Annotated in this window: 105 protein-coding genes, 7 tRNA genes and 3 rRNA genes (2 of these 115 cut by a window edge); 33 read left to right on the top strand and 82 right to left on the bottom strand. The window is 63.2% G+C overall.

Translation table 11 applies throughout. From position 1 onward, the window contains the following. The 34 genes from rpsC to tyrS all read right to left on the bottom strand — a co-directional run. A protein-coding gene (gene rpsC, locus ACAW63_RS08040) for a 30S ribosomal protein S3 (protein WP_015475326.1) crosses the window boundary here: on the bottom strand, positions 1-42 show its 5' portion. It extends 645 nt beyond the left edge of the window; 42 of the gene's 687 nt are visible here — the first part of the coding sequence; it begins with the start codon at positions 40-42; the stop codon falls past the left edge of the window. Between the two features lie 13 nt (positions 43-55). Next, positions 56-388 carry a 50S ribosomal protein L22 gene (gene rplV / locus ACAW63_RS08035; RefSeq protein WP_015475325.1) on the bottom strand — a complete coding sequence of 111 codons (333 nt, stop codon included), beginning with the start codon at positions 386-388 and terminating at the stop codon, positions 56-58. Between the two features lie 12 nt (positions 389-400). Beyond that, complete coding sequence (gene rpsS / locus ACAW63_RS08030) at positions 401-676, bottom strand: 30S ribosomal protein S19 (RefSeq protein ID WP_015475324.1); 276 nt, start codon at positions 674-676, stop codon at positions 401-403. A gap of 16 nt (positions 677-692) precedes the next feature. Further along, positions 693-1,514 (bottom strand): 50S ribosomal protein L2, encoded by an 822-nt coding sequence (gene rplB, locus ACAW63_RS08025; RefSeq protein WP_024767388.1) that lies wholly within the window; start codon positions 1,512-1,514, stop codon positions 693-695. Between the two features lie 11 nt (positions 1,515-1,525). Beyond that, complete coding sequence (rplW, locus tag ACAW63_RS08020; protein WP_015475322.1) at positions 1,526-1,825, bottom strand: 50S ribosomal protein L23; 300 nt, start codon at positions 1,823-1,825, stop codon at positions 1,526-1,528. Beyond that, a complete protein-coding gene (gene rplD, locus ACAW63_RS08015) occupies positions 1,822-2,424 on the bottom strand; it encodes a 50S ribosomal protein L4 (protein ID WP_017521904.1) in 603 nt (200 codons plus the stop codon). Before rplD ends, rplW begins: the two co-directional genes overlap by 4 nt. Positions 2,425-2,438: 14 nt before the next feature. Next, a complete protein-coding gene (gene rplC / locus ACAW63_RS08010) occupies positions 2,439-3,074 on the bottom strand; it encodes a 50S ribosomal protein L3 (RefSeq protein WP_275609985.1) in 636 nt (211 codons plus the stop codon). A gap of 82 nt (positions 3,075-3,156) precedes the next feature. Further along, entirely contained in the window at positions 3,157-3,468 is a 312-nt protein-coding gene (gene rpsJ / locus ACAW63_RS08005; protein WP_003243886.1) for a 30S ribosomal protein S10, read from the bottom strand. Between the two features lie 155 nt (positions 3,469-3,623). Continuing rightward, a complete protein-coding gene (gene tuf / locus ACAW63_RS08000; protein WP_152219891.1) occupies positions 3,624-4,817 on the bottom strand; it encodes an elongation factor Tu in 1,194 nt (397 codons plus the stop codon). 30 nt (positions 4,818-4,847) lie between these two features. Next, positions 4,848-6,977 (bottom strand): elongation factor G, encoded by a 2,130-nt coding sequence (gene fusA / locus ACAW63_RS07995; RefSeq protein WP_275609984.1) that lies wholly within the window; start codon positions 6,975-6,977, stop codon positions 4,848-4,850. A gap of 30 nt (positions 6,978-7,007) precedes the next feature. Next, positions 7,008-7,478 carry a 30S ribosomal protein S7 gene (gene rpsG / locus ACAW63_RS07990; RefSeq protein WP_275609983.1) on the bottom strand — a complete coding sequence of 157 codons (471 nt, stop codon included), beginning with the start codon at positions 7,476-7,478 and terminating at the stop codon, positions 7,008-7,010. An 84-nt stretch (positions 7,479-7,562) separates the two neighbouring features. Beyond that, on the bottom strand, positions 7,563-7,934 hold the full coding sequence (gene rpsL / locus ACAW63_RS07985) for a 30S ribosomal protein S12 (protein WP_015475317.1): 372 nt from the start codon (positions 7,932-7,934) through the stop codon (positions 7,563-7,565). Positions 7,935-8,088: 154 nt separating this feature from the next. Next, entirely contained in the window at positions 8,089-12,288 is a 4,200-nt protein-coding gene (gene rpoC, locus ACAW63_RS07980) for a DNA-directed RNA polymerase subunit beta' (protein ID WP_371232894.1), read from the bottom strand. Between the two features lie 66 nt (positions 12,289-12,354). Beyond that, complete coding sequence (gene rpoB, locus ACAW63_RS07975; protein ID WP_275609981.1) at positions 12,355-16,428, bottom strand: DNA-directed RNA polymerase subunit beta; 4,074 nt, start codon at positions 16,426-16,428, stop codon at positions 12,355-12,357. A gap of 222 nt (positions 16,429-16,650) precedes the next feature. Next, complete coding sequence (rplL, locus tag ACAW63_RS07970; protein WP_275609980.1) at positions 16,651-17,022, bottom strand: 50S ribosomal protein L7/L12; 372 nt, start codon at positions 17,020-17,022, stop codon at positions 16,651-16,653. A 76-nt stretch (positions 17,023-17,098) separates the two neighbouring features. Then, entirely contained in the window at positions 17,099-17,599 is a 501-nt protein-coding gene (gene rplJ / locus ACAW63_RS07965) for a 50S ribosomal protein L10 (RefSeq protein ID WP_015475313.1), read from the bottom strand. Between the two features lie 202 nt (positions 17,600-17,801). Then, complete coding sequence (rplA, locus tag ACAW63_RS07960; RefSeq protein ID WP_275609979.1) at positions 17,802-18,497, bottom strand: 50S ribosomal protein L1; 696 nt, start codon at positions 18,495-18,497, stop codon at positions 17,802-17,804. Next, positions 18,497-18,928 (bottom strand): 50S ribosomal protein L11, encoded by a 432-nt coding sequence (rplK, locus tag ACAW63_RS07955; RefSeq protein WP_275609978.1) that lies wholly within the window; start codon positions 18,926-18,928, stop codon positions 18,497-18,499. The genes rplA and rplK overlap by 1 nt, the downstream gene beginning before the upstream one ends. Before the next feature lie 119 nt (positions 18,929-19,047). Next, positions 19,048-19,581: a transcription termination/antitermination protein NusG gene (gene nusG / locus ACAW63_RS07950; RefSeq protein ID WP_015475310.1), complete on the bottom strand. Its 534-nt coding sequence runs from the start codon at positions 19,579-19,581 to the stop codon at positions 19,048-19,050. Between the two features lie 9 nt (positions 19,582-19,590). Beyond that, positions 19,591-19,959, bottom strand: a complete 369-nt coding sequence (gene secE, locus ACAW63_RS07945; RefSeq protein WP_275609977.1) for a preprotein translocase subunit SecE — start codon at positions 19,957-19,959, stop codon at positions 19,591-19,593. A gap of 44 nt (positions 19,960-20,003) precedes the next feature. Further along, a tRNA-Trp gene (locus ACAW63_RS07940) sits at positions 20,004-20,079 on the bottom strand. 53 nt (positions 20,080-20,132) lie between these two features. Continuing rightward, positions 20,133-21,326 (bottom strand): elongation factor Tu, encoded by a 1,194-nt coding sequence (tuf, locus tag ACAW63_RS07935; RefSeq protein WP_371232891.1) that lies wholly within the window; start codon positions 21,324-21,326, stop codon positions 20,133-20,135. A gap of 83 nt (positions 21,327-21,409) precedes the next feature. Then, positions 21,410-21,485, bottom strand: a tRNA-Thr gene (locus tag ACAW63_RS07930). 19 nt (positions 21,486-21,504) lie between these two features. Then, positions 21,505-21,578 (bottom strand) — tRNA-Gly (locus tag ACAW63_RS07925). Between the two features lie 25 nt (positions 21,579-21,603). Beyond that, positions 21,604-21,688, bottom strand: a tRNA-Tyr gene (locus ACAW63_RS07920). Between the two features lie 141 nt (positions 21,689-21,829). Then, positions 21,830-22,507 carry an SPOR domain-containing protein gene (locus ACAW63_RS07915; RefSeq protein ID WP_371232889.1) on the bottom strand — a complete coding sequence of 226 codons (678 nt, stop codon included), beginning with the start codon at positions 22,505-22,507 and terminating at the stop codon, positions 21,830-21,832. Between the two features lie 9 nt (positions 22,508-22,516). After that, the gene (locus ACAW63_RS07910; RefSeq protein ID WP_371232887.1) at positions 22,517-23,266 is read right to left on the bottom strand and encodes a pantothenate kinase; all 750 of its coding nucleotides are present in this window, start codon (positions 23,264-23,266) and stop codon (positions 22,517-22,519) included. Continuing rightward, positions 23,256-24,200, bottom strand: a complete 945-nt coding sequence (gene birA / locus ACAW63_RS07905) for a bifunctional biotin--[acetyl-CoA-carboxylase] ligase/biotin operon repressor BirA (protein ID WP_371232885.1) — start codon at positions 24,198-24,200, stop codon at positions 23,256-23,258. Before birA ends, ACAW63_RS07910 begins: the two co-directional genes overlap by 11 nt. 136 nt (positions 24,201-24,336) lie before the next feature. Beyond that, a 5S ribosomal RNA gene (rrf, locus tag ACAW63_RS07900) occupies positions 24,337-24,452 on the bottom strand. A gap of 131 nt (positions 24,453-24,583) precedes the next feature. Further along, positions 24,584-27,474, bottom strand: a 23S ribosomal RNA gene (locus ACAW63_RS07895). Between the two features lie 232 nt (positions 27,475-27,706). Then, positions 27,707-27,782: transfer RNA gene (locus tag ACAW63_RS07890), tRNA-Ala, on the bottom strand. Between the two features lie 27 nt (positions 27,783-27,809). Continuing rightward, a tRNA-Ile gene (locus ACAW63_RS07885) sits at positions 27,810-27,886 on the bottom strand. Positions 27,887-27,950: 64 nt separating this feature from the next. After that, a 16S ribosomal RNA gene (locus ACAW63_RS07880) occupies positions 27,951-29,486 on the bottom strand. Together the 16S, 23S and 5S rRNA genes with 2 tRNA genes alongside form the textbook arrangement of a ribosomal RNA operon. Before the next feature lie 544 nt (positions 29,487-30,030). Next, complete coding sequence (gene tyrS / locus ACAW63_RS07875; protein ID WP_371232883.1) at positions 30,031-31,230, bottom strand: tyrosine--tRNA ligase; 1,200 nt, start codon at positions 31,228-31,230, stop codon at positions 30,031-30,033. Positions 31,231-31,412: 182 nt separating this feature from the next. Between tyrS and ACAW63_RS07870 the strand changes: the two genes are divergently transcribed. Further along, positions 31,413-32,858: a peptidoglycan DD-metalloendopeptidase family protein gene (locus tag ACAW63_RS07870; protein WP_371232882.1), complete on the top strand. Its 1,446-nt coding sequence runs from the start codon at positions 31,413-31,415 to the stop codon at positions 32,856-32,858. A 3-nt stretch (positions 32,859-32,861) separates the two neighbouring features. Beyond that, complete coding sequence (locus tag ACAW63_RS07865) at positions 32,862-33,953, top strand: anhydro-N-acetylmuramic acid kinase (RefSeq protein WP_371232881.1); 1,092 nt, start codon at positions 32,862-32,864, stop codon at positions 33,951-33,953. A 57-nt stretch (positions 33,954-34,010) separates the two neighbouring features. Here the strand turns inward: ACAW63_RS07865 and erpA are convergent, their stop codons facing one another. The 3 genes from erpA to ACAW63_RS07850 form a co-directional block, all read right to left on the bottom strand. After that, on the bottom strand, positions 34,011-34,361 hold the full coding sequence (gene erpA, locus ACAW63_RS07860; protein WP_275609970.1) for an iron-sulfur cluster insertion protein ErpA: 351 nt from the start codon (positions 34,359-34,361) through the stop codon (positions 34,011-34,013). Positions 34,362-34,496: 135 nt separating this feature from the next. Next, positions 34,497-35,531, bottom strand: coding sequence for an N-acetyl-gamma-glutamyl-phosphate reductase (gene argC / locus ACAW63_RS07855; protein ID WP_371232879.1), 1,035 nt, complete (start codon positions 35,529-35,531; stop codon positions 34,497-34,499). Between the two features lie 83 nt (positions 35,532-35,614). Then, on the bottom strand, positions 35,615-36,988 hold the full coding sequence (locus tag ACAW63_RS07850) for a chloride channel protein (RefSeq protein ID WP_371232878.1): 1,374 nt from the start codon (positions 36,986-36,988) through the stop codon (positions 35,615-35,617). Between the two features lie 159 nt (positions 36,989-37,147). On the opposite strand from ACAW63_RS07850, the gene hemJ reads away from it, so the two are divergent. The 4 genes from hemJ to ACAW63_RS07830 all read left to right on the top strand — a co-directional run bounded on the left by hemJ (position 37,148) and on the right by ACAW63_RS07830 (position 40,607). After that, a complete protein-coding gene (hemJ, locus tag ACAW63_RS07845; RefSeq protein ID WP_275611872.1) occupies positions 37,148-37,570 on the top strand; it encodes a protoporphyrinogen oxidase HemJ in 423 nt (140 codons plus the stop codon). Positions 37,571-37,593: 23 nt separating this feature from the next. Beyond that, a complete protein-coding gene (locus ACAW63_RS07840) occupies positions 37,594-38,562 on the top strand; it encodes a nitronate monooxygenase family protein (protein WP_275609967.1) in 969 nt (322 codons plus the stop codon). Positions 38,563-38,668: 106 nt separating this feature from the next. Continuing rightward, positions 38,669-39,763, top strand: a complete 1,095-nt coding sequence (locus ACAW63_RS07835) for a DUF805 domain-containing protein (RefSeq protein WP_371232875.1) — start codon at positions 38,669-38,671, stop codon at positions 39,761-39,763. A 55-nt stretch (positions 39,764-39,818) separates the two neighbouring features. Further along, complete coding sequence (locus ACAW63_RS07830) at positions 39,819-40,607, top strand: SDR family NAD(P)-dependent oxidoreductase (RefSeq protein ID WP_371232873.1); 789 nt, start codon at positions 39,819-39,821, stop codon at positions 40,605-40,607. Positions 40,608-40,614: 7 nt separating this feature from the next. On the opposite strand, the gene ACAW63_RS07825 is transcribed toward ACAW63_RS07830, so the two are convergent. Further along, positions 40,615-42,096 (bottom strand): AAA family ATPase, encoded by a 1,482-nt coding sequence (locus tag ACAW63_RS07825; protein WP_371232871.1) that lies wholly within the window; start codon positions 42,094-42,096, stop codon positions 40,615-40,617. Positions 42,097-42,188: 92 nt separating this feature from the next. Here ACAW63_RS07825 and ACAW63_RS07820 point away from each other — a divergent pair, with 92 nt between their 5' ends. Next, on the top strand, positions 42,189-42,527 hold the full coding sequence (locus ACAW63_RS07820) for a histidine triad nucleotide-binding protein (protein WP_371232869.1): 339 nt from the start codon (positions 42,189-42,191) through the stop codon (positions 42,525-42,527). A gap of 96 nt (positions 42,528-42,623) precedes the next feature. Next, positions 42,624-43,271, top strand: coding sequence for a 2-polyprenyl-3-methyl-6-methoxy-1,4-benzoquinone monooxygenase (gene coq7, locus ACAW63_RS07815; protein ID WP_275609962.1), 648 nt, complete (start codon positions 42,624-42,626; stop codon positions 43,269-43,271). Between the two features lie 176 nt (positions 43,272-43,447). On the opposite strand, the gene speD is transcribed toward coq7, so the two are convergent. Continuing rightward, the gene (gene speD / locus ACAW63_RS07810; protein ID WP_088420394.1) at positions 43,448-44,242 is read right to left on the bottom strand and encodes an adenosylmethionine decarboxylase; all 795 of its coding nucleotides are present in this window, start codon (positions 44,240-44,242) and stop codon (positions 43,448-43,450) included. Positions 44,243-44,464: 222 nt separating this feature from the next. Then, positions 44,465-44,887, bottom strand: coding sequence for an OsmC family protein (locus tag ACAW63_RS07805; protein ID WP_275609961.1), 423 nt, complete (start codon positions 44,885-44,887; stop codon positions 44,465-44,467). Between the two features lie 377 nt (positions 44,888-45,264). On the opposite strand from ACAW63_RS07805, the gene crp reads away from it, so the two are divergent. Further along, positions 45,265-45,912 carry a cAMP-activated global transcriptional regulator CRP gene (gene crp, locus ACAW63_RS07800; RefSeq protein WP_371232867.1) on the top strand — a complete coding sequence of 216 codons (648 nt, stop codon included), beginning with the start codon at positions 45,265-45,267 and terminating at the stop codon, positions 45,910-45,912. A 60-nt stretch (positions 45,913-45,972) separates the two neighbouring features. Here crp and trpC read toward each other — a convergent pair whose 3' ends face one another. The 23 genes from trpC to ACAW63_RS07685 all read right to left on the bottom strand — a co-directional run bounded on the left by trpC (position 45,973) and on the right by ACAW63_RS07685 (position 62,823). Beyond that, positions 45,973-46,809 carry an indole-3-glycerol phosphate synthase TrpC gene (gene trpC / locus ACAW63_RS07795; RefSeq protein ID WP_371232865.1) on the bottom strand — a complete coding sequence of 279 codons (837 nt, stop codon included), beginning with the start codon at positions 46,807-46,809 and terminating at the stop codon, positions 45,973-45,975. Further along, entirely contained in the window at positions 46,806-47,855 is a 1,050-nt protein-coding gene (trpD, locus tag ACAW63_RS07790; protein ID WP_371232864.1) for an anthranilate phosphoribosyltransferase, read from the bottom strand. The genes trpC and trpD overlap by 4 nt, the downstream gene beginning before the upstream one ends. Continuing rightward, positions 47,852-48,448 (bottom strand): aminodeoxychorismate/anthranilate synthase component II, encoded by a 597-nt coding sequence (locus ACAW63_RS07785; protein WP_081520759.1) that lies wholly within the window; start codon positions 48,446-48,448, stop codon positions 47,852-47,854. The genes trpD and ACAW63_RS07785 overlap by 4 nt, the downstream gene beginning before the upstream one ends. Positions 48,449-48,766: 318 nt before the next feature. After that, positions 48,767-49,018 (bottom strand): hypothetical protein, encoded by a 252-nt coding sequence (locus ACAW63_RS07780; protein WP_371232863.1) that lies wholly within the window; start codon positions 49,016-49,018, stop codon positions 48,767-48,769. Continuing rightward, complete coding sequence (locus ACAW63_RS07775; protein WP_371232861.1) at positions 49,015-49,371, bottom strand: hypothetical protein; 357 nt, start codon at positions 49,369-49,371, stop codon at positions 49,015-49,017. Before ACAW63_RS07775 ends, ACAW63_RS07780 begins: the two co-directional genes overlap by 4 nt. Continuing rightward, on the bottom strand, positions 49,368-49,997 hold the full coding sequence (locus ACAW63_RS07770; RefSeq protein WP_371232859.1) for a glycoside hydrolase family 19 protein: 630 nt from the start codon (positions 49,995-49,997) through the stop codon (positions 49,368-49,370). The genes ACAW63_RS07775 and ACAW63_RS07770 overlap by 4 nt, the downstream gene beginning before the upstream one ends. Position 49,998: 1 nt before the next feature. Further along, complete coding sequence (locus ACAW63_RS07765) at positions 49,999-51,003, bottom strand: phage late control D family protein (protein WP_371232857.1); 1,005 nt, start codon at positions 51,001-51,003, stop codon at positions 49,999-50,001. A 64-nt stretch (positions 51,004-51,067) separates the two neighbouring features. Further along, positions 51,068-51,277 carry a tail protein X gene (locus ACAW63_RS07760; RefSeq protein ID WP_275609953.1) on the bottom strand — a complete coding sequence of 70 codons (210 nt, stop codon included), beginning with the start codon at positions 51,275-51,277 and terminating at the stop codon, positions 51,068-51,070. After that, positions 51,249-52,154, bottom strand: a complete 906-nt coding sequence (locus ACAW63_RS07755; RefSeq protein WP_371232855.1) for a phage tail protein — start codon at positions 52,152-52,154, stop codon at positions 51,249-51,251. Before ACAW63_RS07755 ends, ACAW63_RS07760 begins: the two co-directional genes overlap by 29 nt. Before the next feature lie 9 nt (positions 52,155-52,163). Then, positions 52,164-54,062 carry a hypothetical protein gene (locus ACAW63_RS07750; protein WP_371232854.1) on the bottom strand — a complete coding sequence of 633 codons (1,899 nt, stop codon included), beginning with the start codon at positions 54,060-54,062 and terminating at the stop codon, positions 52,164-52,166. Positions 54,063-54,201: 139 nt separating this feature from the next. Next, positions 54,202-54,543 (bottom strand): phage tail assembly protein, encoded by a 342-nt coding sequence (locus tag ACAW63_RS07745; RefSeq protein ID WP_301532110.1) that lies wholly within the window; start codon positions 54,541-54,543, stop codon positions 54,202-54,204. 11 nt (positions 54,544-54,554) lie between these two features. Then, positions 54,555-55,058, bottom strand: coding sequence for a phage major tail tube protein (locus ACAW63_RS07740; protein ID WP_371232853.1), 504 nt, complete (start codon positions 55,056-55,058; stop codon positions 54,555-54,557). 12 nt (positions 55,059-55,070) lie between these two features. Continuing rightward, positions 55,071-56,231, bottom strand: a complete 1,161-nt coding sequence (locus tag ACAW63_RS07735) for a phage tail sheath subtilisin-like domain-containing protein (RefSeq protein ID WP_371232852.1) — start codon at positions 56,229-56,231, stop codon at positions 55,071-55,073. Between the two features lie 182 nt (positions 56,232-56,413). Next, positions 56,414-57,994 carry a phage tail protein gene (locus ACAW63_RS07730; protein ID WP_371232850.1) on the bottom strand — a complete coding sequence of 527 codons (1,581 nt, stop codon included), beginning with the start codon at positions 57,992-57,994 and terminating at the stop codon, positions 56,414-56,416. After that, a complete protein-coding gene (locus tag ACAW63_RS07725) occupies positions 57,985-58,599 on the bottom strand; it encodes a phage tail protein I (RefSeq protein WP_371232849.1) in 615 nt (204 codons plus the stop codon). Before ACAW63_RS07725 ends, ACAW63_RS07730 begins: the two co-directional genes overlap by 10 nt. Then, on the bottom strand, positions 58,592-59,482 hold the full coding sequence (locus ACAW63_RS07720; protein ID WP_371232847.1) for a baseplate J/gp47 family protein: 891 nt from the start codon (positions 59,480-59,482) through the stop codon (positions 58,592-58,594). Before ACAW63_RS07720 ends, ACAW63_RS07725 begins: the two co-directional genes overlap by 8 nt. Continuing rightward, the gene (locus ACAW63_RS07715; RefSeq protein ID WP_371232846.1) at positions 59,479-59,805 is read right to left on the bottom strand and encodes a GPW/gp25 family protein; all 327 of its coding nucleotides are present in this window, start codon (positions 59,803-59,805) and stop codon (positions 59,479-59,481) included. The genes ACAW63_RS07720 and ACAW63_RS07715 overlap by 4 nt, the downstream gene beginning before the upstream one ends. A gap of 108 nt (positions 59,806-59,913) precedes the next feature. After that, positions 59,914-60,477 (bottom strand): phage baseplate assembly protein V, encoded by a 564-nt coding sequence (locus tag ACAW63_RS07710; protein ID WP_371232844.1) that lies wholly within the window; start codon positions 60,475-60,477, stop codon positions 59,914-59,916. Beyond that, complete coding sequence (locus ACAW63_RS07705) at positions 60,474-61,001, bottom strand: hypothetical protein (protein WP_371232842.1); 528 nt, start codon at positions 60,999-61,001, stop codon at positions 60,474-60,476. Before ACAW63_RS07705 ends, ACAW63_RS07710 begins: the two co-directional genes overlap by 4 nt. Before the next feature lie 17 nt (positions 61,002-61,018). Then, positions 61,019-61,363: a phage holin family protein gene (locus tag ACAW63_RS07700; RefSeq protein ID WP_024763586.1), complete on the bottom strand. Its 345-nt coding sequence runs from the start codon at positions 61,361-61,363 to the stop codon at positions 61,019-61,021. Positions 61,364-61,679: 316 nt separating this feature from the next. Continuing rightward, the gene (locus tag ACAW63_RS07695; protein ID WP_371232840.1) at positions 61,680-62,153 is read right to left on the bottom strand and encodes an N-acetyltransferase family protein; all 474 of its coding nucleotides are present in this window, start codon (positions 62,151-62,153) and stop codon (positions 61,680-61,682) included. A gap of 80 nt (positions 62,154-62,233) precedes the next feature. Next, entirely contained in the window at positions 62,234-62,593 is a 360-nt protein-coding gene (locus ACAW63_RS07690; RefSeq protein ID WP_371232838.1) for a hypothetical protein, read from the bottom strand. A 20-nt stretch (positions 62,594-62,613) separates the two neighbouring features. Next, on the bottom strand, positions 62,614-62,823 hold the full coding sequence (locus ACAW63_RS07685; RefSeq protein ID WP_371232836.1) for a TraR/DksA C4-type zinc finger protein: 210 nt from the start codon (positions 62,821-62,823) through the stop codon (positions 62,614-62,616). Positions 62,824-63,238: 415 nt separating this feature from the next. Between ACAW63_RS07685 and ACAW63_RS07680 the strand changes: the two genes are divergently transcribed. Continuing rightward, positions 63,239-64,009, top strand: coding sequence for an XRE family transcriptional regulator (locus tag ACAW63_RS07680; protein ID WP_371232835.1), 771 nt, complete (start codon positions 63,239-63,241; stop codon positions 64,007-64,009). Between the two features lie 110 nt (positions 64,010-64,119). Then, positions 64,120-64,446: a pyocin activator PrtN family protein gene (locus tag ACAW63_RS07675; RefSeq protein WP_088420349.1), complete on the top strand. Its 327-nt coding sequence runs from the start codon at positions 64,120-64,122 to the stop codon at positions 64,444-64,446. 218 nt (positions 64,447-64,664) lie between these two features. Here ACAW63_RS07675 and trpE read toward each other — a convergent pair whose 3' ends face one another. The 10 genes from trpE to ACAW63_RS07625 all read right to left on the bottom strand — a co-directional run bounded on the left by trpE (position 64,665) and on the right by ACAW63_RS07625 (position 76,881). After that, on the bottom strand, positions 64,665-66,158 hold the full coding sequence (gene trpE, locus ACAW63_RS07670; RefSeq protein ID WP_371232833.1) for an anthranilate synthase component I: 1,494 nt from the start codon (positions 66,156-66,158) through the stop codon (positions 64,665-64,667). A gap of 116 nt (positions 66,159-66,274) precedes the next feature. Beyond that, entirely contained in the window at positions 66,275-67,093 is an 819-nt protein-coding gene (locus ACAW63_RS07665) for a phosphoglycolate phosphatase (protein WP_371232832.1), read from the bottom strand. Then, positions 67,093-67,767 (bottom strand): ribulose-phosphate 3-epimerase, encoded by a 675-nt coding sequence (gene rpe, locus ACAW63_RS07660; RefSeq protein WP_371232830.1) that lies wholly within the window; start codon positions 67,765-67,767, stop codon positions 67,093-67,095. The genes ACAW63_RS07665 and rpe overlap by 1 nt, the downstream gene beginning before the upstream one ends. Positions 67,768-67,958: 191 nt before the next feature. Further along, positions 67,959-68,786, bottom strand: coding sequence for an ABC transporter permease (locus tag ACAW63_RS07655; RefSeq protein WP_275609935.1), 828 nt, complete (start codon positions 68,784-68,786; stop codon positions 67,959-67,961). Between the two features lie 10 nt (positions 68,787-68,796). Continuing rightward, positions 68,797-70,047 (bottom strand): ABC transporter permease, encoded by a 1,251-nt coding sequence (locus tag ACAW63_RS07650; RefSeq protein ID WP_371232828.1) that lies wholly within the window; start codon positions 70,045-70,047, stop codon positions 68,797-68,799. A 128-nt stretch (positions 70,048-70,175) separates the two neighbouring features. Next, positions 70,176-71,225 carry an ABC transporter substrate-binding protein gene (locus ACAW63_RS07645; RefSeq protein WP_275609933.1) on the bottom strand — a complete coding sequence of 350 codons (1,050 nt, stop codon included), beginning with the start codon at positions 71,223-71,225 and terminating at the stop codon, positions 70,176-70,178. A gap of 73 nt (positions 71,226-71,298) precedes the next feature. Continuing rightward, positions 71,299-72,408: an ABC transporter ATP-binding protein gene (locus ACAW63_RS07640; RefSeq protein ID WP_275609932.1), complete on the bottom strand. Its 1,110-nt coding sequence runs from the start codon at positions 72,406-72,408 to the stop codon at positions 71,299-71,301. 189 nt (positions 72,409-72,597) lie between these two features. Continuing rightward, a complete protein-coding gene (locus tag ACAW63_RS07635) occupies positions 72,598-73,635 on the bottom strand; it encodes an ABC transporter substrate-binding protein (RefSeq protein ID WP_275609931.1) in 1,038 nt (345 codons plus the stop codon). Between the two features lie 163 nt (positions 73,636-73,798). Further along, positions 73,799-74,428, bottom strand: a complete 630-nt coding sequence (locus tag ACAW63_RS07630) for a response regulator transcription factor (RefSeq protein ID WP_152219834.1) — start codon at positions 74,426-74,428, stop codon at positions 73,799-73,801. Further along, complete coding sequence (locus ACAW63_RS07625) at positions 74,425-76,881, bottom strand: PAS domain S-box protein (RefSeq protein ID WP_371232825.1); 2,457 nt, start codon at positions 76,879-76,881, stop codon at positions 74,425-74,427. The genes ACAW63_RS07630 and ACAW63_RS07625 overlap by 4 nt, the downstream gene beginning before the upstream one ends. 153 nt (positions 76,882-77,034) lie before the next feature. Between ACAW63_RS07625 and ACAW63_RS07620 the strand changes: the two genes are divergently transcribed. Next, positions 77,035-78,078: an alpha/beta hydrolase family protein gene (locus ACAW63_RS07620; RefSeq protein WP_371232823.1), complete on the top strand. Its 1,044-nt coding sequence runs from the start codon at positions 77,035-77,037 to the stop codon at positions 78,076-78,078. A gap of 1 nt (position 78,079) precedes the next feature. On the opposite strand, the gene ACAW63_RS07615 is transcribed toward ACAW63_RS07620, so the two are convergent. Genes ACAW63_RS07615 through ACAW63_RS07605 form a run of 3 tightly spaced genes read right to left on the bottom strand, consistent with a single transcriptional unit; the run spans position 78,080 to position 80,539 of the window. After that, positions 78,080-78,844 (bottom strand): DnaJ domain-containing protein, encoded by a 765-nt coding sequence (locus ACAW63_RS07615; RefSeq protein WP_371232822.1) that lies wholly within the window; start codon positions 78,842-78,844, stop codon positions 78,080-78,082. 1 nt (position 78,845) lies between these two features. Continuing rightward, complete coding sequence (gene murU / locus ACAW63_RS07610; protein ID WP_371232820.1) at positions 78,846-79,520, bottom strand: N-acetylmuramate alpha-1-phosphate uridylyltransferase MurU; 675 nt, start codon at positions 79,518-79,520, stop codon at positions 78,846-78,848. After that, a complete protein-coding gene (locus ACAW63_RS07605) occupies positions 79,517-80,539 on the bottom strand; it encodes an aminoglycoside phosphotransferase family protein (RefSeq protein WP_371232818.1) in 1,023 nt (340 codons plus the stop codon). The genes murU and ACAW63_RS07605 overlap by 4 nt, the downstream gene beginning before the upstream one ends. A 129-nt stretch (positions 80,540-80,668) precedes the next feature. On the opposite strand from ACAW63_RS07605, the gene ACAW63_RS07600 reads away from it, so the two are divergent. The 12 genes from ACAW63_RS07600 (at position 80,669) to ACAW63_RS07545 (ending at position 95,368) form a co-directional block, all read left to right on the top strand. After that, complete coding sequence (locus ACAW63_RS07600; protein ID WP_371232816.1) at positions 80,669-83,449, top strand: LPS-assembly protein LptD; 2,781 nt, start codon at positions 80,669-80,671, stop codon at positions 83,447-83,449. Beyond that, complete coding sequence (locus tag ACAW63_RS07595) at positions 83,430-84,722, top strand: peptidylprolyl isomerase (RefSeq protein WP_371232814.1); 1,293 nt, start codon at positions 83,430-83,432, stop codon at positions 84,720-84,722. The genes ACAW63_RS07600 and ACAW63_RS07595 overlap by 20 nt, the downstream gene beginning before the upstream one ends. A 130-nt stretch (positions 84,723-84,852) precedes the next feature. Next, the gene (pdxA, locus tag ACAW63_RS07590) at positions 84,853-85,851 is read left to right on the top strand and encodes a 4-hydroxythreonine-4-phosphate dehydrogenase PdxA (RefSeq protein ID WP_371232812.1); all 999 of its coding nucleotides are present in this window, start codon (positions 84,853-84,855) and stop codon (positions 85,849-85,851) included. Positions 85,852-85,958: 107 nt separating this feature from the next. Continuing rightward, entirely contained in the window at positions 85,959-86,777 is an 819-nt protein-coding gene (rsmA, locus tag ACAW63_RS07585) for a 16S rRNA (adenine(1518)-N(6)/adenine(1519)-N(6))-dimethyltransferase RsmA (protein WP_371232811.1), read from the top strand. Further along, positions 86,774-87,154, top strand: coding sequence for a Co2+/Mg2+ efflux protein ApaG (gene apaG, locus ACAW63_RS07580; RefSeq protein WP_371232809.1), 381 nt, complete (start codon positions 86,774-86,776; stop codon positions 87,152-87,154). The genes rsmA and apaG overlap by 4 nt, the downstream gene beginning before the upstream one ends. Continuing rightward, the gene (locus ACAW63_RS07575; protein WP_371232807.1) at positions 87,154-87,978 is read left to right on the top strand and encodes a symmetrical bis(5'-nucleosyl)-tetraphosphatase; all 825 of its coding nucleotides are present in this window, start codon (positions 87,154-87,156) and stop codon (positions 87,976-87,978) included. The genes apaG and ACAW63_RS07575 overlap by 1 nt, the downstream gene beginning before the upstream one ends. Positions 87,979-88,021: 43 nt before the next feature. Then, a complete protein-coding gene (gene glpE, locus ACAW63_RS07570) occupies positions 88,022-88,351 on the top strand; it encodes a thiosulfate sulfurtransferase GlpE (protein WP_371232805.1) in 330 nt (109 codons plus the stop codon). 288 nt (positions 88,352-88,639) lie between these two features. Then, entirely contained in the window at positions 88,640-90,562 is a 1,923-nt protein-coding gene (locus ACAW63_RS07565; protein WP_015475261.1) for a PrkA family serine protein kinase, read from the top strand. Between the two features lie 103 nt (positions 90,563-90,665). After that, entirely contained in the window at positions 90,666-91,937 is a 1,272-nt protein-coding gene (locus ACAW63_RS07560; RefSeq protein WP_371232803.1) for a YeaH/YhbH family protein, read from the top strand. Continuing rightward, positions 91,934-93,487 (top strand): SpoVR family protein, encoded by a 1,554-nt coding sequence (locus ACAW63_RS07555; RefSeq protein ID WP_371232802.1) that lies wholly within the window; start codon positions 91,934-91,936, stop codon positions 93,485-93,487. The genes ACAW63_RS07560 and ACAW63_RS07555 overlap by 4 nt, the downstream gene beginning before the upstream one ends. Before the next feature lie 59 nt (positions 93,488-93,546). Continuing rightward, the gene (locus ACAW63_RS07550) at positions 93,547-94,056 is read left to right on the top strand and encodes a DUF4136 domain-containing protein (protein ID WP_371234603.1); all 510 of its coding nucleotides are present in this window, start codon (positions 93,547-93,549) and stop codon (positions 94,054-94,056) included. Positions 94,057-94,138: 82 nt separating this feature from the next. Continuing rightward, positions 94,139-95,368 carry a multifunctional CCA addition/repair protein gene (locus tag ACAW63_RS07545; RefSeq protein WP_371232801.1) on the top strand — a complete coding sequence of 410 codons (1,230 nt, stop codon included), beginning with the start codon at positions 94,139-94,141 and terminating at the stop codon, positions 95,366-95,368. Positions 95,369-95,477: 109 nt separating this feature from the next. Here ACAW63_RS07545 and folK read toward each other — a convergent pair whose 3' ends face one another. Both folK and folB read right to left on the bottom strand, forming a co-directional pair. Then, positions 95,478-96,014 (bottom strand): 2-amino-4-hydroxy-6-hydroxymethyldihydropteridine diphosphokinase, encoded by a 537-nt coding sequence (folK, locus tag ACAW63_RS07540; RefSeq protein ID WP_371232799.1) that lies wholly within the window; start codon positions 96,012-96,014, stop codon positions 95,478-95,480. After that, a complete protein-coding gene (gene folB / locus ACAW63_RS07535) occupies positions 96,005-96,358 on the bottom strand; it encodes a dihydroneopterin aldolase (protein WP_371232797.1) in 354 nt (117 codons plus the stop codon). Before folB ends, folK begins: the two co-directional genes overlap by 10 nt. A gap of 80 nt (positions 96,359-96,438) precedes the next feature. Here folB and plsY point away from each other — a divergent pair, with 80 nt between their 5' ends. Further along, a complete protein-coding gene (gene plsY / locus ACAW63_RS07530) occupies positions 96,439-97,008 on the top strand; it encodes a glycerol-3-phosphate 1-O-acyltransferase PlsY (protein WP_371232795.1) in 570 nt (189 codons plus the stop codon). Positions 97,009-97,101: 93 nt separating this feature from the next. Here plsY and tsaD read toward each other — a convergent pair whose 3' ends face one another. Continuing rightward, positions 97,102-98,127: a tRNA (adenosine(37)-N6)-threonylcarbamoyltransferase complex transferase subunit TsaD gene (gene tsaD / locus ACAW63_RS07525; RefSeq protein ID WP_371232793.1), complete on the bottom strand. Its 1,026-nt coding sequence runs from the start codon at positions 98,125-98,127 to the stop codon at positions 97,102-97,104. A 201-nt stretch (positions 98,128-98,328) separates the two neighbouring features. Here tsaD and rpsU point away from each other — a divergent pair, with 201 nt between their 5' ends. The 6 genes from rpsU to ACAW63_RS07495 all read left to right on the top strand — a co-directional run bounded on the left by rpsU (position 98,329) and on the right by ACAW63_RS07495 (position 109,392). After that, positions 98,329-98,544 (top strand): 30S ribosomal protein S21, encoded by a 216-nt coding sequence (gene rpsU, locus ACAW63_RS07520; RefSeq protein WP_003085057.1) that lies wholly within the window; start codon positions 98,329-98,331, stop codon positions 98,542-98,544. A 195-nt stretch (positions 98,545-98,739) separates the two neighbouring features. Continuing rightward, on the top strand, positions 98,740-100,746 hold the full coding sequence (gene dnaG / locus ACAW63_RS07515) for a DNA primase (RefSeq protein WP_371232791.1): 2,007 nt from the start codon (positions 98,740-98,742) through the stop codon (positions 100,744-100,746). Positions 100,747-100,825: 79 nt separating this feature from the next. Then, positions 100,826-102,682 carry an RNA polymerase sigma factor RpoD gene (gene rpoD, locus ACAW63_RS07510; protein WP_371232789.1) on the top strand — a complete coding sequence of 619 codons (1,857 nt, stop codon included), beginning with the start codon at positions 100,826-100,828 and terminating at the stop codon, positions 102,680-102,682. Positions 102,683-102,788: 106 nt separating this feature from the next. After that, positions 102,789-106,523 carry a bifunctional diguanylate cyclase/phosphodiesterase gene (locus ACAW63_RS07505; protein WP_371232788.1) on the top strand — a complete coding sequence of 1,245 codons (3,735 nt, stop codon included), beginning with the start codon at positions 102,789-102,791 and terminating at the stop codon, positions 106,521-106,523. 16 nt (positions 106,524-106,539) lie between these two features. Then, a tRNA-Ile gene (locus ACAW63_RS07500) sits at positions 106,540-106,616 on the top strand. 55 nt (positions 106,617-106,671) lie between these two features. Further along, the gene (locus tag ACAW63_RS07495) at positions 106,672-109,392 is read left to right on the top strand and encodes a M10 family metallopeptidase C-terminal domain-containing protein (protein ID WP_371232786.1); all 2,721 of its coding nucleotides are present in this window, start codon (positions 106,672-106,674) and stop codon (positions 109,390-109,392) included. 12 nt (positions 109,393-109,404) lie between these two features. Here ACAW63_RS07495 and ACAW63_RS07490 read toward each other — a convergent pair whose 3' ends face one another. From ACAW63_RS07490 to ACAW63_RS07480, 3 genes are read right to left on the bottom strand one after another with little or no spacing between them, the layout of a single operon-like run. Further along, positions 109,405-110,718: a TolC family outer membrane protein gene (locus ACAW63_RS07490; RefSeq protein ID WP_371232784.1), complete on the bottom strand. Its 1,314-nt coding sequence runs from the start codon at positions 110,716-110,718 to the stop codon at positions 109,405-109,407. Continuing rightward, the gene (locus tag ACAW63_RS07485; protein WP_371232783.1) at positions 110,718-112,052 is read right to left on the bottom strand and encodes an HlyD family type I secretion periplasmic adaptor subunit; all 1,335 of its coding nucleotides are present in this window, start codon (positions 112,050-112,052) and stop codon (positions 110,718-110,720) included. Before ACAW63_RS07485 ends, ACAW63_RS07490 begins: the two co-directional genes overlap by 1 nt. Continuing rightward, positions 112,049-113,755 carry a type I secretion system permease/ATPase gene (locus tag ACAW63_RS07480; RefSeq protein ID WP_371232781.1) on the bottom strand — a complete coding sequence of 569 codons (1,707 nt, stop codon included), beginning with the start codon at positions 113,753-113,755 and terminating at the stop codon, positions 112,049-112,051. The genes ACAW63_RS07485 and ACAW63_RS07480 overlap by 4 nt, the downstream gene beginning before the upstream one ends. Positions 113,756-114,071: 316 nt before the next feature. Here ACAW63_RS07480 and ACAW63_RS07475 point away from each other — a divergent pair, with 316 nt between their 5' ends. After that, positions 114,072-114,395, top strand: coding sequence for a hypothetical protein (locus ACAW63_RS07475; protein ID WP_371232780.1), 324 nt, complete (start codon positions 114,072-114,074; stop codon positions 114,393-114,395). Between the two features lie 161 nt (positions 114,396-114,556). Then, positions 114,557-114,875 carry the 5' end (the start) of a putative bifunctional diguanylate cyclase/phosphodiesterase gene (locus ACAW63_RS07470; RefSeq protein ID WP_371232778.1) on the top strand. The gene runs 1,862 nt beyond the window's last position, so only the first 319 of its 2,181 coding nucleotides appear in the window; it begins with the start codon at positions 114,557-114,559; the stop codon falls past the right edge of the window.

Here is a 114,875-nt window from a genome sequence, read left to right as displayed (position 1 = left end):
GATACCCAGGCGGATGCCATTGGGATGTACTTTCTGACCCATCTGATCGACTCCGTTACTTGTCCGCAACCTTGACAGTGATATGGCAAGACCGCTTGACGATGCGATCAGCACGGCCTTTGGCACGCGGCATGATGCGCTTGAGCGAACGACCTTCGTTGACGAAGACGGTGGAAACCTTCAGGTCATCCACATCGGCGCCTTCGTTGTGCTCGGCGTTGGCCACGGCCGACTCCAGCACTTTCTTCATGATCTCGGCGGCTTTCTTGTTGCTGAAAGCCAGGAGGTTGAGCGCATCGCCCACCTTCTTCCCGCGGATCTGGTCGGCGACCAAGCGGGCTTTCTGGGCGGAGATACGAGCGCCCGAGAGCTTAGCGGCTACTTCCATCTTCCTTACCCCTTAACGCTTGGCTTTCTTGTCCGCAGCGTGCCCACGATAAGTGCGGGTAGCAGCGAACTCGCCGAGTTTGTGACCGACCATGTCTTCGTTGACCAGGACCGGCACGTGTTGACGGCCGTTGTGGACAGCGATGGTCAGACCAACCATGTGCGGCAGGATCATCGAACGGCGCGACCAGGTCTTGATCGGCTTGCGGTCGTTCTTTTCCACCGCCACTTCGATCTTCTTCAGCAGGTGAAGATCGATAAAAGGACCTTTTTTCAGAGAACGTGGCACTGTCGTATCCCTCTATTTACTTGCGGCGACGGACGATCATGTTGTCGGTACGCTTGTTCGCGCGAGTCTTCTTACCCTTGGTCTGAAGACCCCACGGCGATACCGGATGACGACCAGCAGAGGTACGACCTTCACCACCACCATGCGGGTGGTCGACCGGGTTCATGGCAACACCACGAACGGTCGGGCGAACGCCACGCCAGCGCTTGGCACCAGCTTTACCCAGCGAACGCAGGCTGTGCTCGGAGTTCGAGACTTCACCCAGGGTCGCACGGCAGTCAGCCAGGACTTTGCGCATCTCGCCGGAGCGCAGACGCACGGTTACGTAGGCACCTTCACGGGCAACCAGCTGAGCCGAAGCGCCAGCGGAGCGAGCGATCTGAGCGCCTTTGCCAGGCTTCAGCTCGATACCGTGGATGGTGCTACCCACCGGGATATTGCGCAGCGGCATGTTGTTGCCGGCCTTGATCGGAGCGCCGATACCGGAGATCAGTTGATCACCAGCCACCACACCTTTCGGGGCGATGATGTAGCGACGCTCGCCGTCCGCGTATTTCAGCAGAGCGATGTGAGCAGTACGGTTCGGATCGTATTCGACGCGCTCAACGATGGCAGGGATGCCATCCTTGTTGCGGCGGAAGTCGACCAGACGATAGTGCTGCTTGTGGCCACCACCGATATGACGAGTGGTGATACGACCGTTGTTGTTACGGCCGCCCGACTTGGACTTCTTCTCGAGCAGGGGAGCGAACGGAGCACCTTTGTGCAGGTCCTGGTTCACTACCTTGACGACGAAACGACGACCAGCGGAAGTCGGTTTGCATTTAACGATTGCCATGATGCACCCCTTTACTCAGCGCCAGCTGCGAAATCGAGATCCTGGCCCGGCTGGAGAGCGATGTACGCTTTTTTCCAGTCGTTACGCTTGCCCAGGCCGCGAACGGTACGCTTGGTCTTGCCCTGAACGTTCAGGGTGGTGACGCGACGTACTTTCACGCCGAACAGGCTTTCTACGGCCTTCTTGATTTCCAGCTTGGTTGCATCAGTGGCAACCTTGAAAACGAATTGGCTGTTGCCGTCCGCCAGGCCGGTGGCCTTCTCGGAGATATGCGGGCCCAGCAGCACCTTGAATACGCGTTCCTGGTTCATGCCAGCAGCTCCTCGAACTTCTTCACGGCAGACACGGTGACCAGCACCTTGTCGTAGGCAATGAGGCTGACCGGATCGGAAGCCTGGACGTCACGTACGTCGACGTGGGCCAGGTTGCGAGCTGCCAGGTACAGGTTCTCATCGACGCCTTCGGTGACGATCAGTACATCTTTCAGGCCCAGGCCTTCCAGCTTGCTGACCAGACCCTTGGTCTTCGGTGCGTCGACAGCGAAGTCGGCAACGACAACCAGACGATCCAGACGAACCAGCTCGGAGAGGATGGAGCGCAGAGCAGCGCGGTACATCTTCTTGTTGAGCTTCTGGGAGTGATCCTGGGGCTTGGCTGCGAAGGTCGCGCCACCGCCACGCCAGATGGGACTGCGGATGGTGCCAGCACGAGCACGACCGGTGCCCTTCTGACGCCACGGCTTCTTGCCACCGCCGGAGACTTCGGAACGAGTCTTCTGAGCCTTGGTGCCCTGACGACCGCCAGCCATGTAGGCGACGACAGCCTGGTGAACCAGAGTCTCGTTGAATTCGCTGCCAAAGGTACGCTCGGAAACTTCGATCGCCTGAGCGCCATTTACATTCAGTTGCATCTCAGCTTCCTCTCTTAACCGCGAGCCTTGGCTGCCGGACGCACCAGCACATCACCACCGGTAGCGCCGGGAACGGCACCTTTGACCAGCAGCAGATTGCGCTCTGCATCGACACGTACGACTTCCAGGGATTGAACGGTTACACGCTCAGCACCCAGGTGGCCGGACATTTTCTTGCCCTTGAACACTCGACCAGGAGTCTGGCACTGGCCGATGGAACCCGGGACGCGGTGGGAAACGGAGTTACCGTGGGTGTTATCTTGACCACGGAAGTTCCAGCGCTTGATGGTACCGGCAAAGCCTTTACCCTTGGACTCGCCGGTAACGTCTACCAGCTGGCCAGCCTGGAACAGCTCGACGGTGATTGCATCACCGGCGTTGTAGGCTTCCTCGTCCAGACGGAATTCCCACACGCCGCGACCGGCGGCGACATTCGCCTTGGCGAAGTGACCGGCTTGCGCCTTGGTCACACGGGAAGCACGACGCTCGCCGACAGTCACCTGGACCGCGCGGTAGCCATCGCTCTCTTCGTTCTTGAACTGGGTGACGCGATTCGGCTCGACCTCAATGACCGTGACCGGAATGGAGACACCATCTTCGGTGAAAATGCGGGTCATGCCGCACTTACGACCGACAACACCAATTGTCATCTTTAGAACCTCTTTAGTGTACGGGGCTTTCACCCGCTATGGCCGCCCATTTCAGAGCGTTACACGACCAATGCCGAAGGCATTAGCCGAGGCTGATCTGTACTTCGACGCCAGCAGCAAGGTCGAGCTTCATCAGCGCGTCGACGGTTTTGTCGGTCGGCTGAACGATGTCGAGAACACGCTTGTGGGTACGAATTTCGTACTGGTCACGAGCGTCCTTGTTGACGTGCGGGGAAATCAGCACGGTGTAACGTTCCTTGCGGGTCGGCAGAGGAATCGGACCACGCACCTGAGCGCCAGTACGTTTCGCGGTTTCCACGATTTCCTGGGTAGATTGGTCGATCAGGCGATGGTCAAAAGCCTTCAACCGAATACGGATTTGTTGATTTTGCATTTGACCTCAGACTCCAAGTTGCCATTCCCAACGGACGGACTCCGCCCGTTAAAAGGAGGCGCAATTGTACGGATGCACCTTGGGGGTGTCAATATTTAACCAACTCAATGAAAAAGGGACCCCGAGGGGTCCCTTTTTCTGGAGCGGATCAGCGATTACTCGATGATCTTGGCAACCACGCCGGCGCCAACGGTACGGCCGCCTTCGCGAATCGCGAAGCGCAGGCCATCTTCCATGGCGATCGGAGCGATCAGGGTGACAACCATCTTCACGTTGTCGCCCGGCATTACCATCTCAACGCCTTCCGGCAGTTCGCAGTTGCCGGTCACGTCGGTGGTACGGAAGTAGAACTGCGGACGGTAGCCCTTGAAGAACGGGGTGTGACGACCACCTTCTTCCTTGGACAGCACGTACACTTCGCACTCGAACTTGGTGTGCGGCTTGATGGTGCCCGGCTTGGCCAGAACCTGGCCACGCTCTACGTCTTCACGCTTGGTGCCGCGCAGCAGGACGCCGACGTTCTCACCAGCACGACCTTCGTCGAGCAGCTTGCGGAACATTTCAACGCCGGTGCAGGTGGTCTTGGTGGTCGCCTTGATGCCGACGATTTCCACTTCTTCCTGAACCTTGACGATGCCGCGCTCAACACGACCGGTTACCACGGTGCCACGACCGGAGATCGAGAACACGTCTTCGATCGGCATCAGGAACGGCTGGTCGATTGCACGAACCGGCTCAGGGATGTAGGAGTCCAGGGTCTCTACCAGCTTGCGCACGGCGGAAACACCCATCTCGTTGTCGTCCTGGCCGTTCAGAGCCATCAGAGCGGAACCAACGACGATCGGGGTGTCATCACCCGGGAAGTCGTAGGTGTTCAGCAGGTCGCGAACTTCCATCTCGACCAGTTCCAGCAGCTCGGCGTCGTCAACCATGTCGGCCTTGTTCAGGAACACGACAATGTAAGGAACGCCCACCTGACGGGACAGCAGGATGTGCTCGCGGGTCTGCGGCATGGGGCCGTCAGCAGCCGAGCAAACCAGGATCGCGCCGTCCATCTGGGCAGCACCGGTGATCATGTTCTTCACGTAGTCGGCGTGGCCCGGGCAGTCTACGTGCGCGTAGTGGCGAACGGGCGAATCGTATTCAACGTGAGAGGTGTTGATGGTGATACCACGAGCCTTCTCTTCCGGCGCGTTGTCGATCTGGTCGAAAGCGCGAGCGGAGCCACCCCAGGTCTCGGAGCAGACCTTGGTCAGAGCAGCGGTCAGAGTGGTTTTACCGTGGTCAACGTGACCGATGGTGCCAACGTTGACGTGCGGTTTGTTACGTTCGAATTTTTCCTTAGCCACGACAGTAAACCTCGTACTTAAAGGGCTGAATCAAGCTTGTTTTTTAACGAGAGCTTCGACGATGTTCGACGGAGCCTCGGCGTACTTGGAGAATTCCATAGAGTAGCTTGCGCGACCCTGGGACATGGAACGCACGTCGGTTGCGTAACCGAACATTTCGCCCAGCGGAACCTCGGCACGAATCACCTTACCGGAGACCGAGTCTTCCATCCCCTGAATCAGACCACGACGACGGTTCAGGTCACCCATCACATCGCCCATGTAGTCCTCAGGAGTCACCACCTCTACCTTCATGATCGGCTCAAGCACCTTACCACCACCCTTCTGGGCCAGTTGCTTGGTCGCCATGGAAGCAGCGATCTTGAACGCCATCTCGTTGGAGTCGACGTCGTGGTAGGAACCATCGAACACGGTAGCCTTCAGGCCGATGAGCGGATAGCCGGCAACAACGCCGTTCTTCATCTGCTCTTCGATACCCTTCTGGATCGCCGGGATGTATTCCTTCGGAACCACACCGCCCACGACTTCGTTGGTGAATACCAGACCTTCGGTGATGTTGCCCTTCTCGTCCACATCCGGAGTCGAGAAGCGGATCCAGCAGTGACCGAACTGGCCGCGACCGCCGGACTGGCGAACGAACTTGCCTTCGATCTCTACGTTGTCCTTGGAGATGGTTTCACGGTAGGAAACCTGCGGCTTGCCGATGTTGGCCTCGACGCCGAACTCGCGCTTCATGCGGTCGACGAGGATGTCCAGGTGCAGCTCACCCATACCGGAGATGATGGTCTGGCCGGTTTCTTCGTCGGTCTTGACGCGGAACGACGGGTCTTCCTGGGCCAGCTTGCCGAGGGCGATACCCATCTTCTCCTGGTCAGCCTTGGTCTTCGGCTCTACAGCTACCGAGATTACCGGCTCCGGGAAGTCCATACGCTCGAGGATGATCGGCTTCTCGATGTCGCACAGGGTGTCACCGGTGGTGACGTCCTTCATGCCGATCAGAGCCGCGATGTCGCCAGCGCGCACTTCTTTGATCTCGTCACGCTGGTTGGCGTGCATCTGCACCATACGACCAACGCGCTCTTTCTTGCCCTTGACGGAGTTGACGACCGACTGGCCGGACTCCAGAACACCCGAGTAGACGCGAACGAAGGTCAGAGTACCTACGAACGGGTCGGTAGCGATCTTGAACGCCAGAGCGGAGAACGGAGCGTTGTCGTCAGCCGGACGCTCGTCGTGGATTTCGTTGTCATCAGTGCTGTCCGGGTGGACGCCCTGAATCGCCGGAATCTCGGTCGGAGCAGGCAGGAAGTCGATAACGGCGTCGAGAACCAGGGGCACGCCCTTGTTCTTGAAGGAGGAGCCGCAGACAGCCGGAACGATTTCGCAGGCGATAGTACGCTGACGCAGGCCGGCCTTGATGTCTTCGATCGACAGCTCGCCCTCTTCCAGGTACTTGTTCATCAGCTCTTCGTTGGCCTCGGCAGCAGCCTCGACCATGTTGTTGCGCCATTCGTTGGCCAGATCGACCAGCTCGGCAGGGATCTCTTCCTCACGGTAAGAGGTGCCCTTGTCGTCTTCGTTCCAGTAGATGGCCTTCATCTTCATCAGGTCGATCTGACCCTGGAAGTCATCTTCTGCACCGATGGCCAGCTGAACCGGAACCGGGGTGTGGCCCAGACGGTTCTTGATCTGACCGACGACGCGCAGGAAGTTGGCGCCAGCGCGGTCCATCTTGTTCACGTAAACGATACGCGGAACACCGTACTTGTTGGCCTGACGCCATACGGTTTCGGACTGCGGCTCAACGCCGGAGGTGCCGCAGAACACAACGACGGCGCCGTCCAGTACGCGCAGGGAGCGCTCAACTTCAATGGTGAAGTCTACGTGGCCGGGGGTGTCGATGACGTTTACGCGGTACTTGTCGTACTGGCCGCGCGAACCTTCCCAGAAGGTGGTGATCGCAGCGGAAGTAATGGTGATACCACGCTCCTGCTCCTGCACCATCCAGTCGGTGGTAGCAGCGCCGTCGTGTACCTCACCCATCTTGTGGCTGAGACCTGTGTAGAACAGGATCCGCTCGGTAGTGGTGGTCTTGCCCGCGTCAACGTGGGCGCAGATACCAATGTTCCGGTAGCGGTTGATTGCTGTATTACGAGCCATAAAGCCCTCGCAGAAGTATTGATGCCGTAATTAGAAGCGGTAGTGCGAGAACGCTTTGTTGGCTTCAGCCATACGGTGCACGTCTTCACGCTTCTTGACGGCAGCGCCTTTGCCTTCAGCGGCATCCAGCAGCTCGCCTGCCAGGCGCAGGGCCATGGACTTCTCGCCACGCTTGCGGGCGAAGTCCACCAGCCAACGCATGGCCAGTGCATTACGACGGGACGGGCGTACTTCGACCGGAACCTGGTAGGTAGCACCGCCGACACGGCGGGACTTCACTTCGACCAGCGGAGCGATGGCGTCGAGTGCTTTTTCGAAGAGTTCCAGGGGGTCACCTTTACTGCGCTCTTTGACCTTGTCCAGAGCACCGTAAACGATACGCTCGGCAACGGCTTTCTTGCCGCTTTCCATCACGTGGTTCATGAACTTGGCCAGAATCTGGCTTCCGTATTTCGGATCGGCCAGGATCTCACGTTTGGCCGCTACACGACGTCTTGGCATTGATAAGCCCTCAAACGGTCTTCAGGTTAGCTCGGGACCAGGCCCGACCTTACTCTTATCGACTCAGCAAATAGGAAAACAAAATTACTTCGGACGCTTGGCGCCGTACTTGGAACGACCCTGCTTACGGTCTTTGACGCCGGAGGTATCCAGCGAACCGCGCACGGTGTGGTAACGCACACCCGGGAGGTCCTTTACACGACCGCCGCGGATCAGCACTACGCTGTGCTCTTGCAGGTTGTGACCTTCACCACCGATGTACGAGGAAACCTCGAAACCGTTGGTCAGACGAACACGGCACACTTTACGCAGTGCGGAGTTCGGCTTCTTCGGGGTGGTGGTGTATACGCGGGTGCATACGCCGCGACGCTGAGGGCAGTTCTGCAGGGCAGGAACGCCGCTCTTGTCTACCAGGCGCTTGCGCGGTTTGCGCACCAGCTGGTTGATAGTTGCCATCTATAGCTCCACTGATTGTCTTACGACACTTAAAAACGAAAATGGGCAGAGCATGAGCCCTGCCAATTTTCGGGGTACAAGATACTAATGAGCTTCCTGTACACCGTCAAGACAAAGCCCCGGTTGTCAAGACAACCGGGGCTTTGTTTGAGGCTTAGTTACCGCTCAGATTGAGCGCTTCGGCCAGTGCAGCTTCGGCTTCGCTCGCGCTGACGCGCTGCGGTTTGCCGAGGTCGCGCTGACGCTTGCGCTCGCTGTGGTAAGCAAGGCCGGTACCTGCCGGGATCAGACGACCCACGACCACGTTTTCCTTCAGGCCGCGCAGGAAGTCGCGCTTGCCGGTGACCGCCGCCTCGGTGAGGACGCGGGTGGTCTCCTGGAAGGAAGCCGCCGAGATGAACGACTCGGTGGACAGCGAGGCCTTGGTGATACCCAGCAGGACGCGCTCGTACTTGGCCGGGAACTTGTCCTGGGTAGCCAGTACTTCGTTCTCCTCCAGCACCTGGACCAGTTCGACCTGGTCGCCCTTGATGAAGGACGAATCGCCCGACTCGGCCACTTCGACCTTGCGCAGCATCTGGCGCAGGATGGTCTCGATGTGCTTGTCGTTGATCTTCACGCCCTGCAGACGGTACACGTCCTGGATCTCGTTGACGATGTACTTGGCCAGCGAGCTGACGCCCAGCAGACGCAGGATGTCGTGCGGGTTGCTCGGGCCGTCGGAGATCACTTCGCCACGGCTTACCTGTTCACCTTCGAACACGTTCAGGTGACGCCACTTCGGAATCAGCTCCTCGTACGGATCGCTGCCGTCGGTGGGAGTGATGACCAGGCGGCGCTTGCCCTTGGTTTCCTTGCCGAAGGAGATGGTGCCGCTGATTTCCGCCAGGATCGAAGGCTCTTTCGGACGACGAGCTTCGAACAGGTCGGCAACGCGCGGCAGACCACCGGTGATGTCGCGGGTCTTCGAGGTTTCCTGCGGAATACGCGCGATAACGTCACCGATACGCACTTTCGCGCCATCGTTGAGGTTGACCAGGGCGTTCGCCGGCAGGAAGTACTGGGCCGGTACGTCGGTACCCGGCAGCAGCAGATCCTTGCCAGCGGCGTCGATCAGCTTCACGGCCGGACGGATGTCCTTGCCGGCAGCCGGACGATCCTTCGGATCCATCACCTCGATGTTGGTCAGACCGGTCAGTTCGTCGGTCTGGCGCTTGATGGTGATGCCCTCTTCCATGCCCACGAAGGCCACGGTGCCGTCCATCTCGGTGACGATCGGGTGGGTGTGCGGGTCCCACTTGGCGACGATGGCGCCCGGGTCGACCTTGTCACCTTCCTTCACGGAAATCACCGCACCGTACGGCAGCTTGTAGCGCTCGCGCTCACGACCGAAGTCGTCGGCGACCGCCAGCTCACCGGAACGGGAAACCGCCACCAGCGCGCCGTCGGCACGCTCTACGTGCTTCAGGTTGTGCAGGCGAATGGTGCCGCCGTTCTTGACCTGTACGTTGTCCACGGCGGAAGTACGGCTGGCCGCACCACCGATGTGGAAGGTACGCATGGTCAGCTGGGTACCCGGCTCACCGATCGACTGGGCGGCGATAACACCGACAGCCTCACCGATGTTCACGCGGTGACCACGGGCCAGATCGCGGCCGTAGCACTTCGAGCAGATGCCATGGCGGGTTTCGCAGGTGATCGGCGAGCGAACCAGTACCTCGTCGACGCTCATCTGCTCGAGGAAGTCGACCCACTTCTCGTCGATCAGGGTGCCAGCCTCGACGATGACTTCGTCGCTGCCCGGCTTGAACACGTCGCGGGCCACCACACGGCCGAGCACGCGCTCGCCCAGGGGCTCGACCACGTCGCCGCCTTCGATGTGCGGGGACATCAGCAGGCCGTGTTCGGTACCGCAATCGATTTCGGTCACGACCAGGTCCTGGGCCACGTCGACGAGACGACGGGTCAGGTAACCGGAGTTCGCGGTCTTCAGTGCGGTATCCGCCAGACCTTTACGAGCACCGTGAGTGGAGATGAAGTACTGGAGTACGTTCAGGCCTTCACGGAAGTTCGCGGTGATCGGGGTCTCGATGATGGAGCCGTCCGGCTTGGCCATCAGGCCACGCATACCGGCCAGCTGACGGATCTGGGCCGCGGAACCCCGCGCACCGGAGTCCGCCATCATGTACATGGAGTTGAAGGACTCCTGGTCGACCTGCTTGCCCTCGCGATCGGTCACCTTCTCTTTCGAGAGGTTGGCCATCATCGCCTTGGACACTTCGTCGTTGGCCTTGGACCAGAGGTCGATCACCTTGTTGTACTTCTCGCCCTGGGTTACCAGGCCGGAGGCGTACTGGCTCTCGATCTCCTTCACTTCCTCGGTGGCGGCATCGATGATGCGGGCCTTTTCGTCCGGGATGACGAAGTCGTTCACGCCGATCGACACACCGGAGATGGTCGAGTAGGCGAAGCCGGTGTACATCAGCTGGTCAGCGAAGATGACGGTGTCCTTCAGACCCACCACGCGGTAGCAGTGGTTGATCAGCTTGGAGATCGCCTTCTTCTTCATCGACTGGTTGACCACGTCGAAGGGCAGGCCGGCCGGGACAACCTGGAACAGCAGCGCACGGCCGACGGTGGAGTCGACGATGCGGGTGTTGGCGGTCAGGCTGCCGTCTTCGTTCTTGATCTTCTCGTTGATGCGCACTTTCACGCGGGCGTGCAGGGACACCTGGCCGCTGCGGTACGCGCGGTCAACTTCCTGCAGGTCTGCGAAAGCCATGCCCTCGCCCTTCGCGTTGATCGCTTCACGGGTCATGTAGTACAGACCCATTACCACGTCCTGCGACGGAACGATGATCGGCTCGCCGTTGGCGGGCGACAGGATGTTGTTGGTGGACATCATCAGCGCGCGCGCTTCCAGCTGAGCCTCGAGGGTCAGCGGGACGTGCACGGCCATCTGGTCACCGTCGAAGTCGGCGTTGTACGCGGCGCAGACCAGCGGGTGCAGCTGAATGGCCTTACCTTCGATCAGTACCGGTTCGAACGCCTGGATGCCCAGACGGTGCAGGGTCGGCGCACGGTTCAGCAGTACGGGATGCTCGCGGATCACCTCGGCGAGAACGTCCCACACTTCCGGCAGCTCGCGCTCGACCATCTTCTTGGCGGCCTTGATGGTGGTGGCCATGCCACGACCTTCCAGCTTGCCGAAGATGAACGGCTTGAACAGTTCCAGGGCCATTTTCTTCGGCAGACCGCACTGGTGCAGACGCAGGGTCGGACCTACGGTAATTACCGAACGGCCGGAGTAGTCCACGCGCTTACCGAGCAGGTTCTGACGGAAGCGACCCTGCTTGCCCTTGATCATGTCGGCCAGGGACTTCAGCGGGCGCTTGTTCGAGCCGGTGATGGCACGGCCGCGACGGCCGTTGTCCAGCAGGGCGTCGACGGCTTCCTGCAGCATGCGCTTTTCGTTGCGCACGATGATGTCCGGAGCGGCCAGGTCGAGCAGGCGCTTCAGACGGTTGTTACGGTTGATCACGCGGCGATACAGATCGTTCAGATCCGAAGTCGCGAAGCGGCCGCCATCCAGCGGAACCAGCGGACGCAGGTCCGGCGGCAGCACCGGCAGGACGGTCAGCACCATCCACTCGGGATGGTTGCCGGAGCCCTGGAAGGCTTCCATCAGCTTCAGGCGCTTGGACAGCTTCTTGATCTTGGTTTCCGAGTTGGTCTGCGGAATCTCTTCGCGCAGGCGGCCGATCTCGTGCTCCAGATCGATAGCGTTGAGCAGCTCGCGAACGGCTTCAGCACCCATGCGGGCGTCGAAGTCGTCACCGAACTCTTCGAGAGCTTCGAAGTACTGCTCGTCGTTCAGCAGCTGGCCCTTCTCCAGGGTGGTCATGCCCGGATCGATCACCACGTAGCTCTCGAAGTAGAGCACGCGTTCGATGTCACGCAGGGTCATGTCCAGCAGCAGGCCGATACGGGACGGCAGGGACTTCAGGAACCAGATGTGGGCGACCGGCGAGGCCAGTTCGATGTGGCCCATGCGCTCACGGCGCACCTTGGCCAGGGCGACTTCAACGCCGCACTTCTCGCAGATCACACCGCGGTGCTTGAGGCGCTTGTACTTACCGCACAGGCACTCGTAGTCCTTCACCGGGCCGAAGATCTTGGCGCAGAACAGGCCATCGCGCTCCGGCTTGAAGGTACGGTAGTTGATGGTCTCCGGCTTCTTAACTTCGCCGAAGGACCAGGAACGAATCATCTCGGGCGAGGCCAGACCAATACGGATGGCATCGAACTCCTCGATTTGACCCTGGTTTTTCAACAGATTGAGCAAGTCTTTCAAGGCCTTTCCTCCTCACGGACCCGGTGCGACTAGCCTTGACCAGCCGCACCGTTCTGACGTCACGTGTTATTCGGTTTCCAGTTCGATATCGATGCCGAGCGAGCGGATCTCTTTGATCAGCACGTTGAAGGACTCGGGCATGCCGGCCTCCATGCGGTGATCCCCGTCCACGATGTTCTTGTACATCTTGGTACGGCCGTTCACGTCGTCCGACTTCACGGTCAGCATTTCCTGCAGGGTGTAGGCGGCACCGTAGGCTTCCAGCGCCCAGACCTCCATCTCCCCGAAACGCTGGCCACCGAACTGCGCCTTACCACCCAGCGGCTGCTGGGTAACCAGGCTGTAGGAGCCGGTGGAACGTGCGTGCATCTTGTCATCGACCAGGTGGTTCAGCTTGAGCATGTACATGTAACCAACGGTGGTCGTACGCTCGAACTGGTTGCCGGTGCGGCCATCGAACAGACGCATCTGGCCGCTCTCCGGCAGATCGGCCAGCTTCAGCATGGCCTTGATCTCGCGTTCCTTGGCACCGTCGAACACCGGGGTAGCCATGGGCACGCCGCCCTTGAGGTTGTTGGCCAGAGCGATGATCTCGTTATCGTTCAGCTCGTCCAGGTTTTCCTGGCGGCCGCCGATCTCGTTGTAGATCTCGTTCAGGAAGGCACGCAGTTCGGCGATCTTGCGCTGCTCTTCGAGCATGCGGTTGATCTTCTCGCCCAGCCCCTTGGCCGCGAGGCCCAGGTGGGTTTCGAGGATCTGACCGACGTTCATACGCGACGGTACGCCCAGTGGGTTCAGGACGATATCGACCGGAGTACCGTTGGCGTCGTGCGGCATGTCTTCGACCGGCATGATCACGGAGACCACACCCTTGTTACCGTGGCGGCCCGCCATCTTGTCGCCCGGCTGGATGCGGCGCTTGATGGCCAGGTAGACCTTGACGATCTTCAGTACGCCCGGAGCCAGGTCGTCGCCCTGCTGCAGCTTGCGCTTCTTGTCTTCGAACTTGTCGTCCAGCATCTGACGGCGGTCGCTGATGTAGGCCTGGGCCTTCTCCAGCTGCTCGTTCAGAGCGTCTTCCGCCATGCGCAGCTTGAACCACTGGCCGCGCTCGAGGCCGTCCAGGTACTCGTCGGTGATCTCTGCGCCTTTCTTCAGGGCAGGACCGCCGTCGGCCTTGGCACCGACCAGGGCAGAACGCAGACGCTCGAAGGTCGCGCCTTCGACGATGCGGAACTCTTCGTTCAGGTCCTTGCGGATCTCGTCCAGCTGCATCTTCTCGATGGACAGGGCGCGGCTGTCGCGCTCTACGCCATCACGGGTGAAGACCTGTACGTCGATGACGGTGCCCTTGGTGCCGGTCGGCACGCGCAGGGAAGTGTCCTTCACGTCGGACGCCTTCTCACCGAAGATCGCGCGCAGCAGCTTCTCTTCCGGAGTCAGCTGGGTCTCGCCTTTCGGGGTGACCTTGCCGACCAGGATGTCGCCGGCCTGCACTTCGGCGCCGACGTAGACGATACCGGCTTCGTCCAGCTTGTTCAGCGCAGCCTCACCCACGTTCGGGATGTCCGCGGTGATCTCTTCTGGGCCGAGCTTGGTGTCACGGGCAACGCAGGTCAGTTCCTGGATGTGGATCGTGGTGAAACGATCTTCCTGGACCACGCGCTCGGACAGGCAGATGGAGTCTTCGAAGTTGAAGCCGTTCCAGGGCATGAACGCTACGCGCATGTTCTGACCCAGAGCCAGTTCACCCATGTCGGTGGACGGACCGTCGGCCAGGATGTCGCTGCGCGAAACCTTGTCACCCTTCTGCACCAGCGGACGCTGGTTGATGCAGGTGTTCTGGTTGGAACGGGTGTACTTGGTCAGGTTGTAGATGTCGACGCCGGCTTCGCCAGTCTCGACTTCGTCGTCGTTCACGCGCACCACGATACGGCTGGCATCGACGGAGTCGATCACGCCGCCACGGCGAGCCACCACGCAGACACCGGAGTCACGGGCGACGTTGCGCTCCATGCCGGTACCTACCAGCGGCTTGTCGGCGCGCAGGGTCGGTACAGCCTGACGCTGCATGTTCGAACCCATGAGTGCACGGTTGGCGTCGTCGTGCTCGAGGAACGGAATCAGCGAGGCAGCGACGGAAACGACCTGCTTCGGCGAAACGTCCATGAGGGTGACGTCTTCCGGCGCCTTCACAGTGAATTCGTTCAGGTGACGTACGGCGACCAGTTCGTCGATCAGCTGGCCTTTTTCGTTCAGGGTCGCGGACGCCTGAGCGATGACGTGGTCAGCTTCTTCGATCGCGGAGAGGAAGACGATGTCGTCGGTGACCAGACCTTCCTTCACCACGCGGTACGGGCTTTCCAGGAAGCCGTACTTGTTGGTGCGGGCGTAGGTGGCCAGGGAGTTGATCAGACCGATGTTCGGACCTTCAGGGGTTTCGATCGGGCACACGCGGCCGTAATGGGTCGGGTGTACGTCACGAACCTCGAAGCCCGCGCGCTCGCGGGTCAGACCACCCGGCCCGAGTGCGGAGACGCGGCGCTTGTGGGTGATCTCGGAGAGCGGGTTGTTCTGGTCCATGAACTGCGACAGCTGGCTGGAACCGAAGAACTCCTTGATCGCGGCAGCCACCGGCTTGGCGTTGATCAGGTCCTGCGGCATCAGGCCTTCGCTTTCGGCCATCGACAGACGTTCCTTGACCGCGCGCTCTACACGCACCAGGCCAACGCGGAACTGGTTCTCGGCCATTTCGCCGACGCAACGGACACGACGGTTACCCAGGTGGTCGATGTCGTCGACGATGCCTTTACCGTTACGGATGGCAACCAGGGTCTTGAGGACCTCGACGATGTCTTCCTTGCTCAGTACGCCCGGACCTTCGATCTCGGTGCGACCGATACGACGGTTGAACTTCATGCGGCCAACGGCCGACAGGTCGTAACGCTCGGCGCTGAAGAACAGGTTGCCGAACAGGGTCTCGGCAGCTTCCTTGGTCGGCGGCTCGCCAGGACGCATCATGCGATAGATCTCGACCAGCGCTTCCAGTTGGTTGCTGGTGGAGTCGATCTTCAGCGTGTCGGAGATGAACGGACCGCAGTCGATGTCGTTGGTGTACAGGGTTTCCAGACGCACGACCTGGGCCTTGGCGATCTTGGCCAGGGCGTCGACGGTCAGCTCGGTGTTGCACTCGGCGATGATCTCGCCGGTAGCCGGGTGCACGACGGCCTTGGCCACGGTACGGCCAATCAGGTAGTCGAACGGCACTTCCAGCTGGGTGATACCAGCCTTCTCGAGCTGGTTGATGTGGCGCGCGGTGATACGACGACCGGCTTCGACGATGACCTTGCCGCTGGCATCCTTGATGTCGAAGCTGGCGATCTCGCCACGCAGACGCGACGGCACCAGCTCCAGGTTCAGGGTCTCGCCCTTGATCTGGAAGACGTTGGTGTCATAGAACGCGTTGAGGATTTCCTCGGTGCTGTAGTTCAGCGCACGCAGCAGGACGGACGCCGGCAGCTTGCGGCGACGGTCGATACGGACGAACACGCAGTCCTTCGGATCGAACTCGAAGTCCAGCCAGGAACCGCGGTAGGGGATGATGCGAGCGGAGTACAGCAGCTTGCCGGAGCTGTGGGTCTTGCCACGGTCGTGGTCGAAGAACACACCCGGGGAACGGTGCAGCTGGGAAACGATGACGCGCTCGGTACCGTTGATGATGAAGGTACCGTTCTCGGTCATCAGGGGGATTTCCCCCATGTAGACTTCCTGTTCCTTGATGTCCTTGATCGCTTTGTTCGACGATTCTTTGTCGAAAATGATCAGGCGCACTTTCACACGCAGCGGGACGGCGAAGGTCACACCGCGCAGCACGCATTCCTTGACGTCGAATGCCGGCTCACCCAGACGGTAGCCGACGTATTCCAGGGCAGCATTGCCGGAATAGCTGATAATCGGGAAAACGGACTTGAAGGCCGCATGCAGGCCGATGTCTCGAACCTGGTCCTTGCTCGCGCCGGCCTGCAGGAATTCGCGATAGGAATCCAGCTGGATGGCCAGCAAATACGGCACATCCATGACGTCCGGCAACTTGCTAAAGTCCTTGCGGATACGTTTTTTCTCAGTGTATGAGTAAGCCATCAGCGTTCCCCAGCTTGGTCACCTGCTTGATTGGCCTCTCCCTCGCAGGGAGCAGCCCAAAAATCGTGCAAACCCTAGGTTTGCGCCGCCACTCGGGCGGGATTTTCGCGTTATGGAGGGGCACCCACGGCACCCCACCCATAACGGAAAAAGGCCGGTGGCAATTGCCACCAGCCATCAGCCTGTCGCTTAACGCTCGGGCTGTAGACGCAAGGTCCGAACTTACTTGAGCTCGACCTTGGCGCCTGCTTCTTCCAGGGCTTTCTTGGCAGCTTCGGCTTCTTCTTTCGAAGCGCCTTCCTTGACCACGCCCGGGGCGCCGTCAACGACAGCCTTGGCTTCTTTCAGGCCCAGGCCGGTCAGTTCACGAACGACCTTGATCACGTTCACTTTCTTGTCGCCAGCTTCGGCCAGGACGATGGTGAACTCGGTCTGCTCTTCAGCAGCAGCAGCCGGGCCAGCAGCCGGGCCAGCAGCAACAGCGGCAGCAGCGGTAACGCCGAACTTCTCTTCCATCGCCTTGATCAGTTCAACGATCTGCATGACGGACATTTCGGATACGGCGTTGATGATGTCTTCGTTGGTCAGAGCCATGACTCTAATTCCTGTATTGGGTGACGGCCTAAGGCCATCGAATTAAACAAAAAAGGTTGAAAGCAGTTGCCGAGCCTTAGGCTGCGGTAGCTTCTTTCTGATCGCGAATTGCCGCCAGAGTACGAGCCAGCTTGCTGGTAGCGCCCTGAATGACGCTCATCAGCTGTGCAACGGCTTCGTTGTAGGTCGGCAGGGTCGCCAGCACGTCGATCTGATTGGCTGCGAGGAACTGACCCTCGAACGCGGCCGCCTTGATCTCGAACTTGTCCTGACCCTTGGCAAACTCCTTGAAGATACGAGCGGCAGCGCCCGGATGTTCGTTGGAGAAAGCAATCAGGGTCGGGCCCTTGAACACGTCGTTGAGCACTTCAAACTGAGTGCCTTCAACGGCGCGCTTGAGCAGGGTGTTACGTACGACTTTCACGTACACACCAGCTGCGCGGGCCTCTTTACGGAGTCCGGTCATTGCGCCGACAGTCACGCCGCGTGCATCAACCACGACAGCGGACAGACCGGCTTTGGCAGCCTCGTTGACTTCAGCGACGATGGCCTTCTTGTCTTCGAGTTTAATTGCCACGGGTTTACTCCTGGATGTTACCGATTCGTCCAGCCGGAGCCGGACGGCGTTTTGGTGTCTGATTCGGTTAACGAATCGGGAGCACCATCTGCGTAGGCTTGAGGTTTAAGGCTTGCGCCGCCTACGGTCTTGGACAGCCCCCGCCAGGCAGGGACCCCAATACCTGCGAACAGTGGGCGAACCCACTGCTCGACTTAGTTCATCAGCCTTCCAGCGAAGCCTGATCGATCTGCAGACCCGGGCCCATGGTGGTGCTCAGGGTTACGCGCTGAACGTACACGCCCTTCGAGGAGGACGGCTTCAGACGCTTCAGATCGCTCAGCAGCGCTTCCACGTTCTGCTTCAGCTTGGCCGGCTCGAAGTCGATCTTGCCAACAGAAGCGTGGATGATGCCGTTCTTGTCGGTACGGAAACGTACCTGACCGGCCTTGGCGTTCTTGACGGCGGTAGCGACGTCCGGAGTCACGGTGCCGACTTTCGGGTTCGGCATCAGGCCGCGCGGACCGAGTACCTGGCCCAGCTGGCCAACAACGCGCATGGCGTCCGGGGAAGCGATGACGACGTCGTAGTTCAGGTCACCGGCCTTCATTTCGGCAGCCAGTTCGTCCATACCGACCTTGTCAGCACCGGCAGCCAGAGCAGCTTCAGCGCCCGGACCCTGGGTGAAGACGGCAACGCGTACGGACTTGCCGGTACCGTTCGGCAGAACGGTGGCGCCACGCACGACCTGGTCGGATTTACGCGGATCAACGCCCAGATTGATGGCGATGTCTACGGATTCCTTGAACTTGATGGTCGACAGTTCGGCCAGCAGTTTGGCGGCATCTTCGAAGCCGTATTGCTTGCCGGCTTCAACCTTCTCGGCGATAGCCTTTTGACGCTTGGTCAGCTTAGCCATTACACACCCTCCACGTTCAGGCCCATGCTGCGCGCGGAGCCAGCGATGGTACGTACGGCAGCGTCCAGGTCAGCAGCGGTCAGGTCAGCCTGCTTGGCCTTGGCGATCTCTTCCAGCTGAGCACGGGTAACAGTGCCCACTTTCTGGGAGTTCGGACGAGCGGAGCCGCTGGAGATGCCGGCTGCTTTTTTCAGCAGAACGGATGCCGGGGTGCTCTTGGTTTCAAAGGTGAAGCTGCGGTCGCTGTAAACGGTGATGATCACAGGAGTCGGCAGACCAGGTTCCATGCCCTGGGTCTTGGCGTTGAACGCCTTGCAGAATTCCATGATGTTCACGCCGTGCTGACCCAGAGCCGGGCCAACGGGCGGCGACGGGTTGGCCTGGCCGGCCTTTACTTGCAGCTTGATGTAAGCCTGGATTTTCTTAGCCATTTGCTACTCCAAATTCGGGTCAAGCGCCCTGACGGGCTCCCCGGTTGCTTTCGCGTTTATCCCAATGACGACAAAACCCCGCAGCCTAGGGCTGCGGGGTGTGGGATTCATTGTGCCAGTTAAACTTTCTCTACCTGGCTGAACTCCAGCTCTACCGGGGTAGAGCGACCGAAAATGAGCACAGCGACCTGGATGCGGCTCTTTTCGTAGTTAACCTCTTCGACGACGCCGTTGAAGTCAGCGAACGGACCATCGATCACACGAACGGTCTCGCCCGGCTCGAACAGGGTCTTCGGCTTCGGCTTGTCACCACTATCGGCAACACGACGCAGGATGGCGTCAGCTTCCTTATCGGTGATCGGAGCCGGCTTATCGGCAGTACCACCAATGAAGCCCATGACGCGAGGAGTATCCTTGACCAGGTGCCAAGTACCCTCGTTCATTTCCATCTGCACCAGGACATAGCCGGGGAAGAACTTGCGCTCACTCTTGCGCTTCTGGCCGTTCCGCATCTCCACGACTTCTTCGGTGGGGACGAGAATCTCACCAAACCCGTCTTCCATGCCGGCCAGTTTGACCCGCTCGATCAGCGAGCGCATGACATGCTTCTCGTAACCCGAGTAGGCATGCACAACGTACCAACGCTTAGCCACGGAACACCCTTAACCTACGATCATGGAAACCAGCCAACCCAGCAGGGAGTCGAGCCCCCAAAGCACCAGCGCCATTACCAGCACTACTGCCACTACGATCAGCGTGGTCTGAGTTGTCTCTTGACGAGACGGCCATACAACCTTGCGAATCTCGGCGCGAGCCTCTTTAGCGAGAGTAAAGAATGCACGCCCCTTGACGGTCTGCAGCGCAGTGAAGCCTGCAGCAGCAGCCATTACGAGAATACCGAGAACGCGATAGAAGATCGGTTGCGCCGAGTAATACTGGTTGGCAACCACCGCCACTACAACCAGCACCGCAACCACAAGCCACTTCAAGAGATCAAGACGCGACTCTTTGGCTTCTACCTTCGCATTCATCTGCTAGGAATCCCGTTTAAAGAAGTGCCAGATCTTGAGGAATCTGGCAGGCCAGGAGGGAATCGAACCCCCAACCTGCGGTTTTGGAGACCGCCGCTCTGCCAATTGAGCTACTGGCCTAGAACAAAGTCAGGCCGACCATTATGCCGGCCTGAGGGGAAAAGATCAATCGATTATTCGATGATCTTGGCAACCACGCCGGCGCCAACGGTACGGCCGCCTTCGCGGATCGCGAAGCGCAGACCTTCTTCCATGGCGATCGGAGCGATCAGGGTGACAACCATTTTCACGTTGTCGCCCGGCATTACCATCTCAACGCCTTCCGGCAGTTCGCAGTTGCCGGTCACGTCGGTGGTACGGAAGTAGAACTGCGGACGGTAGCCCTTGAAGAACGGGGTGTGACGACCACCTTCTTCCTTGGACAGCACGTACACTTCGCACTCGAACTTGGTGTGCGGCTTGATGGTGCCCGGCTTGGCCAGAACCTGGCCACGCTCTACGTCTTCACGCTTGGTGCCGCGCAGCAGGACGCCGACGTTCTCACCAGCACGACCTTCGTCGAGCAGCTTGCGGAACATTTCAACGCCGGTGCAGGTGGTCTTGGTGGTCGCCTTGATGCCGACGATTTCCACTTCTTCCTGAACCTTGACGATGCCGCGCTCAACACGACCGGTTACCACGGTGCCACGACCGGAGATCGAGAACACGTCTTCGATCGGCATCAGGAACGGCTGGTCGATTGCACGAACCGGCTCAGGGATGTAGGAGTCCAGGGTCTCTACCAGCTTGCGCACGGCGGAAACGCCCATCTCGTTGTCGTCCTGGCCGTTCAGAGCCATCAGAGCGGAACCAACGACGATCGGAGTGTCATCACCCGGGAAGTCGTAGGTGTTCAGCAGGTCGCGAACTTCCATCTCGACCAGCTCCAGCAGCTCGGCGTCGTCAACCATGTCGGCCTTGTTCAGGAACACGACAATGTAAGGAACGCCTACCTGACGGGACAGCAGGATGTGCTCGCGGGTCTGCGGCATGGGGCCGTCAGCAGCCGAGCAAACCAGGATCGCGCCGTCCATCTGGGCAGCACCGGTGATCATGTTCTTCACGTAGTCGGCGTGGCCCGGGCAGTCTACGTGCGCGTAGTGGCGAACGGGCGAGTCGTATTCAACGTGAGAGGTGTTGATGGTGATACCACGAGCCTTCTCTTCCGGCGCGTTGTCGATCTGGTCGAAAGCGCGAGCGGAGCCGCCCCAGGTCTCGGAGCAGACCTTGGTCAGAGCAGCGGTCAGAGTGGTTTTACCGTGGTCAACGTGACCGATGGTGCCGACGTTTACGTGCGGCTTGTTACGCTCAAACTTTTCTTTAGCCATCTTGTCCGCCTCCCATAAGGAATTGAGAAAGTCACGTCACCATTAAAACAAAGGCAGATATTTTCATATCTGCCTTTGCGAGATGGAGCTCATGAGCGGATTTGAACCGCTGACCTCACCCTTACCAAGGGTGTGCTCTACCAGCTGAGCTACATGAGCAAGACATAAGCAACAAACTTGGAGCGGGTAGCGGGAATCGAACCCGCATCATCAGCTTGGAAGGCTGAGGTTCTACCACTGAACTATACCCGCGGAGCTTGAGGCTCACGCTTGAAACTGGTGGAGGGGGAAGGATTCGAACCTTCGAAGTCTGAGACGTCAGATTTACAGTCTGATCCCTTTGGCCGCTCGGGAACCCCTCCGAGTGAGGCGGCATTCTACAGCCTGCCACCGCGTTGTCAACTGTTTTTCTTTAAAAAACTTGAGCTTAGCTCTTCGACAACGGCTTCCAGTACATTCCCTTTTCAGGTCACCCCTGTGAAGCGGGCGCCATTCTATTCAAACTATTGAGGGCTTGCAACGCTTTTGCACGGCATTGTTTGTTTTTGCAGCTCAGGGAAATCCGAGCCCAGTTGGCGCACCAGGGAATCATCCACCAGGCGACTGCTCTCCGGGGCGACCTGCACCCAATAATCGTGCTGCGAGCGTGCCAATTCGCGGATCAGCGCGTCATACCCCGCCGACTTCAGGCGTTCCACGATGCTGTCTGCGGAGTCCTTGCGCTGAAAGATCCCCAGCGAGATGCCATCCGCCAGATCGCCCTCGGTAATGATGTAACTGTCGATCTTGCGCGCCTGCAGTTCACGCAGCTGCCACAACGAGGCCTGGCGTGAAGCCAGTGGCGGCAGATACACCCAGTAATCCATACCGGCAGCCGCATCCACCGTCTGCACCGATGCCTGCACATCCAGACTGATAAGTCGCTGCGCCAGCAGCCGGGCGCGCTCCTCGGCCGGGAAACTCCCCAGGAACAGGCAGGCGGACGCCGGGGCCGCCGGCTTTTCATCAGCCTGCCGACGCTGAGGCGCCTCGCTCGACTCGCTCAGCAGGCGAATATTCTTCTGCTCGCTATGGAACAGACTCAGGGGCGCAACTTCCTTGGGGCGGAGCGGCGCCTGCTGCTGATGCCATACGTAATAGAAGACGTTCAATGCCAACAGGAACAGAAAGAACCAACGCATCGATCAGACTCACTCAATCGGGCAGGCGAGCGCCAGGCCGAGAAACACCAGATCCGGAAGCACCACGGCACGCGCAAGCTCGTCCTTCACGAGTTCGGCGTCCCCTCCGGTGAGGTACACCGCACATTCGTCGCCCAGCAGACGACTCGCGAGTGCGTATTGCTCCCGCACGAAGCCCCGAAGCATCAGGACGCAGCCCCGCTCTACCGCCTCAGAGGTTTCCTGGCCCGGCAACAGATTCTGCAGCGCCTCGTGGGCCGCTTCGTCGTCATAGCGAATACGGCGTGTATGCGTCCGCAACTGGCTGCGCATCAACGGCATACCCGGGGCGATGTACCCACCCAGGTGGCGCCCGGAAGCATCCACCAGATCGGACGTCACTGCGGTGCCGAGATCGATCACCAGGCAGCCACGCCCCGCCAGACAATGTCCGGCCACCAAGGCGAGCCAACGATCCATGCCCAGCCGCTGGTATTCGCGATAGCCGTTCACCACGCCTGCTAGCTCTTTCGCCGCCGCGGCAACCTGAACCGAGACGGGAAACTCATTTTCGAGCGAGCTGCGCAGCGCTTCGGTCTCCTGCTCACTGCGCACACTCACCATGCGGCAATAGCGGATCTCCAGAGCCCCGTTTGCCTGCAACTGTGCAAGCAGCGCCGGATCAGAATCGGCCACACCCCCGGCGACAGTCACCAGGTCGTGTTTTCTGACCACCCGCCACTTGATCAGGCTATTACCGCAATCCAATTCAAGAATCATCAGACAACCTCAGGCTCAGCTCGCCTCCGCTGTAACGCTGCTCCTGCCCATCGACCAGAAGGCGCAAAGCGCCTCGTTCATCGATGCCCAACGCGCGTCCAACGATATTATTGGAGGCAGTGGATAGCTTGACCTGCTTCCCCTGCCAAAGATGAAGAGACTCCCACTCCTCGAGGCTGGCAGAGAAGCCTTGCTCGCGGTGGCGGGAAAGCACCTGGGCAAGCTCCGACTCCAGCACCTCGAGCAGCGCATTGCGGTCGACCAGCTTGCCCAGAGATTCGCGCAGCGAGGTCCAGGGCTGATCGATAGCCTCTGCCTTGCGCATATTCACGTTGATGCCGACACCAATAGCGACACTGCAGATATCGGCCGGATCCCCGGTGAGCTCCAGCAATATGCCAGCGATTTTCCTGCCATCGACCAGGACATCGTTTGGCCACTTGAGCCCGACATCGGCAACACCCAGGGAGCGAATGGCTCGCGCGACACCAAGCCCAACAACGAGGCTCAGCCCTTCGAGCTCCTTGGCGCCTCCGCGAACGGTAATGCCCAGGGTGTAATAAAGGTTGGCGCCGAACGGGCTTTCCCACTGGCGCCCACGCCGGCCACGGCCGGCAGTTTGGCGCTCAGCCAGAATAGCGAACGGCGCAGCCATCCCTGCGGAGAGTCGCCGCAGCACTTCGGCATTGGTGGAGTCGATGGAGAAAAGCACATCCAGAGGCCAGGGACCGGAGTCCGGCCTGGGCGCGATGATGCTCAGCGGCTCTTCCAGGCGATAACCACGGCCGCGCACTCTCTGCACCACCATTCCGTAGTCGCGCTCGAAACCTTCGAGGCGTTTCCAGACGGCACTTCTGCTCACGCCCAGCAGAGCACCAAGCTCCTCTCCTGAATGGAAGCGGCCGTCGCTCAGCAATGTCAGCAAGGTCTGCATATCACCCCCGCAATATTCAGGCACGCATCATATAGAGGCATGCCGGGCTTGCCTATGCAGCAAAGCTGCCGACTTTCCCGCGCGCAAAAGCAAAACCCCCGGCCAGCTTTCGCTAACCAGGGGCTTTGGGATAGGTGCTTGACGATGACCTACTCTCACATGGGGAAACCCCACACTACCATCGGCGATGCGTCGTTTCACTGCTGAGTTCGGGATGGGATCAGGTGGTTCCAACGCTCTATGGTCGTCAAGCAATTCTTTAGGACGCTCGTGGCATTCACACACGCTCATCCGAATTCGGGTATGTGACAGTCATTTGCGGTTCACACGAACTTTCGGTTCGTCGACTTCACCATCGAACACACAAATTGTTTGGGTGTTATATGGTCAAGCCTCACGGGCAATTAGTATCGGTTAGCTCAACGCCTCACAGCGCTTACACACCCGACCTATCAACGTCGTAGTCTTCGACGGCCCTTCAGGGGAATCAAGTTCCCAGTGAGATCTCATCTTGAGGCTAGTTTCCCGCTTAGATGCTTTCAGCGGTTATCTATTCCGAACATAGCTACCCGGCAATGCCACTGGCGTGACAACCGGAACACCAGAGGTTCGTCCACTCCGGTCCTCTCGTACTAGGAGCAGCCCCTCTCAAATCTCAAACGTCCACGGCAGATAGGGACCGAACTGTCTCACGACGTTCTAAACCCAGCTCGCGTACCACTTTAAATGGCGAACAGCCATACCCTTGGGACCGGCTTCAGCCCCAGGATGTGATGAGCCGACATCGAGGTGCCAAACACCGCCGTCGATATGAACTCTTGGGCGGTATCAGCCTGTTATCCCCGGAGTACCTTTTATCCGTTGAGCGATGGCCCTTCCATACAGAACCACCGGATCACTAAGACCTACTTTCGTACCTGCTCGACGTGTCTGTCTCGCAGTCAAGCGCGCTTTTGCCTTTATACTCTGCGACCGATTTCCGACCGGTCTGAGCGCACCTTCGTACTCCTCCGTTACTCTTTAGGAGGAGACCGCCCCAGTCAAACTGCCCACCATACACTGTCCTCGATCCGGATGACGGACCAGAGTTAGAACCTCAAGCATGCCAGGGTGGTATTTCAAGGATGGCTCCACGCGAACTGGCGTCCACGCTTCAAAGCCTCCCACCTATCCTACACAAGCAGGCTCAAAGTCCAGTGCAAAGCTACAGTAAAGGTTCACGGGGTCTTTCCGTCTAGCCGCGGATACACTGCATCTTCACAGCGATTTCAATTTCACTGAGTCTCGGGTGGAGACAGCGCCGCCATCGTTACGCCATTCGTGCAGGTCGGAACTTACCCGACAAGGAATTTCGCTACCTTAGGACCGTTATAGTTACGGCCGCCGTTTACCGGGGCTTCGATCAAGAGCTTCGCTTTCGCTAACCCCATCAATTAACCTTCCGGCACCGGGCAGGCGTCACACCCTATACGTCCACTTTCGTGTTTGCAGAGTGCTGTGTTTTTAATAAACAGTCGCAGCGGCCTGGTATCTTCGACCGACATGGGCTTACGCAGTAAATGCTTCACCCTCATCGGCGCACCTTCTCCCGAAGTTACGGTGCCATTTTGCCTAGTTCCTTCACCCGAGTTCTCTCAAGCGCCTTGGTATTCTCTACCCGACCACCTGTGTCGGTTTGGGGTACGGTTCCTAGTTACCTGAAGCTTAGAAGCTTTTCCTGGAAGCATGGCATCAACCACTTCATCATCTAAAAGACGACTCGTCATCAGCTCTCGGCCTTGAACACCCGGATTTGCCTAAGTGTTCGGCCTACCACCTTAAACTTGGACAACCAACGCCAAGCTGGCCTAGCCTTCTCCGTCCCTCCATCGCAGTAACTAGAAGTACAGGAATATTAACCTGTTTCCCATCGACTACGCTCTTCAGCCTCGCCTTAGGGACCGACTAACCCTGCGTCGATTAACGTTGCGCAGGAACCCTTGGTCTTTCGGCGTGGATGTTTTTCACACCCATTGTCGTTACTCATGTCAGCATTCGCACTTCTGATACCTCCAGCAAGCTTCTCAACTCACCTTCACAGGCTTACAGAACGCTCCTCTACCGCGCATCTTACGATGCACCCGTAGCTTCGGTGTGTGGTTTGAGCCCCGTTACATCTTCCGCGCAGGCCGACTCGACTAGTGAGCTATTACGCTTTCTTTAAAGGGTGGCTGCTTCTAAGCCAACCTCCTAGCTGTCTAAGCCTTCCCACATCGTTTACCACTTAACCACAACTTTGGGACCTTAGCTGACGGTCTGGGTTGTTTCCCTTTTCACGACGGACGTTAGCACCCGCCGTGTGTCTCCCACGCTGACACTTCCAGGTATTCGGAGTTTGCATCGGTTTGGTAAGTCGGGATGACCCCCTAGCCGAAACAGTGCTCTACCCCCTGGAGTGATACGTGAGGCGCTACCTAAATAGCTTTCGAGGAGAACCAGCTATCTCCGAGCTTGATTAGCCTTTCACTCCGATCCACAAGTCATCCCCTACCTTTTCAACGGGAGTGGGTTCGGTCCTCCAGTCAGTGTTACCTAACCTTCAACCTGCTCATGGATAGATCGCCCGGTTTCGGGTCTATACCCAGCGACTAAATCGCCCTATTAAGACTCGCTTTCGCTACGCCTTCCCTATACGGTTAAGCTCGCCACTGAATATAAGTCGCTGACCCATTATACAAAAGGTACGCAGTCACCTAACAAGTAGGCTCCCACTGCTTGTACGCATACGGTTTCAGGTTCTATTTCACTCCCCTCTCCGGGGTTCTTTTCGCCTTTCCCTCACGGTACTGGTTCACTATCGGTCAGTCAGTAGTATTTAGCCTTGGAGGATGGTCCCCCCATATTCAGACAAAGTTTCTCGTGCTCCGTCCTACTCGATTTCACTTCAAAGAACCTTTCACATACGGGGCTATCACCCACTATGGCCGCACTTTCCAGAGCGTTCTGTTAGATTCAAAGAAGCTTAAGGGCTAGTCCCCGTTCGCTCGCCACTACTAAGGGAATCTCGGTTGATTTCTTTTCCTCAGGGTACTTAGATGTTTCAGTTCCCCTGGTTCGCCTCTTGCACCTATGGATTCAGTACAAGATACCTAGGTTATCCTAGGTGGGTTCCCCCATTCAGAGATCTCCGGATCAAAGTCTGTTTGCCGACTCCCCGAAGCTTATCGCAGGCTACCACGTCTTTCATCGCCTCTGACTGCCAAGGCATCCACCGTATGCGCTTCTTCACTTGACCATATAACCCCAAGCAATCTGGTTACTGTCTCGAACGTGAAGACGACATTCGCCGAAAATTCGCGCTTGAACTCGCAAATTTTACCTTGACTTGAATGATCACCAGTGAAAGAGATCATTCAGTCTACTTCTATCACATACCCAAATTTTTAAAGAACAGTTCTGGCACAAAGACCAGACAGCAAGGTTCGTTACACCGAACATTCCTGTCTGAGCTTTCGACGATTTAGAGATGGTGGAGCCAAGGAGGATCGAACTCCTGACCTCCTGCGTGCAAAGCAGGCGCTCTCCCAGCTGAGCTATGGCCCCATCGGATCAGCAGCACACCACAACAATTGGTGGGTCTGGGCAGATTCGAACTGCCGACCTCACCCTTATCAGGGGTGCGCTCTAACCAACTGAGCTACAGACCCAATCGTCTAACCAGTGAATCAAGCAATTCGTGTGGGAGCTTATGAAGAAGCTGCGATCTTCGATTAAGGAGGTGATCCAGCCGCAGGTTCCCCTACGGCTACCTTGTTACGACTTCACCCCAGTCATGAATCACTCCGTGGTAACCGTCCCCCTTGCGGTTAGACTAGCTACTTCTGGAGCAACCCACTCCCATGGTGTGACGGGCGGTGTGTACAAGGCCCGGGAACGTATTCACCGTGACATTCTGATTCACGATTACTAGCGATTCCGACTTCACGCAGTCGAGTTGCAGACTGCGATCCGGACTACGATCGGTTTTGTGGGATTAGCTCCACCTCGCGGCTTGGCAACCCTCTGTACCGACCATTGTAGCACGTGTGTAGCCCTGGCCGTAAGGGCCATGATGACTTGACGTCATCCCCACCTTCCTCCGGTTTGTCACCGGCAGTCTCCTTAGAGTGCCCACCCGAGGTGCTGGTAACTAAGGACAAGGGTTGCGCTCGTTACGGGACTTAACCCAACATCTCACGACACGAGCTGACGACAGCCATGCAGCACCTGTGTTCCGATTCCCGAAGGCACCCTCGCATCTCTGCAAGGTTCCGGACATGTCAAGGCCAGGTAAGGTTCTTCGCGTTGCTTCGAATTAAACCACATGCTCCACCGCTTGTGCGGGCCCCCGTCAATTCATTTGAGTTTTAACCTTGCGGCCGTACTCCCCAGGCGGTCGACTTATCGCGTTAGCTGCGCCACTAAAATCTCAAGGATTCCAACGGCTAGTCGACATCGTTTACGGCGTGGACTACCAGGGTATCTAATCCTGTTTGCTCCCCACGCTTTCGCACCTCAGTGTCAGTATCAGTCCAGGTGGTCGCCTTCGCCACTGGTGTTCCTTCCTATATCTACGCATTTCACCGCTACACAGGAAATTCCACCACCCTCTACCGTACTCTAGTCAGGCAGTTATGGATGCAGTTCCCAGGTTGAGCCCGGGGATTTCACATCCATCTTACCAAACCACCTACGCGCGCTTTACGCCCAGTAATTCCGATTAACGCTTGCACCCTTCGTATTACCGCGGCTGCTGGCACGAAGTTAGCCGGTGCTTATTCTGTTGGTAACGTCAAAACAGCAAGGTATTAACTTACTGCCCTTCCTCCCAACTTAAAGTGCTTTACAATCCGAAGACCTTCTTCACACACGCGGCATGGCTGGATCAGGCTTTCGCCCATTGTCCAATATTCCCCACTGCTGCCTCCCGTAGGAGTCTGGACCGTGTCTCAGTTCCAGTGTGACTGATCATCCTCTCAGACCAGTTACGGATCGTCGCCTTGGTAGGCCTTTACCCCACCAACTAGCTAATCCGACCTAGGCTCATCTGATAGCGCAAGGCCCGAAGGTCCCCTGCTTTCTCCCGTAGGACGTATGCGGTATTAGCGTTCCTTTCGAAACGTTGTCCCCCACTACCAGGCAGATTCCTAGGCATTACTCACCCGTCCGCCGCTGAATCATGGAGCAAGCTCCACTCATCCGCTCGACTTGCATGTGTTAGGCCTGCCGCCAGCGTTCAATCTGAGCCATGATCAAACTCTTCAGTTCAATACTGCTTGGGTTTTGCGAAAACCCTAAACTTGGCTCAGCAATCGCATGCTCTATTTAAAGAGCTAAAACTCTCGAATTCACGAGTGTTACTTGCGCTGCTGATAATCAGTCGATCATCAGTCTTACATCACAAGCACCCACACGAATTGCTTGATTCGACTTGTTAAAGAGCAGTTGGTCAAGGCTTTCGTCTTAACCGAGGCGCGCATTCTACAGCAGCGTCTCATCTTGTCAAGCATTGTTTTCGAAAATTTTCTTTTCTACTCAACCGCTTGCGCTTCAGCGAAGGAAACCTTCTCATCAGCGGGAGGCGCATTCTACAGCGATCAAACTCACTGTCAAGCACCTCGGCGATCTTCTTTTCGACTCACTGCCGAAGCAGTCAGTGAACAGCGGCAAGCGATTCACCTGCCGGACCACCACTCTCAACTTCGAGCTTTATAAGTGCTTGATTTTCAAGCTCTTTCAGCACTTCGTCGCTGGGAGTGGTGCGCATTATAGGGACTTGAAAATGCCCGTCAACGACTTTTTTAAACTTTCTTTACTCGGCGACCAGGGTGACGCGTGCGAAGGCCTTCTTGCCGGCCTGCAGGACGTGGGTAGCGCCGATCTTGAAGACGAAGCTGCGATCCACGACTTCGCCATCCACACGCACACCACTGGAAGACAGCAGGTCGCGAGCCACTGCGGAGTTCTTCACCAGGCCAGCCTTATTAAGGACAGCGCCGATCGGCAGGTCTTCAGCCGCAGCGACTTCCACTTCCGGCAGGTCTTCCGGCAGCTCGCCATCCTTCAGGCGGTTGCCGGCGGACTTGTGCGCCGAAGCGGCAGCCTCTTCGCCGTGGAAGCGAGCAACGATTTCCTCGGCCAGCTTGATCTTGATGTCGCGCGGGTTGGCGCCAGCCTCTACATCCTTCCTGAAGCCTTCGATCTCTTCCATGGAGCGGAAGCTCAGCAGCTCGAAGTAACGCCACATCAGGGTGTCCGGAATGGAGACCAGCTTGCTGTACATGACGCCCGGCGCTTCCTGGATGCCAATGTAATTGCCCAGGGACTTGGACATCTTCTTCACGCCATCCAGACCTTCCAGCAGCGGCATGGTCAGGATGCACTGCGGCTCCTGGTCGTACGCACGCTGCAGCTCACGCCCCATCAGCAGGTTGAACTTCTGGTCGGTGCCGCCAAGCTCCACGTCAGCGCGCAGCGCTACCGAGTCGTAACCCTGAACCAGCGGATAAAGGAACTCGTGAATGGCGATGGACTGGTTGTTGGCATAGCGCTTGCTGAAATCATCGCGTTCCAGCATACGGGCGACGGTGTACTGGGAAGCCAGGCGAATGAAGTCAGCGGGGGAAAGCTGGTCCATCCAGGTGGAATTGAAGGCCACTTCGGTCTTCGCGGGGTCGAGGATCTTGAAAACCTGTGCCTTGTAGGTCTCGGCGTTCTCGAGAACCTGCTCGCGAGTGAGGGGAGGACGGGTAACACTTTTCCCACTGGGGTCACCGATCATCCCAGTGAAGTCACCGATCAGGAAGATCACCTGATGCCCCAGATCCTGGAACTGGCGCAGCTTATTAATTAGAACGGTGTGACCGAGGTGCAGATCGGGGGCGGTCGGGTCGAAGCCGGCCTTGATACGCAGGGGCTGGCCGCGCTTGAGCTTTTCAATCAGCTCGGCCTCCACGAGAATTTCGTCTGCTCCGCGCTTGATCAGCGCCAGCTGCTCTTCGACCGACTTCATTGCAGGTTCCTGTACGTTGCGAATTGCGAAAGGGAACCAACGATACAAGAACAGGCACTAAAAACAAGTTTTGCCCGGCGCCAGAGGACAGGACGTCAGAAGCCCGTCAGCAGGGTTGCCTCTGAAGGAATTTGGTTATATTTTAGGCAGTTATTTCACATTCCCAAAACACCACTCACGCCATGACGCAATCCGATCAGAAAGCGCCGTACTACCCGAAGAGCCATCTGCTGGCCGCAAGCGGTGTAGCAGCGCTCCTCAGCCTGGCTCTGCTGGTGTTCCCCTCGGCCGAGGTCGAGGCGAAGAAGACCACGCTCAATCTGGAGCTGGAGAGCGGTACAGACCGCATCATTCAGGAAAAAGACGATCTTCGACCCACCCCGGTCACGGAAGACGACGGCTCTTCTCCCTTTGCACAGATAGAAGGCTCGTCCGATAACCAGAACAGCGCCGGAAAAGACGCGGACAAGAAGAACGATCTCGCCGACTCGAGTAAACAAGCCTCCCCCTCCGCCCCCGCAGAGCCTGCGTGGAAGAGCGTGACCGTGGGCAAGGGCGACACTCTTTCCAACGTGTTCGCGAAGGCCGGCCTGCCGGCGAACGTCGTGCACGACATGCTTGCCGCCAACAAGGACGCCAAGCAGTTCACTCGTCTCGATGTCGGCCAAGACGTGGATTTCCTCATTGACGCCAAGGGCGACCTGCAGGGCCTGAAGGTCAAGCGCAGCGACATGGAGACCATCAGCCTGAGCAAGTCCGCCAAGGGCTATGACTTCAAGCGCGACCTGGTCAAACCGTCGGTGCACGCCAACTACGCCCACGGCCGCATCGACAGTTCGCTGTTCGCCGCCGGCAAGAACGCAGGCCTGTCCCACGACCTGATCATGTCGATGGCCAATATCCTCGGCTACGACATCGACTTCGCCCAGGATATTCGCGAAGGCGACGAGTTCGATGTGATCTACGAATCCCAGCAGGTGAACGGCAAGCAGGTCAACACCGGCAGCATCCTCGCTGTCCGCTTCGTCAACCGCGGCAAGGAATACACCGCGGTGCGCTACACCACCAAGCAGGGCAACACCAGCTACCTGCGCGCCGACGGCAGCAGCATGCGCAAGGCGTTCATCCGCACCCCGGTGGACTTCGCCCGCATCAGCTCGCGCTTCTCGATCGGGCGCTTCCACCCCATCCTGAACAAGATTCGCGCACACAAGGGCGTGGACTACGCGGCGCCGATCGGCACGCCGATCAAGGCCACTGGCGACGGCAAGATCCTCGAAGCCGGCCGCAAGGGCGGTTACGGCAACGCCGTGGTCATCCAGCACGGTCAGCGCTATCGCACGGTGTACGGCCACATGAGTCGCTTCGCCAAGGGCATCCGCTCCGGTGTGGCGGTGAAGCAGGGCCAGATCATCGGTTACGTCGGCATGACCGGCCTCGCCACCGGCCCGCACCTGCATTACGAGTTCCAGGTCAACGGCCAGCACGTCGATCCGCTGAGCGCCAAGCTGCCGACGGCCGACCCGCTGAGTGGGCCGGAACGCAAGCGCTTCCTCGCTCAGACCCAACCGCTGATCGCTCGCATGGACCAGGAGAAGGCAACCTTCCTGGCCCTGAACAAGCGCTGAGCCATGCCGCGCTATCTGGGGGTGATGTCCGGCACCAGTCTCGACGGACTGGACATCGCCCTGATCGAGCAAGGCGAGCAGACCACGCTGCTCGCCTCCCATTACCTTCCCATGCCGCCGACCCTGCGCGCCGATCTCCTGGCGCTCTGCTCCTCCGGCCCCGACGAAATCGCCCGCTCCGCCCTTGCGGAAAACAACTGGGTTCGCCTGGCGGCCCAAGGCATCAACGAGCTCCTGGCCCGCGAGACACTGGATGCCAGTGAGATTCGCGCCATCGGCAGCCACGGCCAGACCATTCGCCACGAGCCGCAGCTGGGGTTCACCGTACAGATCGGCAATCCCGCGCTGCTCGCCGAGCTGACCGGTATCGATGTGGTGGCTGACTTCCGTCGTCGCGACGTGGCTGCCGGCGGCCAGGGTGCGCCCTTGGTCCCGGCCTTCCACCAGGCCTTGTTCGGCAGCGACAGCCGCGAGTGCGCGATCCTCAATGTCGGCGGTTTCAGCAACGTTTCCCTGCTCAGCCCTGGCAAGCCCGTCCGTGGGTTCGACTGCGGCCCGGGCAATGTGCTGCTGGATGCCTGGATTCAGGAGCAACGTGGCGAGGCCTACGATCGTGATGGCGCGTGGGCAGCCAGCGGCAGTATCGACCAGTCTCTGCTACGGGCGATGCTGGCGGACGACTTCTTTGCCGCCAAGGGCCCGAAGAGCACCGGCCGCGAACGCTTCAACCTGAACTGGCTGACATCGGTGCTGGCCAAGCACGGTCCGGCGAAGGCCGAAGATGTGCAGGCGACCCTGCTGGAGCTGACGGCACACAGTATTGCCGCCGCGCTTCTGGATGCGCAGCCGGGCTGCGAGGAAGTGGTGGTCTGTGGCGGCGGAGCGTTCAACACCACCCTGATGCAACGCCTGGCCGCGCATATGTCTGGCGCAAGCGTGATCAGCAGCATCGACCGCGGCGTGCCGCCGGAGTGGATGGAAGCCATGGCCTTCGCCTGGCTGGCCCATCGGTTCATCGAGCGCCGGCCCGGCAACTGCCCGGAAGTCACCGCCGCCCAAGGGCCGCGCATTCTGGGCGCGCTCTACCCTGCCTGAGTCGACTGCAGAAACAAAAACGCCGCGCAATTGCGCGGCGTTTTCATTACTACTGCATCAGATCGAGAAGGACTGACCGCAGCCGCAGGTGGTCGCTGCGTTCGGGTTCTTGATGACGAACCGCGAACCTTCGAGGCCTTCCTGGTAATCCACTTCCGCACCGGCAAGGTACTGGAAGCTCATCGGATCGACCACGAGGCTGACGCCGTCGCGCTCGACAATGGTGTCGTCGTCCGCGGTGTCCTCATCGAAGGTAAACCCGTACTGGAAGCCCGAGCAGCCACCGCCCGTGACGAACACCCGCAGCTTCAGACGCGGATTGCCTTCTTCGTCGATCAGGTTCTTCACCTTGTTTGCAGCGCCGTGGGAAAACACCAGCGGGGTGGGGGTGAAGGTTTCGATGGTCATGGTGACAACTCTCCCGGCCGAGGCCGTACGTTACAACATTGCGGGCTATTATCCGCTTACCCCAGAAAAACGGTCAACTAATCCGACTCATCCTTTGGTCCAGATCAATCGACCGCTCCCCAGGTCAAACCGTCCTTACGGCAGCAGCGCGACGTTGGACAGGCCCAGGTGCTCGTCCAGGCCGAACAGGATGTTCATGTTCTGGATCGCCTGGCCGGACGCGCCCTTCACCAGGTTGTCGATGACCGACAGGATCACTACCAGGTCGCCGCCCTGCGGACGGTGCACCGCGATGCGGCAGACGTTGGCGCCGCGCACGCTGCGGGTTTCCGGATGGCTGCCGGCCGGCATCACGTCGACGAACGGCTCGTTGGCGTAGCGCTCTTCATAGAGCTTCTGCAGGTCCACGCCACGGTCGGCGACGCGGGCATACAGGGTCGCGTGGATACCGCGGATCATCGGGGTCAGGTGCGGTACGAAGGTCAGGCCGACATCGCCTTTCGCTGCACGACGCAGGCCCTGGCTGATCTCCGGCAGGTGACGGTGGCCCTTGACCGAGTAGGCCATCATGCTCTCGCCGGCCTCGCAGAACAGCGAGCCGACCTTGGCGCCACGGCCGGCGCCACTGACGCCGGACTTGCAGTCGGCGATCAGCTGGCTGGCATCGGCCAGGCCGTTTTCCAGCAGCGGGATGAAACCGAGCTGGGTGGCGGTCGGATAGCAGCCGGGCACGGCGATCAGGCGCGCTGACTTGATGGCCTCGCGATTCACTTCCGGCAGGCCGTAGACGGCTTCGGGCAGCAGTTGAGGCGCGCCATGAGGCTGGCCGTACCACTTGGCCCACTCTTCGGCGTCCTGCAGGCGGAAGTCCGCGGACAGGTCGATCACCCGGGTACCGGTGGCCAGCAGCTCGCCGGCCAGGGCGTGGGCGACGCCGTGGGGAGTGGCGAAAAACACCACGTCGCATTCGCCCAGACGCTTCACGTCCGGCACGCTGAACGCCAGGCCGTCATAGTGGCCTCGCAGGTTCGGGTACATGTCGGCGACTTTCACGCCCTCCTCGGAACGCGAGGTAATCACCTCGACGTGCGCCTGGGGATGCTGTGCCAGCAGGCGCAGCAGTTCCACGCCCGTATAACCCGTACCACCTACGATACCGACCTTGATCATCTACCTGTCACTCCACCTATGGGGCCAAACTCAGGGGCAGTCATGATATGAGCCGCTGCCCCCGCTGAACAGAGTGAATGTGCCTAGGAGGCAGACCCTTTGGTCGGGGCCTGGGTTTCCTGCATCTGACGGGCGAGCGCGTGGTAGATGGGCAGCGGAGTCAGACGGCCGGATATGCCGCTGGCCAGGAGGGTCGCAGCGAGGATGGGAATCAGCATGTCCGGGCTGTGGGACATTTCCACCGTGATGACAGTGGCGGTCAGGGGCGTGCGTGTCACACCAGCAAGGTAGGCGGACATTCCCAGCAACCCGACCGCCGGCAGACTCGCGCCGGGAATCAACGGCGTGAGCCAGGGGGCAAGGCTGGCCCCGACGGTGAGCGAAGGCGAGAACAGGCCGCCGGGAATCCCCGCGATGAAGGAGACGACGTTGGCAATGAACTTCCATAGCAGAAAGTCATGCCCCACCACCGGCTGGCCTTCCAGAATGGAGCGGGTCTCGGCATAGCCGGTGCCGAACACGTGCTGCCCCGACAGCAGGCCCAGCAGCGCCAGCAGCAGACCGCAGGCGAAGGCGAAACGGATCGGCCAACGCCCACGCCAGCGGCTGATGAAGCTCAGGGGGCCTCGCTGAGTGGGCAGGATCAGGCGACAGTAGAGACCGCCGAACAGCCCGCCGAGAACACCACAGGCCACCACCGCAATCCAGGCGCGCCCCAACGGCATACTCTCGGAGAGCCGGCCAAAATAGCTGTAGCTGCCCATCAGGCCGAGCGTAACCATACCGCCAAGCAGGACCGCAGTGAGCACCAGACCACTGAAACGCTGCTCGAAACTGCGGCCCATCTCCTCGATGGCAAATACCACCCCGCCCAGCGGCGTATTGAAGGCCGCCGCGATGCCTGCCGCGCCACCGGCGATGATCAGCCCGGAAACCGTACGCTTGCCGTAGAGACCGAGCCGTCTGCCGAGGGAATACATCAGCGCGGCGCCAATATGTACCGTCGGTCCCTCGCGCCCGGCCGAGGCGCCCACCAGCAGCGCCAGCAGAGTGAGGAAGAGTTTGCCCACTGCGATCGGCAGCGACAGCAGGGCATTGCGGGTCCGGCTGCTGCGCTGCTCCAGGGCCACGATGACCTGTGGGATGCCGCTGCCACGGGTATTTTTCAGCGCGCCCTGGGTCAGCCAGACCAATCCGGCGAAGCCCAGCGGACAGATCAGCCACGGCCACCACTGGCTGTGCGCGACCACCCCGCGAAACGTCGCGCTGGCAAGGTCCGCCAGATGCGCGAAGACCAGCGCCACCAGCCCCACCAGCAAAGCCCCCACCCAGAAAGCCAGGGTCCGTCGCCAGCGTCGCAGCAAAGGATGCCGCAGCCATGAGCGCTTCAGCGCCTGCTGCGGCAAAGCCTGGGCAATCGACTCGGAGGCGCTCTCGGGTGGCGTGGAATCGGACATGGGCACGAGCCGGGCATCTGCCGGATGCCGAGCGGCATACGCGGCAACGCGCCACGCATGGAAAGGTCGATGACGTCCCTAGTGTAATAGAACCAGGGATGACGCCATTGCAACGCGCCACTACTATCGGCTCATCACCGATTCGAGGAAGTACAGATGCTGTACCTATGGCTCAAAGCCTTTCACATCATTGCCGTGGTCTGCTGGTTCGCCGGCCTGTTCTACCTGCCGCGCCTGTTCGTCTACCACGCCATGAGCGAGGATGCCGCCAGCCGGGAGCGCTTCTGCGTGATGGAACGCAAGCTGTACCGCGGCATCATGGGTCCCTCGATGATCCTCACCATCCTCCTCGGTGCCTGGATGCTCTACCTCAACCCCGCCTGGCTGAGCCAGGGCTGGCTGCATGCCAAGCTCACCCTGGTGGTCCTGCTGATCGGCTACCACCACGCCTGCGGTGCCATGCTCAAACGCTTTGCCCGCGGCGAGAATGGCCGCAGCCATGTGTTCTACCGTTGGTTCAACGAGGTACCGGTACTGTTCCTGCTCGCCATCGTCATCCTGGTGGTGATCAAACCCTTCTGACCCTCTCGACCGAGGAAACCGTCATGTCCCTGCCTGCCCTGCTCGACCGCCGTCTGCGCGTGCCCCTGGTGGCGGCGCCGATGTTTCTGGTGTCCACCCCGCAACTGGTTCTGGCCTGCTGCAAGGGCGGCATCGTCGGCAGTTTCCCGGCGCTGAATCAGCGCGAAAGCAGCGGTTTCAAGGCCTGGCTGGAGGAAATCGAGGCGGGCCTGGCCGCCGATCCCAAGGCCGCGCCCTACGCAGTGAACCTCATCGTCCACCACAGCAACCCGCGTCTGCAGGCAGACCTGGCGCTGTGTGTGGAGCATCGCGTCCCCATCGTCATCACCAGCCTGGGCGCGGTGCGCGAGGTGGTGGACGCCGTGCACAGCTATGGCGGACTGGTCTTCCATGACGTCACCACCCGCCGCCACGCCGAAAAGGCCGCGGAGGCCGGAGTCGATGGCCTGATCGCGGTCGCCGCCGGCGCCGGCGGCCATGCCGGCACCTGGAGCCCCTTCGCGCTGATCGCGGAGATCCGCCAGTTCTTCGACAAGACCCTGCTGCTGGCCGGCTGCATCAACCATGGCCACGAGATTCTCGCCGCACAGGTGCTTGGCGCCGACCTCGCCTATCTGGGCACCCGCTTCATCGCCACCCGCGAGAGCAACGCCTCCACCGACTACAAGCGGATGCTCCTCGAAGCCCGCGCCGCCGACATCATCCATACGCCAGCGGTATCCGGCGTACCGGCCAGCTTCATGCGCCAGAGCCTGGAGGCCGCCGGCTTCGACATGAAACGCCTGACCGACAAGGCCGACATCAACTATGGCGAGAAGCTCAAGCCGGTGAGCGACGAGGCCAAGGCCTGGAAGACCGTCTGGTCGGCCGGCCAGGGGGTGGGCAACATCCATGACCTGCCGTCGGTGGAGGAACTCATCGCCCGGCTCGACAACGAGTACCGCCAGGCCTTGAGCCGCAGCACGACGCTGCCCGGCCAACTGCTGGTCTGACCAGCGCCACCACTTGCCGATATGTGTAGCGGGGCCGCTTGTTGGCCCCAGAAGGCACGATTACGCTGTATCGATCTCACCACAGCCCGCTGACAAGGATGCCCCAATGGACCAAGCCCGCTTCAAGATCGTGTTCGACGGCACGCTGATGCCGCAGACACCGCTGGAAACCGCCAAGGAAAATCTCGCTCGCCTGTTCAAGAGCGACACGTCGAAGATCGAAGCGCTGTTCAGCGGCAAGCCGGTAGTGCTCAAGCGCGACCTCTCCGACGACGAAGCCGACAAATACCTCCGCGCCCTGCATGGCGCGGGCGCCAACGCCCGCAAGGAAGCCGAGGAACAAGCGGGCGGCTTGAGCCTGGTCGAGACCGACGACCATCCCAGCGAAGCCACGCTCGCCAGCCGCGCCCCCGCCCAAACGCTGCGCGACGACCAGATGACCTGCCCCAAGTGCGGGCATGTACAGCTCAAGGCCAGCGACTGCAGCGCCTGCGGCATCATCATCGAGCGCTATCTCGCCCGTCAGGCCGAGATGAACGCCAGCCTGGCGACGCCTGGCGCAGCGACATCGACCGCCTCCCCCTATGCGCCGCCACAGGCCCAAGTGGGTGACGAGTTGCCGGAATTCGGCGAACTCCAGCCCTTCACCAGCGAAGGCCGTATCGGCCGGGTGCGCTACCTGGGTTGGAGCATGGCGCTGTTCCTGGTTGCCATCCCGATCTTCCTGCTGGTGGCCGGCGCCTTCGCGATCTCCCAGACGCTGGGCATGCTGCTGGCGGCGGTGGTGTTCATCGCCTATGCGATCGTCGGCGTCATGATGGGCATCCAGCGCCTGCACGATATCGGCTGGTCGGGATGGCTGATGCTGCTCAACATCGTCCCGGTGGTGGGCAGCGTGTTCCCCCTGCTGATGATGCTGATCCCCGGCAACGACGGCGCCAACCGCTACGGCCCGCCGCCGCCGCCCAACAGCCGTGGCGTAGTGGCGCTGGCCTGGAGCATGGTGATCGTTCCGGTGGTAGTCGGTATCCTTGCCGCCATCGCGATTCCCAGTTACGAGCAGTACGTCGAGCGCGCCAACGCAGCCCAGTACCAACAGGGCGAGCCGGATGCCGCCGCATCGGCCGAACCGTCTGAGGAGTTCAACAGCGGCGACACCGAAGGCGCCGACTCCGACGACGCCGGCAGCACCGACCAGTAATGCAACAACCCGCGGCGGGCGTGGTCGAACGCCACCCCGCCACAGAGACCTTTGAATGCCTCGTTTTGCCCTCATTACCGGCGCCTCCAGCGGCATCGGCCTGGCGCTGGCCGAAGCCCTCGCGCGGCGCGGCCAGGCGCTGATCCTGGTGGCCCGCCAGCGCGATGCGCTGGACAGCATCGCCTGCGAGCTGTCGCAGCGCTTCGGCGTCGAGGTGCTGTTCCGCGTCTGCGATCTCTCCGAGCCGCTGCAGATTTCCGGTCTGCTCCACGAGCTGGAGCAAAGCGGGCGGCAGATCGAGCTGCTGGTGAACAACGCCGGCATCGGCACCTCGGGCGCCTTCCTCGACCATGACTGGTCCAGCGAGCAGGAACTGCTGGAGCTCAACGTGCTGGCGCTGGCGCGCCTGTGCCATGGCATCGGCGCGATGATGGAGCGAGATGGCGGCGGGCAGATTCTCAATGTTGCGTCGGTGGTCGGCCTGCTGCCCGGCCCGTGGATGAGCAGCTACTACGCCAGCAAGGCCTTCGTGCTGCACTTCTCCGAAGGGCTGCGCGAGGAGCTGCGCGGACGCGGCATCAAGGTTTCCGTACTGTGCCCCGGACCGACCCGCACCGCCTTCTTCCGCCATGCGGAGCTGCAGACCTCCCGCTTCGATGGCGGCAAGCTGATGATGTCGCCCGAAGAGGTCGCCTTCCGCACCGTCAGGGCGCTGCGCCGGGCGCCGGCGATCATCATCCCTGGCTGGCGCAACCGCCTGATGGCCTTCGCCGTACGCCTGCTGCCACGCTGGGCGCTGCGCAAGCTGGCCGGTCGTCTCAACCGCATGGCGCTGGCCAGTTGAGCCGTATTCAGTCGGCCCGCACCGTGCGGCCGTCGGCCCACTCCCGCAGTTGGGCCAGCTCCTCGGCCATCACCACCGACAGCGGTGCGGTCCGCCGGATCTCCTCCAGCAGCAACGCTTGATCCACCGATTTCTGCCGCGCCTGCGCGGCATAGAAGGTGCCGACCACGGCCTGCTCGATCTCCGCGCCGGAAAATCCCTCCGCGGCATCGGCCAGCGCGCCCAGCTCGAACTGCGCCACGTCCAGCTCGCGGCGCGTCAGGTGGATACGGAAGATCTCCATACGCACCTCAGGCTCCGGCAGGTCGACGAAAAACAGTTCATCGAAGCGCCCCTTGCGCACCAGTTCCGGTGGCAGACGGTCGATGGCATTGGCAGTGGCGACCATGAACACCGGCGCCTTGCGCTCGGCCATCCAGGTCAGCAGGGTGCCGAGAACGCGCTGGCTGACGCCATTGTCCTGGTCGCCGGTGGCCACGCCCTTCTCGATCTCGTCCGCCCAGAGCACGCAGGGCGCCATGCTGTCGGCCAGGCGCAGCGCCTCGCGCAGGTTACGCTCGGTCTCGCCGAAGTACTTGTTGTACAGGCTGCCGAAGTCCAACCGCAGCAGCGGCAAGCCCCAGAGTCCGGCGACGGCCTTGGCCGCGAGGCTCTTGCCGCCACCCTGCACGCCGACCAGCAGGACACCCTTGGGCAGGTCCTTCTCCTTGCCCTCGGTGAAGGCGCTCTGACGTTCGCCGAGCCAACGCTTGAGGTTCGCCAGCCCGCCAACTTCGGCGAAGCGCGCGGTGTCGTGCTCGAAGCTGAGCACACCGTCGAGGTTGAGCAGCTCGAACTTGGTGCGGTTGAGTTCCGGCAGGTCTTCCTGGGTGATCGCACCGTCATTGCAGATCACCCCACGGGCCAGCGAGCGGGCCTCGCCGTGGGTCAGGCCACGCAGGTTCTTCACCACCTGGCGCAGGGTGCGGTTGTCCGTGCGCACGCGCGCCCCGCTGTTGCGCTCGCTCCAGCGCGTGGCCTCCTCGCGGACGATGCCGACCAGCTCGTCCTCCGAAGGCAGCGACAGGGCGAAGCGCGCGGCGAAACGCTGGACCTCCGCCGGCAGCTTCAGCGCATGGGAGACCAGGATCACCGTGGGCTTGAACGTGCCCTCGGCCATGGCGATTTCCTTGAGCAGGCGAACCGCGCGGGGATTGTCATCGAGGTAGGGATGCAGGTCGCAAAGCACATAAAGCGTCGGCTGCGGGTCGGCCTTGATCAGTTGCAGCGCGGCTTCCGCCTCGCGGCTGTCGCCCGCGCCCTGCGGCTCGCCGCCGAAGCCCAGGCGCTGCAAGCCCTCGGTCGCCGACCACAGCCGCAGGTCGAGCCCACGGCGCACGGCAAGGCCGGTCAGGGTTTCCAGGACCCGGGGCTCGTCCCAGGACTCGATCACGATCAGCTTGACCCTGGAATCGAGCACCAGGCCCAGGTCATGGATATCGTTCTGCACGCGGGCTCCTTGCGAATACCGCCGCGAATCTGGGCGGTGCGGGTCACGGCCGCTAAACTCCTGTTCCAGCCAACCAGATCGGAGGAACGTCCGTGGACTGTTTGTTCTGCAAGATCGTCGCCGGGGAAATTCCCGCGCGCAAGCTCTATGAAGATGACCAGGTGATCGCCTTCCACGACATCGGCCCACAGGCGCCGGTGCACTTCCTGGTGGTGCCGAAGAAGCACATCGCCACCCTCCACGACCTGCAGGAAGCGGACAAGCCGCTGGCCGGGCATATCCTCTTCACTGCCCAGCACCTGGCGAAGGAACTGGGCTGCGACGAAGGCTTCCGCGTGGTGATGAACTGCAACGACCTGGGCGGGCAGACCGTGCACCACATCCACATGCACGTGCTCGGCCAGCGCCAGATGCACTGGCCGCCGGGCTGACAGGCAACCAGGGGGACTCTTTGCGCGCACCACGGCAAGACCTGTCATCCGCCATCCGGTAAACTGCCGGGCGAATGTTCTTTCCGGAGGTGCGCCATGTCCGCCGACCGTCACTACTCCCCCGCCGACCGCTTCCTGCTGCAGGCCGATGCCGCCTTGCGCACCCTGCTGCCGTTCAGCGGCCACCCGGGGCGCCCGTCGCCGGCCATCGTCCAGCCCGACGCCGAGCTCAGCGAAACCGATGCCCGCCATGTCGCCGGTCTGATGCGCATCAACCACACCGGTGAAGTCTGCGCCCAGGCGCTCTACCAGGGCCAGGCGCTGACCGCCAAGCTGCCGCACGTACGCAAAGCCATGGAGGTCGCCGCCGACGAGGAAGTCGACCACCTGGCCTGGTGCGAACAGCGCATCCGCGAACTGGGCAGCCGACCGAGCCTGCTGAATCCGCTGTTCTATGGCCTGTCCTTCGGCGTCGGCGCAGCCGCCGGTCTGATCAGCGACCGCGTCAGCCTCGGTTTCGTCGCCGCCACCGAGGATCAGGTGTGCAAGCACCTCGACGAGCACCTGACGGAGCTTCCCGCCGAGGACCAGAAGTCCCGCGCCATCCTCGAACAGATGCGCACCGACGAGCAGCACCACGCCACCAGCGCCATCGAGGCCGGCGGCCTGCGCTTCCCTGCGCCAGTGAAGTTCGGCATGACCCTGCTGTCGAAGGTGATGACCAAGTCCACCTACCGGATCTGAGCTGGCCGGAAACAAAAAGGGGCACCCGGTGGGTGCCCCTTTTTCGTTTCTACTATCGAGCGTTACGAGCGCAGGAGAGACAAGGCGAAAAGTCGGGATGAAAGCGGAGTTTGCTGCAGCAAATGAGCATTTCGGCCCGGCTTTTCAACGCCGTATCTCCCAGCGCAGTAGCTCGATCAGCGCGGCATGTTGCGCGCGTAGAATATTTCCAGCATCTCGTGACGCACACGCTCTTCCACCTGCTTGCGCTGCTCGGGCGACAGGTTGCTGGTCGCATCGCCGAACAGGTAATTGTCCAGGTCGAACTCCTTGAGCAACATCTTGGTGTGGAACATGTTCTCCTGGTACACGTTCACGTCGGTCATTTGATAGGCCTCGTACGTGTCGTCGGAGAGATAGTTCTGGATCGAGTTGATCTCGTGGTCGATGAAGTGCTTCTTGCCTTCCACATCGCGGGTGAAGCCGCGCACGCGGTAATCCACGGTGACGATGTCCGAATCGAACTGGTGGATCAGGTAGTTGAGCGCCTTGAGCGGCGAGATGACGCCGCAGGTCGACACATCGATGTCCACCCGGAAAGTCGCGATGCCTTCCACCGGATGGATCTCCGGATAGGTGTGCACGGTGATATGGCTCTTGTCGAGGTGCGCCAGGATGGTTTCCGGTAGTGGCCCCGGGGATTCCTCGATCTGGCTGTCGGTCGGGGTGACCGGCTGCTCGGAGATCAGGATGGTCACGCTGGCGCCTTGCGGGTCGTAGTCCTGACGGGCGATGTTCAGGATGTTTGCGCCAATGATGTCGACAACATCGGTGAGGATCTGCGTGAGACGCTCGGCATCGTACTCTTCGTCGATGTACTGCACGTAGGCCTGCTGGTCTTCAGGCGTCTCGGCATAGCAGATGTCATAGATGTTGAAGCTCAAGGTCTTCGTCAGGTTGTTGAACCCGTGGAGCTTGAGTTTGCTTTTCACCGTGGGAACTCTCTTCAATGCGGCTCTGCCGCGTGGTTGAGCATGCCCGTCAGATGCGTACGGCGCACCTGCGTAGGACGGTTTACACCTCTTCGCGATGGCGATTGTGGTTGCTTGGTTTCGAGCCGCAGGGCCCTGAAAAAAGGTGGCGCATTATGCAGAGGTCAGGCGACCTCTGCCACAGTTTGCGCACCCTTGATGATGAAAGGATGAACCTGGCTGTCAGCCCAGCTCGACGATCTCGTAGTCGTGGGTGATCTCGACGCCGGCGCGGCCCAGCATGATCGAGGCGGAGCAGTACTTCTCGGCCGACAGCTCGACCGCGCGCTTGACCTGCGCTTCCTTCAGACCACGGCCCTTGACGACGAAGTGCACGTGAATCTTGGTAAACACCTTGGGGTCTTCGGTGGCACGCTCAGCTTCGAGGAAGGCTTCGCAGCTTTCCACCGGCTGGCGACCCTTCTTCAGGATGCTCACCACGTCGAAGTTGGTGCAGCCACCCAGGCCCAGCAGCAGCATCTCCATCGGGCGCACGCCCAGGTTGCGGCCACCGGCATCCGGCGGACCATCCATCACCACCACGTGGCCGCTGCCGGACTCACCGAGAAACATGGCTTCGCCAGCCCACTGGATTCGCGCTTTCATTGAGAAGAACTCCGCCGGAAAAAGGGGCGCCAGCTTATCACAGCCCTCTCGACCGCCCAGGGGAGCCGCCGGCTGTTAGCTGTGTCGCAATTCAGCGAGGATCACTGTCATTTATTGCTTAAGCTGGCGCCATTTTACTGGCACACTCTCGGAAATTGCCCCGACGAATGTTCCGGTTTTCTCATTGTTGGTAACACGTCGTCTGTTAATCTCTTGCCCAATTACCTACAGGCAAGTCATTGCGCCAAGGGGCAATCTTGCCGCCCTGGGGATCGAGGGGGATCCAGCCAGGGACATGCGGCGCCACTCATACTGAATAAAAAATCATTAGACGCCTGTTGTGCAAAGGCCACTCTTTTACTTTCCGGGACTCGGGCATGGTAGCTATTACCCTCACACCCAAAATCAAGAACCTCGACAAGTTGCTCGCGCACTGCCACCGCCGCCGCTTCACCGCCAAGAGCACCATCATCTACGCCGGCGACCGCTGCGAGAGCCTGTTCTTCATCATCAAGGGCTCGGTGACCGTACTGATCGAGGACGATGATGGCCGCGAGATGATCATCGGCTATCTCAATACCGGCGACTTCTTCGGAGAGATGGGGCTCTTCGAGAAGGAAGGCAGCAGCAACCAGGAGCGCAGCGCCTGGGTCCGCGCCAAGACCGAATGCGAAGTCGCCGAGATCAGCTACGCCAAGTTCCGCGAACTGAGCCAGCAGGACCCGGAGATTCTCTTCACCCTCGGCAGCCAGATGGCAGATCGCCTGCGCAAGACCACCCGCAAGGTTGGCGACCTGGCCTTCCTCGACGTGACCGGCCGTGTCGCCCGCACCCTGCTGGACCTGTGCCAGCAGCCGGACGCCATGACCCACCCGGACGGCATGCAGATCAAGATCACCCGCCAGGAAATCGGCCGCATCGTCGGCTGCTCCCGCGAAATGGTCGGCCGCGTGCTGAAAAGCCTGGAAGAACAGGGTCTGGTGCACGTGAAGGGCAAGACCATGGTGGTCTTCGGCACCCGCTGAAGACACTCCAGAAACAGAAAAGCCGGCAATCGCCGGCTTTTTTGTTGTTCGCAGGAACGATCAATCCGGATCGGAGCCCAGCTTGACCTTGCTGTGTTCGGGGAAGAACAGGCGCTTGAGCTCGGTACCCGGCTCCTCGGCACGCATGAAGGCCTCGCCGACCAGGAAGCCGAACACGTCGCTGACTTCCATCAGTTCGACGTCGGCGCGGTTGAGGATGCCACTTTCGGTGATCACCATACGATCGCGCGGGATTTCCGGCAGCAGGTCCAGCGTGGTTTCCAGGCTGACCTCGAAGGTATGCAGGTTGCGGTTATTGATGCCGACCAGCGGGGTGTCCAGGGTTTTCAGCGCACGCTCCAGTTCCGGGGCGTCGTGCACTTCCACCAGCACGTCGAGGCCAACGCCTTTGGCCACCGCGGCCAGCTCGGCCATGCGCACGTCATCCAGCGCCGAGACGATCAGCAGGATGCAGTCGGCGCCGATGGCGCGGGCTTCCACCACCTGGTACGGATCGATCATGAAGTCCTTGCGGATCACCGGCAGCCTGCAGGCGGCACGGGCTTCCTTGAGGTAGGCATCGCTGCCGAGGAAGAAGTCGACATCGGTCAGCACGGAGAGGCAGGCGGCGCCGCCCTCCTCGTAGCTGCGGGCGATATCGGCCGGATCGAAGTTCTCGCGCAGGATGCCCTTGCTCGGCGAAGCCTTCTTCACCTCGGCAATCACCGCCGGCTCGCGGCGCTTGGCACGCTCCAGCAGGGCGTTGGCGAAACCGCGCGGTGCGTCGGCGGCTCGCGCCAGCTGCTCCAGCTCGGCGATGCCGACGCGGGTGCGGCGTTCGGCGACTTCTTCGGCCTTGCGGGCCAGGATCTTCTGCAGAACCGTCGGCACACTCACTGTGCGTTCTCCTCTCGGTAAACGGCGGTGAAGGCCGCCAGCTCTTCCATTTTCTCCCGCGCCAGCCCGGTGTGCAGGGCGTCGTGAGCCAATTGCATGCCTTCGTGCAGGCTGGTGGCCAGGTCGGCTGCGTAGAGTGCGGCGCCGGCGTTGAGCACGATCAGTTCGGCGGCCTTCTGCCCCGCTTCGGTCTTGCGGCGGCCAAGGGCATCACGGATCAGCTCCAGCGACTGCTGCGGGCTGTCCACGGTCAGGCCGATCAGACTCTGGCTCTTGATGCCGAAGTCTTCGGGCTGCACCTCGTATTCGGTGACCACGCCGTCCTTCAGTTCAGCGACGTGGGTCGGCGCGGCGAGGCTGAACTCATCCAGGCCATCGCGGGAATGCACCACCAGGATATGTTCGCTGCCCAGGCGCTTGAGCACCTCGGCCAGCGGGCGGCACAGCGCCTGGCTGAACACGCCGACCACCTGGTGCTTCACGCCCGCCGGGTTGGTCAGCGGGCCGAGCATGTTGAACAGGGTGCGCAGGCCCAGCTCGCGGCGCGGGCCGGCAGCGTGCTTCATGGCCTTGTGGTGGACCTGGGCGAACATGAAGCCGACGCCTACGGTCTCGATACAGCGTTTCACCTGCACGGGCTTCAGGTCCAGGTAGATGCCGGCCGCTTCCAGCAGGTCGGCACTGCCGCTCTTGCCGGAGACCGCACGGTTTCCGTGCTTGGCGACCTTGCCGCCCGCTGCGGCAACCACGAAAGCCGCCGCCGAGGACACGTTGAAGATGTTCGCGCCGTCACCGCCGGTGCCGACCACGTCGACCACGTGTTTCAAACTGTCCAGCTCGACCTGGTCGGCCAGCTCGCGCATCACCGCCACGGCACCGACGATCTCGTCGATGGTTTCGCTCTTCATCCGCATGCCCATGAGGAAGGCGCCGATCTGCGCGTCGGTGCACTGCCCGGTCATGATCTCGCGCATGACGTCCTGCATTTCCTCGGTGGTCAGGTCCAACTGGTTGACCACGCGGCTGAGGGCTTCCTTGATATTCATGCGCGCACCCCACCGGTCTGCTTGAGGAAGTTGGCCAGCATTTCATGGCCCTGTTCGGAAAGGATCGACTCAGGGTGGAACTGCACGCCCTCGACGTTCAGCGTCTTGTGGCGCAGGCCCATGATCTCGTCGACCGAGCCATCTTCCAGCGCCGTCCAGGCGGTGATCTCCAGGCAGTCGGGCAGCGTCTCGCGCTTCACCACCAGCGAGTGGTAGCGGGTCTGGGTCAGCGGATTGTTCAGGCCGGCGAACACGCCCTGGTCCTTGTGGAATACCGGGCTGACCTTGCCGTGCATGACCTGGCGGGCACGCACCACGTCTCCGCCGAAAGCCTGGCCGATGGACTGGTGGCCCAGGCACACGCCCAGCAGCGGCAGCTTGCCGGCGAAGCGCTCGATGACTTCCAGGGACACGCCCGCCTCGTTCGGCGTGCACGGGCCGGGGGACAGGACGATGCGTTCGGGGTTGAGCGCGGCGATCTCGTCGACGCTCAGTTCGTCATTGCGAATGACGTGGATGTCGGCCTTCAACTCGGCGAAATACTGCACCAGGTTGTAGGTGAAGGAATCGTAGTTATCGATCATCAGCAGCATGTCTGCTCGAACCTCAATGATTGCACTGCTTTCGGATCGCGCCATCGTCGACACCCGTTGCGGCCTCGCAGGCTGCGCGAATCTGGCGATTATGCCAGCGGATGGAGGGAATGGACGCGTAAGAAGAGACCGGCGTCATGCCGGGAAAGAAGGAATCAGGCGCGCCAGCGCCAACGGGCGAATGCCTTGAGGAGGGAGGTGATGATGCGGCTGCGGTGGATCACGGTTGCGGTCTCGCCTAGCAATGGCCGAACAGTAGCCCAAGGCCGGGCGCCAGCGCAATACGCACGGCGCCCCCGCCGACGAAGGCAGGACGGTTCAGCGGCACGCATCGAGCGCCGCGCGCAGGCGGGTTTCGTAGGCCAGGTGCTGCCGGCGCTCTGCCAGCAGCGCCCGCACCTTGGTTTGCAGATCGTCCACCGGGCGCAGGTCGGCGGTGGCGAACCGGGGTATTTCGATGACTGGCGCCTGGCATGGCACCGGGACGGGTATGCGAATTTCCACAGGCTTGGGCGCAGACGTAGCGCAACCGGACATTAGCAGCGCGAAGATGAGCAGCGGCAATTTCATGGTATTAGCTCTCGGTCTATCAACTGACGCACCACGGCGCACTCCTCGCCTTGACTGCGCTCCAGCAGAAGCCGGCTGGCAGCGGCTTCGTGACCTTCCGCCTGCTCGCGAGCTTCGGCCAGGGCGCGCTCGGCGGACTCCGCGCCCAGGCGAGCGGCCTGATCCAGCGCATCGATCTGCCCGTTCTGCAGCGCCAGCTGGGCTTCCAGCGCCTCGCCGGCATCGCTGCAGCGCACCTGCTCCAGGCGCAAGCGTTCCAGTTGCCCACCATAGAAACGAGCCGTCAGCCAACCACCGGCACAGCCGCTGAGCAGAATGCCCGCAACGCCCAGCACCAGTCTGATGCGACTCATCCCAGCACCTCCTGTGCCCGGCGCCACAGGCGCAGCCGTTCTTCCAGCCCAGTCAGCCCACCGTTGATCGTGCGGGTGATTTCCTCGAAACGACTATCATCGGCCAACTCATTCAAGCCGTGGCGCTGCCACCACCAGGCGGCGGACCGGCAGGCCCAGCGCGGCTCGCCGAGCAATTGCGGGCGCGCGACAAAGGGTTGCGCGAGCCCCTCGCCAGCCGCTCGGTAATTGCTCCTCCCGGTGACCTGCAACAACCCACGCCCACGAAAGCGCCAGCCATCGCCGGAGGCCTCGTCCCTGTTGCCGTTGCGCCCGGCATAGACGGTGTTCGCAATGCGTTCGGGCTGGTAGGCGATCTCCCGCGCCAGCGCCGTGGGCGAGCCATCGACGCTGCGAAAACGCCGAGGCCAGACGGCCGCCAGACGCTGGGCGCTGTAGGTCAGGCTCTCGACGCAACGGGTCAGTTGCGCACTCTCATGGCCGATCTGGGCGAGGAAGGCCGCAGCACGCGGCGGCGCGTCGATGGCGAAGTCGCACATTGCCTCGTTCAGCACGGACAGAAAAATGCCCGCGACAGGGCGGGCGTTGGGCAGGATCAGCAGGAGTTGGCGTTCGTCAATGCGCATGTCAGCCACCCTCCCCTGCCTTGCCTTTCCCCTGTGCGCCACCATTGCATTTCACCGTGGTGGTCCAGCCACCGACAGAGTAATGCTGGGTCACCGAGTCGATCAGGTAGCGCCCGTCCAATCCTGCCTTGAAACCTTGCAGGTCAAGGGTCAACTCGGCGAACAGATCGGCGCGGCCGGGCATGTCCAGCTGCACGTCGGCGCTGTTGCGATTGAATTCGGCCAAGCGTGCGGCGGCGACGCGCCGGGCGGCCGCCTCGTCCGGCTGCGGATGGCGATCGCAGTGCTCGGCGGCGACCTTCGATGGAGCATCCGGGTTGGCCACGCGCACCTGCCTCTGCACGCCATCGGTGCCGCGATAGGGCACCTTCACCGCCGCCACCACCTTGCGATCGTCCAGGGTGAAGCGGAAGGCGCTGACATCACCGCGCCCCAGTACCGGTATCTCCAGCGCCTGGCCACTGGCGCTGCGGCCGGACTGGCGCGGCTGCACCAGCAGGCTGGTGTTGGCCAACTTTGCGGTGCAGTCGTACAGCCGCGCCAGGCGGGTGATGAAATTGAAGTCCGACTCGCGGATCTGATCGACACGTGCAATCACCGTCTCGACGCTGCACGCCGCCCGCCAGCCATTACGCGCCGCGATGTCCGCCACCACGCTCGCCAGGCTGGCACCCTCCCAGTGGCCGCTACGGCTGGCCTTGCCCTGTCCGCGCATGTCACCGCTCTTGCCCTTGATCACCAGGTTGTCCGGCATGCCGCCATAGGTCAGCGTATCCACCACATAGCGGCCCATGCGCGTGAGCGGGGCACCGTCGTAGCCGAGGAAGACTTCCAGCGCAGCCCCGCGACGCGGCAGGGTCACCGCGCCGTCGCGGTCGTCGATGGTGATCTGGAAGGTGTCCGACTCCAGGCCGGGTTTGTCGGTCAGCTGCAGCTCGATCAGCCGGTCACTGACCAGCGGGGTGATGTCCGCACCGTCGGCGCTGATGCGAAAGACTGGTTTCATAAGCCCCCCTGAATGAAAAGGCCCCGCCGAAGCGGAGCCTGGTTGTGGAAGCGATCTGCCATGGTCACTCCCACAGGCGCACGCTCTGGTCAGCCGGCGCCGCCAGCTCCGGCAAATGGATGATCACTCCCGCTCGCAGCGGTTGCGGTTCGTCAGCCAGTCCGGGGTTGGCATCGAGCACGGCCTCCACGCAGCCATTGAGGTGGCCATAGCGCTGGTAGCACAGGCGGTCCAGCAGGTCGCCGTCAGCGCTTCTGACTATCGTCGTCGCCATAGCGGGTGAACTCCAGGTCGAGGGTTTGCTGACGCGGCACGCCATTGGCGAACAGCGCCTCCTGCGTCTCCGTGATCTTGGTCAGGCACCAGTTGCCCAGGTCGTCGCCACGCCCCGTGCCGAGGTGGACCGGTTCGCGCAGCGCCGCGATATCCCGCAACGTGCGCGGCTGGTTCCAACCGACCCGCTGAGCGGTATCGCCGGCGCGGATGAACAGCGGCATCACCACGCCACTAAGCGTGAGGGTTTCCGGGCCCAGGCCGACACTCTGCTGAGCGCTGCGCCGCCCCAGCCGCGCCTGGTCCTTCCAGGCGTAGCTACTGGTGCGCGTCAGGCGTTGGAAGCCGGTGGTGTCCACATTGAAGTAGTAGGTCTGCTCGGTCGACTTCAGCGGCGTCATGATCAGCAGGTGCTGCGGCACCTTGCACATCTGCTCGGAGGGATCGAGCTTGGGCGCCAGCACCGAGGTCGGCAGGATGTCACCCAGGCGCGGGTCGATCTTGCCCAGAACCTTGTTCACCGCCTGCCCGGCACGACTGACCTCCTCGCCCAGCCTCTTCACCCGCTCGTTCACCTCGATGGCAACGCGCTTGGCTTTGTCGATGTCCTGCTGCAGCTTTTCCTGCTCGCGCTGGGCCTTGTTCACCACGCTCTGCAACTTGCTCTGGGCGCGCAGGACGCCGTCGGTGACGCGCTTGAGCTTGGCCGCCGCCTCCGGCGTCACGCCGGGCAAACCTTCGAGCACGGAGACGCCACTGCGGATGTGCAGCATCGCCTTGTCCAACGGCTCGGCCACCTGTCCCAGGTCGCGCCGGGCAGCCGTGGCGGCGCCGGCGATCTTGTCGAGACCGGCATGGAACTGTTCCAGATAGGTCATGCGGCCTCCTTACACGACGACGGTATCGAACAGCGCATTGCGCTGACGTTCCTGCTGGGCTTCGGCGATCAGGCGACGCAGGGTCGGGATCAGCTCGTCCAGCAGTTGCTGTGGGTTAACGATATTGCCCGCCACGTTGATGCTGACCTGCGGCGAGAAGGTCCAGTTGGGCGGGCCACTGGCAACGGGTGTTGCAGCGGCCGGAGCTGCGGGTTGCGGCGCGACGGGCGGCGGTTTCGGAGCTGCATCCGACGGACCGAGCAGAGCGCCGGCCTTGCCGCCGATCCACTCGCCCACGCTCGCGCCGATGGCGCCGCCCACCAGCGTGCCGATCACTGGGATCGGGATTAATGTGCCCAGCGCAGCACCAGCAGCCGCACCGATGGCCGAGCCGCCCGCCTTGCCATAGCCGACCGCCTTTTCTTGTGGCGACTGATTGCTGTTGTAGATGGAAGCGACATCGGTAATTGCCAGCGCTGCGTTGACCGGGCCGAAACGCCTCAGTGCAGTGCCCGCACCCCGCGCCAGGCCGCCCGCCACGCGCCCGACCCGCGAAGAGCGAACCGTCTGCGCAGTCCTCCCAATCCATCCGGAAGCGGCACTGGCGGCGCGTCCCAGCGTGGATCGCGCACGTTGGAGGATGCTGCCGCGTGAACTCTTGCCGGTGCCCTCCGGCCTGGTCTTGCCACCGGACTTCCCCTTGCCTTTGCCCTTCGGACTGCGATCAGGCAAATCGCCGAAGCTGCCAGCTGGCCAGTTGGTGACGAAGACGTCCTGGACATCACGCTTGCCCCAGTTCCCGGGCAGCAATCCCCTGGCGTCCTGGGCGAACTGCTTGATACCGATGGCCGACTTCACCGCCAGCAATCCACCACCCATCACCGCAGCCGCGGTCAGCAGGAAATCATTGCTCTTGAGCAACGCATCGCCGATCTGCAGCAACGCGCCGCTGATCAACTGCTCTTTCTGCTCCAACTGGCCCAGCGGCGACTCGCGACGTTTCTCCACACCTTGCTGCAACAGATCGCCAGGCGCGTCGGTAAGGGCTTGCCGGGACTGAAGCAAGCTCTCGACCTTCTGCGCATCGCCCGTCCGGATCGTGGTCAGCCCAGTGAGCAGATCACGGCTGAACAGCTCTACCGACGGAGCTTCTTTCTGACCGCGCCAGGCCACCGCACTCAGCGCACGCGCCAGATCCGCCGCGTTGTTGATGCCGCCCTTCTGCTGCAGCTCACTGACCAGCTGGGCCGCAGTTTCTGTCGACACGCCCTGGCCCTGGGCAAACTTCGCCGCCACCGGCAGCACCGCGGCCACGTCGCTCAGCGGGATCTTGCGCTCGACCATGGCTTGCGCGAGTTCCAGCACCTTGTCACGCGGCATCGCGGCGTCGTGCCCCGCCGTCACCACTTGGTCGCCGAGAGCCGTTTCTGCTGTCGGATCGTAGGGTTGCCCCGCCGCTTCGCGCACTTGCATCAGCCGCCCGCGGAACGCCAGGTTCATGCTGACGGCGGAGCGCGCAACATCCCCCACCGAGCTCAATTCGAACAGAGACTTGGTCGCCGTCTCCAGGCGCTGCCAATCGTTCGCCGACGCGCTCGCAGCCTGCGCCACGCTGACTGTGATTTTTGGCAGGCGAATATCCAACGGCCGCAGCGCCAGCAGGTCGATGATCCGCCGCAGCGCCAGCCGGGTTTCGCCGGCATTGCGCTCACTGGCGCGCTGGCGGATGTCCTGGTTGTCCTGTACGACCTCGACTTCATCCGCCAGCGTCATCAGCGGCAGGCGCGGGCCCAGCCAACCGGCGAGTGTGCCCAGGCGCGTGGCGGCATCCCCGACCACCCTCCCGAGCGTGCTGCCCAGACCCGCGATTGCGCCTGCCACCAGTTCCGGCTTCTCACTCATATTCATTTCACTTGCCTCTTTGACGACAAAGGAGCGCCGGTTACCCGACGCTCCCTTCAGGGCGAACTAGCCCGCTTCATCCCCCAGCCACCAACGCAGGTCGCCGAGGGTCATGCGCTCCAGTTCACCGGCCGTGAAGCCCGACTCAGTCGCCAGTCGCCGCGCCAGCTGGCGCATCAGCGCGAAGCTCATCGCCGTCCTCTCGCACCAGGCGAAAGTAGGCGTGCTGCAGGCGCTGGTAATCGCTGAGCTTCAGCCCCTCCAGGTCCTGGCGGCTGACCTGCAGCAGCGAGGCGAACAGCTGCAGCTCACGCTCCTCGTCATCACTGGCCACCTTGCTGGCCAGGCGGATGTCACGCACGGTCGGCGCGCGCAGGGTGAGAGCGTCGACCTCGACGCCGTTGCAGGAGGTCGGGCGGGACAGCTTCACCACCGCCGCGTCCTCGGACAGGCTCAGCCACGCGGGCTGTTTGACGGAGTCTTGCATCAGGGTTCTCCTCAGACGCCCAGGTCGCTGCGCATGGCGGCGAGCTGGTCGACGCCGTCGATCTTGCGCACCGAGTTGGCCGGGTCGATCTCGAACATCTCGCGGCCTTCGACTTCCAGCTTGTAGTAGGAGACCGCCACGCTGTAGGTGCAGGCGGCCAGGTCGCCGGCCCTCCAGTCGCCCGGGTTGATCTCCTTGAGCAGGCCGCGAACGGTGGCGACCACCGGCACGGTGCCGCCCTTCTGGGTCTTGAAGGAGCCGCGGAAGGTGCCGTTGAAGGCGCCCTGGTCGCTCAGGCCGAAGAACTTCATGGCCTCGCGGCGCGCGCCGTTGGTGGTGAACTTGGCTTCCATCGCCTCCAGGCCGACATCGAGCAGGACCGGCGCATCCATGCCGCCGGCACGGTACTCCTGGGTCTTGACCTTGAGGGTTGGCAGGGTCAGGGACGGCACGTCACCGGCGAAGCTGACGCCGTCGACGAAGAGGTTGGTGTTGGTGAGGATCTGCGGAATCATCGATAGGTCTCCTTAAGCTGCGTCCAGAACTTCGGTGAGCCACTGATCGGTCACCTCGACGCGGAAGTTGGGGTTCTCGGCAGGCGGTACGTCGGTGAAGCGGATGTTCCAGTACACCTTGCCCTGGGCCAGTTGGCTGGCGGTGTTGAGTTCCGGGTCGGCGTAGACCTCGAAGTCGATCACCGCGCCCTGGTTCTTCAGGTCGCGCATGAAGGCCTGCAGGCCCTCGGTGACGTCTTTCACGTAGGTCTTGGTGATGCCGCGGTCGACCGCCCACTTGTGCCCGGCGAGGATGGCGTCCATCACCATGTCCATGGTCCGCACGCGGGTCACGAAGGCCCACTTGGCGTCGCTGGAGAGGGTGCGGTTGCCCCACAGGCGGTAGCCGTCGTCACGGATGATGGTGGTGATGTTGGCGTTGTTGAGCAGGTTGGCGCGGCAGGTCTCGTCGCCGTCGAGGAACTCGATGGGGCGGCCGGTACCGGTGATGCCGAGCAGCTCCTTGTTCGACGGCGAGGACCAGAAGCCGTACTGGCTGTCGGTCCAGGCGAACAGCGCGGCGGCGTTGGCCGAGGCCGGCGCGTTCAGCGTGGCGCTGCTGGCGGTGTCCCAGTACTGCACGCCCGGATCGACCAGGTAGATGCGTTTGCTGCCGAACTCGCCGGCATAGGCGATGGCCGCTTCGTCGGTGGTGTTCGGGCCGTCGACGATGGCGATGGCGCGCAGCTTGTCGGCCAGTGCGCCCATGGCGGTGGCGACCGCCTGGGTGGCGGAATGCTTCGGCGCGATCAGCAGGCGCGGCTGGACATTGAAGCGCGACTTGCCGTCGAGCAGCGCCTGCAGGCCGGTACGCTGGCCGGCCTCGGTGACGGTGCCGATGATCGCGGAAGTCAGCTGCGCGGCATCCTCCACCTTGGCCACGCCGACCGCCACGACCACCGCGGCGGACTGGGTGAAGATCGCGGTGCAGGACTTGTAGATCGCCGACGCGGTACCGAAGGCGGCGGCCGCTTCACGCAGGCTGGTGAGCAGCACCGGCACGTCCGCCTTCGCGGTCAGCGTGGCCTCGGGGGTGAAGGTATCCACCAGGCCGATGATCGAGGACGACGGCAGCGCAATGGTGCGCGCGCCGACGTCGACGTTGGTCACGGTGACGCCGTGAAAGAAGCTCATAGGTTTTTCTCCAGACATAAAAAAACCGCCGGGAGGCGGTTGGCTTTGGGCATTCAGCAGGTCGAAACGACATCGTGCTGATGTGACGAGTCCTTTTCATACGGGCCCAGTGGCAAGGCCGGTGTATACAGACTCATGGAACGAAACTTCAGTTGATCGTACGCAACCGCCAGAGCGCAGCTTCAGACGCTGCCAAGTATCTGGTACTCGATGCGCAAGGTACCGTTGGGGAGAGTTTTGAAGCAGATGTCCACGTACGAACCGGTAACCGCGCTGGGAGATGCTTGAATTCCCGAACCTACGGTCGCCTCGGCCTGAAACTCGGTCGCCACGACTGACCAGACGGAGCTCAACGCGAACGGAAAGTTAACCCGCACCGTCCCCTTGCCTTCACTATTACCGGTCGGGATGACCATGCCGAACATTCGCACCAGGCCCGTAGGCAGCCGTTCATACTTCACGGCACCAGCCACGTTCAGGCTTACAGACGCAGACCGCCAGACGTTTTCAGCGCTAAAACGTGAACTGATGCCGGACGCGAGACCGGCGGGTGTTACCGCGCGTTCTGAGTCCGCTCCGGCTGCCGCTTCGGCGATCGTTGCAAGCTCAACCAGCCCGGCCCGAGCCTCGGTCGCCGTGCACGCTGCTAGGCCGGCGGGAGTGATCGCTCTGGCGGTGTCAGTCTTGGCCTGGACCTCCGCAGCAGTAGCCAACTCTACCAGCCCAGTTCGTGTCTCAGTCGCCGTTCGAGCACTCAGTCCCGCCGGTGTCACCACACGCTCCGAATCAGCGCCGGAGAGTGTTTCAGCGCTGGTGGCGAGCTCAACCAATCCGGACGACTCCTCGGAAGCCCTGCAGGACGCTAGACCGGCAGGAGTGACAACTCGGAAGGCATCAACTTTGGCCTGCACCTCTGCAACGCTTGCTAGTTCAACCAGACCTGTGCGCGCTTCCGTGGCAGTCCGAGCGCTCAAGCCCGATGGTGTTACCGCACGCTCTGCATCAGTTCCCGACAAAGTTTCTGCAGATGTTGCGAGTTCTACCAATCCGGATGCTGTCTCGGATGCCTTGCAGGAGGAAAGTCCGGCAGGGGTGACAACTCGAGTAGTATCGACTTTGGCCTGCACCTCAGCAGCACTTGCCAGCTCAACCAGGCCTGTGCGCGTTTCCGTGGCAGTTCGAGCAGCCAGGGTGGCAGGCGTAATGCAATGGGTCACCTCTGTGCCAACCTGCACCTCTGCCGCAGTTGCGAGCTTAACAACTCCGAGGCTGGTTTCCGAAGCCACTCGCGCAAGGAAAGCCGAATCCACATACTCCCGAGTCGCCAGCACCACACTCGGATCGATCTTCAGTTCCACCGACGCTGCATTGCTGACGATCAGCACGATGCGCACGGTCTGGGTGCGGCCGCTGCCTTCGGCCAGTTGCGGTTTATAGGAGGGCGCGCAGTTGGCGTAGGCGATCAGCGCGCCGGCCTCGTCGTACAGGCCCATCTCGCGGATCCACCAGCCGCCGACGTATTCGGGGATGACCTGCTCGGCGATGATCTGCGCGCTGTTGGCCGGGTCGATGCTGAGCTGGTTCAGCGGCGCCCGGCGCACTTCGTTGACCAGAGCCGTGCGGCTGGCATCGGGGGTCGGCACGTTGCCGCCGCCGTCGCCCACGGCGAGCTGGGTGATTTTCAGGGTGGTGCCCAGCGCAGCGGCATTCGCCAGCTTGCCGGCACCGATTGTGGTAAGGAGTGCGTAGTAGGTTACGGCCATGGGTAGACGCTCAAGCTATCGATGGTGTGCTCCCGTCCCGGCAAGCCGTAGCTGCCGAGTGTTTCGATCACATCCGGGAGATAGGGATAGACGGTGACGATGTCGCCGTCGTATTGCCCGGAGCCGACGTTGATCCGCCCCTGGGATTCCAGGCTGATATCCAGCCCGATGAGGTGCCGCGTGAGCGGCTTGGCGTCTTCGATCAGACGCTCCACCTCCTGGTACATTTCCTCGCTGATGCCGCTGTCGAGCACGCCGATGCGCAGGCGGAAGGTGCCCGGCGCGCCCATGGGCGAGCCCTGCCACCACTCGATGATTTCGATCAGGTAGCCCAGCGGCTCAATCACCCGCCGCAGGGCGGCGGTGGTTCCCTTGTGCTGGTGGATGCGGAACGCCGCGGCCACCGCCTTGCGCTTCACCGCCTCGCTCCAGGACGGGTCCCAGCGGTCCACCGACCAGGCCCAGGCGAGGTACGGCAGCAGGGCCACCGGGCAACGTTGCGGGTCCATCAATTCGCGCAGGGGGACCGGCAGATCGCCGACCTGCACGTCAGCCAGCGCGCGCTCCAGCGGCGTCGAGTTGATCGGCAGCAGGCGGCTACTCATCCGAACCTCCCACGCGGATCTGGTAGCCGCTGCAGTACGCCGCCTGGGTCGCGTCGAGCACCACGTCGGAAGCCGGCTTGGCCAGTTCGACGCGCTGCACGCCTTCCACATGCAGGGCGGCGAACAGCGCGCTGCGGCGGATGTCGCGGCCGAGGCGGCGCTGGGTGGCGATGTAGGTCTGCAGCGAAGCTTCGGCGGCCTGCTGGATCAGCTCGGCTTCCGGGCCCGGGTAGATGTAGAGAACCGCGTCGACCTGGTACGGCACGATGATGGCGGACTGCACGGTGAGACGGTCGCCCACCGGGCGTACATCTTCATCGTTCAGCGCATTGCGCACCGCCTGGAGCAACTCTTCCGAGGCGGTGCCATTGCCCTCGGAGGACAGCACGCTGACCAGTGCCTCGCACGGCTGCGGGCTGATCGCCGAGACATCGGCGATGCGCCCGTCTGCGCCGAGCGCGAAGGCGACGTAGGCATTACGCGGGCCGGCGACGGAAAGCTGGTCGAAAGCCAGTTGGGTGCGGTTGCGCAGCGAGTCATCGCCTTCCAGCACGGCCGGAGTCGGCGGCGAGGTCGTGGCATCTGCCTCCTGGATCACCAGGCGTTTCACGTTGTAGCCAGCGGCCAGTTGGTCAAGATCACCCTGGGTCGCATAACCCAGCATCACCGCACGAGCGGCATCGTTGATCCGGGCGCGCAGCAACAGCTCGCGGTAGGCCGCCAGTTCCAGCAGCTTGACCACCGGATCGGACTCCAGCGCGGCGTTCCAGCCCTCTCCCATGGCACGGCGAAAGTCCGCCAGCAGCTCTCCGTAGAGGCTCTCGTAATCGAGGTCCTCCACCACTTCCGGGGCAGGCAGTTGAGACAGGTCGATGAGGCTCATGCCGCCACCTCCAAGCCGACTTCGTCGCCCAGGTAGATGCCGCGCAGGCGCAGCGAAACGCTGCCGCCCACCACCGCCGTCACCTGCACCGAACTCAGGCGCAGGCGCGGCTCCCAGCGGCCGATGGCACGGGCTACTTCAGCCTGCACCGCGCCCTTCCAGCCTTCGGTCACCGGCAGGTCGACCATGCGTCGCAGACGGCTGCCGTATTCGGGGCGCATGCGCCGGCTGCCCAGCGGGGTGGTGAGGATGTCCTCGATGGATTGCTTCAGGTGCGCCAGCGCGCTCAGCGGCTGGCCGTTACGTCGATCCATGCCGATCATGGCCGCGCCCTCCGTCGCTCAGGGTGCGCACGGGAAAAGTTGCCCATGGCAGGTCTCCAGAAATGCAAAGGCCCGCGCGGGGCGGGCCGGGTTGAAAGTGGAAAGGCGTCAGTGGGTGTGGTGGTTGCTGTTGCCGGCGGTGTCCATGATCGAGCCGGTGCTGCTGATATTGCCGTTCACCGTCAGCGCGCCCTTGATGCTAACCGGGCCGGTCAGCTGGATACTCGCGGCGGTGACGCTCACGGCACCGGGGTCGATCACCACCTGGGTACCGCCGACCTTCACCGTGGCGCTGCCGGCCGGCAGTTGCAGGTCGTAGCGGTGCGCCTGCCAGTCGTAGCTCAGCACCGCGCCGTCGGGGAAATGCCAGCTCTCCACTTCACCGCGATTGTTCGGCGCAGCGACTGCCGCACCAAACAGACCGGGCACGAAGGTGCCCATGGCCGCCATGCCGGACGGGCTGAGCAACACGCCCTGCTCGCCCAGGCTCGGCGCCCGCCAGTGCCGTGCGGCCCCCGCCGCCTGGGCGTGCCAGCGCACCCAGGCGCTGGTCCATTCGCCGGAGCGCACGCGCACCCGCGCCGCCGCAAGGTCCACCGCTACCACTTCGCAGGGCATGACCAGCGCGGCCAGCATGCGGTCGTGCTCGGCGCTCACGTAGTCCTGGTTCATTGCAGGGCTCCCGGGTCGAAGTAATCGTCCTCGTGGCCGGGACCGATTTCGGGATCGAAACCGAGCCTGAGGCTGCCCGGCGGCTGGTCTTCCCACAGCCACTCGGTCTCGCCCAGCAGCACCGGCTGACGCCACTCGACCCGCCAGACGCGGCACGCCGCCAGCGCCGGGTCGTCGCTTTCCGGCTGCGCCTGAATGAAGCTCACCGGCTCCAGTTCCAGCCCCCAGTTCTGCGCACGCAGCAGGATGGTCAGCGCGGCGACGTTGCGCAGCGCCAGGGCTTCGGCTTCGTCGTCACGCTCCACCAGGACGCGCGCCTGCATCCGGCAGATCAGGGCCGTCTGGCCATTGCCGGGATCTTGTCCCGGCAGCAGGCCGGCACATTCCAGCGCCAATGCCGGGAGTGTCGCCGGCACGCTGCTCAGCGGGCCGCGCAGGAAGGTGCCGATCTCGGTCAGGCGCGCGGTCAGCGTCTGCTCCACCGCATCGAGCAGCAGCGCCAGGGTCAAAGGTTGTTCGGACATGTCGTCTCCTTGCAGCTTCACTCTTGTCCGCGCTCGCTCGGCGGTAGTTCGCACACGCCCAGGCGTTTGGCCGCCCAGCGTTCATAGAGGCCGACGGCGATCTCCGCGCCGGCCGCCGCGGTCAGGCTGCCGATGGCGGCGGCCAGCGTCAGCGAGGCGCCGCAGGCCATGGCCAGGAACATCACTGCCATGCCGCAAACGATGGAGGCGCCGGAGCGCAGCGCCAGTCGCCGCAGCAATCGCCAGCCGCCCAGGCCCGCCTTGTCGGCGCGCCACATTTCACCACTGATGCCGCCCGCGACAGCGAGCAGGATCAGTCCCCACAAAGGCACGTCGGCCAGGGTCTGAGGTTCGTTGCCCATTGGCTCACCTTGGATAAAGACGCCCGCGAACGGGCGAAACCGGCGGCTATCAGCCAACCGGGGATGACTGCCAGCGTGCTCGCCGGCCACCCGCCGTCACGGCGGATCAGAAAAACGCGGGCATGAAAAAGCCCGGCTCACTGGCCGGGCTTTTCGGGGGTTCGCGTTGTGCTCCCTGGGGACGCACCTTTACAAGAATGACTACTTTGTACCCCCCGATTCCCGCCGGAACAAGGCTTATTGGGGAATGCACGGCAATAGGTGGATGACACACCGGAATGTGCAGTCGAAACGCGGAAATCCGGCTTCGGAAATTTCACAGTGCCTTGGTCATCAGCACCGTCGTGAAGCCGCTGTGCCACTCCTCGTCGGGGTAGAAATCGATCTCCGCGTAGCCATTCTTGCCATAGAAGGCGCGCGCCTGAAGATTGAAGGTGTCAGTCTCCAGGCGGACCTGGCGATGCCCCGCCCCGGCGATCTCAGCTTCGGCATGACTCAGCAGTGCCGCGCCAATCCCCAGCCGTTGCCGCTGCACAGAGACATGCAGGGCATCGATGAAGTCGTCGCGCCAGTCGAGCAGGCCGACAACAGCGTCATCGATACAGGCGACATGGAAAAACGGTAGGCGCTCGCGCACATAGGCGGCCGTGTGCGCGGAAGACTCGAAGCGCTCGATGGCTTCGGCAGTCAACGCGGGCTTCCAGGTGGCTTCGTAGGTTTCGCCGAGGATGCGCAGGATGGCATCGGCGTCGGCGGGTTCGGCGCGGCGAATGAGGATAGGCGTTTTCATGGAGCGCGAGCATAGCGCAACACTGCGCGCGAAAAGCACGAAGCCCGGCACTGGGCCGGGCTTCGGAGGGCGGGAAAGATTCAGGCGGCGCGGCGCATCAGCCGCGACTGGATGCTCTGGTGCGCCACGTGCAAGCGCAGGTAGAAGGTATTGCGGCTGCAGCGGCAGTGCCGATACTTCTGCGAAGCCTCACTGTCGCGGTTGAGGTAGTGCTCGGTGACCACCTCCTTCTGCTCGTCGGGCAGTTGGTTGATGATCAGGTCCAGCTCGGCGACACGATCGAGGATCACCCGGCTGCCCCGCGTGCCACGCACCATCTCGCCCTTGTTGGCGATCATCATCGCCAGCAGGTTGCCCCCGGCGTAGCCGCCACCGGCGCTGCCAGGGTTATGCATCTCTTCAGCCCAGAGCTTGAGCATTTCGTCGATGGGTTTGATCACTGCGTTTCTCCCAAGGCGGCTCAGTGCCGCCGCTCCAGTTCGTCCATTGCCTGGCAGTCGATGCAGCGGGTGCAGCCCGGCGCGGCCAGGCGACGCGCCGGAGGGATGTCGTCGCCGCAGTCCTCGCAGTATTCGGCGGAGCTGACGGCTACTGCCGAGCGGCGGCTGTGCAGCAGGTTTTCGATGCGGTCGAGCACCAGGTCGTTGGCGTAGTCGGCGATATCAGCCATGGCGCACCTCCGCCTGGGCGGGATTGGCCCTTCGCATGGCGCAGTTCGTGTGTTGGTTCATGAAGGTCCTCCTGGCGACGTGCCCTCCGGGGTCGCCGAGCCTTCGGTCGCCTGGGGTGGTCAGTCGCGATCTATTCGTCGCGGACGCCAGCCCTTCACGGCAGCGTCCCTTGCCGGTACGCGGGCGGCGCCTCCCTGGCTCGCCCGCGTCCTCCAGCCTGCCCCGCGCATCACGGCCTGCAGGCAACCTGCGGCATCCTTGCCGCAGCGATGGGGAAGCCGTTGCTTCCCATCAGCCCAGACCGGTTTCTCGTCTGCTCGGTGGGCTGCTGGTTTTCATGATTACAACTATAGCTATATTCAGTCAACACCAAAGCTATTTACAGGCTACAACCCAGGAGGTAGAGTGCCGGCCATGGACAAGACACCCTCATCGACACTGGCCGACCGTCTGAAGCAGGCGATGGCCTCGCGTAACCTCAAGCAGGAAACCCTGGCCGAAGCCGCCGGGGTTTCGCAGAACACCATCCACAAGCTGACCTCGGGCAAGGCGCAGAGCACGCGCAAGCTGATCGAGATCGCCAGCGCGCTGGGCGTCTCGCCGACCTGGCTGGCCACCGGCGAAGGCACGCCAGCACCGGGCACCAACGCATCCGCGCCGCGCCCCGCCGATGGCAGCCCCCTGCGACTGGAACCGCTGCACCCATGGGATAGCGACACGCCGCTGGACGAGGACGAAGTGGAACTACGCCTGTACAAGGAAGTGGAACTGGCGGCCGGCGCCGGCCGCACCGCAGTGCGCGAGATAGAGGGGCGCAAGCTGCGCTTCTCCTACGCCACCCTGCGCGCGGCGGGGGTGGACCCGGCGGCGGCGATCTGCGCCCAGCTCACCGGCAACAGCATGGAGCCGCTGATCATGGATGGCTCCACCATCGGCATCGACACGGCCACCACGCACATCACCGACGGCGAGATCTATGCCCTGGAACACGAGGGCATGCTGCGGGTGAAGTTCGTCTACCGCCTGCCCGGCGGCGGCATTCGCCTGCGCAGCTTCAACCGCGACGAATACCCCGACGAGGAGTACCCACCCGAGCAATTCGACAGTGGGCAGATCCGCATGATCGGCTGGGTGTTCTGGTGGTCCACGGTGCGCCATCGCCGTGCGCCGACCCTGGTGCGCTAAACATCAAGAACCCCGCTTCGGCGGGGTTTTCTTTGTCTGGAGATTGAAGACAAATACAACTTTTGCTATATTTTCTTCCGTCGCCACCACCATCGGTACAGGAGAGTCCCATGCAGTCGACCGCCGATATTCGTCCCGCCCCGCGCCCGGAGACGGTGAGCCTGGTCTATCAGATATTCGGGGATGTCCTGGTGCCGCTGGAGCAGGTACGCGAACGCTGGTTCCGCAACCTGAACCGGGAGAACTTCAGCAAGGCGCTGTCCTGCGGGCGCATCGCCCTGCCGGTGACCACGCTGGACGACAGCCACAAGGCGATGCAGTACGTGGCGGTGGATCACCTGGCGGCCTACGTGGAGGAACGTTCGCAGCAGGCCGACGCCGCCCTCGCCCGGCGCAAGGCGAACCTGCAGGTGGTGGAAGCACGGCAGGCGGGGTGAGCCGAACGCCACGCCCTGTAGGAGCGAGCTTGCTCGCGAACCGGCCTAGTGACGGAGCAGCCGGCGAAATCCGTTCGCGAGCAAGCTCGCTCCTACGAAGAGTCCTGCTTCCCTGATAGTTCTGCGCAGGGATCCCCCTCATCCAGAACACAGGTGTAACCCGCTCCTACGGAAAAGAAAAAGCCCCGCCGAAGCGGGGCTTTTTTCGAGTCGGCGACTCAACCGTTGCCGTGCAGCTTGGCGGTGTGCTCGGCCAGTGCCACGGCGCGGAACATCGCACGGCGCTTGTTGATGGTTTCTTCCCACTCGGCCGCCGGTACCGAGTCGGCAACGATGCCACCACCGGCCTGGACATGGAGTTCGCCGTTCTTGATCACCGCGGTGCGGATGGCGATGGCGGTGTCCATGTTGCCGTTCCAGGCGAGGTAGCCCACGGCGCCGCCGTAGACGCCACGCTTGACCGGCTCCAGCTCGTCGATGATCTCCATCGCGCGGATCTTCGGCGCGCCGGACAATGTGCCGGCCGGCAGGATGGCGCGCAGGGCGTCCATCGCGGAAAGCTCGGGCTTCAGCTGGCCGTTCACGTTGGAAACGATGTGCATGACGTTGGAGTATCGCTCGATCACCATCTGCTCGGTGACCTTCACCGTGCCGGTGTCGGAGACGCGGCCGACGTCGTTGCGGCCCAGGTCGATGAGCATCAGGTGCTCGGCGATTTCCTTGGCGTCGGAGAGCAGGTCTTCTTCCAGGACGCGGTCGGCCTCCTCGGTCGCACCACGGGGGCGGGTGCCGGCGATGGGACGCACGGTGACTTCGCCGTCCTCGACGCGCACCAGCACTTCCGGCGAGCTGCCGACCACGTGGAAGTCGCCGAAGTTGAAGAAGTACATGTACGGCGTCGGGTTGAAGCAGCGCAGCGCGCGGTACAGGTCGATCGGCGCGGCGGCGAAGTCGATGGACATGCGTTGCGACGGCACGACCTGCATGCAGTCGCCGGCCAGGATGTATTCCTTGATGGTGCCGACGGCGCGCTCGTAGTCCTCGCGGGTGAAGCTGGCGCGGAACTGCGGCTCCGGGGCGTTGACCGCACTGAAGTCCAGGCCGCGGCGCGGGGTGATCGGCTGGCGCAGGCGCTCCAGCAGTTCTTCCAGTTGCTCCAGGCCCTTGTCGTAGGCGTCGGCCTGGGCCGGGTCGGCGAGGACGATCGCGTGCATCTTGCCGGCGAGGTTGTCGAAGACCACCACCGCGTCGGAAACCATCAGCAGGATGTCGGGGTTGTTCAGCGGATCGGGGTTCGGGCACTGCGCCAGGCGCTGCTCGACGTAGCGCACGCAGTCATAGCCGAAGTAGCCGACAAGGCCGCCGTTGAAGCGCGGCAGACCGGCAATGGTCGGCACGCGGTAGCGGTCCTTGAACTCCTCGACGAAGGCCAGCGGATCGGCGCACTCGAAGCTCTCGGTCTCGACGCCGTCGACCTTGATGCTCGCCTGGTGGCCGTACACGCGCAGCACGGTGCGGCTGGGCAGACCGATGATGGAGTAGCGCCCCCACTTCTCGCCGCCCTGCACGGATTCGAGCAGGTAGGTGTTGGCGCCGTCGGCGAGCTTCAGGTAGATCGACAGCGGGGTGTCGAAGTCGGCAAGGGTTTCGCAGGTCAGCGGAATGCGGTTGTAGCCTTCGGCGGCCAGGCGCTGGAATTCTTCGCGGGTCATGATCAGCCTCGTAAGAGGAGCCTGTTTCGCGCAGTGCGGGTCTGCCGGCAGTTAACAGGCTCTGAGGGGGAAACGGTCTTGGGTGCACACACGCCGGGCGTACCGGCCAGGGGATGTCAGGCGCGCCAGCGCCAGCGGGCCAGGGCCTTGATGACCTTCATCCAGAGTGTGTGGGGGGCCGTTTCCACGGTGCTGTCTCGCTGAGCGGGAGTTGAGGCGGAGTCGGGCAACACTATCGCTTTGCCCGAATCGAAGCAAGGCAGCAGATGGCGCAGGTCGTCGAGCACCAGCGTCGGGGCTTCCTCGGCGATGGGGCGGCCGTGGTTGTAGCCATAGCTCAGGCCGACGCTGCGCACGCCGGCGGCCTTGGCGGCGAGGATGTCGTTGCGCGAATCGCCAACGAACAGCGCCTGTTCCGCCGACACGCCGGCCATCTTCATCACGAACAGCAGCGCGGCCGGGTCGGGCTTCTGCTGCGGCAGCGTGTCGCCACCGATGATCCAGCGGAAGAACTTGCCCAGCTTCATCTCGTCCAGCAGTGGGCCGACGAAGCGCTCGGGCTTGTTGGTGATCAGCGCCAGCTCCACGCCGCGCTTCTTCAGCCACTTCAGGGTCTCGATGACACCGGGGTAGACCTCGGTCAGCGCATGGCTGTCGGCGTAGGCCTCCATGAAGAGATCGAGCGCGCGCTCGGTGTCTTCCTCGCTGACGCCTTCGTGCTCGATGCTGCCGGCCAGGGCGCGACGCACCAAGACGCGTGCGCCGTTGCCGACCCAGTGGCGCACGGCGTCCAGGCCCGCCGGCTGGCGACCGAGCGCCAGCAGCATCTTGTCCACCGCGGCGGCGAGGTCCGGGACCGAGTCCACCAGGGTGCCGTCCAGGTCGAACATCACCAGACGCGGCAGCCCGGCGAACGGCAGCTGTGCAGCACTCATCACTTGCGCGCCTGCGCCAGCTCAGCGTGCATGGCGCGGATGACCTCGGCGTAGTCCGGTGCGTTGAAGATGGCGGAGCCGGCGACGAAGGTGTCGGCACCCGCTTCGGCGATCTCGCGGATGTTCTTCACATTGACGCCGCCGTCGATCTCCAGGCGGATGTCGCAACCGGACGCATCGATCAGCGCGCGGGCTTCGCGCAGCTTGTCGAGGGTGCCGGGAATGAACTTCTGCCCCCCGAAGCCGGGGTTCACGCTCATCAGCAGGACCATGTCGATCTTGTCCATCACGTACTTGAGCGCGTCCAGCGAGGTGGCCGGGTTGAACACCAGGCCGGCCTTGCAGCCGCCGTCCTTGATCAGTTGCAGGGAACGGTCGATGTGCTGGGAGGCTTCCGGGTGGAAGGTGATGTAAGTGGCGCCGGCCTCGATGAAGTCGCCAATGATGCGGTCCACCGGGGAAACCATCAGGTGCACGTCGATGGGCGCGGTGACACCGTACTTGCGCAGGGCCGAGCAGACCATCGGGCCGATGGTGAGGTTGGGCACGTAGTGGTTGTCCATCACGTCGAAGTGGACGATGTCGGCGCCGGCAGCGAGCACCTTGTCCACATCCTCACCCAGGCGGGCGAAGTCGGCGGAAAGGATCGACGGAGCGATGGCGTAGGGTTGCATGGCGCACCTCTGTGGGCGAAATCACGGATGGCGCGCATTGTAGCCGCTCGGACGGCTCGAAGGGGATCGCACCGATGATTGCACCGATGGCCGATACGGGAGTGCGGAATGGAGAGTCGAAAAAAGATCGCGGATCGATCCCGCCGCCGTGGGTGAGCACGGCGACGGAAGCGTCCGCGAAACACTGTGGATCAGGCAGTTGGTGCGGTACGCATCTTCTCGCTGCGGCCGCGCAGCCACTCGAGGGTGAGCAGGAGCAGGACGGAGAAGCCGATCAGCAGGGTCGCCGCGGCGGCGATGGTCGGGCTGAGGTTCTCGCGGATGCCGCTGAACATCTGGCGCGGCAGGGTGGCCTGCTCGGGGCCGGCGAGGAACAGGGTCACCACCACTTCATCGAAGGAGGTGGCGAAGGCGAACAGCGCACCGGAGATCACCCCCGGCGCGATCAGCGGCAGGGTGACCTTGAAGAAGGTCAGCACCGGCGGCGCGCCCAGGCTGGCGGCGGCGCGCACCAGGTTGTAGTTGAAGCCCTGCAGGGTCGCCGACACGGTGATGATGACGAAGGGCACACCCAGCACCGCGTGGACGATGATCAGCGAGATGTAGCTGTTGCCCAAGCCCAGCGGCGCGAAGAACAGGTAGCTGGCGACACCGATGATCACCACCGGCACGACCATCGGCGAGATCACCAGGCTCATCACCAGGGCCTTGCCGCGGAATTCGCCGCGGGTCAGGCCGATGGAGGCCAGGGTGCCGAAGACCATGGCCAGCACGGTGGCCGCCGGGGCGACGATCATGCTGTTGGTCAGCGAACGCATCCACTCGGCGGAGTTGAAGAAGTCGGCGTACCAGCGCAGGGAGAAGCCCTGCAGCGGGTAGACCAGGAAGGTGCCGGAGTTGAACGACAGCGGCACGATCACCAGCACCGGCAGCACCAGGAACAGCAGCACCAGGCCGCAGAGGATGCGCAGGGTGTAGAACCACAGACGCTCGACCGGGGACATGTAGGGACTCAGCATTTTCTTCTCCTCAGCCCAGGCGCAGGCGGCTCGCGCCCACCAGCCAGCCGTAGATCACGTAGAGCACCAGGGTGGCGAACAGCAGCAGGCCGCCCAGGGCCGTGGCCATGCCCCAGTTGATGGTGGTGTTGGTGTAGAAGGCGACGAAGTAGCTGACCATCTGATCGTTCGGGCTGCCCAGCAGCGCCGGGGTGATGTAGTAGCCGATCGACAGGATGAACACCAGCAGGCAGCCGGCGCCGACGCCCGCGACGGTCTGCGGGAAGTAGACCTTCCAGAAGCTGGAGAACGGGTGGCAGCCCAGGGAGATGGCGGCACGCATGTAGCTGGGGGAGATGCCCTTCATCACGCTGTAGATCGGCAGGATCATGAACGGCAGCATGATGTGGACCATGGAGATGTACACGCCGGTGCGGTTGAACACCAGCTGCAGCGGCTGGTCGATCAGGCCCATCTTCAGCAGCGCGCCGTTGATCAGGCCGCCCGACTGCAAGAGCACGATCCACGCGGCGACACGCACCAGAATCGAGGTCCAGAACGGCAGCAGCACCAGGATCATCAGCAGGTTGGACTTGCGGGTCGGCAGGATGGCCAGCAGGTAGGCCAGCGGGTAGGCCAGCAGCAGGCAGATCACGGTGATCACCGCGCCCATCCAGAAGGTGCGGGCGAAGATGTCCAGGTAGATCGACTGGTCGGGCGTGGCGCGGGCGATTTCACCCAGGTCGTCGATACGGTGATCGAGCGCCGCCAGCAGGTAATAGGGAGTGACGTGGCTGGCGTTGCGGCGGATCGCCTGCCAGTAGGCCGGGTCACCCCAGCGCTCGTCGAGGCCTTCCATCGCGTCCTTGTACGACGCCGGCTGCTCCTTGAACGGCAGCGCGCGGGCAGTCTTGGACAGCAGGCTGCGGTAGCCGGCCAGCTCCATGTTCAGGCGCTTGGAAAGGTCACCGATGGTCTGGTTCTTGCGCGCGGCGACCAAGTCTTCGCTCAGCGCCTTGTACACCGCATCCGAAGGCAGCGACTTGCCGTCCCACTCGGAAATGGCGTTGACGGTCAGCGGCAGCGCGCCGACGACCTCGGGGTTGTTCACGCTCTTGTAGAGCAGCGCCGCGATGGGCACCAGGAAGGTCAGCAGGAGGAAGACCAGCAGCGGCAGGATCAGCGCCTGGGACTTCAAACGGTTCATCCGCTCCGCACGCGCCAGGCGCTGCTTGAGGGTGGTGGTGCCGGCGACCTCGTTCAGGGACACAGCGGTGGCCATAGCGAACTCCGGTAAAACAGGCCGCCCGGAAGCGGCCAAGGTGTGGTGTCAGGAGGAGCCGCCGCGAGGGGGCGCTGCGACTCCGGTCCGCCGTGGCTCGGGCGGCCACGGCGGTCAGGCACTGCGTCTTACTTGGCAGCCCAGGCGTTGAAGCGCTGCTCCAGCTGTTCGCCGTAGTCAGCCCAGAAGGTCACGTCCATGCCCACCTGGCCCTGCATGTTTTCCGGGGTGGTCGGCATGTTGTGCAGCAGTTCCTTGCCGAGCAGCGGCACGGTGTTCTTGTTCACCGGGCCGTAGGCGATGTTCTCGGCGTAGATCTTCTGCTGCTCGGGCTTGACCGAGAAGGCGATGAACTTGAGGCTCTCCTCGACTTTCTTGGCGCCCTTCGGGATGGCCCAGGCGTCGAAGTCGTAGATGCCGCCGTTCCAGACGATCTTCAGGTTGCTCTCCTTCTGCACGGCGGCAATACGGCCGTTGTAGGCGGAGCTCATGACCACGTCGCCGGAAGCGAGGTACTGCGGCGGCTGGGCGCCGGCTTCCCACCACTGGATGCTCGGCTTGATCTGGTCGAGCTTCTTGAAGGCGCGGTCCTGGCCTTCCTTGGTGGCCAGCACCTTGTAGACGTCCTTGGGCGCGACGCCGTCGGCCATCAGGGCGAACTCCAGGGTGTACTTGGCGCCCTTGCGCAGGCCACGCTTGCCCGGGAATTTCTGGGTGTCCCAGAAGTCGGCCCAGCTGGTCGGGGCGGTCTTGAGCTTGTCGGCGTTGTAGGCCAGGACGGTGGACCACACGAAGAAGCCGACGCCGCAGTTGGTCACGGCGCCCGGTACGTAGTCGTCGGCCTTGCCGAGGATGGCCGGGTCGATGGGTTCGAACAGGCCTTCGTCACAGCCGCGGGCCAGTTCCGGCGATTCGACTTCCACCAGGTCCCAGGAGACGCTGTTGGTGTCGACCATGGCCTTCACCTTGGCCATCTCGCCGTTGTACTCGCCAGCGACGATCTTGTCGCCGGTGCTCTTCTGGTAGGGCTCGTAGAACGCCTTCACCTGGGCGTTCTTGTTGGCGCCACCGAAGGACACCACGGTCAGGTCGGTGGCGGCCATCGACTGGGCCGCGCAGGCCAGGCCGACGCTCAGTGCCGCGAGCTTCAGGCCCGCTGCTTTCAGGGACTTCGACATTATTGTTCTCTCCACAGTGTGCAGGTTTGTTTTTCTTGGATGCATCAGGCCCGGGAGTGGCCGGGCCTTGGTGTCACGCCGCCGGCAGCGGATCGAGCGCGCGGACGTGCTCGACGGCCCAGCCCAGCGGTACTACATCGCCAACGCTGAGCGCGGGATCGAGCTCGGCGATCGGCTGCTTGACGAAGAAATCGGTACGGCCACACACCTCCAGGCGGATGCGCACGTGGTCGCCCAGGTAGATGAACTCGGCGACGCGGCCGGAGAAGCGGTTCACGCAGTTTTCGCTGTGACCGTTCAGGCGCACGCGCTCGGGACGGATCGACAGGCTGACGGTGTCACCGACGTTGCCGACGTTGACCGCCAGCGCCTCGACCTTCTCGCCACGGGCCAGGCCCACGGTGCAGCGGTCGCCATCGCGGGCCTGCAGCTGGCCGGCGATGCGGTTGTTCTCGCCGATGAAGTTGGCGACGAAGGAGTTGCGCGGGTGCTCGTAGAGCTCGGCCGGCGGGGCGATCTGCTGGATCTCGCCCTGGTGGAACACGGCCACGCGGTCGGACATGGTCAGCGCCTCGCCCTGGTCATGGGTCACGTAGACCACGGTCACGCCCAGGCGCTGGTGGATGTGCTTGATCTCCATCTGCATGTGCTCGCGCAGTTGCTTGTCGAGCGCACCCAGGGGTTCGTCCATCAGCACCAGTTGCGGCTCGAAGACCAGCGCGCGGGCCAGGGCCACGCGCTGTTGCTGGCCACCGGAGAGCTGGGCGGGATAACGGCCGGCGAAGGTATCGAGCTGGACCATCGACAGGGCGCGCTTCACGCGCTCGGTGACGTCGGTCTTGCTCATGCCGCGCACGGACAGCGGGAAGGCCAGGTTCTCGGCCACGGTCATGTGTGGGAACAGGGCATAGTTCTGGAAGACCATGCCGATGTCGCGCTTGTGCGGGGGAACGTTGTTGATGGCGCGGCCGGCGAGCTGGATTTCACCGGCGGTGGGGGTTTCGAAACCGGCCAGCATCATCAGGCTGGTGGTCTTGCCGGAACCGGAAGGCCCCAGCAGCGTCAGGAATTCGCCTTTGCGAATGTCCAGATTGAGGTCCTTCACGATGAGCGATTCGCCGTCGTAGCTCTTCTGCACACCACGGAAGCTCACCAGCACATCGTTTGCCTGATTCTCGGCCATAACCGCACCTTTGTTTTTTTGTAAATGCCGTTGATCTCAAGCCTAGAGAAGCTGGACCTGCGCGCAAATCGGGCGGTATGAGAGATTGCTATAAGGCTTAGAGAGGATGCTTTGTAGGGATCGCCCTACAAAAAGTGGCGAAATGACATATCGGACCCGCTGCTTGCGCGACGGGTCCGACACCCGCCTTCAGCGCTTGGCCCAGGCCTGGAAGCGCTTCTCCAGGGCATCGCCGTGCTCGGCCCAGAACGCTACGTTCATGCCGACGGCGTTGGCGATGTTCTGCGGCGCGGTGGGCAGGTTGGCGGCGACGTCCGGCGCCAGCAGCTCCACAGCCTTGCGGTTGGTCGGGCCGTAGGAAATATTCTCGGCGAAGGCCTTCTGCTGCGGCGGCTGACTGGCGAAATGGACGAACTGCTCGGCCAGCTCCTTCTTGAACACGCCCGAGGGCAGCGCCCAGAAGTCGAAGTCGTAGATGCCGCCGGCCCAGACCATGCGGAAGCCCTTCTGCTCGCCCTGCGCGGCGGCGATCCGGCCATTGTAGGCGGAGCTCATCACCACGGTGCCGTCGGCCAGGTCGCGCACCGGATCCTGCCCGGATTTCCACCAGTTGATGTTCGGCTTGAGTTCGTCGAGCTTGCGGAAGGCGCGGTCGACGCCCTCGTCGGTGGCGAGCACCTTGTAGACATCCCTGGGTGCCACGCCGTCCGCCATCAGGGCGAATTCCAGGCTGTATTTGGCGCCCCAGCGCAGGCCCCGCTTGCCGGGGAATTTCTTGGTGTCCCAGAAGTCCGCCCAGCCGCTGGGCGTGCCTTGCAGCTTGCTCTGGTTGTAGGCCAGCAGGGTGGTCCAGACGAAGATGCCGACGCCGCAGGGTTGCACCGCGCCGGGGACGAAATCGGCGGCATTGCCGACGGTCTTGGCGTCGAGTTTCATGAACAGCCCTTCCTCGCAGCCACGGGCGAGTTCGGGAGCCTCGACCTCCACCACATCCCAGGACACATGGCTGATCTCCACCATGCGCTTGAGCTTGGCCAGGTCGCCGTTATAGGAGCCGTGCACGACCGCCGTATCGGTGGCTGCCTTGAAGGGTTTGTAGAAGGCCGCTTCCTGGGCTTCCTTGTTGGCGCCGCCAAAGGAAATCACCGTGACATAGTCCGCCAGCGCCGGCAGCGCGACGCTCCCCAGCAGGCCGACCAGCAGCCCTCCCCTTACCGCTCGCAACATCTTCTTCTCCTTGTTATCACGACGTACTGCATGAAGCGGGCAATGATTCCCTGCCTCACGCTGGCTAGATAGACGGCTTCTTACAAAAATCGGACACGTCGCACAGAGCGAGGGGAAAATTCAGCAGGCCGACTGCCACAGATCAAACAGCGAACAGGCCAATTCAGAGGAGCTTGTGCTCCATGGCGTAGCGCACCAGGTCCGCCACCGAGTTGGCGTTGAGCTTCTGCATCAGCCGCGCCTTGTGGGTGCTGATGGTCTTGCTGCTGACCGCCAGCTGCTGGGCGATCTCGTTGACGCCCTCGCCATGCACCAGGCGCTCGAACACCGAGAACTCCCGTTCGGAGAGCAGCGCGTGGGGTGGTCGCGAGTCGGTCAGGCCGACTTCGAAGACCATGCGGTCGGCCAGGTCCGGATCGATATAGCGGCCGCCGCTGGCGATCTTGCGGATCGCAGTGAGCAGCAGCGCCGGATCGCTGTCCTTGGTGGCATAACCGGCAGCGCCGGCCTTCAGCGCACGGGCGACCATCTGCACTTCGTCGTGCATCGACAACATCAGGATCGCCGGCGGGTTATTCAGTGCGCGGATTCGGGGGATGGCTTCCAGGCCGTTGACGCCGGGCATGGAGATGTCCAGCAGAACCACCTCGCACGGAGTCTGGCGCAGCGTTTCGAGCAGCTGTTCGCCGTTGGTGGCCTCGCCCACCACCTGCAGGTCCTTGGCCATGCCGATCAGTTGCTTGATGCCCTCGCGCACAATCGTATGGTCTTCCGCCACCAGCACTCGAATCACCGCCACTCCTCCCGTTCGTTGTCATTATCGTTAGGGTTGTCGCCATAACCGTCGTTGCCCAGGGGCACCCGGATCCACAGCGTGGTGCCCTCCCCGGGCTGGCTGTCGATCTGCAGCGTGCCGCCGAACATCAGCACCCGCTCGCGCATGCCCACCAGGCCGAAGGACACGCCCTGGCGCGTGGCGCCGGGGTCGAAGCCCACGCCATCGTCTTCGATGCGCAGGCACAACTCGTCGCCCTCGACGCTCAGTTGCAGCTCCACAGTATGCGCCTGGGCATGGCGCATGACATTGGTCAGCGCCTCCTGGAGGATGCGGAACAGGCCGATGGCCTTGGCGTCCGACAGCGCCGGTGGGTTCTCCGGCACCTGCACCAGGCAGGGAATCTGCGTGCGCGCCTCGAAGCGCCGCGCCTGCCACTCCACCGCCGAACCGATGCCGGCATCGAGGATCGGCGGACGCAGCGCGGTGGCCACGTCGCGCACCAGCTGGAACAACTGGGCGATCAGGCGTTTCATGTTGTCCAGGCGCTCGCGCAGGCCGCCGTCCAGCTCGGCGTAGGCCAGCTCGCACATCGAGGTTTCCAGCTTGAGCACGGTGAGCACCTGACCGAGTTCATCGTGCACTTCCCGAGCGATCCGCGCCTTCTCCTCCTCCCGCACGCTTTCCAGGTGCGCGGACAACTCGCGCAGTTGCGCGCGGGACTCGCCCAGTTCCAGCTCGATCTGCTTGTTCTCGGTGATATCCCAGACCACGCCGTCCCAGGCCAGGCGGCCGTCGTCGAGGGTCCGCACGGTGGCCTTGATGTCCACCCAGCGCGGCTCATGGCTGCGGGTGAGGATGCGCCCCTGCCAGCGCCAGTTGCTGCCGCTTTCCACCGCCTGCAACTGGCTGGCGAGATAGCTGTCGCGCTCGGAGGGCACCACCAGCCCCATGATCCCGAGGCCGCTCTCGCGCAGGTAGCCGGGGGCGTATCCGAGGGAGGTCTCGCTGCCGCCGGTGATGAAGCTGATGTAGGCGAAGTCGGAGTCGTCCTCCGGCGCGTTGGGCTCCAGGCGGAACACCAGCCCCGGCACGTTGGCGGCGATGCCCTGCAGGCGCGCCTCGCTTTCCTCCAGCGCGGCACGGGCGCGGCGGCGCTCGGTGACGTCGTTGAGGAACACCAGCAGGTATTCGGAATCGCCGAAACGCAGGAAACTCAGCGAGACATCCGCCGGCAGCCACTGGCCGTCGGCGCGCAGGCACTGGGTCTCGAAGCTCAGCGGCGCCTCGTCGGCATTGCGCGCGCGGCGCCAGAGGTTGAGCCAGCGGTCCATGTCCAGCGTCGGTTCGAGGTCCGCCAACGGGCGATCCACCAGGCTGCCCGGCAGATAGCCGAGCATTTCCTCGGCGGCGCGGTTGGCATAGCGTACGTGGCTGTCCCAGTTGACCCAGAGAATGCCCACCGTGCTGCTGTCGATGGCGAACTGGGTCAGGCGCAGCGCCTGCTCGGCAGCCTGGCGCAACTCGATATCGCGCCGCGCCGCGACCAGGCGCGATTCCAGCGCCCGATGCTGGCGGCGCTGCAACAGCAAGGCGCCGGTGGCGAAGGCCAGCAGCAGGCCGAGGAGGATGCAGAGGTTCTGCCAGAAGCCCGGCGAGGAGCCCAGGCGCGGATAGGTCGGTTGCAGCCAGCGCTCGTGGAGCTGGTCCAGGTCCTTGGGTGGCACCGCGCGCAGGGCCGCATCGATGATCGACGCCAGCTGCGGCAGGTCGCGCCGGGTGGCTATGCGCAGCAGCTGCGGGTAGCCGATATCGGCCACCACCGAGAGGCCGGTGAACTCGGTCTCGCGGGCCAGGCGGGCCAGCTGTGCTTCGTCGATCACCGCATAGTTGGCTTCACTGCCAAGCACCTTGCGCAGCGCCTCGCGATCACTGTCGACCACCTGCAACGCAAGGCTCGAATAGGTGCCGCGCAGATAATCCACCACCGGCCCAGGCCCGCGCACGGAGACGGACTCGCCGTCGCCGAGGTTGTCCAGCTCCACCGACGTGCCGCTGCGGCGGTCGCCCACCACCAGGCGCGGCACCCGCAGGTAGGGGTCGGAGAACAGCCAGTCGCGCAACGCCGCCGGCGTCTGACTGATACCGGGCGCCAGGTCGATCTCCCCGGAGCGCACCGCACGCTCCAGTGCCGCCGGGTCCGGATAGGTGCGCCACTGCAAGGTCGCTCCCATGGACTTGGCCAGCCACTCCAGCAGTTCCACGTTCGCTCCGGACAGCTGTTGCAGGCGCCGGTCCTGCTGCACATAGGGCGCCTCCAGCAGCGTACCGACGCGCAGTTGCGGGTGCTCGGCCAGCCACGCGCGCTGCGCCTCGTCCAGCGTCAGCGACGGCGCAGCGGTTTCCGCCGCAGCCAGCAGCGGCAGGCAGCACAGCCAGAACAGACAGGCTTTCCAGAACAGACGACTCATGCCGACAGCACCCCAGGACTCGATCACGCCACTAAACAGCCGGCATACCTTACAGCAACCCCGGTGGAACCCGGCATGGCCTGCGCCTGACAAACCCAATAACAGCCGTTAGGCTGGCCGCACTCGCGCCCGCCCTGGACATGGATATCGCCGATGCCGCACCTGCCTCGCCCTACCCTGCTCGCCCTTTGCCTGTCGCTCGGCCTGTCGCCCCTGTCGACGGCCTGGGCCGAAGCAACCAAGCCCGCCGCCGAGGAGAAGCCTGCGGTGCGGGCGCAGATCAGCGAACGCAGCCAGGACGACGCCAGCGGCCTGGAACGGCAGCTACCGGAACAGGAGAGGCAGATGCTGCGGGCGGGGGACGAAAGCTTCCTCGCGCTCTGGCTGCCGGCCAACACCGCCGAGGCGGAAGGCGTGGTGATCCTGATCCCCGGCGACGGCGAAAGCGCCGATTGGCCAGTGGCGATCAGCCCATTGCGACGCAAGCTGCCCGACGCCGGCTGGCAAAGCCTCAGCGTGACCCTGCCCGACCCGCAGAGCACCGCCCCGGTGCCGCGTCCGGCCGAGTCGGCGGACAAGGCCAGCGCGGACACCGACGCCACCGCCGCCGACAGCACCAGCAAACCGGAAGTGACGGGTAGCGCCGGTAACGCCACGCCAACCCCGGAAAGCACCGGCGAAGCCGGCAGCGCAGAGCCCGCCCAGGCCAGCCCGGCAGACAGCGCGCCGACACCGACCGACCCGGTGGCGCTGCGCAAGGCCCACGCCGAGCGGGTGCTGGCGCGCATCCAGGCGGCGGTCGATCTGGCCGAGCAGCACAAGCCCAGGACCATCGTCCTCCTGGGGCACGGCACCGGCGCCTACTGGGCAACCCGCTACCTGGGCGAACGCGCGCCGGCCGATATCAAGAATCTGCTGCTGGTGGCGCCGGCCATGCCGCGCGACTTCCTGCCGTCGCTGGAAGAAACGGTCCCCCTGCTCAGCCTCGCCACCGGCGACTTCTACTACAAGGACAAGGCCGCCGACCGCACCGCAGCACAGCGGCGCCTGCAGGCCAGCAAACGGCAGAAATCGCCGAACTACATCCAGATCGGCATGAACGCCCTGCCCGCCGACCTCGCCACCGAGCAGGAACAGCTTTACCGCCGAATTCGCGGCTGGTTGTCGATGCACCTGGAGCCGATCGAGCAGCCCTGATTCAGCGGAAACCGCGGCGCTGCCGGACCAGCAGGTAGGCGGCCTGGATCTCGCGGGTTTTCTCGGTGGCGGCAGCGATGCGCTCGGGGCTCGCGCCCAGGCCTTCGAGCTTGTCCGGGTGGTTCTGGCTGACCAGCTTGCGGTAGGCGCGCTTGATCTCCTCCGGCTCGCTGTCCGGCGTCACGCCCAGCACGCGCAAGGCCTGGGTATAGGACTCGCGCGGCGTCACCGCGGGCTTCGCCCGCTCCGCACTGGCGGCCAGGGCCTGAATGCGGGCGCGCGAAAGACCGAGCCAGTCCCCCCATTGCAGGATCAGGCGTTTCTCTGCCGAACCCGGCGCACCGGCCGCCCAGGCCATCCGCCAGCAGGCCAGCAGCAGCCCTTCCGCTGTCGCTTCATGACCGCGCCGCTGGCGCAGGCCGATCTCCAGCAGTTCGCCGCCCTTCTTGCCGCGCCCGAAGGCCTCGATGGCCTGGCGGCGCGCATCGTCGTCCAGTTGCAGGCGCAGCATTTCCGCGCGGGCCTGCTGGATATGTGCGTCATGCACACGCCCCCGGCTCTTGGCCAGGCAGCCGAGCAGGAGGAACAGCAGCTCGCGGTCACCGACCTGCGGACCGCCACGCAACTGCTCCAGTAATCCGCGCCAGGAGCGCACCCTCAGACGACGATCGAGCACCTGGCCGAGCAGCCCTCCGAGCAGTGCCCCGGGAATGCTTGCCAGCGCCCAGCCGGCGAGCAGGCCCAGCAATGTGCCCGGCCAGAACACCTCAGCCCTCCGCCAACTGGCGTTCGACGTCGGCCAGACGCTCATGGGTGCCAACATCGACCCAGCGCCCCGCGTGCTGCACGCCGCTCACGCGCCCCGCCGCCATTGCCTGGCGGAGCAAGGGAGCCAGCTTGAAGGCACCGGGCTCGCAACCATCGAACAGCGCCGGATGCAGGACGGCGATGCCGCTGTAGGTCAGACTCGGTTCGCCTTCTCGGTAGTCGCTCACCCGGCCGTCACCCAGGCAGAAATCGCCGCGCGCGTGATGCCCGGGATTGTTCACCAGCACCAGGTGCGCCAGATCGCCCTCGGCCAGCGCGCCGTGCAGGCTCGCGTAGTCGAAGTCGGTCCAGATGTCGCCGTTGGCGATGACGAAGGCTTCGTCCCCCAGCAGCGGCAGCGCCTTGAAGATGCCGCCGCCGGTTTCCAGCGGCTCGCCTTCGGCCGAATAGCGGATGCTCACCTCGAACCGCGCGCCGTCGCCCAGGTAGTCCTCGATCTGCTGGCCGAGCCAGGCGTGGTTGATCACCAATTGATCGAAACCCGCACGGCGAAGCGCCCGTAGTTGGTACTCGATCAGCGGCACGCCGCCCGCGCGCACCAGCGGCTTGGGCGTATGCAGGGTCAACGGGCGCAGGCGTTCGCCCTTGCCCGCGGCGAGGATCATGGCCTTCATGCGGGATGCGTCTCGTCTTTGGGCAGGCTGGCCAGCAGCGCGGCGAGGTCGGCCAGTTCGGGACGACGGGCGATGACGTTTTCCAGGTAACGGAAGAAGCGCGGCACGTCGCCCAGGTAGCGCGGTTTGCCGTCGCGGTGGCAGATGCGGGCGAAGATGCCGATCACCTTGAGGTGACGCTGCGCGCCCATCAGGTCGCTGGCGCGCAGGAAGTCGTCGAAGCGCTCCGGCAGCGGAATGCCGGCGGCCTGGGCCTTGCGCCAGTAGCGCGACAGGCCATCGTGCACGCGCGGCTCCGGCCAGCTTAGGAAGGCGTCCTTGTAAAGGCAGGTTACGTCATAGGTGACCGGGCCGTAGACGGCATCCTGGAAATCCAGGATCCCCGGATTCGGCTCGCTGAGCATCAGGTTGCGCGGCATGTAGTCGCGGTGCACCAGTACGCGCGGCTGTTCGAGCGCACTGCCCACCAGCAGGTCGCAGGTGCGCTGCCAGGCGGCCAGTTGCTCGCCCTCCAGGGTGACGCCCAGGTGGCGCTGCAGGTACCAGTCGGGGAACAGCTGCAGCTCGCGGCGCAGCAGGGCTTCATCATAGGCCGGCAGGCGTTCGGCAACGTCCATCTGCTGGAAGGCCACCAGCGCATCGAGCGCCGGCTCGAACAGTTCCTCGGCGTTTTGCGGGTTGAGTACGTCGAGGTAGGTCTGACGGCCGAGATCGCTGAGCAGCAGGAAACCCTGCTCGACATCCTCGGCGAGAATCTGCGGTACGTGCACGCCGGCCTCGGCCAGCAAACCGGCGACCTTGACGAAGGGACGGCAATCTTCCTGGGGCGGCGGCGCATCCATCACGATCAGGCTGCGGCCATCGCCCTGCCAACGGAAATAACGACGGAAACTGGCATCGCTGCTGGCCGGCGTCAGGCTCGCCTCGGGCACCGGGCCCCAACCTTCGGCATTGAACACAGCGGGCAAACTCAAGTCCAACCAGCCGATCATCTGCTGGTAACGGGCATCCTGTGACATCTTTATGGGTTCTCCACGGCCCTAGCCGTTGCGCGGGTCATGCTTTATTATCCAGCATCTTTTTGAGCCCATCGAGAGGCTCGCGGTCCTCACTGGGCCGATGGCTTGCAGGAAGCCCGGATTAACAAGATGGCAGTGAATTTCCCCGTGTTCCGTAGAAAATTCCCCTTACTGGTGACCGGTGGCCTGCTGGCTATTCAGCCGCTCGCCTCTGTGACCGCGGCACCCGGTCAGCAGTTCGCCTGCCAACCCTCCGCCTCCGGTGCCTGGAACTGTGCACCGCAGGAGAGCGCCACCAGCATTCCGCGTCCGCAGCACAGCGCCACTGCCGTGAGTGCAGGCGCCAGCACCGCCGCCACCGGCGGCGAAGCCTCCACTGGCGGCTCTACCAGCAGCGCTGAAGAGCCCCAGCAACTGGTTACCCAGTCCGGCGGCCGCGGCCTGAAGTCGCGCAGCACCGACTACAGCCACCTCGACTGGGTCCCGCGGGACAAGCTGACCGCCGCCCAACTGGCGGAGATCGGTCCGTACTGCGGCGGCGAATACGTCGAGCCGGTGCGTCCAGGCATGAACGACAAGACACCGAACGACGAGGCACCGACCTACGTCTCGGCCAAGGTGTCGCGCTACGAGCAGGAAAAGCAGATCGCCACCCTTGCGGGTAACGTGGTCCTGCGCCAGGGCAGCATGCAGGTCGAGGCGGACGAAGCCAATCTGCACCAGGCCGAGAACCGCGGCGAGCTGGTCGGCAACGTCAAGCTGCGCGACAACGGCGCACTGATCGTCGGCGATCATGCCGAGCTGCAGCTGGACAACGGCGAAGCGAAGATCGACAACGCCGAATACGTCATGCACCAGGCCCAGGTACGCGGCAGCGCGCTGTACGCCAAACGCCAGGAAGACGCGATCATCCAGCTCAAGGATGGTACCTACACCCGCTGCGAACCCAGCAGCAACGCCTGGGTCGTCAAGGGCAACAACATCAAGCTGAACCCGGCCACCGGCTTCGGCACCGCGACCAACGCGACCCTGCGGGTGAAGGACATTCCGGTGTTCTACACCCCGTACATCTATTTCCCGATCGACGACCGTCGTCAGTCCGGCTTCCTGCCGCCGTCGTTCGCCAGTTCCACCGATACCGGCTTCACCCTGACCACGCCGTACTACTTCAACCTGGCGCCGAACTATGACGCCACGCTGTACCCGCGCTACATGGTCAAGCGTGGCTTGCTGATGGAAGGCGAGTTCCGCTACCTGACCCACACCAGCGAAGGCCAGTTCAACGCGGCCTACCTGAACGACAAGAACGATGACCGCGAGGACTTCCCGCAGTACACCGACACCCGCTGGCTGTACGGCTGGAAAAACGTCAGCGGCCTGGATTCGCGCCTGCTGGCGCAGGTGGACTATACCCGCATCAGCGACCCGTACTACTTCCAGGACCTGGATACCTCGCTGGGCATCGGCACGCCGACCTACGTCAACCAGCGAGGCTCACTGACCTACCGCGGGGACACCTACACCGCTCGCCTGAACGCCCAGGCGTACCAGTTGGCGACTGTGACCGACGTAACACCGTACGACCGCCTGCCGCAGCTCACCCTGGATGGCCAGCTGCCATTCAATCCGGGCGGCCTGAAACTCACCTATGGTACCGAACTGGTTCGCTTCGACCGCGACCTGGATGAAGGCTTCTATCGCATCAGTCCAGAGGACCCCAAAGAGTACGCGCGTCCGGATACCAATATCCAGGGCCTTGCACGCGCGACCGGCGATCGTTTCCACGCCGAACCGGGCATCAGTCTGCCGATGAACCGCAGCTGGGGCTTCATGACCCCGACCGTCAAGGGACTCTATACCAAGTATGACCTCGACCTGGATGGCAAGGGTCAGAAATACATCACCCAGAACCAGCCCTGGCTGAACTACGACAGCAGCCCTGACCGCTCGCTGACCCTGGCCAAGCTGGACTCCGGCCTGTACTTCGACCGCGACACCAGCTTCGGCGGCACCAAGTTCCGCCAGACCCTGGAACCGCGCGCGATGTACCTGTACGTGCCGTACAAGAACCAGGACAACCTGCCGACCTTCGACACCGGCGAGTTCACCTTCAGCTACGACTCGCTGTGGCGTGAAAACCGCTTCACCGGCAAGGACCGCATTGGCGACGCCAACCAGCTGTCCCTGGGCCTGGGTTCGCGCTTCATCGAGGACGACGGCTTCGAGCGCGCCTATATTGCCGCCGGCCAGATCTACTATTTCAGTGATCGTCGCGTACAACTGCCCGGCCTGACCGAGAACGACCTGGCAGTCAGTGGCGCAAGCAACCCGGACGCCGATACCTGGCGCTCGCCGTACGCCCTGACCGGCCAGTACCGCTTCAACCATGACTGGTATGCGAGCTCGGACTTCAACTGGAATGCGGACAGGCACCATACCGACAACGGCAACCTGATGTTCCACTACCAGCCCGAAGACGATCCGCGGAAAGTGCTGAACGTCGGTTACCGCTACCGCGCAGACAGCAAGCGTTTCAATCCATCACGCGGCACCTTCGAGTACGGCAGCGACGAGTACAAGATCGACCAGCACGACCTGTCGTTCATGTGGCCCGTTGTGCCTCAGTGGGCCGCCATCGGCCGCTGGCAGTTCGACTACAACCAGAGCCGCACGCTGGAAGCCTTCGGTGGCTTCGAGTACGACAGCTGCTGCTGGAAGCTGCGCCTGATCAATCGCTACTGGGTCGACTACGACGACGAGGATTACGTGACCTCGACATCCAAGGCCGACCACGGTGTGTTCCTGCAAATCATCTTGAAAGGCCTTGGCGGCGTGGTTGGCAACCAGGTGGAAGGCTTCCTCGACCAAGGTATCCAGGGTTATCGTCAACGTGAAGACAATGCTATGTAAGGCCCTGCGCCCGCTGATGCTGGGCGCGCTGTTGGCAAGTTCCGTCGTGCACGCCGAAGTGGTTCCGCTGGACCGTGTAGTCGCCATCGTCGACAACGACGTGGTGATGCAGAGCCAGCTGGACCAGCGCCTGCGCGAAGTCCGTGCAACCATCCAGAAGCGTGGCGCACCGCTGCCGCCGGAACATGTTCTGACCCAGCAGGTGCTCGAACGCCTGATCATCGAGAACATCCAGCTGCAGATCGGCGACCGCTCCGGCATCCGCATCACCGATGAGGAGCTGAACCAGGCCATGGGCACCATTGCCCAGCGCAACAATATGAGCCTGGATCAGTTCCGCGCCGCCCTCGCCCGTGACGGCCTGTCCTATGACGACGCTCGCGAGCAGGTGCGCCGCGAGATGGTCATCAGCCGCGTGCGTCAGCGCCGCGTGGCCGAGCGCATCCAGGTCAGCGAGCAGGAAGTGCAGAACTTCCTCGCCTCCGACATGGGCAAGATCCAGCTCTCCGAAGAATACCGACTGGCCAACATCCTGATCCCGGTACCCGATGGCGCCTCCCCGGAAACCGTGCAGGCCGCTGGCCGCCAGGCCACCGAGCTGTACCAGCAGCTCAAGCAGGGCGCGGACTTCAGCCAGTTGGCGGTGTCCCGTTCGGCCGGCGACAACGCCCTGGAAGGCGGCGAGATCGGCTGGCGCAAGGCTGCCCAGTTGCCCTCCCCGTTCGACAGCATGGTCGGTAGCCTGGCCGTCGGTGACGTAACCGAGCCGGTGCGCACCCCGGGCGGCTATATCATTATCAAGCTGGAAGAGAAGCGCGGCGGCAGCAAGATGCTGCGTGACGAAGTGCACGTCCGTCACATCCTGCTCAAGCCCAGCGAAATCCGCAGCGACGAAGAGACCCAGCGCCTGGCCGAGAAGCTCTACGAGCGTATCCAGGCTGGCGAGAGCTTCGCCGAACTGGCGAAGAAATACTCCGAGGATCCGGGTTCCAAGCTCAACGGCGGCGATCTCAACTGGGTCGACCCGGAGTCCCTGGTACCGGAATTCCGTGAGGTGATGAACAACGCCCCGCAAGGCCAGGTCACCAAGCCGTTCCGTTCGCCCTTCGGCTGGCACGTGCTGGAAGTCCTCGGCCGTCGCGCCACCGACAGCAGCGACAAGTTCCGCGAACAGCAGGCTGCCCAGACCCTTCGCGCACGCAAGTACGACGAGGAACTGCAGGCCTGGCTGCGGCAGATCCGCGACGAAGCCTACGTCGAGATCAAGCAGTAAGCGGCGCGAGCCGCTCCGAAGAAACCCGGCCATGGCCGGGTTTCTTTTTATCAGCGCCAAGCTTCGTCGCAGAGGGGCTTCGTCGTAGAGTAGGCGCATCCGCTCCAACGCCCCGATTCGAGATTATCTGATGAGCACTTCCGCGCTTTTTGCCCTGACCCCCGGCGAGCCCGCCGGCATCGGCCCCGACCTCTGCCTGCTGCTGGCCCGCGAGGCCCAGCCCCACCCGCTGGTCGCCGTCGCCAGCCGGCAGCTGCTGGCCGAGCGCGCCGAGCTGCTGGGGCTGAACATTACCCTGCAGGAGGTCGGCCCCGGGCATTGGCCGAGCGGACCGTCCGCCGCCGGCACCCTGTATGTCTGGGACACCCCGCTGGCCGCGCCGGTCGAACCGGGCAAGCTGGACAAGGCCAACGCCGCCTACGTACTGGAAACCCTGACCCGCGCAGGGCAAGGCTGCCTGGACGGACACTTCGCCGGGATGATCACCGCTCCGGTGCACAAGGGCGTGATCAACGAGGCCGGCATCGCCTTCTCCGGCCACACCGAATTCCTCGCCGACCTCACCGCCACCGCCCAGGTCGTCATGATGCTCGCCACCCGCGGCCTGCGCGTGGCCCTGGTGACCACCCACCTGCCGCTGCGGCAGATCGCCGACGCCATCACCCCGGAGCGCCTGGAGCGCGTCACCCGCATCCTCCATGCCGATCTGCGTGACAAGTTCGGCCTGGCCAACCCGCGCATCCTGGTCTGCGGCCTGAACCCCCACGCCGGCGAAGGCGGCCATCTCGGCCACGAGGAAATCGACGTCATCGAGCCGACCCTGGAACGCCTGCGTACTGAGAGCATACAGCTGATCGGCCCGCTGCCGGCCGACACCCTGTTCACTCCCAAGCACCTGGAGCACTGCGACGCGGTACTGGCCATGTACCACGACCAGGGCCTGCCGGTGCTCAAGTACAAGGGTTTCGGCGCGGCGGTGAACGTCACCCTGGGCCTGCCGATCATCCGCACCTCGGTGGACCACGGCACCGCTCTGGACCTCGCCGGGACCGGCCGGATCGACAGCGGCAGCCTGCAGGTCGCTCTGGAAACCGCCTACCAAATGGCGGCGGCTGCCGCCAGCCGGTAGCGGCAAGCAACAAGCGGCAAGCGGTGCCAACTGGTAGACTTTCACCCTTTGATCACCGCTTTGGCTCTGGCTTGTCGCTTGCAGCTTGAAGCCTGGAGCTGCTTTTTATGTCCGAACTCTTCCAACATCGCGCCCGCAAACGCTTCGGCCAGAACTTCCTGCACGATGCCGGCGTGATCCACCGCATCCTGCGTGCCATCGCCGCCAAGGAAGGCCAGCACCTGCTGGAAATCGGCCCGGGCCAGGGCGCCCTGACCGAAGGCCTGGTGGACAGCGGCGCCAAGCTCGACGTGATCGAGCTGGACCTGGACCTGATCCCGCAACTGAAATGGCGCTTCGGCCTCAAGCCCAACTTCAGCCTGCACCAGGGCGACGCCATGAAGTTCGACTTCGCAAGTCTCGTCGCCTCCCCGGAGGACAAGCTGCGCGTGGTCGGCAACCTGCCCTACAACATCTCCACGCCGCTGATCTTCCACCTCCTGGACCATGCCTCGATCATCCGGGACATGCACTTCATGCTGCAGAAGGAAGTGGTGGAGCGCCTGGCCGCCGAGCCGGGCAACGGCGACTGGGGCCGCCTGTCGATCATGGTGCAGTATTTCTGCCGGGTGGATTACCTGTTCACCGTCGGCCCGGGCGCCTTCAACCCGCCGCCGAAAGTCGAATCGGCGATCGTGCGCCTGGTGCCCTATACCGAGCTGCCGCACCCGGCCAAGGACCACCGTCTGCTCGAACGCATCGTCCGCGAAGCCTTCAACCAGCGCCGCAAGACCTTGCGCAACACCCTGCGCAACCTGATGAGCGTGGAAGAGATCGAAGCCGCCGGCGTCGACCCGACTTTGCGCCCCGAGCAGCTGGACGTGGCCGACTTCGTCCGCCTGGCCAACCGCCTGGCCGATCACCCTGCGCAGGACACTTCCGCATGAGCGATCCGCGCTACAACGTCACCGTCAGCGTCACCACCCGCCACCTGCCGGAGCAGTCGCAGCCGGAACAGCAGCGCTACGTGTTCGCCTACACCGTGACCATTCACAACCAGGGCGAACAAGCCGCCAAGCTGCTCACCCGTCACTGGGTCATCACCGACGGCAACGGCCACGTGCAGGAAGTGCGCGGCGCCGGCGTGGTCGGGGAGAAGCCGCTGATCGAACCGGGCGCCAGTCACACCTACACCAGCGGCACCGTGCTGACCACCCAGGTGGGCAGCATGCACGGCAGCTACCAGATGATCGCCGACGACGGCCACCACTTCGACGCGGAGATCCCGGTGTTTCGCCTGGCCGTGCCGGGAGCCCTGCACTGATGGCCACCTACGCCGTCGGCGACCTGCAGGGTTGCCTGGAACCACTCAAGTGTCTGCTGGAGCAGGTGAAGTTCGACCCCGCCAAGGACAAGCTCTGGCTGGTCGGCGACCTGGTCAACCGCGGCCCGGCCTCGCTGGAAACCCTGCGCTACCTCTACTCCATCCGCGAATCGCTGGTGTGCGTGCTGGGCAACCACGACCTGCACCTGGTGGCGGTGGCCTACAACACCGAGCGCCTGAAGAAGAACGACACCCTGCGCGAGATCATCGAGGCCCCGGACTGCGCCGAGCTGATCGAGTGGCTGCGCCAGCAGCGGTTGGTCTACCACGACGCCGCGCGCGACTTCACCCTGGTGCACGCCGGCATTCCGCCGCAGTGGTCCATCGAGAAGTCCCTGCAGCGCGCCGCCGAAGTCGAGGCGGTGCTGCGCGACGACGAGCAGTTGCCGTTGTTCCTCGATGGCATGTACGGCAACGAGCCAGCCAAGTGGGACAAGAAGCTGCACGGCATCGAGCGCCTGCGAGTGATCACCAACTACTTCACGCGCATGCGTTTCTGCACCCCCGAGGGCAAGCTCGACCTGAAATCCAAGGAAGGCCTGGACACCGCCCCTCCCGGCTACGCCCCCTGGTTCAGCTACGCCGAGCGCAAGGCCGCCGGACGCAAGGTCATCTTCGGCCACTGGGCGGCACTGGAAGGCCAGTGCGATGCCCCCGGCCTGTTCGCCCTGGACACCGGCTGCGTCTGGGGCGGCAGCATGACCCTGCTGAACGTCGACACCCTCGAGCGCATCCACTGCAGCTGCGCCCGCGAACACCCCTGATTCCAGCGGGGCCAGGCGCCCCGCCTCTTGCGAGGTATCCCACATGAGCGACTTCAAGCGCATCGCCCCCGACCTGGCCCAGCAACTGCGCGAAGGCGGCGCCCAGGTCGTCGACATCCGCGACCCGCAGAGTTTCGCCATCGGCCACATCACCGGCTCCCGGCACATCGACAACTATTCGGTGGCCGACTTCATCCGCGAAGCGGACATGGATGCGCCGCTGGTCGTGGTCTGCTACCACGGCAACTCCAGCCAGAGCGCGGCGGCCTATTTCGTCCAGCAGGGTTTCTCCGAGGTCTACAGCCTCGACGGCGGTTTCGAACTGTGGCGCAGCGTCTATCCCGCGGATACCAGCGCAGGCGGCTCCGACTGAAAGCCCCTACGAAAGAGGCGGAATAGCCCTTCAAAAAATCTGTAACTTCTCGCGCTTTCGCCCTTTACAGGTCTGAGAACGAACTATCCTTTCCCTCAGGCCATCCAAAACAGGGAGAGCCGGCACACCGGCTTCCGGGTAATCGGCAGTGACCATTTGGGGCGGATCAGGGCAGAGGCCAGGTTCCGTTGGAGTTCTGGGGGATTCTCGCCGGCATCACTGGCGGCCCGACCGCACCCGCACACGACCGATCCCGCGCCGGCTCCATGCATCGAGCGAGGAGACGTCATGAGCATTTTCAGTCACTTCCAGGAACGCTTCGAAGCGACCCGCCAAGAGGAATACTCCCTGCAGGAGTACCTGGATCTCTGCAAGCAGGACAAGACCGCCTACGCCACCGCTGCCGAACGGATACTGATGGCCATCGGTGAGCCTGAACTACTGGACACTTCCGTCGATTCGCGCCTGTCGCGGATCTTCTCCAACAAGGTGATCCGCCGCTACCCGGCCTTTGCCGACTTCCATGGCATGGAAGAGTGCATCGACCAGATCGTCGCCTTCTTCCGCCACGCGGCCCAGGGCCTGGAAGAGAAGAAGCAGATCCTTTACCTGCTCGGCCCGGTCGGCGGCGGCAAGTCGTCCCTGGCCGAAAAGCTCAAGCAGCTGATGGAGCACGTGCCCTTCTACGCCATCAAGGGCTCACCGGTGTTCGAGTCGCCCCTGGGGCTGTTCAACCCGGATGAGGACGGCGCCATCCTCGAAGAGGACTACGGCATTCCCCGGCGCTACCTGCGTTCGGTGATGTCGCCATGGGCGACCAAGCGTCTCAATGAATTCGGCGGCGACATCAGCCAGTTCCGCGTGGTCAAGCTGCACCCCTCGATCCTCAACCAGATCGCCATCGCCAAGACCGAACCGGGCGACGAGAACAACCAGGACATCTCCGCGCTGGTCGGCAAGGTGGATATCCGCAAGCTGGAAGAATTCCCGCAGAACGACGCCGATGCCTACAGCTACTCGGGCGCGCTGTGCCGGGCCAACCAGGGCCTGATGGAGTTCGTCGAGATGTTCAAGGCGCCGATCAAGGTCCTGCACCCCTTGCTCACCGCGACCCAGGAAGGCAACTACAACAGCACCGAAGGCCTCGGTTCGCTGCCCTACAGCGGCATCATCCTCGCCCACTCCAACGAGTCGGAGTGGCACAGCTTCCGCAACAACAAGAACAACGAGGCCTTCATCGACCGCATCTACATCGTCAAGGTGCCTTACTGCCTGCGCGTTTCCGACGAGATCAAGATCTACGACAAGCTGCTGGTCAACAGCTCCCTGGCGCACGCCCACTGCGCGCCGGACACCCTGAAGATGCTCTCGCAGTTCTCCGTGCTGTCGCGCCTGAAAGAGCCGGAAAACTCCAACATCTACTCGAAGATGCGCGTCTACGACGGCGAAAACCTCAAGGACACCGATCCCAAGGCCAAGTCGATCCAGGAGTACCGCGACACCGCCGGGGTCGACGAGGGCATGGCCGGGCTTTCCACCCGCTTCGCCTTCAAGATCCTGTCGAAGGTCTTCAACTTCGACCCGCATGAAGTGGCGGCCAACCCGGTACACCTGCTCTATGTGCTGGAACAGCAGATCGAGCAGGAACAGTTCCCGCCGGAAACCCGCGAACGCTACCTGCGCTTCCTGAAGGAATACCTGGCGCCGCGCTACGTCGAGTTCATCGGCAAGGAAATCCAGACCGCCTACCTGGAGTCCTACAGCGAGTACGGCCAGAACATCTTCGACCGCTACGTGCTGTACGCCGACTTCTGGATCCAGGACCAGGAATACCGCGACCCGGAAACCGGCGAGATCCTCAACCGCGCCGCCCTCAACGAGGAACTGGAGAAGATCGAGAAACCCGCCGGCATCAGCAACCCGAAGGATTTCCGCAACGAAATCGTCAACTTCGTGCTGCGCGCCCGTGCCGGCAACAACGGCAAGAACCCCAGCTGGCTGTCGTACGAGAAGCTGCGCGTGGTGATCGAGAAGAAGATGTTCTCCAACACCGAGGACCTGCTGCCGGTCATCAGCTTCAACGCCAAGGCGAGCAAGGAGGATCAGCAGAAGCACAACGACTTCGTCAAACGCATGGTCGAGCGCGGCTACACCGAGAAGCAGGTGCGCCTGCTGTCGGAATGGTATCTGCGGGTTCGCAAGTCGCAGTAGTCTGCCATCGGCGCGGCGGTTTCCGTCGCGCCGGTCGCCGTCGCATTCGGACCTGCTCCGGGGCGGCTCCACGCCGCCGCGCAGCAGGCCCTGAGGAGCATTCATGAGCTACGTCATCGACCGGCGTCTGAACGGCAAGAACAAGAGCACGGTGAACCGCCAGCGCTTCCTGCGGCGTTACCGTGAGCACATCAAGAAGGCCGTGGAGGAGGCCGTCAGCCGTCGTTCCATCACCGATATGGAACATGGCGAGCAGATCAGTATTCCCGGCCGCGATATCGACGAGCCGGTGCTGCACCATGGCCGTGGCGGCCGGCAGACGATCGTCCACCCCGGCAACAAGGAATTCACCTCCGGCGAACACATCCCGCGGCCCCAGGGCGGCGGTGGCGGACGCGGTGGCGGCAAGGCCAGCAACCAGGGCGATGGGATGGACGACTTCGTCTTCCAGATCACCCAGGAGGAATTCCTCGACTTCATGTTCGAGGACCTGGAACTGCCCAACCTGGTCAAGCGTCATCTCACCGGCAGCGACACCTTCAAGACCGTGCGCGCCGGCATCAGCAACGAGGGCAACCCCTCGCGCATCAACATCGTGCGCACCCTGCGCTCGGCCCATGCACGGCGCATCGCCCTGTCCGGCTCGACCCGCAGCAAGCTGCGCGCGGCACTGGCCGAACTGGACCGGCTCAAGCGCGAAGAGCCGGATAACCTGGGCGACATCCAGGAACTGGAACAGAAGATCGCCGGCATGCGCGCGCGCATCGACAAAGTGCCGTTCCTCGACACCTTCGACCTCAAGTACAACCTGCTGATCAAGCAGCCCAACCCGACGTCCAAGGCCGTGATGTTCTGCCTGATGGACGTCTCCGGCTCCATGACCCAGGCCACCAAGGACATCGCCAAGCGCTTCTTCATCCTGCTCTACCTGTTCCTCAAGCGGAACTACGAGAAGATCGAAGTGGTGTTCATCCGCCACCACACCAGCGCCCGTGAAGTCGACGAGGAAGAGTTCTTCTACTCCCGCGAGACCGGCGGCACCATCGTCTCCAGCGCGCTCAAGCTGATGCAGGAAGTAATGGCCGAGCGCTACCCCACCAACGAGTGGAACATCTATGCCGCCCAGGCCTCGGATGGCGACAACTGGAACGATGACTCGCCGGTCTGCCGCGATATCCTGATGAAACAGATCATGCCGTTCGTGCAGTACTACACCTACGTCGAGATCACCCCGCGCGAGCACCAGGCACTGTGGTTCGAGTACGAGAAGATCCGCGAGAGCTTCGAAGACAGCTTCGCCCAGCAGCAGATCGTCTCCTCCTCGGACATCTATCCGGTGTTCCGCGAGCTGTTCCAGAGGAGGCTCGTCGCATGAGCAAGCGTCAGCCGATCGCCACCGGCTCGGAGTGGACCTTCGAGCTGATCCGGCAGTACGACCGCGAAATCAGCCGTATCGCGGAGCGCTACGCGCTGGACACCTACCCCAACCAGATCGAGGTGATCACCGCCGAGCAGATGATGGACGCCTATGCCTCCGTCGGCATGCCCATCGGTTACAACCACTGGTCCTATGGCAAGCACTTCCTCAGCACGGAAAAGAACTACAAGCGCGGTCAGATGGGCCTGGCCTACGAGATCGTCATCAACTCCGACCCGTGCATCGCCTACCTGATGGAAGAGAACACCCAGTGCATGCAGGCGCTGGTGATCGCCCACGCCTGCTACGGGCACAACAGCTTCTTCAAGGGCAACTACCTGTTCCGCACCTGGACCGACGCCACCTCGATCATCGACTACCTGGTGTTCGCCAAGTCCTACATCAACAAGTGCGAGGAGCGCTACGGCATCGATGCCGTGGAAGACCTGCTGGACTCCTGCCACGCCCTGATGAACTACGGCGTGGACCGCTACAAGCGGCCCTACCCGATCTCCGCCGAGGAAGAGCGGCAGCGCCAGAAGGAGCGCGAGGAACAGATCCAGCGCCAGGTCAACGACCTCTGGCGGACCATTCCCAAGGCCGCCGGCAAGGACAAGGAACAGGGCCTGGCCCGCTACCCCAGCGAGCCGCAGGAGAACATCCTCTACTTCATCGAGAAGAACGCCCCGCTGCTCGAACCCTGGCAGCGCGAAGTGGTGCGCATCGTGCGCAAGGTGGCGCAGTACTTCTACCCGCAGCGCCAGACCCAGGTGATGAACGAAGGCTGGGCGACCTTCTGGCACTACACCCTGATCAACGACCTCTATGACGAGGGACTGGTCAGCGACGGCTTCATGATGGAGTTCCTCCAGTACCACACCAGTGTGGTCTACCAGCCCGGCTTCGACAGTCCCTACTACAGCGGCATCAACCCCTACGCCCTGGGTTTCGCCATGTACCGGGACATCCGCCGCATCTGCGAAAACCCCACCGAGGAGGACAAGCGCTGGTTCCCGGACATCGCCGGCAGCGACTGGCTGGCCACCCTGAAGTTCGCCATGAAGAGCTTCAAGGACGAAAGCTTCGTCCTGCAGTTCCTCTCGCCCAAGGTCATCCGCGAGTTCAAGCTGTTCAGCATCCTCGACGACGACCAGAAGGACGACCTGCTGGTCGACGCCATCCACGACGACGACGGCTACCGCAAGATCCGCGAAACCCTGGCGGCACAGTACAACCTCGGCAATCGTGAGCCGAACATCCAGATCTGGGACGTCGATCGCCGCGGCGACCGCTCGCTGACCCTCCGCCACCAGCAGCACGACCGCAAACCGCTGGGCGAATCCACCGACGACGTACTCAAGCACCTGCACCGCCTGTGGGGCTTCGATATCCACCTGGAAACCCTGCAGGGCGACAACCTGGTCAATACCTTCCACATGCCCCCAAAGGGTGAACGCGACAGCGAGGAGGGCTACCCGCGGCTCGACCTGATCATTCCACCCATTTGATCGGTTGACCGGTGTATCGGGCCGCTTCCAGCATGGCGAGACTCCCCGTGGAGATCGCCATGCGCCTGTTCGCCATCCTGCTGCTCTGCCTTGCCGTCGCGACCTGCACCAACCCGATGCCGCGGGCCCAGGTCTCCCATCCGGCCGACGCGCGGCTGTCCAGCCTGCGCGACTTCCAGCTGATGCCGCCGGAGAATGCCGTCGACGCCCTGCCCTACCGCAACCGCTACCCGCTGATCAACGCGCAGGTGCGCCAGCGCCTCATCGAGCACGGCTACCGGGAAAGCGCCACGCCGCAGATCCGCGTCTACTACTGGCTGGCCCTGCAGGACGCGCCGCTGGAGTTCAAGGTCGACACCCCGCCGCCCAATCCGCTCGGCCCCTACCTCGCCATCCACCGCCTGCGCGATGAAACCGGCACCCTGCGCCTGCGGCTGACCGATGCGCAGGAGCAGACGCTCTGGGAAGGCACCGTCAGCACCGGCCTGAGCCCGGCGCACGCCAGCGCGACGCTGTTGCAGGACGCCATCGATGCCCTGCTCAAGCAAGTCCCCGCCGCCTCGCCGTAATCCCATCCGCTCCGACGCCCCGCACCGCTTGCCCCACCCGCGCCAAACCCCGAAGCTATCCCCCAGAACAGGAGACAGCTTCATGCAGATCTACAAGGTGGGCGGCGCCGTACGCGACCGCCTGCTCGGCATCCCCTTCAGCGACACCGACTGGGTGGTGGTCGGCGCCAGCGCCGACGAGATGCTCGCCCAGGGCTACCGCCCGGTGGGCGCCGACTTCCCGGTATTCCTCCACCCGAAGACCGGCGAGGAATACGCTCTGGCCCGCACCGAACGCAAAAGCGGGCGCGGCTACGGCGGCTTCACCTTCCACGCCAGCCCCGAGGTCACCCTCGAAGAGGACCTGATCCGCCGCGACCTGACCATCAACGCCATGGCCGAGGACGACCAGGGCACGGTGATCGACCCCTACGGCGGCCAGAAGGACCTCCAGGCCCGGCTGCTGCGCCACATCTCCCCCGCCTTCGCCGAAGACCCGCTGCGCGTGCTGCGCGTCGCCCGCTTCGCCGCCCGCTACGCACCGCTGGGTTTTTCCGTGGCGCCGGAGACCTTGGCGCTGATGCGCGAGCTGTCCGACTCCGGCGAACTGGAAGCGCTGACCGCCGAGCGCAGCTGGAAGGAAATCTCCCGCGCCCTGATGGAGCCGCGCCCGGACGTGTTCATCCAGGTCCTGCGCGACTGCGGCGCCCTGGCCGTGCTGATGCCGGAAGTCGATGCGCTGTTCGGCGTGCCGCAACCGCCCGAGCACCACCCGGAAGTGGATACCGGGGAGCACGTACTCGCCGTCCTGCGCCAGTGCGCCGAACGCGACCAGCCGCTCAGCGTGCGCTGGGCCAGCCTGGTGCACGACGTCGGCAAGGGTGAAACGCGCAAGGAAGACTGGCCCAAACACCATGCCCACGAACACCTGGGTCTACCGCTGATCGATGCGATCAACGCGCGCTTCAAGGTCCCGCGTGAATGCCAGGAACTGGCGCGACTGGTCGGCGAGTACCACACCCACTGCCACCGCGCGCTGGAGCTGCGGCCGAACACGATCCTGGAGCTGCTGCAGGCGTTCGACGTCTACCGCCGCCCACAGCGCTTCGAGGAGTTTCTCCAGGCCAGCGAGATGGATGCCCGCGGCCGCCACGGGCTGGAGCAGCGTGAGTATCCACAGGCGGACTACCTGCGCGGTGCGGCACAAGCCGCCCGTGCGGTCGCGGTGCAGCCATTGCTGGAAAAGGGATACAAGGGCGCCGAACTGGGCGAAGCGCTCAAGCGCGAGCGTCTGAATGCCCTGAAGGCCTACAAGGAAAACTACGCAGGCTGAATCGGCGGGGAAACCCTGTAGGAGCGAGCTTGCTCGCCAACAATATCACCGATAAACCCGGTGTTATGCGGTTCGCGAGCAAGCTCGCTCCTACGAAGAGCCAAGCAGTTCAAGCCGCCGGATGCGCCTCGAGCAGCGCCGCCGGGGTCAGTTCCACACCGCGCCACTGGAACGGCACCGGCCAGAGCCGCTGGTCGATCCGCGCCTCGGCCCACAGCTCGGCGAACGAACGCTGCACGCCCGGATGCTTCAGCTGCGGCGCCAGCAGCGACAGCGGCCAGAGCACGAAGGCATTCTTCAACACCTCGGCGCGCGGCAGCGTCAGGCCGTCGAACTCGCCGTGCAGGTCGCCATACAGCAGCACGTCGATATCCAGCGGCAAGCCCTTGCGTTCCGGCGCATAGCGGCCGTTGTCCGCCTCGATATGCTTCAGGCGCAGGCTCAGCTCCGCCAGCGGCAGCTCGGTGCGCGCCACGATCACGAAGTTGTAGAAGGGACCGCTGCGAATCCCCACCGGCTCGCTCTCGAACACCGGCGAGCAGTGGATATCCTCGAGGAAGCCGTCCAGCGCCTCGAGCCCGGCGAGCAGATGGCGCTCGCGCTCGAAATTGCTGCCCAGCCCGAGGTAGACCGTCGTCAGCGGCATCCGCGTTCGATCTCCACACCCACGCCGATGGCCGCCGCGACGGCGCCGGGCTTGGTGACTTTCAGGCGCAGCCACTGGATGCCGAACTCCGCCATCAGCAACGCGGCCAGACGCTCGGCGAAGGTTTCCACCAGCTGGAAATGCGCGTCACGGGCGAACGCCATGACCCGCTCGGAGAGCAGGGCGTAGTCCAGGGCCTTGGCGATGTCGTCGTCGGCCGCCGCCGGGCGGTTGTCCCAGCCCAGCGTCAGGTCCAGGCGCAAGCACTGCCGGATACCCCGCTCCCAGTCGTAGACGCCGATCACGGTGTCCACTTCCAGCCCCTCGATGAAAACTCTGTCCACTGACTGCATGCTCCAAGGCGACACGACAATCGGCCGGCGCCCCGTTAGAATCGGAAACGACCTCGTCTCCGGTGGAAACCATGTTCTGGTTCTTGGCGATCCTCGCCTACCTGCTCGGATCACTGTCCTTCGCGGTACTCCTCAGTCGCCTGTTCGGCACCGCCGACCCGCGCGCCAGCGGCTCGGGCAACCCCGGCGCCACCAACATGCTGCGCCTGGCCGGCAGGAAGATCGCCATCCTCACCCTGCTCGGCGACCTCGCCAAGGGGCTGCTCCCCGTACTCATCGCCCGACTGATCGGCCTGACCGACGTGGAACAGGCCTGGATCGGACTGGCCGCCGTGATCGGCCACCTCTATCCGCTGTACTTCAACTTCCGTGGCGGCAAGGGCGTCGCCACTGCCGCCGGCATGCTGCTGGCGTTGTACCCGCCGGCGGCGCTGCTCGCGGCAGCCGCCTGGCTGGTCACCTTCAAGCTCTCGCGCACCAGTTCGCTCGCATCCCTGGTGGCCACACCGCTGACCCTGCCGCTGCTGGCCTGGCAGGAACCTTCGGCACTGCTGCCGATGACCGTACTCACCGGCCTGATCGTTTGGCGTCACCGCAGCAATCTGCGCGATCTGATCGCCGGACGCGAACGTCACTTCTGATCCACCAGCTTCCTGTCCGGCAAACCGCGCTGCAAGCGAAAAAACGGCCCATGCCGCTCAGAGCATGTGCCGCGTCGTTTGCAGCTTCATTATTCAGACAGCCGGCAGCGACTCCATTGGCCAGCGCGCCTTTACGCCGATCGAGGGACCATCCTTCTGCCCGGCCAGCAGCCGCTGGCAGCCAGCATAGGCGATCATCGCGCCGTTATCGGTGCAGAAGCGCGGGCGGGCGTAGAACACCTGGCCCTTCATCTCGCCGAGCATCTTTTCCAGATGCTGGCGCAGGGCCTGGTTGGCGCTCACGCCACCGGCGATCACCAGGCTCTTCAGGTGCGTCTGCTTGAGCGCGCGACGACACTTGATGGTCAGGGTTTCCACCACGGCGGTCTGGAACGCCAGGGCGATATCGCAGCGGGTCTGCTCGCTGTCGTCACCTTCGGCGACGCAACGCTGCCAGGTATTCAGGGCGAAGGTCTTCAGGCCACTGAAGCTGAAATCCAGGCCGGGGCGGTCCGTCATCGGCCGCGGGAAGACAAAGCGACCCGCAGTACCGCGCTCGGCCAGACGAGCGATCTCCGGGCCGCCGGGATAACCCAGGCCAAGCAGCTTGGCGGTCTTGTCGAAGGCTTCACCGGCGGCGTCGTCCACCGACTCGCCAAGCAGCTGGTAACGACCGATGCCATCCACCCGAACCAGCTGGGTATGACCGCCGGAGACCAACAAGGCGACGAACGGAAACTTCGGTGGCTGCTCTTCCAGCATCGGCGCCAGCAGATGGCCTTCCATATGGTGCACGCCGACGGCCGGCACGCCCCAGGCAAATGCCATGGCCTGGGCGCAGGAAGCGCCGACCAGCAGCGCCCCCACCAGGCCGGGACCGGCGGTGTAGGCGATGGCGTCGATGTCTTCGGCCGTGCAGCCGGACTCGTCCAGCACCTGGCGGATCAGCGGCAGCATGCGCTTGACGTGGTCACGGGAGGCCAGTTCGGGGACCACGCCGCCGTACACGCGATGCAGATCGATCTGGCTGAACAGCGCGTCGGCCAGGAGGCCTTTTTCGCTGTCGTAAAGTGCGACGCCGGTTTCGTCGCAGGAGGTTTCCAACCCCAGCACTCGCATGGGTTTGAGCCTTTACTCTGGGCAAAATTGAAGCCGCGCATCATAATCGCCGGCTTGGCTTCGGACCAGCGCTTTTCGATCGGAGGCTTTGCATTCCTTCGCCCGAACGTTTAATATCCGCAACCCTTGAAAACCGCCGACTCCCGAACCAACTGTCAGGAGCGCGATAAACCCCCGGTAATCATTGAAGGTACGACCTGGATGCCCGCCGTCAAAGTTAAAGAGAACGAACCCTTCGACGTAGCCCTGCGTCGTTTCAAGCGCTCCTGCGAAAAAGCAGGCGTACTGGCCGAAGTCCGTAGCCGCGAGTTCTACGAAAAGCCGACCGCCGAGCGTAAGCGCAAGGCCGCTGCCGCTGTTAAGCGTCACGCCAAGAAAGTGCAGCGCGAGCAGCGCCGCCGCGAGCGCCTGTACTGAGTTACAGCGCTACGTCGCACGCTTTCCGCATCGCCCGGCCCACTCGCCGGGCGAGTGCCTGAAACCAGGTACGATCACTCCGATTCGCCTTCGCGAACTTCGGAGTTTTTTGCTTTCCAGCCCATGCTTATTTTGCAAACCCACGACTAGCCGCTCACGGCTATGCTTGGGTCCACCCTGCGTCCCGATGAGTCTATGGCCGGCCTGATTCCACAATCCTTCATCGATGACCTGCTCAACCGCACCGACATTCTCGATGTGGTGAGCTCGCGCATCCAGTTGAAGAAGACCGGCAAGAACTACAGCGCCTGCTGCCCGTTCCACAAGGAGAAGACCCCCTCCTTCACCGTCAGCCCCGACAAGCAGTTCTACTACTGCTTCGGCTGCGGCGCCGGCGGCAACGCGCTCGGCTTCATCATGGACCACGACCAGCTGGACTTCGTCCAGGCGGTCGAGGACCTGGCCAAGCGCGCCGGCATGGACGTGCCCCGCGAGGAAGGCCGGCGCGGCAACAAGCCCCGCCAGCCGGTCGACTCACCGCTCTACCCGCTGCTCAGCGCCGCCGCCGACTTCTACCGCCAGGCACTGAAAAGCCACCCGGCACGCAAGGCCGCCGTGGAATATCTCAAGGGCCGCGGCCTGACTGGCGAGATCGCCCGCGACTTCGGCCTGGGCTTCGCGCCGCCGGGCTGGGACAACCTGCTGAAGAACCTGGGCGGCGACAGCCTGCAGCTCAAGGCCATGCTCGACGCCGGCCTGCTGGTGGAAAATCCCGACAGCGGCAAGCGCTACGACCGCTTCCGCGACCGGGTGATCTTCCCCATCCGTGACAGCCGCGGCCGGGTGATCGCCTTTGGCGGCCGGGTGCTGGGCGACGACAAGCCCAAGTACCTGAACTCGCCGGAAACCCCGGTCTTCCACAAGGGACAGGAGCTCTACGGCCTGTACGAGGCACGGAAGAACAACCGGGATCTCGACGAGATCATGGTGGTCGAAGGCTACATGGACGTCATCGCCCTGGCGCAGCAGGGCATCCGCAACGCGGTCGCCACCCTGGGCACGGCCACCAGCGAAGAACACATCAAACGGCTGTTCCGCATCGTGCCGAACATCCTGTTCTGCTTCGACGGCGACCAGGCCGGCCGCAACGCGGCCTGGCGCGCCCTGGAATCGGCGCTGAGCAACCTGCAGGACGGGCGCAAGGTGCGCTTCCTGTTCCTGCCCGAAGGTGAAGACCCGGACAGCCTGGTGCGCGCGGAAGGCCCCGACGCCTTCCGCGCCCGCCTCGCCCACCAGGCCCAGCCGCTGGCCGACTACTTCTTCCAGCAGCTCACCCAGGAAGCCGACCCCAGCACGCTGGAAGGCAAGGCGCACCTGGCAACCCTGGCCGGGCCGCTGCTGGAGAAGATCCCCGGCAACACCCTGCGCCTGCTGATGCGCCAGCGCCTGGGCGAGATCACCGGACTATCGAGCGACGCGCTCAACCAGATCAGCGCGCCACGTTCCGGCCACGCCAGCCATGGCGCCACCACCCCCTCGCACGGCCCGGAGCAGCACGCCCACGAGTACGCCGACTACGACATGGGTCAGTTCGCCGACCACGGCGACAACCACTACCAGGATGCTTCGAACTACTTCGAGGCGCCGAAGGATTTTCCCGCTGGCAATGGCGGCGGCAAGCCGGGCAAGAAGCCCTGGAAAGGCGACCGCAAGTGGGACGGCAAAGGCCGCAAAGGCGACTTCACGCCGCGCCAACCGCGTACCGAGATCAGCGTCGAATCGCCGACCCTGACCGCCCTGCGGACTCTGCTGCACCACCCGCAGCTGGCGCAGAAGGTCGAGGATGCCAGCCACTTCGCCAACGAAGGACAGACTTACTCGCAGCTGCTCGCGGCATTGGTCGAAGCGCTGCAAAAGAATCCGAAACAGGGCTCGATGCACCTCATCGCGCGCTGGCACGGAACGCCCCAGGGGCGCCTGCTACAGGTGCTGGCGGGGAAAGAATGGCTGATCGGTCAGGACAATCTTGAAAAGCAGTTCCGCGACACCATTACTACACTTGCACACAACCAACTGCTCAGCAGCCGCGAAGCCCGCCTGCAAAGCGTGCTGCGAAAGAATCCCAGTGAACTGACCGACGAAGAGAAAGCGTTATTGCGGGAGCACTACAGCACCGCCTCTTCATCAGGCGCCCAGAGCTGAACTGGCGCCTGAAGCCTCGAATCTGGTATAATCCTCGGCTTAATTTCAGCCCGCCAAGACCTTCAGTGGATAGGGTGTTATGTCCGGAAAAGCGCAACAGCAATCTCGTCTCAAAGAGTTGATCACCCGTGGTCGTGAGCAGGGCTACCTGACTTACGCAGAGGTCAACGACCACCTGCCGGAGGATATTTCCGATCCGGAACAGGTGGAAGACATCATCCGCATGATCAACGACATGGGGATCAACGTATTCGAGACAGCCCCGGATGCGGATGCCCTGTTGCTGGCGGAGACCGATACCGACGAAGCCGCCGCCGAAGAAGCCGCTGCCGCCCTGGCCGCAGTGGAGAGCGACGTCGGCCGCACCACCGACCCGGTGCGCATGTACATGCGCGAAATGGGTACCGTGGAACTGCTGACCCGCGAAGGCGAGATCGAAATCGCCAAGCGCATCGAGGAAGGCATCCGCGAAGTGATGAGCGCCATCGCCCAGTTCCCGGGCGCGGTGGACGGCATCCTCGAAGAATACAGCCGTGTGGTCGCCGAAGGCGGCCGCCTGTCCGACATTCTGAGTGGCTACATCGACCCCGATGACGGCAGCCTGCCGGCCGAGGAAGTCGAGCCCGTCGACCTGAAGGACGACAGCGCCGATGCCAAGGCCAAGGACGACGAAGAAGACGAAGAAGGCGACGGCGAAAGCTCCGACGATGACGAAGGCGATGGCGGTCCGGACCCGGAAGAAGCCGCCCGTCGTTTCGGCGCCGTCTCCGAGCAGCTGGACAAGACCAAGAAGGCCCTGAAGAAGCACGGCCGCGGCAGCAAGCAGGCCAGCGAGGAAATGCTCGCCCTGGCCGAACTGTTCATGCCGATCAAGCTGGTGCCCAAGCAGTTCGATGCCCTGGTCGCCAAGGTTCGCGACTCGCTGGACAGCGTCCGCCGCCAGGAACGCGCCATCATGCAGCTGTGCGTGCGTGATGCCCGCATGCCGCGCGCCGACTTCCTGCGCCAGTTCCCCGGCCACGAAACCGACACCGCCTGGGTCGACACCGTACTCAAGGGCAAGCCCAAGTATGCCGAGGCCATCGAGCGCCTGAAGGACGACATCCTGCGCAACCAGCAGAAGCTGGCTGACCTGGAAACCAGCTCGCAGCTGACCGTCGCCGAGATCAAGGACGTCAACCGCGCCATGTCCATCGGCGAGGCGAAAGCCCGCCGCGCCAAGAAGGAAATGGTCGAGGCGAACCTGCGCCTGGTGATCTCCATCGCCAAGAAGTACACCAACCGCGGCCTGCAGTTCCTCGACCTGATCCAGGAAGGCAACATCGGCCTGATGAAGGCGGTGGACAAGTTCGAATACCGTCGCGGTTACAAGTTCTCGACCTACGCCACCTGGTGGATTCGCCAGGCGATCACCCGCTCGATCGCCGACCAGGCCCGCACCATCCGTATCCCGGTGCACATGATCGAGACCATCAACAAGCTCAACCGAATCTCCCGCCAGATGCTGCAGGAGATGGGTCGTGAACCGACCCCGGAAGAGCTGGGCGAACGCATGGACATGCCGGAAGACAAGATCCGCAAGGTCCTGAAGATCGCCAAGGAACCGATCTCCATGGAAACGCCGATCGGTGACGACGAAGATTCGCACCTGGGCGACTTCATCGAGGACTCCACCATGCAGTCGCCAATCGAAGTGGCGACCAGCGAGAGCCTCAAGGAAGCCACCCGGGAAGTCCTCGCCGGCCTCACCGCTCGCGAAGCCAAGGTCCTGCGCATGCGCTTCGGCATCGACATGAATACCGACCACACCCTCGAGGAAGTCGGCAAGCAGTTCGATGTAACCCGTGAGCGTATCCGCCAGATCGAAGCCAAGGCGCTGCGCAAGCTGCGCCACCCGTCGCGAAGCGAACACCTGCGCTCCTTCCTCGACGAGTGATGAAGAACCCCCGGCCGAAAACCGGGGGTTTTTCTTTGGGGCCTTCCACTGGGCAAAGTGCCACGTCTACACTTCGGCGTAATCCCCCCCAGCAATGAGGCCCTTCATGCCGCGTCTGCAGGCAGTTCTACTGTGGTGCCTCGCATTCTGGGCCGGACAGGCATTCGCCCTGAACCTCACGCCCGAGGAACAGCGCTGGCTGCAGGAACACCCGAGCCTGCGCCTGGGCGTCGATACCTCCTGGCCACCCTTCGAATTCCGCGACAGCGACGGCCACTACCAGGGGCTCGCCGCCAGCTACGCCAACCTCATCGCCCAACGCCTGAACGTCCAGCTGGAACCGGTGGAGCCGGCCAACTGGGGTGAACTCCTGCGGTGGGCTCGTGAAGAAAAGATCAGCATCCTCCCCGGCGTCATGGCTACCCCGGAACGCGTGGGCTACCTGACGTTCACCCGCCCCTACCTCGACTTCCCGATCATCATCCTCGCGCGCGACGACGGCCCCACACCCCGCAACCTTACGGACCTGTATGGACTGAAGGTCGGCGTGGTCGCCCATTACGCGCCCTATGAGCTTCTGGTCAACAACCACCCTGATATCAGCCTGCAACCACTGCCCAGCATCGCCGCCGGCCTGCAGGCCCTGGCCACGGGACAGGTCGACGCCTTCGTCGGCGATCTCGCGTCCAGTGTCTGGAACCTGCGCCAGCTCAAGCTCGAAGGGGTGCAGATCAGCGGCGAAACGCCTTACCGCTACCAGCTGGCGATGGCGGTGCCGAAGAACCAGGCCATCCTCGCCGGCATCATCGACAAGGCTCTCGCCGAGCTCACACCCGAGGACATCGAAGCGCTGCAGGAGCCCTGGGTAGGCGGCCTGCTCGACAAACGGCCGATCTGGCGGGAGATGCTCGGCATTGCTCTACCCGTGTTCCTGCTGATCGCCTTTACCGTCCTGGTGCTGATCACCATGAACCGCCGCCTGCGCGGCGAAATGCAGCGGCGGGAAAAGCTCGAACTGGCCCTGCGCGACAGCGAGCAGCACTATCGCGGCCTGGTCGAGAGCCTGACGGCCATCGCCTGGGAAATGCGCCTGTCGGAGAACCGCTTCACCTACGTCTCCCCCCACGCCCAACGCCTGCTCGGCTACCCGATCAAGGACTGGCTGGAACCCGGTTTCTGGCAGCGCACCCTGTACCCGGACGACGCCGAGCAGGCTGTCACCTACTGCATGAGCGAAAGCCAGGCGGGGCGCAACCACAGTTTCGACTACCGCATGCTCGCCGCCGACGGCCGCGTGGTGTGGATTCGCGACATCGTGACGCTGATCCAGCACGGCGACGAGCAGATCCTGCGTGGGCTGATGATCGACATCACCGAAGCCAAGCAGACCGAACAGGCACTGCGCCTGTCCGAGCAGAAGTTCGCCTCGGTGTTCCATCACTGCCCGGACATCATCGTCCTCGCCCGCCGCGACGACGGGAGACTGCTGGCCGTGAACCGCACCTTCGAACAGCAGATCGGCATCACCGCCAGCGAGGCACTGGGCAAGACCTCCACCGAACTGGGCATCTGGGGTGAACCCGGCATGGGGCCGACCATGCTCGCCCGCCTGCAGGGGCAGAACCTCGACAACATCGAGATCCCCCTCAATCGCCGGGATGGCAAGCGCTTCACCGGGCTGCTCTCGGCCCAGCACATCGTCCTCGACGAAACTCCTGCCCTGGTCGTGGTGGTGCGCAACATCACCCAGGTCAAGCAGACCCAGGAGCAACTGCGCGTCTCCGAGGAAAAATTCGCCAAGGCCTTCCACGCCTCCCCCGACGGCATGCTCATCACCCGCATCAGCGACGGGCGACTGGTGGAGGTCAACGAAGGCTTCACCCGCATCACCGGGTACGACCGGGCCGAAGTGGCCCAGAGCTCCACCTTGAGCCTCGGGCTCTGGGCCAACCCGGCAGATCGCGAGCGCCTGCTCAGCTTCATCGACCAGGATTCGCGTGTACAGGACTTCACCGTACAGATCCGCACCCGCGACAGCAGCCTGCGCCTGTGCGAACTGTCCGCCCACCGCATCACCATCGGCAGCGACGACTGCCTGCTGACCATCGCCCGCGACATCACCGAACGCCAGCAGATGCAGGAAAAACTGCAACTGGCCGCCACCGTCTTCGAAAGCACCGCAGAAGGCGTGATGATCACCGACGCCAGCCAACGCATCATCGCCGTCAACCGCGCCTTCAGCGAAATCACCGGCTACAGCGAAGCCGAAGCGCTCGGCCACTCGCCGCGCCTGCTCTCCTCCGGCCAGCACGACAGCAGCTTCTACATTGCCCTCTGGCACCAGCTCAACGCCGAAGGCCACTGGCAGGGCGAAATCTGGAACCGCCGCAAGAACCACGAGCTGTACCCGGAATGGCTGACCATCAGCGCCGTGCACAACACCGACGGTGAACTGTCGCACTACGTCGGCGTGTTCGCCGACATCTCCACGCTCAAGTACGCCCAGGCAAAGCTCGACTACCAGGCCCACCACGACCCGCTCACCGGCCTGCCCAACCGCCTGCTGTTCGAAAGCCGCCTGACCACTGCGCTCAAGGAAGCCCAGGAAGACCACCACCAAGGCGCCGTGCTCTTCCTCGACCTCGACCGCTTCAAGCACATCAACGACAGCCTCGGGCACCCGGTCGGCGACCTGCTGCTGCAATCCATCGCCCATCGCCTGCGGGATCAGCTGCGCGACATCGACACCGTGGCCCGCCAGGGCGGCGACGAATTCATCATCCTGCTGCCCGGCCTGCACCAGGCGGTGGACGCCGAGCACGTCGCGAAAAAGCTGCTGCACTGCTTCGAAACCGCATTCATAGCCGGCGAACAGGAGTTCTTCGTCAGCGCCAGCATCGGCATCTGCCTCTACCCCGGCGACGGCAGCGACGTCGCCACCCTGGTGAAGAACGCCGACGCCGCCATGTACCGCGCCAAGGCCCAGGGCCGCAACCGCGTCGAGTTCTACACCCGCGAACTCACCTTCCAGGCCACCGAACGCATGGCCCTGGAACACGAACTGCGCCGCGCGCTGGAAAGCGACCAACTGCAGCTCTACTACCAACCCAAACTGGCGCTGGGCAGCGGCCTGCTGGTCGGCGCCGAAGCCCTGATCCGCTGGAAACATCCGCAATTCGGCGCGATATCCCCGGACCGCTTCATCCCGCTGGCCGAAGAGAACGGCCTGATCCTGCCGCTGGGCGACTGGGTCCTGCGCGAGGCCTGCCGGCAGATGAGCCGCTGGCAGGACAGCCACGCGGCCTTCGGCCCCCTATCGGTCAACCTCGCCGGCGCACAACTGCGCCAGCCCCATCTCATCGAACGCATCCGCGACCTGCTCGCCCGCTACCACCTGCAGCCCTCGCGCCTGCAGCTGGAAATCACTGAAAGCTTCCTCATGCACCAGACCGAAGAAGCCCTCGATATCCTCCACGGCCTGAAGGGCCTCGGCGTGCAACTGGCCATCGACGACTTCGGTACGGGCTATTCGTCCCTGAGCTACCTCAAGCAGCTGCCGCTGGACATCCTCAAGATCGACCGCTCCTTCGTCCACGGTCTGCCCGACGACCCGCACGACGCCGCCATCGCCCGCGCCATCATCGCCCTGGGCCGCAGCATGAACCTCACCGTGATCGCCGAAGGCGTGGAACACCAGGCCCAGGAACACTTCCTCGAAGCCGAAGGCTGCGACCAGATCCAGGGCTACGCCTTGAGCCCACCGCTGCCAGCCGACGCCTTTGCCAATCGATTCCTCACTCCACTGAACTCGGTTGGCGCTCCGGAAAACGCATCGGTATAATCCGCCGGCCTTCTGGGGGCCTATAGCTCAGTTGGTTAGAGCAGAGGACTCATAATCCTTTGGTCCACGGTTCGAGTCCGTGTGGGCCCACCATTTTCCACTCACAGGCTGTTCCCCTCGTCGTCAAATTGCCAGGATGGTAATTCCAATGCCGACCCCCACTGGATCTTCGCCCAACACCTTCGTCATTCTGTCCAGCAACACGCAGACCAACGCCCTGATCGACGGCACCAAATGGTGGGGCGGCGCAGGAACCCTCTCGCTCAGCTACAGCTTCCTCGGCAACACAGCCTATTTCGACCCCTACTACTCCGACGCTCATGAGCCGGATGCCTATTTCGTCCTGAGCGCGGGCCAGCAAGCCGCCGCGACCAAGGCGCTGGCAACCTGGAGCGCAGTAGCCAACATCAGCTTCTCCAAGATAACGGAGAGCAATACCCAGGTCGGCACGCTGCGTTTCGGCGGCTACTGGAACATGGACGCCGATGCAGCGGCCTGGGCCTACATGCCCGACTCCACACCCAGTGCGGGCGACGTCTGGATCGGCCCGAACACAGGCGCCACCCCGCAAGCCGGCGACTTCGACTACCTGACTTTCGTCCACGAGATCGGCCACGCCCTGGGCCTCAAGCACCCCTTCGAGCCTGGCTCCAGCAACGGCACCATTCTCCCGGCGCAGTACGATAACGTCCGTTACACCGTGATGAGCTATACGGACCCGTACTACTTCGAGCCGACCACTCCGATGCTGCTCGACATCGCGGCGATCCAGTACATCTACGGCGCGAACATGAGCTGGCAGACCGGCAACAACACCTACAAGTGGGCTGCAGGCACCAGCGTATTCGAAACCATCTGGGATGCGGGCGGCACCGATACCATCGATGGCAGCAACCAGCTGGACGCCGTCGCTATCAATCTCAATGCCGGCTCGTTCAGCAGCATCGGAAAGAAGTTCTGGGACGGCAGCAGCTACATCAACAACTGCCTGGCCATCGCCTATGGCGCCAATATCGAAAACGCCACTGGCTCCGGTTACAACGACCGCCTGACAGGCAATGGCCTCAACAATGTCCTCAACGGCGCCGCCGGGGCCGACGTCATGATCGGCGGCGACGGCTCGGACGCTTACTACGTCGACAACAGCGGCGACGTCGTCAGCGAAACCAACGCCAATGCCACCACTGGCGGCACCGACACGGTCCTCAGTTACCTCTCGGCCTACACCCTGGGCAGCAATCTGGAAAACCTGCGCCTCCTCGCCAGCGGTGCCGCCAACGGCACCGGCAATGCCCTGAACAACACCCTCTATGCCGGCAGCGGCGACAATCGCCTCGACGGCGGCGCCGGCATCGACCTGCTGGCTTACAACTACGCCAGCAAGGGCATCACCCTCAACCTGGGCCTCACCACCGCCCAGGCCACCGGTGGCTCCGGCACCGACACTGTCCTCAACTTCGAACGGGTCAGCGGTAGCGCTTACAACGACACCCTCACCGGCAACAGCGGCGCGAACTACCTGTATGGAAACGCCGGCAACGACGTACTCAACGGCGCCGCCGGGGCCGACGTCATGATCGGCGGCGACGGCTCGGACGCCTACTACGTCGACAACAGCGGCGACGTCGTCAGCGAAACCAACGCCAATGCCACCACTGGCGGCACCGACACGGTCCTCAGCTACCTCTCGGCCTACACCCTGGGCAGCAATCTGGAAAACCTGCGCCTCCTCGCCAGCGGTGCCGCCAACGGCATCGGCAATGCCCTGAACAACACCCTCTATGCCGGCAGCGGCGACAATCGCCTCGACGGCGGCGCCGGCATCGACCTGCTGGCTTACAACTACGCCAGCAAGGGCATCACCCTCAACCTGGGCCTCACCACCGCCCAGGCCACCGGTGGCTCCGGCACCGACACTGTCCTCAACTTCGAACGGGTCAGCGGTGGCGCTTACAACGACACCCTCACCGGCAACAGCGGCGCGAACTACCTGTATGGCAACGCCGGCAACGACGTACTCAACGGCGCCGCCGGGGCCGACGTCATGATCGGCGGCGACGGCTCGGACGCCTACTACGTCGACAACAGCGGCGACGTCGTCAGCGAAACCAACGCCAATGCCACCACTGGCGGCACCGACACGGTCCTCAGTTACCTCTCGGCCTACACCCTGGGCAGCAATCTGGAAAACCTGCGCCTCCTCGCCAGCGGTGCCGCCAACGGCACCGGCAATGCCCTGAACAACACCCTCTATTCCGGCAGCGGCGACAATCGCCTCGACGGCGGCGCCGGCATCGACCTGCTGGCCTACAGCTATGCCAGCAAGGGCGTCACCCTCAACCTGGGCCTCACCACCGCCCAGGCCACCGGTGGCTCCGGCACCGACACTGTCCTCAACTTCGAACGGGTCAGCGGTAGCGCTTACAACGACACCCTCACCGGCAACAGCGGCGCGAACTACCTGTATGGCAACGCCGGCAACGACGTACTCAACGGCGCCGCCGGAAATGACACACTCCTCGGAGGCAGCGGTACCGACCAGTTGAGCGGAGGCCTCGGTGCGGACATTTTCGACTTCGACGCGCTGACCGATTCCGTTCTCGGATCGCTGCGCGACGTGATCAAGGACTTCAAGCTCGCCGAAGGCGACAAGATCGATTTGTCCACCCTGGATGCACGTTCCGATACCAGCGGCAACGATGCCTTCACCTTCATCGGCAGTGCGGCCTTCAGCACTACCAATGCCGCCGGCCAGCTGCGCTACAGCGACGGCATCCTTGCTGGCAGCGTGGACGCCGATACGGCAGCCGAGTTTGAAGTCCAGTTGGTGGGCGTCAGCAGCTTCAGCAGCAGCGGCCTGATCGCCTGACCCGGCCTGCGCTCAGAACAGCGCCTGCACCTGCTGCAGGCGGGTTCGGGTCATCGAACCACAACGGCTGTGCAGACCAACGTAGCTCTGCAGGACCAGCAGCTTGCTGTTGAGCAGATCCCGACGAGCGGCGAACAGCCGCTGTTGGGCATCGAGTATCTCCACGGTGGACCGCACCCCGGCCAGGTAGCCCTTCTGCGCCGATTCCAGGGCGCGCTGGTTGGAGTGTACCGCCGCCAACAGGGCCGCGCTCTTCGCCAGGCCACTCACCACACCGAGATAATCCGCTTCGATCTCTTCGGCCAACTGCTGGAATGCCGCGTCGTATTCGGCCTCGGCTTCCGTCTGCAACGCTTCGGCCTGGCGGATCGAGGCGCTCACCCCACCTCCCTCGTAAATAGGGACAGTCAGTTGCACGCCGACATAGTAAGTCGACTGACGTTGCGCCTGATCGTTGAGACTACCCGGATCGGACTGCGCCAACTGGCCGGTCAGATTCAGGCGTGGGTAGTGCCCCGCCCGCTGTTTTTCGAGCCCGGCCTGCGCCACGGCAACCGCAATTCTTCGGCTCTCCAGCAGAGGGCTGGACTTCTTCGCCCAATCGAGCCAGTACGCCAGGTCGGTTCCGGGTGGCAGCAAATCCGGCGGCGGCAAGTGCTCCTGAACCGCAGCCACCTGCGTCACCACGGATCCGACTCGTTCCTCCAGTCGGTTCAGCGCAAGATGGCGGCGGGCGACCTGCTCAATGACCTCGGCCCGCACAAGATCCAGACGCGCTTGTGCCTCTTCTCTGTCGGTGACGGTCCCCTCGCCCGCTTCGAACAGCCGCCGGCTTTGCTCTGCCAGCGCCTCGATCGCCAGCATCTGCTGCCGCGCCAGACGAAGCTCGTTCTCAGCCCTTGCCACCTCGAAATAGGCATCGACCACACGAGGGAACAACTTCTGACCGGCGCTCCCGAACTCCGTGGCACCCAGCTTGCCGCGAGCCTTGGCTTGCTCGTAGCCGGCCCAGCGAGCCTTGTCATACAGCGGTTGCTGAACGATCAGCGCGTGGGAATCAGCCTGGAAGTTCTGATCTTCCAAGACCGCGCCACTGCCGCCGCCCAACCGCTCCCCCTCGCCGTAACGCGAGCTGATGTCAACGCTGGGCAGCAGCGGCGCTCGCCCGATCACCTCCTCCTCCTGTGTGGCGCGATAGGCATAGCCAGCCACCTGGTATTCCGCGTCGCCGGAACGGTAAGAGTCGTAAGCCTGCAGCAGGCTCAACTCGCTGGCCTGAACGGCCAGGCCGGTCGACCAGGCCAAGACCATCAGCACGATGCGCATCACTCCTCCTTGAAGGCACTGCTCAAGCGCGCGGTCAGCGGGCGTAGCAGGTAACTAAACAGCGTGCGCTCGCCGGTCTTGATGATCACATCCGCCTGCATCCCCGGTTTGACGACCAGGCCCACCTCCTGGAGGGTGGCATTCATCCCGGGCGCCGGTGCCACCTCCACCGAGAAATACGGCAGGCGCGAACGCTCATCCAGCAACTGGTCGGCGGACACCGTGGTCACTCGCCCCAGCAGCACCGGCACCTGCACTCGCTGCAAGGAGGCGAAGCGAATATCCACCGGCAGGCCCTGCGATAATCGGTCGGCTACCAACGGCGGAAACTGCGCCTTGAGCACCCAATCACCGCCTTGCGGCACGATGTCCATCAGGCGCTGTCCAGCGGGCACCACACCTCCGACCGTGTGTACGACCAGCCCGATCACCTGGCCATCGACCGGCGCAGTCACCCTGCTGTTGGCCAGCTCGAACTCAAGCGCCTTGATCCGTTCGGTCAGGCCGGCCGCCTCGGCCGCCACCTCGGTCAGTTGCGACTCCGCCTCGCGGCGGAAGCTTTGCTCCTGCTGCAAGGACTTGAGCGCATTCTCCCGAATCGCTTGGCGGGTTCGGCCGATATCGGCAATGTTCCGTGCCGCCGTGGCAGTCAGTTCGGCGGCATTGCGCTCGGCCTCGAGCAGACGGTTGCGCGGCACGTAACCATCCCGGGCGAGGCTGCGCAGGCCCACGAGTTCTTGTTCCTGAAAGCGAAGCTGGTTGTCCTGGCTGGTGGCGATCCGCTGATAGCCGCCAAGCTGCTCCTGCAAGGCCGCCTGCTCATGCTTGAGGATCTGCAACTGACTCAGTTGCTCGGCCCGGCGGGTAGCAAATAGATCCTGCTGCAAGGCCATCGCCGCCTGTGCACGAGGATCTCCTCGTCGCGCCTGCAACTCCTCCGGCCAGACGATCTCGGGATGCCCCACCCGTTCGGCAATCAGCCGCGCCTCGACGCTACGCGCCGTGAACCATTGCCCCAGTGCCACGGCCAACTGCGCCTGGGCCTGAACCTCGTTGAATTGCAACAGCGGCTGCCCCCGGCGGACCTGGTCGCCCTCACGCACCAGGATGCGCTCGATAACCCCGCCTTGCAGGGTCTGCACGGTCTTGCGCTCACCGGCTACCACCACCGTGCCGTTTCCCACCACGCCTTGATCGAGCGGGGCAAACCCCGCCCACAACAGGAAGCCGCCAAGACCGATGGCCAGCAGCGACAAGCCAAAACGCACCTCTCGATTGGGGTCAGTCTCCAGGGCCCGCGGCGCTTTCCCGCTCCAGCGGTCAGCCGTGTTCATACCGTCACGCCCGTCTGGCTCGTCACCGGCAGCAGCACTTTGAGTACCTGGTCCCGCGGACCGAACAACTTCATCTCGCCTCCTTGCAGATAGACCAGCTTGTCTACCGCCGGCAATACATTGGGCCGGTGGGTGACCAGCACCACGGAGGAGCCGGCCGCCTTGAGCGAAGCGACTGCCTGCACCAGCGCCGCCTCCCCTTGTTCATCGAGATTGGAGTTCGGCTCATCCAGTACCACCAGCACCGGCTGCCCATAGAGCGCACGGGCCAGGCCGATGCGCTGCTTCTGCCCCCCCGACAACCCCAGCCCCCCCGCACCCAGCAGCGTGTCGTAGCCCTCGGGGAAGTGCAGCACCATGTCGTGGATGCCCGCCTTGCACGCGGCATCCACAATCCTGGCCGAGTTCAGCTCGCCGAAACGGGCGATGTTCTCCGCCACAGTGCCATCGAACAGTTCGATGTCCTGGGGTAAATAACCCACATAGGGCCCCAGCGCCTGGCGCGACCACTGGACGATCTCCGCGCCGTCCAGACGCACGGAACCTTCGCAGGCAGGCCAGATACCGATCATGGCCCGGGCCAGCGAAGACTTGCCCGAGGCACTCGGGCCAATGATCGCCAGCACCTCACCGGGCGCCAGCGTCAGGCTTACCCCTTGCAACACCGCCCTGGCTGCCCCCGGTGGCCGAACCGCCACACGCTCCAGATGCAACGCGCCGCTCGGCGCGGGCAGCGCCAGGCGTGGCGGCTCAGGGGGAAAGTCAGCGAACAGGCTACTTAACCGGTCGTAGCTGTGACGCGCACTGCCGAACTGTTTCCAATGGGTGACGAGCTGTTCGACCGGCGCCATCGCGCGCCCCAGCAGCACCGACACTGCGATCATCACCCCGGCGGAAATCTGACTCTCAAGAACCAGAACGGCCCCCAGACCAATGGCCAGGGATTGCCAGCTGATACGCACGAAGCGCGTCAGGGCGGCGATCCTCGCGGCCTTGCCGCTGGCATCGACCTGGGCCTGGACCAGGCGCTGCTGCAGGTCGCCCCAACGCCTGCGCAGCGCACCCAGCATGCCCATCGCCCAAATCACTTCGGCGTTCTGCAAACTGCTGTTGATGTAACTGGACGACTGCAACGAAAGCCTGCCGGCTTCAGCCAATCCTTTTCGGGTGGCCAGCTCGTTCCAGCATGCCAGCCCGACCAGCAACAGCACGCCGACCAATGTGAAGACACCAAGCCAGAGATGAAAAAGGAACGCCACCAGCAGGTAAATGGGTAGCCAAGGCAGGTCCATCAGTGCAATCAACCCAGCGCCCGTAACCAGTTGCCGGATATTGCCCAGGTCATGGATCAACCGTGCGGGGTCCGAGCTGGCCTGCCGCAGGCTCCGCTCGAATACCGCAGAGAACAACCGATCCCTGAGCTGCGTATCGATGCCGGCACTCATCTTGATCATCACCTGGCCACGCACCCACTCCAGCAACCCGCCAAGCGCGAACAGGCCCAGCATGATCAGGGTCAGCATTAGGAGCGTCGTCTCGTTGCGACTGGTCAACACCCGGTCATAGACCTGCATCATGTACAGCGAAGGAACCAGCATGAGCAGATTGATCACCCCGCTGAATAAAGCAAGTACGCTGAAAACGCGCCGATAATGCAGCAATGCAGCATCAATTTCGCGATGAGGGTCGAGCACAAGTCGCATAGGTCACAGGGCCGGCATGGGAGGCGCCGCGAAGGCTAACACGCCTCCCCCTGCGCATCTCAAGTGGCCGCGCTACCCCGGCAAGCGTTGGGCATGCCTGTCTCCTCGGCCTCTGCCGGCACAGCCATCGGGGTCCCGGTGCCAACGCCTCATGCATGCAGCGATGGTCACTGGGGGAACAGGTCCTGCCCGGAAAGAAGCGTTGCATGCCATTCTTCACTTCGTCATCAACGGCGCTCCCGAGCATGACGAGGATCAATGCTCGATATCCACAGCTCATTAAATTGATGTCCTTTTGCCACTAACGAGCTTTGTCATGACTCTCCACCGGTTCCCGGTGCAGCTGCTGGTCACATCCCAGGACCCGGCGCAGGCCCGTCAGGTTCGTGCGTTGCTGGCTGCCTACGGTCTCCCCTGTGCGGTGCTCGAAGGCCCCGGGGACTGCGAGCAGGCGCCGCTGTGCCGCTGGTTCAAGGACGCGCCTCTGAGCGAGACGGCGCAGCTGCATGCGCTGCTGGCCGATGCCATCGGCGTGCTGGAGCGCAGCCGCCATGCCTTCCGCTCGCGCGAGCTGGGGGAGTTGCGCCAGCGGCTCAGCACCGCGCTGGAGGAGTTGTCGGGGCAGCGCGCACTGGTGTAAAACTCTCCGACCCGCGTTCCGCTGCTGCGGAAGCTGGCTTTGCCGGGCAGGACTTGTGGGCCTGCAAGACAAAGCGCCGTGTTTGTCGCCGTTCATCCGGCTGACGGGCCGGCGCTTTTTTCATGCCCGAACAAAAACCAGCCACCCGCAAGGAGCCAAGCATGGGCCTGGGACCGAAGCTCGACAGCGTGCTCGAGCGCATCGGCCTGTCGATGACGGAAATCGAACAGCGTCTGGAGTACCTGAACTGGGGCGAGGACGATGCCCGTCAGTTGAACGGACACGCCAGTGAACTCGATCTGTGCCACCGGCAGTTCATCGATCGACTCTACGACCATCTCGACCATTTCCCCCACCTGGCGGCGATCCTCGCCGACCCGGCGACGATGGAGCGCCTCAAGCGCAGCCAGTTCGAGTACTACCGCCAGCTCTGGGACGCCCCGCAGAGCGCCGACTATGTGCGGGATCGCCTGCGCATCG

The organism is Pseudomonas sp. QE6, assembly GCF_041379005.1.
In the GTDB taxonomy this organism is placed as follows: domain Bacteria; phylum Pseudomonadota; class Gammaproteobacteria; order Pseudomonadales; family Pseudomonadaceae; genus Pseudomonas.
Note: the sequence above shows the minus strand (reverse complement) of the source record. Positions and strands in the feature narration are given on the sequence as shown.

Coding starts and splice junctions, on each gene's coding strand:
- ACAW63_RS07655 (WP_275609935.1), bottom strand. CDS start 68,786: ATGCTGAGTCCCTACATGTCCCCGGTCGAGCGTCTGTGGTTCTACACC.
- rsmA (WP_371232811.1), top strand. CDS start 85,959: ATGTCCGAACTCTTCCAACATCGCGCCCGCAAACGCTTCGGCCAGAAC.
- ACAW63_RS07770 (WP_371232859.1), bottom strand. CDS start 49,997: ATGCGCATTGACGAACGCCAACTCCTGCTGATCCTGCCCAACGCCCGC.
- ACAW63_RS07720 (WP_371232847.1), bottom strand. CDS start 59,482: ATGAGCCTCATCGACCTGTCTCAACTGCCTGCCCCGGAAGTGGTGGAG.
- ACAW63_RS07745 (WP_301532110.1), bottom strand. CDS start 54,543: ATGCAAGACTCCGTCAAACAGCCCGCGTGGCTGAGCCTGTCCGAGGAC.
- ACAW63_RS07830 (WP_371232873.1), top strand. CDS start 39,819: ATGCCTCGTTTTGCCCTCATTACCGGCGCCTCCAGCGGCATCGGCCTG.
- rplD (WP_017521904.1), bottom strand. CDS start 2,424: ATGCAACTGAATGTAAATGGCGCTCAGGCGATCGAAGTTTCCGAGCGT.
- rplC (WP_275609985.1), bottom strand. CDS start 3,074: ATGACAATTGGTGTTGTCGGTCGTAAGTGCGGCATGACCCGCATTTTC.
- ACAW63_RS07565 (WP_015475261.1), top strand. CDS start 88,640: ATGAGCATTTTCAGTCACTTCCAGGAACGCTTCGAAGCGACCCGCCAA.
- rplV (WP_015475325.1), bottom strand. CDS start 388: ATGGAAGTAGCCGCTAAGCTCTCGGGCGCTCGTATCTCCGCCCAGAAA.
- argC (WP_371232879.1), bottom strand. CDS start 35,531: ATGATCAAGGTCGGTATCGTAGGTGGTACGGGTTATACGGGCGTGGAA.
- ACAW63_RS07665 (WP_371232832.1), bottom strand. CDS start 67,093: ATGAGTGCTGCACAGCTGCCGTTCGCCGGGCTGCCGCGTCTGGTGATG.
- ACAW63_RS07865 (WP_371232881.1), top strand. CDS start 32,862: ATGCCGCGCTATCTGGGGGTGATGTCCGGCACCAGTCTCGACGGACTG.
- ACAW63_RS07750 (WP_371232854.1), bottom strand. CDS start 54,062: ATGAATATGAGTGAGAAGCCGGAACTGGTGGCAGGCGCAATCGCGGGT.
- murU (WP_371232820.1), bottom strand. CDS start 79,520: ATGAAGGCCATGATCCTCGCCGCGGGCAAGGGCGAACGCCTGCGCCCG.
- rpsJ (WP_003243886.1), bottom strand. CDS start 3,468: ATGCAAAATCAACAAATCCGTATTCGGTTGAAGGCTTTTGACCATCGC.
- ACAW63_RS07755 (WP_371232855.1), bottom strand. CDS start 52,154: ATGACCTATCTGGAACAGTTCCATGCCGGTCTCGACAAGATCGCCGGC.
- ACAW63_RS07700 (WP_024763586.1), bottom strand. CDS start 61,363: ATGGGCAACGAACCTCAGACCCTGGCCGACGTGCCTTTGTGGGGACTG.
- ACAW63_RS07870 (WP_371232882.1), top strand. CDS start 31,413: ATGACGCAATCCGATCAGAAAGCGCCGTACTACCCGAAGAGCCATCTG.
- rplK (WP_275609978.1), bottom strand. CDS start 18,928: ATGGCTAAGAAAATCCAGGCTTACATCAAGCTGCAAGTAAAGGCCGGC.
- rpoD (WP_371232789.1), top strand. CDS start 100,826: ATGTCCGGAAAAGCGCAACAGCAATCTCGTCTCAAAGAGTTGATCACC.
- ACAW63_RS07490 (WP_371232784.1), bottom strand. CDS start 110,718: ATGCGCATCGTGCTGATGGTCTTGGCCTGGTCGACCGGCCTGGCCGTT.
- ACAW63_RS07730 (WP_371232850.1), bottom strand. CDS start 57,994: ATGGCCGTAACCTACTACGCACTCCTTACCACAATCGGTGCCGGCAAG.
- trpE (WP_371232833.1), bottom strand. CDS start 66,158: ATGACCCGCGAAGAATTCCAGCGCCTGGCCGCCGAAGGCTACAACCGC.
- ACAW63_RS07555 (WP_371232802.1), top strand. CDS start 91,934: ATGAGCAAGCGTCAGCCGATCGCCACCGGCTCGGAGTGGACCTTCGAG.
- ACAW63_RS07850 (WP_371232878.1), bottom strand. CDS start 36,988: ATGTCCGATTCCACGCCACCCGAGAGCGCCTCCGAGTCGATTGCCCAG.
- secE (WP_275609977.1), bottom strand. CDS start 19,959: ATGAATGCGAAGGTAGAAGCCAAAGAGTCGCGTCTTGATCTCTTGAAG.
- ACAW63_RS07495 (WP_371232786.1), top strand. CDS start 106,672: ATGCCGACCCCCACTGGATCTTCGCCCAACACCTTCGTCATTCTGTCC.
- rpsL (WP_015475317.1), bottom strand. CDS start 7,934: ATGGCAACTATCAACCAGCTGGTGCGCAAACCGCGCAAGCGCCTGGTA.
- ACAW63_RS07620 (WP_371232823.1), top strand. CDS start 77,035: ATGCCGCACCTGCCTCGCCCTACCCTGCTCGCCCTTTGCCTGTCGCTC.
- ACAW63_RS07625 (WP_371232825.1), bottom strand. CDS start 76,881: ATGAGTCGTCTGTTCTGGAAAGCCTGTCTGTTCTGGCTGTGCTGCCTG.
- rplW (WP_015475322.1), bottom strand. CDS start 1,825: ATGAACCAGGAACGCGTATTCAAGGTGCTGCTGGGCCCGCATATCTCC.
- ACAW63_RS07545 (WP_371232801.1), top strand. CDS start 94,139: ATGCAGATCTACAAGGTGGGCGGCGCCGTACGCGACCGCCTGCTCGGC.
- ACAW63_RS07640 (WP_275609932.1), bottom strand. CDS start 72,408: ATGGCCGAGAATCAGGCAAACGATGTGCTGGTGAGCTTCCGTGGTGTG.
- crp (WP_371232867.1), top strand. CDS start 45,265: ATGGTAGCTATTACCCTCACACCCAAAATCAAGAACCTCGACAAGTTG.
- coq7 (WP_275609962.1), top strand. CDS start 42,624: ATGTCCGCCGACCGTCACTACTCCCCCGCCGACCGCTTCCTGCTGCAG.
- ACAW63_RS07805 (WP_275609961.1), bottom strand. CDS start 44,887: ATGAAAGCGCGAATCCAGTGGGCTGGCGAAGCCATGTTTCTCGGTGAG.
- ACAW63_RS07765 (WP_371232857.1), bottom strand. CDS start 51,003: ATGAAACCAGTCTTTCGCATCAGCGCCGACGGTGCGGACATCACCCCG.
- ACAW63_RS07725 (WP_371232849.1), bottom strand. CDS start 58,599: ATGAGTAGCCGCCTGCTGCCGATCAACTCGACGCCGCTGGAGCGCGCG.
- glpE (WP_371232805.1), top strand. CDS start 88,022: ATGAGCGACTTCAAGCGCATCGCCCCCGACCTGGCCCAGCAACTGCGC.
- tsaD (WP_371232793.1), bottom strand. CDS start 98,127: ATGCGAGTGCTGGGGTTGGAAACCTCCTGCGACGAAACCGGCGTCGCA.
- ACAW63_RS07705 (WP_371232842.1), bottom strand. CDS start 61,001: ATGTCCGAACAACCTTTGACCCTGGCGCTGCTGCTCGATGCGGTGGAG.
- ACAW63_RS07710 (WP_371232844.1), bottom strand. CDS start 60,477: ATGAACCAGGACTACGTGAGCGCCGAGCACGACCGCATGCTGGCCGCG.
- ACAW63_RS07780 (WP_371232863.1), bottom strand. CDS start 49,018: ATGAAATTGCCGCTGCTCATCTTCGCGCTGCTAATGTCCGGTTGCGCT.
- ACAW63_RS07560 (WP_371232803.1), top strand. CDS start 90,666: ATGAGCTACGTCATCGACCGGCGTCTGAACGGCAAGAACAAGAGCACG.
- rplL (WP_275609980.1), bottom strand. CDS start 17,022: ATGGCTCTGACCAACGAAGACATCATCAACGCCGTATCCGAAATGTCC.
- rpe (WP_371232830.1), bottom strand. CDS start 67,767: ATGCAACCCTACGCCATCGCTCCGTCGATCCTTTCCGCCGACTTCGCC.
- rpsG (WP_275609983.1), bottom strand. CDS start 7,478: ATGCCAAGACGTCGTGTAGCGGCCAAACGTGAGATCCTGGCCGATCCG.
- tuf (WP_371232891.1), bottom strand. CDS start 21,326: ATGGCTAAAGAAAAGTTTGAGCGTAACAAGCCGCACGTAAACGTCGGC.
- ACAW63_RS07715 (WP_371232846.1), bottom strand. CDS start 59,805: ATGATCGGCATGGATCGACGTAACGGCCAGCCGCTGAGCGCGCTGGCG.
- ACAW63_RS07550 (WP_371234603.1), top strand. CDS start 93,547: ATGCGCCTGTTCGCCATCCTGCTGCTCTGCCTTGCCGTCGCGACCTGC.
- ACAW63_RS07685 (WP_371232836.1), bottom strand. CDS start 62,823: ATGGCTGATATCGCCGACTACGCCAACGACCTGGTGCTCGACCGCATC.
- rpsU (WP_003085057.1), top strand. CDS start 98,329: ATGCCCGCCGTCAAAGTTAAAGAGAACGAACCCTTCGACGTAGCCCTG.
- ACAW63_RS07485 (WP_371232783.1), bottom strand. CDS start 112,052: ATGAACACGGCTGACCGCTGGAGCGGGAAAGCGCCGCGGGCCCTGGAG.
- ACAW63_RS07575 (WP_371232807.1), top strand. CDS start 87,154: ATGGCCACCTACGCCGTCGGCGACCTGCAGGGTTGCCTGGAACCACTC.
- pdxA (WP_371232812.1), top strand. CDS start 84,853: ATGAGCACTTCCGCGCTTTTTGCCCTGACCCCCGGCGAGCCCGCCGGC.
- ACAW63_RS07505 (WP_371232788.1), top strand. CDS start 102,789: ATGCCGCGTCTGCAGGCAGTTCTACTGTGGTGCCTCGCATTCTGGGCC.
- ACAW63_RS07645 (WP_275609933.1), bottom strand. CDS start 71,225: ATGTCGAAGTCCCTGAAAGCAGCGGGCCTGAAGCTCGCGGCACTGAGC.
- fusA (WP_275609984.1), bottom strand. CDS start 6,977: ATGGCTCGTAATACAGCAATCAACCGCTACCGGAACATTGGTATCTGC.
- ACAW63_RS07785 (WP_081520759.1), bottom strand. CDS start 48,448: ATGCTGCTGATGATCGATAACTACGATTCCTTCACCTACAACCTGGTG.
- ACAW63_RS07650 (WP_371232828.1), bottom strand. CDS start 70,047: ATGGCCACCGCTGTGTCCCTGAACGAGGTCGCCGGCACCACCACCCTC.
- erpA (WP_275609970.1), bottom strand. CDS start 34,361: ATGACCATCGAAACCTTCACCCCCACCCCGCTGGTGTTTTCCCACGGC.
- rplB (WP_024767388.1), bottom strand. CDS start 1,514: ATGGCAATCGTTAAATGCAAACCGACTTCCGCTGGTCGTCGTTTCGTC.
- ACAW63_RS07475 (WP_371232780.1), top strand. CDS start 114,072: ATGACTCTCCACCGGTTCCCGGTGCAGCTGCTGGTCACATCCCAGGAC.
- ACAW63_RS07735 (WP_371232852.1), bottom strand. CDS start 56,231: ATGAGCTTCTTTCACGGCGTCACCGTGACCAACGTCGACGTCGGCGCG.
- ACAW63_RS07480 (WP_371232781.1), bottom strand. CDS start 113,755: ATGCGACTTGTGCTCGACCCTCATCGCGAAATTGATGCTGCATTGCTG.
- birA (WP_371232885.1), bottom strand. CDS start 24,200: ATGCAGACCTTGCTGACATTGCTGAGCGACGGCCGCTTCCATTCAGGA.
- ACAW63_RS07680 (WP_371232835.1), top strand. CDS start 63,239: ATGGACAAGACACCCTCATCGACACTGGCCGACCGTCTGAAGCAGGCG.
- tyrS (WP_371232883.1), bottom strand. CDS start 31,230: ATGAAGTCGGTCGAAGAGCAGCTGGCGCTGATCAAGCGCGGAGCAGAC.
- ACAW63_RS07835 (WP_371232875.1), top strand. CDS start 38,669: ATGGACCAAGCCCGCTTCAAGATCGTGTTCGACGGCACGCTGATGCCG.
- ACAW63_RS07910 (WP_371232887.1), bottom strand. CDS start 23,266: ATGATTCTTGAATTGGATTGCGGTAATAGCCTGATCAAGTGGCGGGTG.
- plsY (WP_371232795.1), top strand. CDS start 96,439: ATGTTCTGGTTCTTGGCGATCCTCGCCTACCTGCTCGGATCACTGTCC.
- dnaG (WP_371232791.1), top strand. CDS start 98,740: ATGGCCGGCCTGATTCCACAATCCTTCATCGATGACCTGCTCAACCGC.
- ACAW63_RS07775 (WP_371232861.1), bottom strand. CDS start 49,371: ATGAGTCGCATCAGACTGGTGCTGGGCGTTGCGGGCATTCTGCTCAGC.
- ACAW63_RS07695 (WP_371232840.1), bottom strand. CDS start 62,153: ATGAAAACGCCTATCCTCATTCGCCGCGCCGAACCCGCCGACGCCGAT.
- rplA (WP_275609979.1), bottom strand. CDS start 18,497: ATGGCTAAGCTGACCAAGCGTCAAAAGGCTATCGCCGAGAAGGTTGAA.
- trpD (WP_371232864.1), bottom strand. CDS start 47,855: ATGAATATCAAGGAAGCCCTCAGCCGCGTGGTCAACCAGTTGGACCTG.
- ACAW63_RS07740 (WP_371232853.1), bottom strand. CDS start 55,058: ATGATTCCGCAGATCCTCACCAACACCAACCTCTTCGTCGACGGCGTC.
- ACAW63_RS07760 (WP_275609953.1), bottom strand. CDS start 51,277: ATGGCGACGACGATAGTCAGAAGCGCTGACGGCGACCTGCTGGACCGC.
- folK (WP_371232799.1), bottom strand. CDS start 96,014: ATGCCGCTGACGACGGTCTACCTCGGGCTGGGCAGCAATTTCGAGCGC.
- ACAW63_RS07915 (WP_371232889.1), bottom strand. CDS start 22,507: ATGCGTTGGTTCTTTCTGTTCCTGTTGGCATTGAACGTCTTCTATTAC.
- rpoB (WP_275609981.1), bottom strand. CDS start 16,428: ATGGCTTACTCATACACTGAGAAAAAACGTATCCGCAAGGACTTTAGC.
- ACAW63_RS07600 (WP_371232816.1), top strand. CDS start 80,669: ATGGCAGTGAATTTCCCCGTGTTCCGTAGAAAATTCCCCTTACTGGTG.
- ACAW63_RS07675 (WP_088420349.1), top strand. CDS start 64,120: ATGCAGTCGACCGCCGATATTCGTCCCGCCCCGCGCCCGGAGACGGTG.
- ACAW63_RS07635 (WP_275609931.1), bottom strand. CDS start 73,635: ATGTTGCGAGCGGTAAGGGGAGGGCTGCTGGTCGGCCTGCTGGGGAGC.
- apaG (WP_371232809.1), top strand. CDS start 86,774: ATGAGCGATCCGCGCTACAACGTCACCGTCAGCGTCACCACCCGCCAC.
- ACAW63_RS07840 (WP_275609967.1), top strand. CDS start 37,594: ATGTCCCTGCCTGCCCTGCTCGACCGCCGTCTGCGCGTGCCCCTGGTG.
- ACAW63_RS07605 (WP_371232818.1), bottom strand. CDS start 80,539: ATGTCACAGGATGCCCGTTACCAGCAGATGATCGGCTGGTTGGACTTG.